90 protein-coding genes, 5 tRNA genes, 2 pseudogenes and 1 riboswitch (1 of these 98 running past the window's edge) are annotated in these 115,343 nt (G+C 65.3%); of the genes and pseudogenes, 42 read left to right on the top strand and 55 right to left on the bottom strand.

From position 1 onward, the window contains the following. Positions 1–472, bottom strand: the 5' end (the start) of a protein-coding gene (locus AC5RT4_RS12625; RefSeq protein WP_494040668.1) for a D-2-hydroxyacid dehydrogenase family protein. It extends 488 nt beyond the left edge of the window; 472 of the gene's 960 nt are visible here — the first part of the coding sequence; the start codon lies at positions 470–472; its stop codon lies beyond the left edge, outside the window. A gap of 136 nt (positions 473–608) precedes the next feature. On the opposite strand from AC5RT4_RS12625, the gene AC5RT4_RS12620 reads away from it, so the two are divergent. Then, the gene (locus tag AC5RT4_RS12620) at positions 609–1,805 is read left to right on the top strand and encodes an MFS transporter (protein ID WP_494105955.1); all 1,197 of its coding nucleotides are present in this window, start codon (positions 609–611) and stop codon (positions 1,803–1,805) included. Between the two features lie 304 nt (positions 1,806–2,109). Here the strand turns inward: AC5RT4_RS12620 and aceB are convergent, their stop codons facing one another. Together aceB and aceA are read right to left on the bottom strand one after the other, a co-directional pair. After that, positions 2,110–3,762, bottom strand: a complete 1,653-nt coding sequence (gene aceB, locus AC5RT4_RS12615; protein ID WP_494105954.1) for a malate synthase A — start codon at positions 3,760–3,762, stop codon at positions 2,110–2,112. Between the two features lie 222 nt (positions 3,763–3,984). Continuing rightward, positions 3,985–5,301 (bottom strand): isocitrate lyase, encoded by a 1,317-nt coding sequence (aceA, locus tag AC5RT4_RS12610; RefSeq protein WP_494105953.1) that lies wholly within the window; start codon positions 5,299–5,301, stop codon positions 3,985–3,987. 145 nt (positions 5,302–5,446) lie between these two features. On the opposite strand from aceA, the gene AC5RT4_RS12605 reads away from it, so the two are divergent. Further along, on the top strand, positions 5,447–6,955 hold the full coding sequence (locus tag AC5RT4_RS12605) for a helix-turn-helix domain-containing protein (protein ID WP_494105952.1): 1,509 nt from the start codon (positions 5,447–5,449) through the stop codon (positions 6,953–6,955). 108 nt (positions 6,956–7,063) lie between these two features. Here AC5RT4_RS12605 and AC5RT4_RS12600 read toward each other — a convergent pair whose 3' ends face one another. The 3 genes from AC5RT4_RS12600 to AC5RT4_RS12590 are packed head-to-tail and all read right to left on the bottom strand — an operon-like array spanning position 7,064 to position 10,186. Further along, on the bottom strand, positions 7,064–8,080 hold the full coding sequence (locus AC5RT4_RS12600) for a TAXI family TRAP transporter solute-binding subunit (protein ID WP_494105951.1): 1,017 nt from the start codon (positions 8,078–8,080) through the stop codon (positions 7,064–7,066). Continuing rightward, complete coding sequence (locus AC5RT4_RS12595) at positions 8,073–9,521, bottom strand: HAMP domain-containing sensor histidine kinase (protein WP_494105950.1); 1,449 nt, start codon at positions 9,519–9,521, stop codon at positions 8,073–8,075. Before AC5RT4_RS12595 ends, AC5RT4_RS12600 begins: the two co-directional genes overlap by 8 nt. Continuing rightward, on the bottom strand, positions 9,518–10,186 hold the full coding sequence (locus AC5RT4_RS12590; RefSeq protein ID WP_494040674.1) for a response regulator transcription factor: 669 nt from the start codon (positions 10,184–10,186) through the stop codon (positions 9,518–9,520). The genes AC5RT4_RS12595 and AC5RT4_RS12590 overlap by 4 nt, the downstream gene beginning before the upstream one ends. A 314-nt stretch (positions 10,187–10,500) precedes the next feature. On the opposite strand from AC5RT4_RS12590, the gene AC5RT4_RS12585 reads away from it, so the two are divergent. Next, on the top strand, positions 10,501–11,895 hold the full coding sequence (locus AC5RT4_RS12585) for an MFS transporter (RefSeq protein WP_494105949.1): 1,395 nt from the start codon (positions 10,501–10,503) through the stop codon (positions 11,893–11,895). A 229-nt stretch (positions 11,896–12,124) separates the two neighbouring features. Here AC5RT4_RS12585 and AC5RT4_RS12580 read toward each other — a convergent pair whose 3' ends face one another. Then, a complete protein-coding gene (locus tag AC5RT4_RS12580) occupies positions 12,125–12,982 on the bottom strand; it encodes a hydroxymethylpyrimidine/phosphomethylpyrimidine kinase (RefSeq protein WP_494040676.1) in 858 nt (285 codons plus the stop codon). Between the two features lie 160 nt (positions 12,983–13,142). Between AC5RT4_RS12580 and AC5RT4_RS12575 the strand changes: the two genes are divergently transcribed. After that, positions 13,143–13,877 (top strand): queuosine precursor transporter, encoded by a 735-nt coding sequence (locus AC5RT4_RS12575; protein WP_494105948.1) that lies wholly within the window; start codon positions 13,143–13,145, stop codon positions 13,875–13,877. A gap of 115 nt (positions 13,878–13,992) precedes the next feature. Here AC5RT4_RS12575 and AC5RT4_RS12570 read toward each other — a convergent pair whose 3' ends face one another. From AC5RT4_RS12570 to AC5RT4_RS12545, 6 genes are all read right to left on the bottom strand, one after another. Next, positions 13,993–14,928, bottom strand: a complete 936-nt coding sequence (locus AC5RT4_RS12570; RefSeq protein ID WP_494105947.1) for a type IV toxin-antitoxin system AbiEi family antitoxin domain-containing protein — start codon at positions 14,926–14,928, stop codon at positions 13,993–13,995. 196 nt (positions 14,929–15,124) lie between these two features. Continuing rightward, positions 15,125–16,480: a tRNA guanosine(34) transglycosylase Tgt gene (tgt, locus tag AC5RT4_RS12565; RefSeq protein WP_494105946.1), complete on the bottom strand. Its 1,356-nt coding sequence runs from the start codon at positions 16,478–16,480 to the stop codon at positions 15,125–15,127. Between the two features lie 32 nt (positions 16,481–16,512). After that, positions 16,513–17,238 (bottom strand): SRPBCC family protein, encoded by a 726-nt coding sequence (locus AC5RT4_RS12560; protein WP_494105945.1) that lies wholly within the window; start codon positions 17,236–17,238, stop codon positions 16,513–16,515. A gap of 48 nt (positions 17,239–17,286) precedes the next feature. Then, positions 17,287–18,291, bottom strand: a complete 1,005-nt coding sequence (locus AC5RT4_RS12555) for a DUF6707 family protein (protein WP_494105944.1) — start codon at positions 18,289–18,291, stop codon at positions 17,287–17,289. A gap of 87 nt (positions 18,292–18,378) precedes the next feature. Beyond that, the gene (locus AC5RT4_RS12550) at positions 18,379–18,918 is read right to left on the bottom strand and encodes an NUDIX hydrolase family protein (protein ID WP_494040682.1); all 540 of its coding nucleotides are present in this window, start codon (positions 18,916–18,918) and stop codon (positions 18,379–18,381) included. A gap of 9 nt (positions 18,919–18,927) precedes the next feature. Further along, positions 18,928–19,662, bottom strand: coding sequence for a VOC family protein (locus AC5RT4_RS12545; RefSeq protein ID WP_494105943.1), 735 nt, complete (start codon positions 19,660–19,662; stop codon positions 18,928–18,930). Positions 19,663–19,766: 104 nt separating this feature from the next. On the opposite strand from AC5RT4_RS12545, the gene AC5RT4_RS12540 reads away from it, so the two are divergent. Then, positions 19,767–20,369: a YdeI/OmpD-associated family protein gene (locus tag AC5RT4_RS12540; protein ID WP_494105942.1), complete on the top strand. Its 603-nt coding sequence runs from the start codon at positions 19,767–19,769 to the stop codon at positions 20,367–20,369. 6 nt (positions 20,370–20,375) lie between these two features. Here the strand turns inward: AC5RT4_RS12540 and AC5RT4_RS12535 are convergent, their stop codons facing one another. Next, positions 20,376–21,581, bottom strand: coding sequence for a glycoside hydrolase family 76 protein (locus tag AC5RT4_RS12535; RefSeq protein ID WP_494105941.1), 1,206 nt, complete (start codon positions 21,579–21,581; stop codon positions 20,376–20,378). A gap of 136 nt (positions 21,582–21,717) precedes the next feature. On the opposite strand from AC5RT4_RS12535, the gene AC5RT4_RS12530 reads away from it, so the two are divergent. Together AC5RT4_RS12530 and AC5RT4_RS12525 are read left to right on the top strand one after the other, a co-directional pair. Further along, positions 21,718–22,521 (top strand): SDR family NAD(P)-dependent oxidoreductase, encoded by an 804-nt coding sequence (locus tag AC5RT4_RS12530; RefSeq protein WP_494105940.1) that lies wholly within the window; start codon positions 21,718–21,720, stop codon positions 22,519–22,521. Beyond that, the gene (locus AC5RT4_RS12525; protein ID WP_494105939.1) at positions 22,518–23,741 is read left to right on the top strand and encodes an acyl-CoA dehydrogenase family protein; all 1,224 of its coding nucleotides are present in this window, start codon (positions 22,518–22,520) and stop codon (positions 23,739–23,741) included. The genes AC5RT4_RS12530 and AC5RT4_RS12525 overlap by 4 nt, the downstream gene beginning before the upstream one ends. On the opposite strand, the gene AC5RT4_RS12520 is transcribed toward AC5RT4_RS12525, so the two are convergent. After that, a complete protein-coding gene (locus AC5RT4_RS12520) occupies positions 23,738–24,565 on the bottom strand; it encodes a DUF1684 domain-containing protein (RefSeq protein WP_494105938.1) in 828 nt (275 codons plus the stop codon). The two genes, AC5RT4_RS12525 and AC5RT4_RS12520, sit on opposite strands and share 4 nt — an antisense overlap. A gap of 171 nt (positions 24,566–24,736) precedes the next feature. On the opposite strand from AC5RT4_RS12520, the gene AC5RT4_RS12515 reads away from it, so the two are divergent. The 3 genes from AC5RT4_RS12515 (at position 24,737) to AC5RT4_RS12505 (ending at position 28,552) form a co-directional block, all read left to right on the top strand. Then, the gene (locus AC5RT4_RS12515; RefSeq protein WP_494105937.1) at positions 24,737–25,219 is read left to right on the top strand and encodes a hypothetical protein; all 483 of its coding nucleotides are present in this window, start codon (positions 24,737–24,739) and stop codon (positions 25,217–25,219) included. Positions 25,220–25,317: 98 nt separating this feature from the next. Next, a complete protein-coding gene (ppc, locus tag AC5RT4_RS12510) occupies positions 25,318–28,128 on the top strand; it encodes a phosphoenolpyruvate carboxylase (protein WP_494040690.1) in 2,811 nt (936 codons plus the stop codon). Between the two features lie 109 nt (positions 28,129–28,237). After that, a complete protein-coding gene (locus AC5RT4_RS12505) occupies positions 28,238–28,552 on the top strand; it encodes a hypothetical protein (protein WP_494105936.1) in 315 nt (104 codons plus the stop codon). Here the strand turns inward: AC5RT4_RS12505 and AC5RT4_RS12500 are convergent. Further along, positions 28,549–29,169 carry a DedA family protein gene (locus AC5RT4_RS12500; protein WP_494040692.1) on the bottom strand — a complete coding sequence of 207 codons (621 nt, stop codon included), beginning with the start codon at positions 29,167–29,169 and terminating at the stop codon, positions 28,549–28,551. The genes AC5RT4_RS12505 and AC5RT4_RS12500 overlap by 4 nt on opposite strands. Positions 29,170–29,256: 87 nt before the next feature. Next, complete coding sequence (locus tag AC5RT4_RS12495; RefSeq protein ID WP_494105986.1) at positions 29,257–30,210, bottom strand: RluA family pseudouridine synthase; 954 nt, start codon at positions 30,208–30,210, stop codon at positions 29,257–29,259. 14 nt (positions 30,211–30,224) lie between these two features. Between AC5RT4_RS12495 and AC5RT4_RS12490 the strand changes: the two are divergent. Then, a pseudogene (locus AC5RT4_RS12490) lies at positions 30,225–30,314 on the top strand (SRPBCC family protein); the annotation flags it as partial. Positions 30,315–30,561: 247 nt separating this feature from the next. Beyond that, positions 30,562–31,221 carry a membrane protein YczE gene (gene yczE, locus AC5RT4_RS12485; protein WP_494105935.1) on the top strand — a complete coding sequence of 220 codons (660 nt, stop codon included), beginning with the start codon at positions 30,562–30,564 and terminating at the stop codon, positions 31,219–31,221. Between the two features lie 65 nt (positions 31,222–31,286). On the opposite strand, the gene AC5RT4_RS12480 is transcribed toward yczE, so the two are convergent. The 3 genes from AC5RT4_RS12480 to AC5RT4_RS12470 are packed head-to-tail and all read right to left on the bottom strand — an operon-like array spanning position 31,287 to position 38,819. After that, complete coding sequence (locus AC5RT4_RS12480; RefSeq protein WP_494105934.1) at positions 31,287–32,117, bottom strand: Fpg/Nei family DNA glycosylase; 831 nt, start codon at positions 32,115–32,117, stop codon at positions 31,287–31,289. Next, positions 32,110–37,236 carry an Lhr family helicase gene (locus tag AC5RT4_RS12475; protein ID WP_494105933.1) on the bottom strand — a complete coding sequence of 1,709 codons (5,127 nt, stop codon included), beginning with the start codon at positions 37,234–37,236 and terminating at the stop codon, positions 32,110–32,112. The genes AC5RT4_RS12480 and AC5RT4_RS12475 overlap by 8 nt, the downstream gene beginning before the upstream one ends. Before the next feature lie 56 nt (positions 37,237–37,292). Continuing rightward, the gene (locus AC5RT4_RS12470) at positions 37,293–38,819 is read right to left on the bottom strand and encodes an FAD-dependent oxidoreductase (RefSeq protein WP_494105932.1); all 1,527 of its coding nucleotides are present in this window, start codon (positions 38,817–38,819) and stop codon (positions 37,293–37,295) included. Between the two features lie 181 nt (positions 38,820–39,000). Between AC5RT4_RS12470 and AC5RT4_RS12465 the strand changes: the two genes are divergently transcribed. Continuing rightward, complete coding sequence (locus tag AC5RT4_RS12465; protein WP_494040697.1) at positions 39,001–39,471, top strand: DUF4383 domain-containing protein; 471 nt, start codon at positions 39,001–39,003, stop codon at positions 39,469–39,471. A gap of 139 nt (positions 39,472–39,610) precedes the next feature. On the opposite strand, the gene AC5RT4_RS12460 is transcribed toward AC5RT4_RS12465, so the two are convergent. From AC5RT4_RS12460 to AC5RT4_RS12445, 4 genes are all read right to left on the bottom strand, one after another. Continuing rightward, the gene (locus AC5RT4_RS12460; RefSeq protein ID WP_494105931.1) at positions 39,611–40,222 is read right to left on the bottom strand and encodes a DUF4232 domain-containing protein; all 612 of its coding nucleotides are present in this window, start codon (positions 40,220–40,222) and stop codon (positions 39,611–39,613) included. A 138-nt stretch (positions 40,223–40,360) separates the two neighbouring features. Further along, positions 40,361–41,113: a YcnI family copper-binding membrane protein gene (locus AC5RT4_RS12455; protein ID WP_494105930.1), complete on the bottom strand. Its 753-nt coding sequence runs from the start codon at positions 41,111–41,113 to the stop codon at positions 40,361–40,363. Positions 41,114–41,209: 96 nt separating this feature from the next. Beyond that, positions 41,210–41,836, bottom strand: a complete 627-nt coding sequence (locus tag AC5RT4_RS12450; RefSeq protein WP_494105929.1) for a hypothetical protein — start codon at positions 41,834–41,836, stop codon at positions 41,210–41,212. 145 nt (positions 41,837–41,981) lie between these two features. Then, positions 41,982–43,055 (bottom strand): NAD(P)H-dependent flavin oxidoreductase, encoded by a 1,074-nt coding sequence (locus tag AC5RT4_RS12445; protein WP_494105928.1) that lies wholly within the window; start codon positions 43,053–43,055, stop codon positions 41,982–41,984. A gap of 116 nt (positions 43,056–43,171) precedes the next feature. Here AC5RT4_RS12445 and AC5RT4_RS12440 point away from each other — a divergent pair, with 116 nt between their 5' ends. Continuing rightward, on the top strand, positions 43,172–43,516 hold the full coding sequence (locus AC5RT4_RS12440) for a hypothetical protein (RefSeq protein WP_494105927.1): 345 nt from the start codon (positions 43,172–43,174) through the stop codon (positions 43,514–43,516). Positions 43,517–43,558: 42 nt separating this feature from the next. After that, a pseudogene (locus tag AC5RT4_RS12435) lies at positions 43,559–43,791 on the top strand (glucuronate isomerase); the annotation flags it as partial. Positions 43,792–43,874: 83 nt separating this feature from the next. Here AC5RT4_RS12435 and AC5RT4_RS12430 read toward each other — a convergent pair. From AC5RT4_RS12430 to AC5RT4_RS12415, 4 genes are all read right to left on the bottom strand, one after another. Beyond that, positions 43,875–45,854, bottom strand: coding sequence for a serine/threonine-protein kinase (locus AC5RT4_RS12430; RefSeq protein WP_494105926.1), 1,980 nt, complete (start codon positions 45,852–45,854; stop codon positions 43,875–43,877). A gap of 84 nt (positions 45,855–45,938) precedes the next feature. After that, on the bottom strand, positions 45,939–50,252 hold the full coding sequence (locus AC5RT4_RS12425; RefSeq protein WP_494105925.1) for a type VII secretion EssC family protein: 4,314 nt from the start codon (positions 50,250–50,252) through the stop codon (positions 45,939–45,941). A 61-nt stretch (positions 50,253–50,313) separates the two neighbouring features. Further along, complete coding sequence (locus tag AC5RT4_RS12420; protein ID WP_494105924.1) at positions 50,314–51,660, bottom strand: type 1 periplasmic-binding domain-containing protein; 1,347 nt, start codon at positions 51,658–51,660, stop codon at positions 50,314–50,316. After that, entirely contained in the window at positions 51,657–54,515 is a 2,859-nt protein-coding gene (locus AC5RT4_RS12415) for a hypothetical protein (RefSeq protein ID WP_494105923.1), read from the bottom strand. Before AC5RT4_RS12415 ends, AC5RT4_RS12420 begins: the two co-directional genes overlap by 4 nt. Before the next feature lie 233 nt (positions 54,516–54,748). On the opposite strand from AC5RT4_RS12415, the gene AC5RT4_RS12410 reads away from it, so the two are divergent. The 5 genes from AC5RT4_RS12410 to AC5RT4_RS12390 all read left to right on the top strand — a co-directional run bounded on the left by AC5RT4_RS12410 (position 54,749) and on the right by AC5RT4_RS12390 (position 64,058). Beyond that, positions 54,749–55,030 carry a pyrophosphorylase gene (locus AC5RT4_RS12410; RefSeq protein WP_494105922.1) on the top strand — a complete coding sequence of 94 codons (282 nt, stop codon included), beginning with the start codon at positions 54,749–54,751 and terminating at the stop codon, positions 55,028–55,030. Between the two features lie 249 nt (positions 55,031–55,279). Continuing rightward, positions 55,280–60,943, top strand: coding sequence for a DUF6531 domain-containing protein (locus tag AC5RT4_RS12405; protein WP_494105921.1), 5,664 nt, complete (start codon positions 55,280–55,282; stop codon positions 60,941–60,943). Between the two features lie 832 nt (positions 60,944–61,775). Next, positions 61,776–62,105 (top strand): hypothetical protein, encoded by a 330-nt coding sequence (locus tag AC5RT4_RS12400; protein ID WP_494105920.1) that lies wholly within the window; start codon positions 61,776–61,778, stop codon positions 62,103–62,105. 395 nt (positions 62,106–62,500) lie between these two features. Further along, entirely contained in the window at positions 62,501–62,914 is a 414-nt protein-coding gene (locus AC5RT4_RS12395; RefSeq protein WP_494105919.1) for a hypothetical protein, read from the top strand. Between the two features lie 583 nt (positions 62,915–63,497). Next, a complete protein-coding gene (locus AC5RT4_RS12390) occupies positions 63,498–64,058 on the top strand; it encodes a DUF805 domain-containing protein (protein ID WP_494105918.1) in 561 nt (186 codons plus the stop codon). 966 nt (positions 64,059–65,024) lie between these two features. Here AC5RT4_RS12390 and AC5RT4_RS12385 read toward each other — a convergent pair. Beyond that, positions 65,025–65,114: transfer RNA gene (locus AC5RT4_RS12385), tRNA-Ser, on the bottom strand. A gap of 566 nt (positions 65,115–65,680) precedes the next feature. On the opposite strand from AC5RT4_RS12385, the gene AC5RT4_RS12380 reads away from it, so the two are divergent. Genes AC5RT4_RS12380 through AC5RT4_RS12370 form a run of 3 tightly spaced genes read left to right on the top strand, consistent with a single transcriptional unit; the run spans position 65,681 to position 68,038 of the window. Continuing rightward, a complete protein-coding gene (locus tag AC5RT4_RS12380) occupies positions 65,681–66,712 on the top strand; it encodes a zinc-dependent alcohol dehydrogenase (protein WP_494105917.1) in 1,032 nt (343 codons plus the stop codon). Positions 66,713–66,715: 3 nt separating this feature from the next. Beyond that, the gene (locus tag AC5RT4_RS12375; protein ID WP_494105916.1) at positions 66,716–67,111 is read left to right on the top strand and encodes a 6-pyruvoyl trahydropterin synthase family protein; all 396 of its coding nucleotides are present in this window, start codon (positions 66,716–66,718) and stop codon (positions 67,109–67,111) included. Between the two features lie 3 nt (positions 67,112–67,114). Beyond that, positions 67,115–68,038: a glycosyltransferase gene (locus tag AC5RT4_RS12370; protein WP_494105915.1), complete on the top strand. Its 924-nt coding sequence runs from the start codon at positions 67,115–67,117 to the stop codon at positions 68,036–68,038. A 25-nt stretch (positions 68,039–68,063) separates the two neighbouring features. Here AC5RT4_RS12370 and AC5RT4_RS12365 read toward each other — a convergent pair whose 3' ends face one another. Further along, entirely contained in the window at positions 68,064–68,570 is a 507-nt protein-coding gene (locus AC5RT4_RS12365; protein ID WP_494040717.1) for a nucleoside deaminase, read from the bottom strand. 60 nt (positions 68,571–68,630) lie between these two features. Here AC5RT4_RS12365 and AC5RT4_RS12360 point away from each other — a divergent pair, with 60 nt between their 5' ends. Genes AC5RT4_RS12360 through AC5RT4_RS12350 form a run of 3 tightly spaced genes read left to right on the top strand, consistent with a single transcriptional unit; the run spans position 68,631 to position 70,623 of the window. Next, positions 68,631–69,527, top strand: a complete 897-nt coding sequence (locus AC5RT4_RS12360; RefSeq protein ID WP_494040718.1) for a phosphatase PAP2 family protein — start codon at positions 68,631–68,633, stop codon at positions 69,525–69,527. A gap of 40 nt (positions 69,528–69,567) precedes the next feature. Then, a complete protein-coding gene (gene upp / locus AC5RT4_RS12355; RefSeq protein WP_494040719.1) occupies positions 69,568–70,203 on the top strand; it encodes a uracil phosphoribosyltransferase in 636 nt (211 codons plus the stop codon). 45 nt (positions 70,204–70,248) lie between these two features. Further along, complete coding sequence (locus AC5RT4_RS12350; protein WP_494105914.1) at positions 70,249–70,623, top strand: glyoxalase superfamily protein; 375 nt, start codon at positions 70,249–70,251, stop codon at positions 70,621–70,623. A gap of 60 nt (positions 70,624–70,683) precedes the next feature. On the opposite strand, the gene AC5RT4_RS12345 is transcribed toward AC5RT4_RS12350, so the two are convergent. Both AC5RT4_RS12345 and AC5RT4_RS12340 read right to left on the bottom strand, forming a co-directional pair. Beyond that, positions 70,684–71,127: a YdeI/OmpD-associated family protein gene (locus AC5RT4_RS12345; protein ID WP_494105913.1), complete on the bottom strand. Its 444-nt coding sequence runs from the start codon at positions 71,125–71,127 to the stop codon at positions 70,684–70,686. Between the two features lie 79 nt (positions 71,128–71,206). Beyond that, complete coding sequence (locus tag AC5RT4_RS12340; protein WP_494040722.1) at positions 71,207–71,935, bottom strand: aggregation-promoting factor C-terminal-like domain-containing protein; 729 nt, start codon at positions 71,933–71,935, stop codon at positions 71,207–71,209. 5 nt (positions 71,936–71,940) lie between these two features. Next, positions 71,941–72,101, bottom strand: a riboswitch (cyclic di-AMP (ydaO/yuaA leader). Positions 72,102–72,896: 795 nt separating this feature from the next. On the opposite strand from AC5RT4_RS12340, the gene AC5RT4_RS12335 reads away from it, so the two are divergent. Then, positions 72,897–73,763: a winged helix-turn-helix domain-containing protein gene (locus AC5RT4_RS12335; RefSeq protein ID WP_494105912.1), complete on the top strand. Its 867-nt coding sequence runs from the start codon at positions 72,897–72,899 to the stop codon at positions 73,761–73,763. Between the two features lie 50 nt (positions 73,764–73,813). Then, positions 73,814–74,341 (top strand): SixA phosphatase family protein, encoded by a 528-nt coding sequence (locus AC5RT4_RS12330; RefSeq protein ID WP_494040724.1) that lies wholly within the window; start codon positions 73,814–73,816, stop codon positions 74,339–74,341. 6 nt (positions 74,342–74,347) lie between these two features. On the opposite strand, the gene AC5RT4_RS12325 is transcribed toward AC5RT4_RS12330, so the two are convergent. The 3 genes from AC5RT4_RS12325 to AC5RT4_RS12315 form a co-directional block, all read right to left on the bottom strand. After that, positions 74,348–74,872 carry a hypothetical protein gene (locus tag AC5RT4_RS12325; RefSeq protein ID WP_494105911.1) on the bottom strand — a complete coding sequence of 175 codons (525 nt, stop codon included), beginning with the start codon at positions 74,870–74,872 and terminating at the stop codon, positions 74,348–74,350. Positions 74,873–75,001: 129 nt separating this feature from the next. Next, positions 75,002–76,456 (bottom strand): dihydrolipoyl dehydrogenase family protein, encoded by a 1,455-nt coding sequence (locus AC5RT4_RS12320; protein WP_494105910.1) that lies wholly within the window; start codon positions 76,454–76,456, stop codon positions 75,002–75,004. Between the two features lie 120 nt (positions 76,457–76,576). Beyond that, positions 76,577–76,650, bottom strand: a tRNA-Arg gene (locus tag AC5RT4_RS12315). Between the two features lie 277 nt (positions 76,651–76,927). Here AC5RT4_RS12315 and AC5RT4_RS12310 point away from each other — a divergent pair. Beyond that, positions 76,928–78,754, top strand: a complete 1,827-nt coding sequence (locus AC5RT4_RS12310) for a phosphoenolpyruvate carboxykinase (GTP) (protein WP_494105909.1) — start codon at positions 76,928–76,930, stop codon at positions 78,752–78,754. 145 nt (positions 78,755–78,899) lie between these two features. Here the strand turns inward: AC5RT4_RS12310 and AC5RT4_RS12305 are convergent, their stop codons facing one another. From AC5RT4_RS12305 to AC5RT4_RS12290, 4 genes are all read right to left on the bottom strand, one after another. Continuing rightward, the gene (locus AC5RT4_RS12305; RefSeq protein ID WP_494105908.1) at positions 78,900–80,060 is read right to left on the bottom strand and encodes a globin domain-containing protein; all 1,161 of its coding nucleotides are present in this window, start codon (positions 80,058–80,060) and stop codon (positions 78,900–78,902) included. A 150-nt stretch (positions 80,061–80,210) separates the two neighbouring features. Next, positions 80,211–80,675 carry an RrF2 family transcriptional regulator gene (locus AC5RT4_RS12300; protein WP_494105907.1) on the bottom strand — a complete coding sequence of 155 codons (465 nt, stop codon included), beginning with the start codon at positions 80,673–80,675 and terminating at the stop codon, positions 80,211–80,213. Between the two features lie 13 nt (positions 80,676–80,688). After that, on the bottom strand, positions 80,689–81,189 hold the full coding sequence (locus tag AC5RT4_RS12295) for a hypothetical protein (RefSeq protein ID WP_494040728.1): 501 nt from the start codon (positions 81,187–81,189) through the stop codon (positions 80,689–80,691). A gap of 7 nt (positions 81,190–81,196) precedes the next feature. Next, positions 81,197–82,615, bottom strand: a complete 1,419-nt coding sequence (locus tag AC5RT4_RS12290; protein WP_494105906.1) for a phosphomannomutase/phosphoglucomutase — start codon at positions 82,613–82,615, stop codon at positions 81,197–81,199. 154 nt (positions 82,616–82,769) lie between these two features. Between AC5RT4_RS12290 and AC5RT4_RS12285 the strand changes: the two genes are divergently transcribed. Continuing rightward, entirely contained in the window at positions 82,770–85,001 is a 2,232-nt protein-coding gene (locus AC5RT4_RS12285) for a RecQ family ATP-dependent DNA helicase (protein WP_494105905.1), read from the top strand. An 82-nt stretch (positions 85,002–85,083) separates the two neighbouring features. Here AC5RT4_RS12285 and AC5RT4_RS12280 read toward each other — a convergent pair whose 3' ends face one another. From AC5RT4_RS12280 to AC5RT4_RS12265, 4 genes are all read right to left on the bottom strand, one after another. Further along, the gene (locus AC5RT4_RS12280) at positions 85,084–86,514 is read right to left on the bottom strand and encodes an MFS transporter (RefSeq protein ID WP_494105904.1); all 1,431 of its coding nucleotides are present in this window, start codon (positions 86,512–86,514) and stop codon (positions 85,084–85,086) included. Between the two features lie 175 nt (positions 86,515–86,689). Beyond that, positions 86,690–86,777 (bottom strand) — tRNA-Ser (locus AC5RT4_RS12275). Between the two features lie 98 nt (positions 86,778–86,875). Next, complete coding sequence (locus AC5RT4_RS12270; RefSeq protein WP_494105903.1) at positions 86,876–87,403, bottom strand: GNAT family N-acetyltransferase; 528 nt, start codon at positions 87,401–87,403, stop codon at positions 86,876–86,878. Positions 87,404–87,405: 2 nt separating this feature from the next. Then, entirely contained in the window at positions 87,406–89,643 is a 2,238-nt protein-coding gene (locus AC5RT4_RS12265; RefSeq protein WP_494105902.1) for a prolyl oligopeptidase family serine peptidase, read from the bottom strand. Between the two features lie 83 nt (positions 89,644–89,726). Here AC5RT4_RS12265 and AC5RT4_RS12260 point away from each other — a divergent pair, with 83 nt between their 5' ends. Then, positions 89,727–91,667, top strand: a complete 1,941-nt coding sequence (locus AC5RT4_RS12260) for an FAD/NAD(P)-binding protein (protein WP_494105901.1) — start codon at positions 89,727–89,729, stop codon at positions 91,665–91,667. Positions 91,668–91,890: 223 nt separating this feature from the next. On the opposite strand, the gene AC5RT4_RS12255 is transcribed toward AC5RT4_RS12260, so the two are convergent. Continuing rightward, positions 91,891–96,429: an ExeM/NucH family extracellular endonuclease gene (locus AC5RT4_RS12255; RefSeq protein ID WP_494105900.1), complete on the bottom strand. Its 4,539-nt coding sequence runs from the start codon at positions 96,427–96,429 to the stop codon at positions 91,891–91,893. A 520-nt stretch (positions 96,430–96,949) separates the two neighbouring features. Next, positions 96,950–97,037: transfer RNA gene (locus AC5RT4_RS12250), tRNA-Ser, on the bottom strand. Positions 97,038–97,144: 107 nt separating this feature from the next. Between AC5RT4_RS12250 and AC5RT4_RS12245 the strand changes: the two genes are divergently transcribed. From AC5RT4_RS12245 to AC5RT4_RS12210, 8 genes are all read left to right on the top strand, one after another. After that, positions 97,145–98,128 (top strand): NAD(P)H-quinone oxidoreductase, encoded by a 984-nt coding sequence (locus AC5RT4_RS12245; RefSeq protein WP_494105899.1) that lies wholly within the window; start codon positions 97,145–97,147, stop codon positions 98,126–98,128. Between the two features lie 130 nt (positions 98,129–98,258). Continuing rightward, complete coding sequence (locus tag AC5RT4_RS12240) at positions 98,259–98,849, top strand: PadR family transcriptional regulator (protein WP_494105898.1); 591 nt, start codon at positions 98,259–98,261, stop codon at positions 98,847–98,849. Between the two features lie 102 nt (positions 98,850–98,951). Beyond that, positions 98,952–99,236, top strand: coding sequence for a DUF1540 domain-containing protein (locus tag AC5RT4_RS12235; RefSeq protein ID WP_494040738.1), 285 nt, complete (start codon positions 98,952–98,954; stop codon positions 99,234–99,236). 249 nt (positions 99,237–99,485) lie between these two features. Next, the gene (locus tag AC5RT4_RS12230; protein WP_494040739.1) at positions 99,486–101,786 is read left to right on the top strand and encodes a carbon starvation CstA family protein; all 2,301 of its coding nucleotides are present in this window, start codon (positions 99,486–99,488) and stop codon (positions 101,784–101,786) included. After that, positions 101,786–101,989, top strand: a complete 204-nt coding sequence (locus AC5RT4_RS12225; protein ID WP_494040740.1) for a YbdD/YjiX family protein — start codon at positions 101,786–101,788, stop codon at positions 101,987–101,989. Before AC5RT4_RS12230 ends, AC5RT4_RS12225 begins: the two co-directional genes overlap by 1 nt. Before the next feature lie 78 nt (positions 101,990–102,067). Then, positions 102,068–102,697: a bacterial proteasome activator family protein gene (locus AC5RT4_RS12220; protein WP_494105897.1), complete on the top strand. Its 630-nt coding sequence runs from the start codon at positions 102,068–102,070 to the stop codon at positions 102,695–102,697. A 5-nt stretch (positions 102,698–102,702) separates the two neighbouring features. Continuing rightward, entirely contained in the window at positions 102,703–103,179 is a 477-nt protein-coding gene (locus AC5RT4_RS12215; RefSeq protein ID WP_494040742.1) for a hypothetical protein, read from the top strand. Between the two features lie 62 nt (positions 103,180–103,241). Further along, entirely contained in the window at positions 103,242–104,087 is an 846-nt protein-coding gene (locus AC5RT4_RS12210) for an aldo/keto reductase (RefSeq protein WP_494105896.1), read from the top strand. A gap of 118 nt (positions 104,088–104,205) precedes the next feature. On the opposite strand, the gene AC5RT4_RS12205 is transcribed toward AC5RT4_RS12210, so the two are convergent. The 9 genes from AC5RT4_RS12205 to tmk all read right to left on the bottom strand — a co-directional run bounded on the left by AC5RT4_RS12205 (position 104,206) and on the right by tmk (position 111,945). Continuing rightward, entirely contained in the window at positions 104,206–104,391 is a 186-nt protein-coding gene (locus AC5RT4_RS12205) for a hypothetical protein (protein ID WP_494040744.1), read from the bottom strand. A 119-nt stretch (positions 104,392–104,510) separates the two neighbouring features. Beyond that, a complete protein-coding gene (locus AC5RT4_RS12200) occupies positions 104,511–105,785 on the bottom strand; it encodes a multidrug effflux MFS transporter (RefSeq protein ID WP_494105895.1) in 1,275 nt (424 codons plus the stop codon). A gap of 151 nt (positions 105,786–105,936) precedes the next feature. Continuing rightward, positions 105,937–106,908, bottom strand: coding sequence for a hypothetical protein (locus tag AC5RT4_RS12195; RefSeq protein ID WP_494105894.1), 972 nt, complete (start codon positions 106,906–106,908; stop codon positions 105,937–105,939). A 1-nt stretch (position 106,909) separates the two neighbouring features. After that, a complete protein-coding gene (locus AC5RT4_RS12190) occupies positions 106,910–107,581 on the bottom strand; it encodes a DNA alkylation repair protein (protein WP_494105893.1) in 672 nt (223 codons plus the stop codon). 109 nt (positions 107,582–107,690) lie between these two features. Further along, positions 107,691–107,975: a hypothetical protein gene (locus AC5RT4_RS12185; RefSeq protein ID WP_494105892.1), complete on the bottom strand. Its 285-nt coding sequence runs from the start codon at positions 107,973–107,975 to the stop codon at positions 107,691–107,693. 418 nt (positions 107,976–108,393) lie between these two features. Beyond that, a tRNA-Thr gene (locus AC5RT4_RS12180) sits at positions 108,394–108,466 on the bottom strand. 103 nt (positions 108,467–108,569) lie between these two features. Then, positions 108,570–110,135 (bottom strand): alpha/beta hydrolase, encoded by a 1,566-nt coding sequence (locus AC5RT4_RS12175; RefSeq protein WP_494105891.1) that lies wholly within the window; start codon positions 110,133–110,135, stop codon positions 108,570–108,572. 17 nt (positions 110,136–110,152) lie between these two features. Then, positions 110,153–111,295 (bottom strand): DNA polymerase III subunit delta', encoded by a 1,143-nt coding sequence (locus AC5RT4_RS12170; RefSeq protein ID WP_494105890.1) that lies wholly within the window; start codon positions 111,293–111,295, stop codon positions 110,153–110,155. After that, on the bottom strand, positions 111,292–111,945 hold the full coding sequence (tmk, locus tag AC5RT4_RS12165; protein WP_494105889.1) for a dTMP kinase: 654 nt from the start codon (positions 111,943–111,945) through the stop codon (positions 111,292–111,294). Before tmk ends, AC5RT4_RS12170 begins: the two co-directional genes overlap by 4 nt. 119 nt (positions 111,946–112,064) lie before the next feature. Between tmk and AC5RT4_RS12160 the strand changes: the two genes are divergently transcribed. Next, positions 112,065–113,255 carry a trans-sulfuration enzyme family protein gene (locus tag AC5RT4_RS12160; protein ID WP_494105888.1) on the top strand — a complete coding sequence of 397 codons (1,191 nt, stop codon included), beginning with the start codon at positions 112,065–112,067 and terminating at the stop codon, positions 113,253–113,255. Positions 113,256–113,264: 9 nt separating this feature from the next. After that, the gene (locus tag AC5RT4_RS12155) at positions 113,265–113,615 is read left to right on the top strand and encodes a DUF2516 family protein (protein ID WP_387553740.1); all 351 of its coding nucleotides are present in this window, start codon (positions 113,265–113,267) and stop codon (positions 113,613–113,615) included. A 1-nt stretch (position 113,616) separates the two neighbouring features. Here AC5RT4_RS12155 and AC5RT4_RS12150 read toward each other — a convergent pair whose 3' ends face one another. Continuing rightward, complete coding sequence (locus AC5RT4_RS12150) at positions 113,617–114,462, bottom strand: class I SAM-dependent methyltransferase (protein WP_494105887.1); 846 nt, start codon at positions 114,460–114,462, stop codon at positions 113,617–113,619. Between the two features lie 90 nt (positions 114,463–114,552). On the opposite strand from AC5RT4_RS12150, the gene AC5RT4_RS12145 reads away from it, so the two are divergent. Beyond that, positions 114,553–115,299 (top strand): phosphoglyceromutase, encoded by a 747-nt coding sequence (locus AC5RT4_RS12145; RefSeq protein WP_494105886.1) that lies wholly within the window; start codon positions 114,553–114,555, stop codon positions 115,297–115,299. Positions 115,300–115,343 lie beyond the last annotated feature (44 nt).

Here is a 115,343-nt window from a genome sequence, read left to right as displayed (position 1 = left end):
CGATCTTGCCGAGGCCCACCACGCCCAGTGTCTTGCCGGCGAGCTCGAAGCCCACGGTGTTCTGCCAGGCTCCTGCACGGACAGAAGCATCCTCGGCGGAAATGTTGCGTGCCAGAGCAAGGAGCAGCGCCCAGGTAAGTTCCGGAGCGGCGGTGGGAGAACCGGGAGTGCCGCACACCGTCTTTCCCAGCTCACCTGCTGCCTCCACATCGATGGACGCGTTTGCCATCCCGGTAGTGACCAGGAGCTGGAGCGCGGGGAGTTTTTCAAGCACTTCCCGGGGGAAGGCGGTCCGCTCCCGCATGGCAATGATGATCGTTACCCCTGCCAGGGCGGACACCAGCGCGTCCTGTGACGGGAACGGCTCCCGGTATGTGGCCACTGTGACGCCCGCGGTTTCCAGGGAGGACCAATCCGCAAAGCCGTGCGCGACGTCCTGGTAGTCATCAAGGATGGCAAGCCGGTGCTGCATGGTGTGTCCTTCGTCCCGGAAGTGCGGCAGAGATGTTCATCGTAAGGCAGGACGGGCCCGCCGCCACCGGGACCTGCCGTGCCGCCGTGATAGCAATGAGGGTGATGAAAAAAGTCTCAAGTCCCAAGCCCCGCAGGTGAGCGGCCGCATTTTTGCCCGGGTTCCCCGTACCTGGATCCTGCTGGCCTGCATCGGGCTGCTGGCGCTGAACCTTCGCGGCCCCTTTGTGGCCGTCGCCCCGGTGGTGGACGTGATGCAGGCCGACCTGGGCTTTACCCCGGTGGTCCTCGGCCTGCTCACCAGTATTCCGGTGCTGTGCTTTGCGCTCGCGGCGCCGCTGGCCTCACTCGTGGCCCGGGGGTACGGCGCAGAGTTTGCTGTGACCCTCACCATCCTGGGTGTGCTGGCGGGTGTGATTATCCGTTCCTCGGGTGGCCCGGTGCTGGTGCTGGCGGGGACGGTAGTGATTGGCCTGGCCATCACCATTGGCAATATCGCCGCGCCCCTCATCATTCGCCGTGACTTTCCGCCGCTGCGGCAGGGAACTGCCATGGGCGTTTACACGGCCGCGCTCAACGTCGGTTCCTTCCTGACCTCGATGGTCACTGCACCGCTGGAAGAAATGGCGGGCTGGCAATTGGCGCTCGCGTCGGTTGGTGTCTTCGCCATAGCTGCCATCGTTTGCTGGGCCCTTGCCGTGGGGCTTCGCGCGGCTTTTGTGCCCTCCGCTGCTGTTGCCCCGGACGGGCCGCGGGCTGCAGCGGTTGCGGGCTCGGGATGGACCACTGCCGGGCTGACGGCGGCGTTCGCCGGACAGGCCTTCTCCTACTACGCGGTCACCGCCTGGCTGCCCAGCTACCTCAATGACGAACTCGGCATGTCCGCTGCCGGGGCCGGAGCGGGATCCTCACTTTTCCAGGTGTTCGCCATTGCAGGCGGCCTCGGCGTGCCGTTCGCCGCCAAATACTTCAGTACGACGACGACGGCCGTCACCGTGGGCCTGCTATGGACAACAGTGCCCGCCGGGCTCCTGCTGGCCCCTGAACTGTGGTGGCTGTGGTCCATTTTTGGTGGTGTTGCCCAGGGCGGCGGGATCACCCTGATCTTCATCGCCATCATCAAGCTGGCCCGGGACCAGGTTGCCGCCGGCCGGATGTCTGCCACCGTCCAAGGGCTGGGGTATTGCTTCGGCGCCGTGGCACCTCCACTGGTGGGTTATGTGCACGACATCTCAGGCTCCTGGACTCCTGCCCTGTTGCTTATCCTGGCGTCGGTGCTGACGTTTTTCCTCGCCGCCACCCTCTCCGTCCGGCGCGTACCCAAGGGGCGGTAAACAGGGATGCCCCAGCGCCGCCGTCGTGCTTTCACCCCACCCCCGGCCCGGGACGCTCTCTCACTTAACGCAAGAAATACAAGGACGCTCTCTCACTTGAAGCAGCTTATGTGCCGACGCTCTCTCACTTTCTTGTGGAAAGTGAGAGAGCATCGCTGGATTGCGTGCAGTAAGTGAGAGAGCGTCGCTGGATCGCGGACCTGCCCAGGGGGTGTTCCAAGGTGTTCCGCCGCCGGGCCGGCCCTCCGGATTTCGGAGGTGCCTGTTGCGGAAGGGCGTGCCGGCCCGGCGAACGGAAGTCTGGTTACGCTAAGGCCAGTTCTTCGACCGATGCCCGTTCGCGGGCTTCCGTGAGGTAGCGGGCGTAGGCGGGGAGCGTGAGGAAGGACGGGAAGTCGCGGGCGAGGGTGACTTCTTCGAAGATGTCGCGGGCGTCTTCGAAGCGGTCGCCGTCAAAGCGTTCCAGCCGGGCGAATTCCTCGTCCAGAAGTTCCTCGATCCAGTGGTGGGTGATGATCTCGCCCTTGTCCGTGATGGCCCGGGCGTAGATCCACTGCCAGAGCTGGGAGCGGGAGATCTCAGCGGTGGCGGCGTCTTCCATGAGGTTGTGGATTGCTACCGCGCCGTTGCCGCGCAACCAGGACTCGATGTAGCGGATGCCCACTTGGATGTTGTTCCGGATGCCCTGTTCGGTGATGGTGCCGTGCAGTGCGGCGATGTTGATCAGGGCGCGGTCGTCCGGCGTGACGTCCTCCCGGAGCCGGTCCAGCTGGTTGTTCCTGTCGCCGAGGATGCTGTCGAACACCTCGCGGCAGACCGGTACCAGGTCGGGGTGGGCCACCCAGGAGCCGTCAAAGCCGTCGTTGGCCTCGCGGGTCTTGTCTGCCCTGACCTTCTCAAATGCGTTGGTGTTGGCCTCGGGGTCCTTGCGGTTGGGCACGGCAGCGGCCATGCCGCCGATGGCCATGGCGCCGCGCTTGTGGCAGGCCCGGACGAGTTGTTCGGTGTAGGCACGCATGAAGGGTGCGGTCATGGTCACCTGTGCCCTGTCGGGAAGGACGAAGCGGGGGCCGCGGGTGCGGAAGTTCTTGATGATGGAGAAGATGTAGTCCCAGCGGCCCGCGTTCAGGCCCGCGGCGTGGTCGCGAAGTTCGTAAAGGATTTCTTCCATTTCGAAGGCTGCGGTGATGGTTTCGATCAGCACGGTGGCGCGGATGGTGCCCTGTGGGATGCCGAGCAGGTCCTGGGCGAGGATAAAGATGTCGTTCCAGAGCCTTGCTTCGAGGTGGTTTTCGATTTTGGGCAGGTAGAAGTAGGGGCCTTTGCCCTGGGCCAGCAGGCGGCGGGCGTTGTGGAAGAAGTACAGGCCGAAGTCCACGATTCCGCCGGCGATCGGGGCGCCGTCGATCAGCATGTGCTTTTCCGGCAGGTGCCAGCCGCGGGGGCGCACCACGATGGTGGTAAGATCTGCGGCGGGGCGGAGTTTGTATTCCTTGCCCTCCGGGCTGGTGAAGTCGATCCGGCGTTCCAGGGCGTCGGTGAGGTTCAACTGGCCCTTGATCACGTTGCGCCAGGTGGGGGTGGACGAGTCCTCCATGTCCGCCAGCCATATCTTGGCGCCGGAGTTCAGGGCATTGATGGTCATCTTCTGGTCCACCGGGCCGGTGATTTCGACGCGGCGGTCCTCCAGGCCGGGAGCCGGGGGAGCGACGCGCCAGGACGGATCGTTGCGGATGTGCTCGGTCTCCCGGAGGAACCGCGGATCAGCGCCGTCGGCGATCGCGGCCCGCCGTGTCCGCCGCGCCTGCAGCAGCTCCTGCCGCCGCCCAGCAGTGGCCCGGTGCAGCTTGGCAATGAATGCCAGTGCGTCGGGGGTTAGCACCTCGTTCTGCCGGCAAACCGGCTGCGCGGTCAAAGTGATGCCATTGATGGTGAAGCTGTCAGTAAAGCTGTTCATTTCAGTCTCCTTAAGAGACGAAAAAGGAAGTTCGACGGCGGTTGACGGCAGGGTGGCGACTAAGGCACGAGGCCGAGGAGCCGGTGTCGCGGCAGCCTGCGTAAAAGGCGCCCCGCGTCCCGGTCCTCGCTCAGCGAGGTCGAAACCGGGACGGGGGGAATAGCAGGCAGAGCGATGCCGGTCCGAACGCCGGAGGCAAGGCCCGCCGTCGAACGCTAAGTTTTAGTGAAACTGGCCCTCTTCGGTCGATCCGACCAGGGCGAGGGTGGATGCGTTCGGGTTGAGCGCGGTGGAGATGGTGTCGAAGTAGCCGGTGCCGACTTCGCGCTGGTGCTTGGTTGCGGTGTAGCCGCGGGATTCGGACGCGAATTCCTTTTCCTGGAGTTCGACGTAGGCGCTCATGCCTTCCCGGGCGTAGCCGTGGGCGAGGTCGAACATCGAGTAGTTCAGGGCGTGGAACCCGGCCAGGGTGATGAACTGGAAGGTGAAGCCCATGGCGCCGAGTTCGCGCTGGAACTTGGCGATGGTGGCGTCGTCCAGGTGCTTGCGCCAGTTGAACGACGGTGAGCAGTTGTAGGAGAGCATCTGGTCCGGGAACTCGGCCTTGACGGCTTCGGCGAACTTACGGGCCAGTTCAAGGTCCGGGGTGCCGGTTTCCATCCAGATCAGGTCGGAGTAGGGTGCGTAGGCTTTGGCGCGCTCGATGCAGGGTTCGATGCCGTTGCGTACCTTGTAGAAGCCCTCAGCGGTACGTTCGCCGGTGATGAACTCGCGATCGCGTTCGTCCACGTCGGAGGTGATGAGGGTGGCTGCTTCGGCGTCGGTGCGGGCGATGACGACGGTAGGGGTGCCGGCGACGTCAGCGGCCAGGCGGGCGGCGTTCAGGGTACGGACGTGCTGCTGGGTGGGGATCAGGACCTTGCCGCCGAGGTGCCCGCACTTCTTTTCAGAGGCGAGCTGGTCTTCCCAGTGAACACCTGAGGCGCCGGCCTGGATCATGGACTTCATCAGCTCGTAGGCGTTCAGCGGGCCGCCGAAGCCCGCCTCAGCGTCGGCAACGATCGGGACCAGCCAGTCCTTAACCGTCTGGACGCCTTCGGCGAATTCGATCTGGTCGGCGCGGAGCAGCGCGTTGTTGATCCGGCGGACCACCGTGGGAACCGAGTTTGCCGGGTACAGGGACTGGTCCGGGTAGGTGTGGCCTGAGTTGTTCGCGTCCGCGGCAACCTGCCAGCCGGAGAGGTAGATGGCGCGCAGGCCTGCCTTGACCTGCTGGACTGCCTGGTTGCCGGTCAGGGCGCCCAATGCGTTGGTGTATCCGCCGGTCTTGTGCTCCTCGGTGAGCTGCTTCCAGAGCTTCTCGGCGCCGCGGCGGGCCAGAGTGTGCTCTTCGGAGACCCGACCGCGGAGGCGGACGACGTCGGAGGCTGAGTAGTCCCGGGTCACACCTTCCCAGCGGGGGTTGGCGGCCCACTCGAGCTCCAGGGCGGTGGCCAGCTGTTCGGGCGTCTGCAAGGTGGGCTCAAATGCTGCAGTCATCGTTGATCTCCTTAATTGAGCTCCGGAATTGGTAGGTGGGAACCGCGTCGTTGAGTTTGCCACCGGCTTTCCGGTGCGGCGTTCTTTCCGTAATACACTTTTCAGCACTTCCAACTCCCTTTCCAGAGAAAAAGGGTGGAAAGAAATGCCGTTCTTCGCGTATCCTGCAGAAATGTCGCCTTCAAGCTGGAACAGGGACGTTTCCCAGCCGCCCACCGCCGCCCCGGGACTGGACGTGATATCGCTGGGCCGCCGGGTACGCCACCTGCGCAAGCAGGCAGGTCTCACGCTCGATGACCTGAGTGCCGCAGTCGGGACTGCCCCCAGCCAGCTGAGTTTGATCGAGAACGGCAAGCGGGAACCGAAACTCGGGCTGCTGCAGCACCTGGCCGCAGCCCTCAACGTCGGCATTGACCAGCTGCTTGGAGCCGAACCGCCCAGCCGCCGCGCGGCCTTGGAAATCGAGCTGGAACGGTACCAGCGCGGACCCCTGTATGAGTCCCTGAACCTGCCCAAAATCCGCATCAGTTCGCGTCTTCCCCTGGACGTCCTCGAGGCCCAGATAGGGCTGCTTCATGAGCTAGAGCGAAAGATGAATGAGCAGGTGGCAACGCCGGAAGAAGCCCGCCGTGCAAACGGTGAACTGCGGGCCATGATGCGCGAGCGGGGAAACTATTTCCCGGAGTACGAGCTGGAGGCGCAAAAAGTTTTGAAGGAGGTGGGGTACACCGCGGGACCACTGAGCCAACACGTCATAGCGGACATCGCCGCGCACCTCGGTTTCGCCCTTCACCATGTGGGCGACTTGCCGCATTCCACCCGTTCGGTAACGGATTTGAAGAACCGAAGAATTTACCTCACGCAAAGCCAGCGGCAGGACCACGATCCCCGGTCCGTGCTGCTGCAGGCCCTGGGGCACTACGTGTTGGGCCACGAAACGCCCCGCAGCTACGGTGATTTCCTGGCACAGCGGGTGGCCACCAACTATTTCGCTGCTGCGCTGCTCCTGCCAGAGCAGGCAACCGTGGAATTTTTACAAAAGGCCAAGGCGGCCAAGAAGATCGCGGTGGAAGATATCCGGGATGCGTTTGCTGTTTCCTACGAGACCGCGGCCCACCGCTTCACCAATCTCGCGACAAAGCACCTGGGCATCACCACTCATTTCCAGAAAACGCACCAGAGCGGCATCATCTACAAGGCGTACGAGAATGACGGAGTGGACTTCCCCCAGGACCACACCGGTGCCATCGAGGGGCAGCCGTCGTGCAAGGCGTGGACCTCGCGGGCCGTGTTTAATGTGCCGGACAAGTTCAGCGCCTACAGCCAATACACCGATACGCCTGCCGGCACCTACTGGTGCACCGCCCGCACCGAACGCTCGGCCGCAGGGGAGTTTTCACTGAGCATCGGGGTGCCGTACCAGCACGTGAAGTGGTTCCGCGGGCGGGAGACGACGGCGCGGGCTACTTCCAACTGCCCGGATCCCGCCTGCTGCAAGCGGCCACCCGAGTCCCTCACAGCGGAATGGGCCGGTAACGCCTGGCCGTCCGCCCGCGCCCACTCGCACCTCCTGGCCGCAATGCCGCCGGGAGCGTTCCCCGGCGTGGACGAGACCGAGGTATACAGCTTCCTGCAGGCCCACTCCGGCAGCTGACCCGGCGCTCTCTCAGGTCCTGCAGCAAAAGCCTGGATCCTCTCTCACTTTTCATACAAAAGTGAGAGAGGATCTGCCTAATCACTGCATCAAGTGAGAGAGCGTCCCTCACCCGTGCAGCACGCGGTATGCCTCCGCCGCCGCCGGGTGCAGCGGAATGCCGGCCGTGTTGACGAGGGTTTCCGGGCTGAGGAACTGGATGCCAAGGCTGGAGCGGGGGATCAATTCCGCGGCCTGGTTGACCAAAAGCTTGACGGTACGTTTCACCGGCTCCTCACCCAGGTCGCTCCGGCACAGCAGCAGGTTCGTCACGCCTACGGTCCAGACGGCAGGAAGTCCTTCGTAGGTTCCGTCGGGGATCAGCACCCGGTCATAAAAAGCGCCGTGCGTGGCCCGGAGCGCCGGGAGCAGCGCAGAGAGGTCCAGGAAGTTGAGCCCGACGTCGTGATGGGCAGCAGCGATGGCCGCGGTGGGAACGCCGCCAGACCAGAACAAAGCGTCCACTCTTCCCTCCCGGAGTGAAGTCAGCCCGTCGTTAAGACCGAGGTTCAAAACCGTGACAGCCTGTCCGGCGGTGCTGGCAGGACCTGCACCGGAATATGCCGAGCTCAGCCCCGCAGCGTCAATCAGGCGTGGAGTGGTCAGGGATGTTCCGGAACCGGGTTCGCCCACGGCAACTGTCCTGCCGGCGAGCTCGAAGATCGTGCGGATTCCGCTGGCCTTGCGGACCGCGCAGTGGACGTAGTTCTCGTAAACCCGTCCAAGCGCTGTGATTCCGGGACCGGGCACGGTTCTGCGCCCTTCCGCCTGGGCTGCGGCATCAGCGAGGGCGACGGCGAATGTCGCCTTCCCGGCCAGGAGCTGTTCGAGATTGTCCAGGCTGCCGCCGGTGGTCAGTGCTGCAGCCTGCCGCGCCACGCCATTGCGCTCCAGGGAGGCAGCAAGGAGGGTAGCGAACTCAAGGTAGAAACCGCCCGGTTCACCCCCTGCGACGGTGACGGATTCCGTCCGGTCTTCCGCAGTGCAGGCGCCCAGCGCGGGCAGCAGCACGCTTGCGAAACCGGCGGCAACACCAGCTTTGAGGGCGGTGCGCCTCGACAATCGGCGCGAACAGGGATCAATCATTGGGCGACCTTACGGCTGCCGGGGCGCCGCCTGCAGGAGCGGCCGGGAACTCCAGGGCAGCGGCCAAGCCGTGGGGCTGTGCCTCGCGAAGCAGCAGGCGCCCCCCGTTGGCGGCCACAAGCTTCTCCACGATCGTCATGCCCAGGCCGTTGCCGCTGATGTCCCGGTGCCGGGGTGAGCGCCAAAACCTGTGGGTGGCAGTAGTGCGCTCTTCGGGCGAAAGCCCTGGCCCGTCGTCGGACACCTCAATGACCACGGTGGCGCCGCAGACCCGTACCGCAACGGAAATGCGGGCCCGGCCCGCGTACTTGATGGCGTTGTTCAGCAGTTCTCCCACCATCTGAGCAAGGTGGTCCGCGTTGCATGAGATAAGTGGGGTCTGCGCGGGTGGACTGTCCAGGAGGATGGAGGACCCGGCGTGCTGGGCGGAGGGTCCGGCCCGTTCAACTTCTTCCTGGACGACGGCGAAGGGGTCAATAGGTCCGTGGCCGCCCTGCGGAAGCCTGCTGAGCGGGATGGCGGCTGCGTCCACAAAAGCCCGGTGCTCCGCCGCGGCCAGCCGGAGCACTCCGTCGAGGAGATGTTCAACGCGCTCCAGTTCGGTCACAACGGCGGCCGCCGCAGCCTGAGCGCGGGCGGTCTTCAATTCCAGCTGCAGCAGGTCGATCCGCAGCCGCAGGGCGCCCACCGGGTTGCGCAGTTCGTGTGAGGTGTCAGCAATGAGCTGGCGCTGGGATTCAATGCTGTCGCTGACGCTCTGTGCCATCGCGGTGAACGAGCGGCTCAGTTCCCTCAATTCCGGCGGCCCTTCCGCGGGCAGTTGGCGGCTGCGCCCGGTGGTTTCAAGTTCGGCGACGGCGGCGTTAAGACGGTGGACCGGGCGCAGCACCCACCGGGTCACCCTGGCAGCTCCGAATAGGAGCATGCCCGTGAGCGCGGATGCTGCCAGTCCGACGGCGAGCCACCGTTCCCGCAGTTTCTGCCGGGCAGCGTCCCGGTTGACCTCCAAAACGGCTGCGCCGAGCACTTGGCTGGCGCTGCCGAAGGAGCGGGAAATGACCTCGGATCCGGTCCCGAACGGTTCGATCGGCGCCAGGGTAGTGTCGCTGAGGTTCAAATTCGCCCGGGCAATCGCGTCCTGTACGTCGGGCCTGTTCTCACTCAGCCCGCCGGAGCGCAGGGTGCCCTGCTGGAGGCGGATCAGGACGCCTTCACCGTAGAGCTCGGAATACCTGTTCATCTCGGCCTGAAGCTGGACGGAATCACCGCCGTCAGTTCCGGCGTCGAACGCAACCTGCGCAAGCCGGTTGAGGGCAGCCGCCCTGTTGATCTGGAGTTCCTGGGTGAGCTCCCTGCTGGCAGAGGCGAGGATAGCGTTGGAACCGATCAGCACCAGGAGGACGGCCAGGATGCTCAGGACCCCGAGGACACGGACCCTCACGCAGGAGCCGCCTCGATGCGGTAGCCAACGCCTCGGACATTGATGATAAAGCCCGGCAGCTGCAGCTTGGACCTAAGGCCGGTCAGGTGCACGTCAAGTGACCGCGAGGAGGCCAGGAAGGCGTCGCCCCACAGAGCGTCCAGGATCTGCTCCCGGGTGACCACTGAGCCCGCATGGCGGGCCAGGAGCGCAAGCAGGTCGAATTCCGTGGCGGTCAGGGGAAGGGGCTGCTGGCCGAGAAGGGCCACCCGGCGCTCGAGGTCCACTTCGAGTTCTCCCAGTACGATCCGCTGCTGCCTGTTGTCCCTGGCGCGGCCCGTTCGCCTGGTGACGGCCTCAATGCGTGCGAGGAGTTCCACCAGCTTTACCGGCTTGACGAGGTAGTCGTCAGCACCCGAGCGCAGTCCCAGCACCACGCTGCGTTCGTCGTCGCGGGCGGTAAGAATCAGGATGGGCACAGGGGTGACCTGGCGGAGCTTGCGGAGTACGTCCAGGCCGTCCATGTCCGGAAGCCCCAGGTCCAGCAGGATAACCTCGAACCGCCTGTGCTCGAGGAGGGCGTCTGCACCCCGGGAAACCCTGCTGGAGGTATGCCCGGCCGAGACCACCGCAGCATCAAGGGCGGACGCCATGGCGTCGTCGTCCTCGACGATAAGCACATCCATTGCCAGTTCCTGTTCCTTTTCAGCTGCTTCCTGATTCCCCTGCCTGCCTTTGGAGGTTACCCCTTCCGCTGGTTTCCAGTCCTGCCCTGCCTTCCCCCGCATGGAACACCCCGCGGGGGAAAACCTAAGGAAGTGTTAGGAAATCCGCTTCCGCTTGGGCTGTGCGTTAGCTCACGAATAGCTTTGGTGGGGTCCTCAGGCCTTACAGGGGACGCACAACGTCGAGGAGGAACCATGAGCAATGCTGCCATGGACAGCAACGAAGCCAGGCCGCAGCGGACAGCGGGGGCCGCGCAGCCAAGGAAGGTACAGCGATGAGCACCCAGCAGACAGCAGCAACAGGCGAGGCCGCCCAGACGCGCCGGGCAGTGAGCAACATCCTCAAGGGGTCGGCCGGCAACCTCGTCGAGTGGTATGACCTGTACGTCTATACGGTCTTTGCCGCCTATTTCCAGTCCCACTTTTTCAACTCCAAGGATGACCTCCAGGCAGGGCTGGAGGCGATGGCGGTCTTCTCCACGTCGTTCCTGATGCGGCCGATCGGAGCCTGGTTCTTCGGCCGTTACGCCGACCGCAAGGGACGTAAGGCGGCACTGACGCTGAGCGTCACCCTGATGTCCGCCGGTTCCTTCGCCATCGCGATCCTGCCCACCACCCAGCAGGTGGGTGTCTGGGCGCTGGTCCTGCTCATCCTGATCCGCCTGGTCCAGGGTTTCTCGGTGGGCGGCGAGTACGGCACCAGCGCCACCTACATGTCCGAGGCCGCAACGTCCAGGCGCCGCGGCTTCTTCTCCAGCTTCCAGTACGTCACCCTGATCGGCGGCCAGATGCTGGCCCTGCTGGTCCTGGTGATCCTGCAGAACGTCATGCCCAAGGAGGACCTCACGGAGTGGGGATGGCGGATTCCCTTCGCACTGGGCGGCGTCGCAGCGCTTGTGGTTCTCTGGCTGCGGCGATCCATGGAGGAAACCGTTTCGGCAGAGCAGGTACATGCCGCAAAGACGCCGGCCGCAGCAGGAGTTGCCCAGCCCGGCACCATGAAGCTGCTGTTCACGCAGTACTGGAAGCCGCTGCTGATCTGCGTTGGCGTAACCCTCGGCGGCACGGTGGCGTTTTACACCTACACCAACTTCATCCTGAAGTTCATGAACGATACCTCGGGCATCGCCAAGACCGACACCTCCGTGATCAACTTCTGGGCGCTGTTCATCTTTATGCTCCTGCAGCCGGTTTACGGCATGGTGTCGGACAAGGTGGGCCGCAAGCCGCTGCTCCTCTGGTTCGGTATCACCGGGGTGCTGTTCACCTGGCCGCTGCTCTCCACGCTGTCCAACACCAAGGATCCGTTCACCGCGTTCCTGCTGATGCTGGGCGGCCTGCTGATCGTGGGCGGGTACACCTCCATCAACGCCCTTGTGAAAGCTGAACTGTTCCCCGCCTCCATCCGTGCCCTCGGCGTCGGCCTCGGTTACGCGATCGCCAACTCACTGTTCGGCGGGACGGTTCCGCTCATCGGAGCCGCCTTCCAGAAGGCAGAGCGCGTGGACCTGTTCTTCACCTACGTCACTGTGGCCATTGCCATCTCGCTGCTGGTGTACATCTTCGCGCTGAAGAACAAGAAGGCAACCCACCTGGACCACGAGCAGGGCCACGCCTGGGTGCAGGCCCGCAAGGACGGCGACAAGGACAAGGACCTGCTGGGCGTCTGACGTCCGGGGCCAGAAACAAAGGAAGTTCGACGGCGGGTGCCCACCCGCCGTCGAACCCTCACCCCATCAGGACGCTCTCTCAGATCCTGCAGCAAAAACCCGCATGCTCTATCACTTTTCTTACGAAAGTGAGAGAGCATGCGGGTTTTTCCTGCATCAAGTGAGAGAGCGTGCTGGGGCGAAGGTCTCTGTAAGCCGACCCCGCGAGCCGTGTGAAGGCCCGGGGTAGCTAGCGCGTGCCGCCCTGCCAGAGGGCGTCGAAGGGAGCTCCGGAGGCAACCCGGTTGCGGATCCCGGCGGTCACAAAGGCCTTGGCCGCCCGGGCTGCTTCCAGCGGCGTGGCCCCCTTGGCCAGTTCCGCCGTCACCGCTGCCGCCAGCGAGCAGCCGGCGCCGGACACCGCCACCTCGCCCACTTTCGGTTCGCTGAGCACTTCAAGGGTCCTGCCGTCGTAGTAGACGTCGACGGCGTCCGGGCCGGCCAGCCGCACCCCGCCCTTGGCCAGTACCACCGCGCCGCTGAGTTCATGGATGCGGATGGCCGCGGCTTTCAGGGACTCCACGTCCGTGATCTGCAGCCCGGACAGGGATTCGGCTTCGAAGTGGTTGGGCGTGACAAACGTTGCCAGGGGGAGGATCTGCGCCTTCAGTGCCTGGTCCGTGTCCAGTGCGTGCCCGGGCTCCTGGCCCTTGCAGATGAGTACGGGGTCCAGGACCACGTTGCGGAACTGCCCGGCCTCCAGCGCGCCTGCCACCGTGCTGATGGTCGCGGGGCTGCCCAGCATGCCGATCTTCACCGTGTCGAGCACGGACGGGGCGCCCGACGACGGGCCGTACGCCGCCGTCGTCGCCTCCAGTTGGTCGGCGATCACCTGCTGGTCAACCGGCACGAAGCGGTGGTTCCAGCTGTCCTCGGGGTTGAAGGACACGATGCAGGTCAGGTTCGCGATGCCAAAGACGCCGAGCTCCTGGAAGGTCTTCAGGTCGGCCTGGGCGCCGGCCCCGCCGGTGGCTTCGGAACCTGCGATCGTCAGGACGACGGCGGGAGCGGCAGCGGGGGACTGGACGTCGGTGGGGACAGAAGTCATGGCTCTATCCTGCCATCCGGCGTCGGCCGCCCGCCTTGTGTGCCTGAACAGCGCGCCGAAAGGGACCCCGTTCAGTGGGACAATTGGGCGGACAGTGCTACTACAGCCGGCAGCCCCGTTATACCGGGCCCCGAGCGAACCACTACGAAACGGACTCCCCATGCCTTCAGCACCCGGCCAAAACGCCCTGCCGCAAACAACGCCGTCCGGCCGCGGCGCCAAATTTGCCTCCATTGGTTCACCGTACTTCGGGATCATGCTGGCGTTCATGGCGGTGGTGTTGATTCTGTCCAACATTGGCGCGTCCAAGGGCGTGGCGATCGGCCCTATCATCACCGACGGGGGTTTCTTCCTTTTCCCGCTGGCCTACATCCTGGGCGACGTGATCAGCGAGGTCTATGGCTTCAAGGTGGCCCGCAAGGCTATCTTCACCACATTCGCGTTGTCCGTCTTTGCGTCGCTCAGCTACTGGGTGATCATCGCCCTGCCTGGCTTCGACGACGAGTTCGGAACATCCAAGCAGGCCGCCCTGGAAGGCGCCCTGGGCCCGGTACCGCAGATTGTGCTGGCGTCGCTGCTGGCGTTCCTCGCGGGGCAGACCATCAACTCGTGGATCCTGGTGCGGATGAAGGCGCGTTCCGGGGAGAATTCCCTCTGGGCACGGCTGATGGGTTCGTCAGGGGCCGGCGAGTTCGTGGACACCCTGATTTTCTGCAGCATCGCCGCATCCGTCATCGGCATCACCGACTTCGCGACCTTCGTCAACTACGTTGTGGTGGGCTTTGTCTACAAAACCCTCGTCGAGTTCATCCTGGTGCCTGTCACGTCGCTGGTCATCGGGTGGATCAAGAAGCGGGAGCCGAGCTACGGTGCTGTTCCCGAGCCTGCGGCCTGACCTTCCGCGCCAGCCCGCCTCCGCTGCCCGTTTCGACGGTTCCCCGCACATTCGACGTCCGGGACCGTCTTACGTGCAGGGAACCGTCGAAACGGCCGCGCCTGCAGCCCGGTGCTCACCGCGCGGAGCCCTGGGCCAACGCCCGGAGCACGCGGTACTTGAACTCCGCTTCGTTGAACAGGTCCTTCCACTCGACGCGGAGAAAGGTCCAGCCATCCTCCATCAGCGCCTTCTCACGCCGGCGTTCGTCGAACAGAACATCGTTGGTGGGCCGATAGTCGAAGTACTTGGACTTGCCGTCAAACTCAAGGGCAACCTTCCGGTCCGGCCAGGCGAAGTCCAGCCGGTGCCGTCCGAGGTGGGTGTGGACTTCGTACTGCAGATCCGGCGCCGGGATCCTCAGCCTGTGGATCAGTTCCCGGGTAAGGCTCTCGCCGGCTGACTCGGAACGCGGGTCCGCCAGTTCGAGGGCCCGGCGCAGCGCCACGACTCCGTTGCGGCCGGCCAGCGCGGCGCAATGACTCCTTAGGAGGGAGAGGTCAGCGCCAAGCCTGGCAGCGTGATCTACCAGGATTACGGACTGCCGCAGATTGAGCATCAGGCAGCAGTCCACCACCGTGCGCTCCAAGGACGTACACGGCAGGCCTTCCACAAACGAAATGTCCCGGCTGACAAGACTCCTTGTGTGTGCAACTACGCCGCGTCCGTGCGAGATGCTGGACGGGCGGCCCGACTGGGTGACGTGCACCAGGTCATTGACGTCCCACAGGTGAAGCCGCCGCAAGCTCGCACCCGAGGTGTGGCTGTAGACGAAGCCGCCTGCCGACGTCGTTCTGGTTCCATGTGCGTGCGCATGGATGAACTGACGACGGCGCCCGGCGGCTTGTAACCCCGCCCACCAGGCGCCGCGTGCGTAGCAACCCCGCCGCACCCGGACCAGAATTCCTTGCCGGACCAGTGCCGAGATGGCCCGCGAATTCAGGCCCAGTTCGAGGAGTTCGTCTGTCCGCCAAAGATTTGTCGAAGGAGGAAGCGCAGCAAAATCGGTCATGCTTCCACCATGGCGGCGCCGACTTCCACACCCAACGCCGGACGAGGCTATGTGGACAAGCCCGTTTCGACGGTTCCCCGCATAAGCGGTGATGCGGAACGTCGAGGGCGCAGGGAACCGTCGAAACGGCCGCCAGTCCGGCCGCTCCAGCAGTTCCGGCGGCGACGGCGGCAGCCGGAGCGAGACGCCATGGCGCTCAGGAGTAGTACTGCCCCAGCGTCTCGGCCTTGAAGTCGAAGAAAGTGCCGGATTCGATGGCCAGGCGGGCGTCGTCCACCATTTTCACCACGAACCGCTCGTTGTGGATCGAGATCAGGGTGGCGGACAGCATTTCCTTGCCCTTGAACAGGTGGTGGATGTACGCCCGTGAGTAATGCGTGCAGGTGTAGCAGTCGCAGCCGTCCTGTAGGGGGCCGAAGTCACGCTTGTATTTTGCCCCGGACAGGTTGAACCGGCCCTGGGGTGTGTAGAACGCCGAGTTCCGGGCCACCCGGGTGGGGGAGACGCAGTCGAACGTGTCGGCCCCATTCTCAATTGCCGTGAAAATATCGTCCGGCTCCGAGATGCCCAGCAGGTGGCGCGGCTTGTCCTCCGGCAGTTCCTCGTTGCACCAGCGCACAATCGTTCCCAGGTTCTCCTTCTCCAAGGCCCCGCCGATGCCGAAGCCGTCGAACGGCATGGCGCCCAGGTCACGGCACGCCTTCCGGCGGAGGTCCTCATACTGGGCGCCCTGAATCACGCCGAACAGGGCCTGGTACGGTTTCCCCGCCCGGGACGACGTGAGCCGGAAGTGCTCCGCAATGCAGCGCAGTGCCCACAGCCGGGTGCGCTCCAGTGACTCTTCCTGGTAGCCGCGCGAGTTCTGCAAGGTAGTGAGCTCGTCGAAGGCGAACATGATGTCCGCGCCGATCTTGTGCTGCACCTGCATCGAGATTTCGGGGGAGAAACGGTGCCGGTCTCCGTTCAGGTGCGATTTGAACCAGACCCCGTCGTCGTCAATGTGGGCAAGGCGCTCCTTGCCGGGGGCAACGGCATCGTCAGGTCCGGACGCGTCCACAGATTTCATGTCGATGACCTTCTTGAAACCCGAGCCGAGGCTCATGACCTGGAACCCGCCCGAGTCCGTGAACGTGGGCCCGGGCCAGTTCATGAACGCACCAAGGCCGCCTGCCTCGTCCAGAATGTCCGCTCCCGGCTGCAGGTAGAGGTGGTAGGCGTTGGCCAGCAGCGCCTGGGCCCCGAGGTCCGCCATGGACTCGGGGAGCACAGCCTTAACCGTGGCTTTGGTCCCGACGGCGATGAACGCCGGGGTCTGTATCTCCCCGTGGGGTGTGGTGATGGTGCCGGTGCGTCCCAGGAACTGACCCACGTTCGAAGCTACCTGGGCAGCGGACGGCGGACAGGTTTCGGCAAGGCGGGTGCCAACCCGGAACCCGAACTCGGACTTCCGGGCCGACGCGCCCCGCGCCGCTTCATCAGGAAACGCGGGCTCGAAGCCGGGGTCTGCCGGGGCGGCGGAAGGGGAAGGACCGGAAGCAGGGTTGGCTGGCACCGTACCAGTGTGCCAGCAATCGCGCAGGCCGCTCAGCTCACGGGTTCTGATGTGGGGTAGTTCTCAGCCCGCCACGAATCCCAGGAGGTGCGGACTGCATCAAGCCTGGCGGCACCCAGGCCGTACGTGGAAGCGATCACCAGGGACCCGCCGTCGGGCCTGACGTCTTCGATGGCAAGCTGGTTCGCCACCACAAGGAGTCCGTCACCATGGTCAGCATAGCTGTGGACCGTCAGTCCCACCTGGTGGTTGGTCCGGTACCAGACCTTTCCGGAGATCTCCTCGCCGGTGGCCAAGGTCAGCTGGTAGTTCTCACCCCGGGAGGGGAGATCGGCCAAACCGAGTTTTTCAATTCCTGAGCCTGGCCCGCCCGGTACCTGCAGGAACAACGTGCGGCGCTTGCCGTGCGGGTGCCGTTCAAGTGCGAACCGGAGCTGCTGCAGGAACGTAAGCCAGCCCTGGGTGATGTCCTCGTCCCAGGCCGCCCACTCAGAGTTGTGGTCCACGGCAGCCCGGGTCACACTCACCAGGGTTCCCTGGGGGACAGGCCTCAGCTCGAAGACGTCCCCGCCGTGGACTGTCAGGCTGGTATGGTCCGGGGCCTCCTCCACGTCCGCGGAGAAGTATATTTCCTTGATCTCGGCGTCCAGGTCCTCGGCTTGCCAGCCGTGCCATTCGGCGACTTTGGACGGTTCGCGCAGCATTGTCCAGACCTGCGGCGCGTCAGCATTGATCACCACGCTCAGATTGTTAGTCATAGCCCCGAATGTACAACTCCGGCCGGACCCCGGGTAGGGGGAATTTCCTTAGGAGCGGACAGCCTCAAGTTCGTTGCTGATGCGGCGCTCCAGTTCCCCGGTGCCGATGGTTTCCGAACCTCCGTGCGCCCGGAGGAACAGCAGGGATTCGAGCCGCAGAAGGCGCCATTCCCGTTCGGCGTCATGGTTGGAGTTGTCGATTGACCGGAAAATTTCCTTGTCGTACAGGTTGGGTTCGTTGAGCGAGCGCTGCCGGACCTTGGCGGCCATCCTCGCCTTGAACGGATCGGTCTCCTGGTTTTCGGGTGTGCGGATCAGCCGCTCGTAAACTTCGGCCCGCTCCTTCTGGCCGTCCTGCCGGCAGATGTAGCTGGACAGCGCCAGGGACGCCTCCACGGAGGCCCACCGGCCGGGGTTCCCGTCGTAGGGCAGGACGTTCAGCAGGTCCGCGACGGCCAGCGCGCCGTCCGCGTCCTTGAGGGTAATGAAGAGTTCATGGGCCAGGTCGCTGAGGTCCTTGAGGCAGCTGCCCGACTTGAAGTTCACGCCTTTGGCGAGCCGGTCGGCCAGCAGCAGCACGCCCGTCGCGTCCGGGTGGGCTTCCGCTGCAGTTTCCACCACAGATTCCGGTGTGCCTTCCGGAGCCGGGATCAGCGCGAGTTCCTCCTCGCCCGGACCGCTTGCAGCGGGAGGAACCGGGGGCAGGGGCGGTACGACGACGGCGGGAGCTGCTGCTGCCGCGGCGGGTGTTTCGCCGGGCTGCTCCTGCGCGGCCTCCTCGGAAGGCGCCGCCTCTGCTGGCTGCGGAAGCTGCGCCACGGCGCCGGCCCCTCCGTCGGTGACAGTCACGGTGGTGCCGACGGCGATGCGAAGTGTCCCGCCGCCGGAAAGGCTGGCAAGTACCAGGGCGGGTGCGCCGAAATCGTCCGTTTCCAGCTCCACCTGATGGATCTCCGCTGTCCGTTCGCCGTCGGGCAGGAGGATACAGCTGCCGGTGGTCAGGGTCCCAGCCTGCTGTTCACGATGGTGCCGGGCGGCTGGTGTTTCGGTCATGGGAGTCCTTAAGTTCTCTTGCGGTCCGCCCTACAGTCTACAAAGGAGGGGGCCCGAAGTCGGGGACGCCGGGTGCCGCCGAGGGTGTCAGAACCCCACACCCGCGAAGGCAAGGGCCTGCCGGATGAGGCCGCCCCGCCCGCCGCTGAACTCCACCTGGACGCCGGGACTGAGAACTTCGGCGGGGGTCATCCAGGTGAGTTCAAGGGCATCCTGGCGTGGCTCGCACTCGCCGGTCACGGGGATGACGTAGGCCAGGGACACGGCGTGTTGGCGCTCGTCCGTGAAGCCTGTCTGGGAGGGAGCGGGAAAGTACTCCGCCACGGTGAAGGGGACCGGGCTGATGGGCAGCTGCGGGAACGCCAGCGGGCCGAGGTCCTTTTCCATGTGCCGGAGAAGGGCTGCGCGGATGGTCTCGCGGTAGATGACGCGGCCGGAAACGAGGGAACGGACCATGGTGCCGTCCTCGTCAGCCTGGAGGAGGGTACCCACCTCATTGACGAACCCCAGCGGATCCAACCGGACGGGCACTGCCTCCACGTAAACCATGGGCAGCCGCCCTCGCGCCTCAAAAAGGTCTTCTTCGGAGAGCCAGCCGGGATTCGGGTCAGGGGTGCGCACGTTCATGGTTAAGTTCTACCGCATGGGACGCCGCTCCGAGATCCATACCGTTGGCGGCACATGCGGCGCGCCGGGGCCGGCGTCCGGATTGGGGACGTGGAGGGTGCTGCCGAATGCCTCTTCGGTGATGCTGGCCTCCACGCCTGCGGAGGTGAGCCTTTCCCGCAGAGGTTCGAGGCCGCCGTCGTACTCAAAGCCCAGCCCTGAGCGTGGAGTTCCGGACGCCGGCCGCACCAGGAGCACCCCGCCGTTCTTGGCGGTGAAGTCGGCAGTTTCGTCAGCGTCCGGCACAGGGCGGGGGCGGGCACCGACGTGGCGCAGTGTGGCGGATGCCGAGGCAGTGTCCTCCGTCAGCCAAACCCCGACGACGGCGAGGGCCGGGTCAGCGCCGGTGTCCTGGACGTTTTGGGCGGCTTTGTCAGCAAGGAAACTGAAACCGTCCGGCGCGGTAATCCTGCAGGCTTCGCCGCGGTCCGCCATGACCAGCCCGGCAGGCGTGGTTCCGTCATCCTGGGCGGCGAGGTTCGTCCGGCGGGCGAACTCAGCCAGGTCTCCGACTTCCACCGCCAACGCTGTGGTTCCGTCCTCTGCCGCTCCTTCCGGTACTTCCTTGAGGGCAAGGCGGCCCGAGCCGGCGTCGAAGACGCGGAACCCGCCGTCGCCCTCGCTCAAGACCAGGCCCAGGGCGGTCAGGAGGCGGTCCCAGGCTTCGATGTTGGAGGTGAAGTGGAGGGGGCGGACACGCAGCATGGCTTCTCCTGTGCATGGTGATGGGACTTTGGTGCCATCCTGCCACGAGGTCCGCCGGGTGCCGCCTCGCTTGTGCTGCCGGAGCGCAGGAGCAGAATAGGGCCATGGCTGTTGAACTCGAGGAACTGCTGGTTCCGGATGCTGCCGCCTGGCGCCGTTGGCTGGAGCAAAACCACAAAACCAGCCCCGGTGTATGGCTCGTCCTGCATAAAAAGGGCGGGCAGGTGACCCGCCTGGACTACGCGGCAGCGCTGGACGAGGCCCTGTGTTTTGGCTGGATTGACGGTCAGGCCAAACGGCGGGACGGTGAAAGTTCCTTCCAGCGGATGACGCCCCGCGGACCCAGGAGCCCGTGGTCGGCAAGGAACGTCACGTATGTGGCCCGGCTGGAGGCCGATGGCCGGATGACGGACGCGGGACGGGCGGCGGTGAACGCAGCGAAGGAAGACGGCCGGTGGGACAAGGCCTACGAAGGACAGGCAACCGCCGAAGTCCCGGCGGACCTGGCAGCGGCAATAGCCGCCGTTCCTGCCGCCCAGGCCATGTTCGATGTCCTCACCAGGACCAACCGGTTCGCCCTGATTTACCGGACGAACTCGGTGAAGCAGGCCGCCACCCGGGAGCGGAAGATTGCCGGGTTTGTGGAGATGCTGGCCCGCGGTGAGGCGCCGTACCCGCAGAAGAAGCGTCCGCCGGTGCAGCAGTAGCAGTCATCAGGTGATGGAAGCGGCGGCCTCGATGGCCATCCAGGCCTGCAGCTGTGTGGAAAGGTCCACGCTGGTTCCAGGCGGGTAGGTGGCGTCCGCCGGGCAGGCCGCATGCGTGGAGAAAACGGGCCGTTCGTGCTGACCATTGCGGATGCGGCCATCGCCCGGGCCGGCAGGACGCCTGCCGTCCCAAAAAGCGCCGGCGGTGTTTAACACCAGCCGTGCAGCGGTAGCCCGGGTCCGTTCAGGAAGCCGGGGGTCGACTGCGGCGAGGGCGAGGTAGCGGCAGAGGATCCCGGTGAAGAGGCCGCCGTCGCCCGTTCCCTCGCAGCGCAGGACCATCCGGGGAGCACCTGGGGTGTCCTGGTCGGCGGAGGCGCTTTGCTCCGGAACAGTCAGCAGCCGCTCCACGCCCTCGACCAGCGCTGTGGCCCGGGCAAGATTCGCTTCCCCGCCCAGTTCAAGCAGCGCGCCCAGGACCGGGCCCTGGTTGTAGGTGTAGAGCGCCCTGTCGACCACCACGTTCCCTTCCGGGCTGAGCCGGGCGCCGTCGAGGTACAGGCCCTGGTCCGGGTCGAAGAGGGCGGCGTCCAGCCAGTCCAGCAGGGACTGCGCCTTTGCCAGGTGGCCGGTGCGGGCATAGAAGAGAGCGATGGGTGCAGTGGCGGGCGTGTTCTTGAAGTCCCGCTTTTTGCTCCAAAAGGCACCTCCGCCCATGTCGCCGGTGCAGGCGGCGTCAAACTGCAGGGTGAGTGACGCGCGGATGCCGGCATAACGCTGCCCGGTCTCCTTTGCCAATTGGTCGAGCCGCAGGACGGCGAGGGCGAGCCAGGCCATGTCGTCGTAATAGTTGTTGACGAGGGTGAACGCGTTGCGCAGCCACATCCCGGTCACCAGCCTGGACGCCAACTGCCGGGCGGTGGTCCTGCCGGGGCCGTCGAACCGTGATGCCGGTGTTGCGCCGTTTTCCAGTTCCCGCCGGCCGGCATCCACCAGGCAGTCAACGTAGTGGGCCTGCCACCAGTAATGCCAGGGCCGGAGCAGGTGCCCCTTCAGGGAGTACCGCACGGCAGGGGCCGGCCATTTCACCGACCCGAGGTGTGTTCCCGGCAGGAAAAACAGCTTCCTGCCGAAAAGAGCGGTCACCGAACGGGCGGCCGCGTTGGCCCTTTCCTGCCAGTCAACGGGAGAAGAGGCGTCCGCGAAAGTCATGGCTTCCACCCTAGCCGGGTCCGGCGGCATGCCGGACGGTGGCCAGGTAGTGCAGATCGGCCGCAATTTCAGTTAACATGCACTAACTAATGCTTCGCGGTCACCTGCGGGAGCAGGCACGCATCGAGGAGGATGTATGGACGTTACCGGGAGTGTCGCGCTGGTTACCGGGGGCGCCTCGGGACTGGGGGCAGCTACCGCCCGCAGGTTGTTCGACGGCGGCGCAGCAGTGGTGCTACTGGATCTTCCGTCCTCCGCAGGCGCAGCTTTCGCGGAGGAGCTGAACAGCAGAACTGCGTCAGGAAACCCCCGACAGTCCGCCGTCTTTGTACCCGCGGATGTAACGAACGAAGCGGACGTCCAGGCTGCTGTCGACGCCGCGACGGCGCTTGGACCCTTGCGGATTGTGGTCAACTGCGCCGGCATCGCCACTCCGGGAAAGGTTTTGGGCCGGGAGGGGGTGCTTCCACTGGAGGCGTTCAACCGGGTTATTCAGGTAAACCTGGTGGGGACCTTCAATGTGCTCCGCCTCGCAGCAGCGGCAATGGTCACCACTGAGCCGGTCATTACAAAGCTGGGCGGACCCGAACGGGGCGTCATCATCAATACCGCTTCCGTTGCTGCCTTCGAAGGACAGATCGGCCAGCCCGCCTACGCGGCGTCCAAAGGTGCTGTAGCAGCCATGACCCTGCCCATTGCACGCGAGCTGGCGCGCTCGCTGGTGCGGGTGGTCACCATAGCTCCGGGAATCTTCGAAACGCCCATGATGGCGGGACTGCCGCAGGAAGCCCAGGACTCCCTGGGCGCCCAGGTGCCGCACCCCTCGCGGCTGGGAAAGCCCGAGGAATATGCCAGCCTCGCGGCGCACATCGTGGACAACGCCATGCTGAACGGTGAAACCATCCGGCTTGACGGCGCCATCCGGATGGGACCGAAATGACCAGCACTGCCCATCCCGCCGCTGGAACCGTATCCAGCCTGCCCCCGGCCGACTTCTTCGCCGTCGAATCCCTGCTGAACCAGGCCGAGCGGGAGAAGCTGGCCGAACTGCGTGAATTTCTGGCCGCGGAAATCGCTCCCTTCGCAGGAGAGTGGTGGAACAAGGCGGAGTTTCCGGCGCACATCCTGCCCAAACTGGCGGCCCTGCAGCTGAGCACTCCGGCGCAGCGCGGCTACAGCCACTTGTTCGCTGGGCTGGTGATCGCCGAAATGACGCGGGTGGACACCTCGATCGCCACCTTTTTCCTGGTCCATCACGACCTTTTTGTGGAGTCCCTGTACGCCTTCGGCAGCGAGGACCAGAGGCACCGGCTGCTGGACGACGCGTCGAACCTGCGCATTACCGGCGCCTTCGCCCTGACGGAACCGGGCCACGGCTCCGATGTCGCCGGTGGCATGGAGACGCGCGCCCGGAGGATCTCCTCCGCCACGGGAGAGCCGGATAAGGACGGGGACACCTGGGTGCTGAACGGGGCAAAACGGTGGATCGGCAACGGAACGTTCTGCGGCTACATGCTGGTGTGGGCCCGGGACGAGGCGGACGGAGCTGTGCGGGGGTTCATTGTGGACGCCACCTTGCCGGGCGTCAGCAGGTCCCGGATTGAAAACAAGATTGCCTTGCGGACCGTCCAGAACGCCGACATTGTCTTCGATAACGTCCGGGTGGCGGAAGCGGACCGCTTCGTTGCGGTCAACAGCTTCGAGGACACCAACGAACTCCTCCGGGGTTCGCGCATCATGGTCGCCTGGCAGGCTGTGGGCCAGCAGCTGGCGGCCTTCGACGTCGCGCGGGAGTACGCCGTCGAACGCCGGCAGTTCGGGCGCCCGCTCGCGCAGTTCCAGCTGGTCCAGCAGCAGCTCGTCACCATGCTCGGCAACGCCGTGGCGAGCATGGGGATGATGTCGGGGCTCGCAAGACTGCAGGACGAAGGGGCCGCTGACATGCCGCAGGTGGCCCTGGCCAAGTCCTATATCAGCGCCCGGATGCGGGAGACAGTGGCGCTGGGCCGGTCCATCCTGGGCGGCAACGGAATCGTCACTGACTACCGGATGGCGAAGATCTTCTCGGACGCGGAGGCCATCTACACCTACGAAGGGTCGTTCGAAATCAACAGCCTGATTGTGGGCCGTGCCGTCACGGGCGTGTCGGCGATTGTTTAGTCACCTGCGGGGTACGGCTGCATTTCGCCGGCCTCGATCCGGATGTCCAGCGAATTGTTCTTCACGGGCATGGGGCAGGTGCCGTAGCGGGTAAAGGCGCTGGGGTAGTTGATGGCCCGGTTGAAATCCAGGACAACTGACCCGTCCGGCCGGGGCCGCGGCAGGGCAAGCTTCCGCCAGTCATCGGTGGTGTCGCCGTTGGTTTCATCGTGGAACGTTACGGTCAGGGCCCCGAGTTTTTCCTCTTCCGCCTGCAGCCGGAATTCGTGCCCGCTGCCGTGAAGGCGGAATACCACCTCGCCCACCGTGCGGTGTATCCCGCCCACCAGCGGATTGGCCGTCGCGATGGGCACATCCACCGGCTCCGGGTACGCCTCGAACCTGCCGGCCACCTCCCAGCGGGGGTTGTACGGGTAGGTGGGGACGCCGTCGAATTCTGTGAAAACGGGCGACTTGGCGTCCCGGGTGCGGATGGCGTACCTGCCTCCGCGCCTGGCCAGCTCAACCACAACCTGCGTCCCGTCCCCGCCGCCGAACCCCACCCACATCAGGGACTCCTCGTCCGCGAGGGCGGCGGAAACCGTGCCATGGACGGGCTTGCCCGAGTCCACCAGAGACAGGCCGTCAGCCGGCGCGGCGGTGAGCGCCGCCGTCGTACCGTCCGTTGACCAGAGCCCGGGCGCGAGGTCGACGCCGGCGGGAGTCTCCTCCAGCCACTGGAAGGAGGTGAGGGTCAGCCAGCCGTGGGGGGCGGCGAGGGCCTTGTTCCGGTTGTCGCGGAAGCGCTGCCAGCGCTCCACCCTGGCCGCTGGAATGGTGCTCATGGTTCCCTTCCGAGGTTTCGTCTGCGCCGGCTACAACCGCGCAGCGCGGGTGTTCATTCCACGGCGACGCCGCCCGCCCTGTTGAATGGGTACGTGGACATTTTGGCAGGGGTAAGCAGTGAATCGCTCAGGGCGCTGACCTGGATCAGTGCAGCTGTCTTGGGAGCGGCCATGCTTCTGTGGCGGCGGCACCGCCCGGACCAGGCGCTGTTGGGGGCCGTCCTTGTATTTATGGCGGCCAGCACCGGCGCAGGCATCTACGTCCTCAACCACTGGAGCGACGGCCGCTGGGGCGGCGACGCGCAGTCCAGGCTCAGTCCGCCGCCGTTGTCCAGTGCGCCAGTCGTGGGTGACTTCCTGAAGCCCCTGGAAGCGGCCCTGGGCGGCATGGCCGACGGTGTCAACGACTTCATCGACTTCCGGGCGGCCCTGCCGGTGGCGCTGGACTTTTTTGCTGCAGCAGGATGGGCCTTGGCTGCCGCCGTTCCGGCAGGGCTGGTGGTCCTTGCGGTCAATGCCCGGGCTGCCAGGCGTCGGAAGGCCGCACTGGTTCGCTACAGGACCGAGCTGGAAAGGCTCCGCATGGAGCTGGAGGGCGTCAAACGCCACGTCGGTTACCCAACGAATGACATTTTCCGAGACGGATTCCCGTGACGTGCCGCACAGCGGGTAGCATCGTTAGCTAGTAACGTGGCTCACAGTATCCAGCGCAGTGTACGAGCCAAGCCCGAAACCCTCGAAAGACAGCTTCCATGGCTCACACTGCAGCACATTCTGAAACCGACCTTGCCTCCGAATTGAGGGCAGACGTCCGCCGCGTCTCCACCCTCTTGGGTGAATCCCTGGTCCGCCAGCACGGTCCCGAGCTCCTGGACCTCGTGGAGCAGGTCCGCCTCCTGACGAAGGAATCCAAGGAAGCTGCCCGCGGCGGCGCCGATGCCACCGGCCCGTGGAGCGCGCACGACGTCGTGGCCCAGGTCCGCGAGCTCCTCGGCTCCCTGCCCATCGAGCAGGCCACCGACCTTGTCCGGGCCTTTGCCTTCTACTTCCATCTCGCCAATGCCGCCGAACAGGTCCACCGCGTGCGCGGGCTGCGGACGCGGGCGGAAAAGGACGGCTGGCTCGCAAAGACCGTAACGGAAATCGTTGAGCAGGCCGGCCCCGGCGTGCTGCAGGAAGTAGTCAACGGGCTCGATGTCCGTCCCATCTTCACTGCCCACCCCACCGAGGCCTCACGCCGTTCAGTGCTGGACAAGATCCGCAAGCTCTCCGACGTGCTGTCCCAGCCCACCAGCGAGGGCACCGCGGCCCGCCGCCGCCAGGACCGGCAGCTCGCCGAAATCATCGACCAGATGTGGCAGACGGATGAACTCCGCCAGGTCCGGCCCACGCCGGTGGATGAAGCACGGAACGCCATCTACTACCTGGGCGGCATCCTCACCGACGCCATGCCCGAAATGCTCACCGAGCTCTCGGAACTGCTGGGCGAACACGGAGTCAGCCTCGCGTCCCAGGACGCCCCCATCCGTTTCGGTTCCTGGATTGGCGGTGACCGTGATGGTAACCCCAACGTCACCGCCGCCGTAACCAGGGAGATCCTGCAGATCCAGAACCAGCACGCAGTCCGGATCAGCATCGGCATGATGGACGAGCTGATTTCCATCCTCTCCAACTCCACCGCGCTTGCCGGCGCGGACAAGGCGCTGCTTGAATCCATCGACGCCGACCTCAAGAAGCTGCCGGGGCTGGACCGGCGGGTGCTGGAGCTCAACGCCCAGGAGCCCTACCGGCTGAAGCTCACCTGCATCAAGGCCAAGCTGATCAACACCGGCAAGAGGGTGGCTGCAAACTCGAACCACGAGCACGGCCGGGACTACAGCGGCACCGACGAACTCCTGGCGGACCTGGAACTGCTGGAACTCTCGCTCCGCAACCACTCGGCGTCGCTGGCTGCGGACGGCGCCCTTGCCCGGGTCCGCCGCGCCATCGCTTCCTTTGGCCTGCACCTGGCTACCCTGGACATCCGCGAACACGCCGACCACCACCATGACGCCGTGGGCCAGCTCATGGACCGGATCGGGGGGCCAGGGCTGCGCTATGCGGAACTGAGCCGCGGTGAACGGTTTGAGGTGCTGGGCTCCGAACTCGCCTCCCGGCGCCCGTTGTCCGGCCACCCGATCAAGCTCGACGGCGCCGCGGACGGAACGTACGACGTCTTCCGCGAAATCCGCCGCGCCCTGCGCATGTACGGCCCGGACGTCATCGAGACCTACATCATCTCCATGACCCGCGGAGCCGACGACGTCCTTGCCGCCGCGGTCCTGGCCCGTGAAGCCGGCCTGGTGAACCTCTTCGGTGAGAAGCCGTACGCCAAAATCGGGTTCGCGCCGCTGCTGGAAACCGTGGAGGAGCTGAGGGCATCCGCCGAGATCGTGGACCGGCTGCTGTCCGACCCCTCCTACCGTGAACTCGTGCGGCTGCGCGGGGATGTCCAGGAGATCATGCTGGGCTATTCGGACTCCAACAAGGAATCCGGCGTGATGACCAGCCAGTGGGAAATCCACAAGACCCAGCGCAAGCTGCGGGACGTTGCCGCCAAACACGGCGTGCGCGTGCGCCTGTTCCACGGCCGCGGCGGCTCCGTTGGCCGCGGCGGCGGGCCCACCTACGATGCCATCCTGGCCCAGCCCAACGGCGTCCTGGAAGGTGAAATCAAGTTCACCGAGCAAGGCGAAGTCATCTCGGACAAGTACTCGCTGCCCGAACTTGCCCGGGAAAACCTTGAGCTGTCCCTGGCGGCCGTGCTGCAGGGATCCGCACTGCACCGCGACCCGCGCACCTCCGCCGACCAGCGGGAACGGTACGGGCACGTGATGGAAACCATTTCCGATGCCGCTTTTGAACGGTACCGGAACCTGATCGACGACCCCGACCTGCCCGCCTACTTTCTGGCCTCCACCCCGGTGGAACAGCTGGGCTCGCTGAACATCGGCTCCCGCCCGTCGAAGCGTCCCGACTCCGGCGCGGGACTTGGCGGCCTGCGCGCCATCCCATGGGTGTTCGGCTGGACCCAGTCCCGGCAGATCGTCCCGGGCTGGTTCGGTGTCGGCTCCGGCCTGAAGGCTGCACGCGAGGCAGGGAACTCGGCACAGCTGGTGGAGATGTGGGAGAACTGGCACTTCTTCCGGTCCGTGCTGTCCAACGTGGAGATGACCCTGGCCAAGACTGACCTGGACATCGCCGGATACTACGTGTCCACGCTGGTCCCGGCCGAGCTGCACCACATTTTCAGGGCCATCCGCGAGGAGTACGAGCTCACGGTGGCCGAGGTCCAGAACCTGACAGGGGAGAACCTGCTCCTGGACGCCCAGCCCACGCTTAAGCGTTCCCTGGAGATCCGCGACCAGTACCTGGACCCCATCAGCTACCTGCAGGTGGAACTCCTGCGCCGCGTCCGCTCAGAGAGCGGAAGCATCAGCGGGGCCGAGATTGACGAACGCCTGCAGCGGGCCATGCTGATCACCGTCAACGGCGTGGCGGCCGGCCTGCGCAACACGGGCTAAGACGCTCTCTCACTTAACGGCGGTTTTCCCCGGACGCTCTCTCACCCGGGGTAAGAGCGTCCGGGGTTTTCCTGCGTGAAGTGAGAGAGCGTCTCGGTAGGGTTGGGGCATGCCTTCGTTCCAAACCCGCCTGAAAATCACCGGCCTGAAGCCTGGAAACCCGCCCGAAGCCGTTATGGATGCAGCGGTGGAGGCGCTGGAAACACGCCACCATGTGGAGTCGAACCAGCTGCAGATAGCCGGAGGGGTTCCGCAGCTGAACCTCCGGTTCCTTGTTGAGGCGGCGGAGTACAGCGGCGAGAACCATCAGGCGCTGGAATCGGCTGCCATGATGCGCGACGCCGTCGAACGCGTTGCGCTGACCGGTTCGCTGATGGTGCTGCGTCGCAGCCGCGGCCGCTGGTTCCCGGTCGGCAACGGCTAGGCCAGGGGAGGCTCCGGCTCCTCAACGGGGGATCTGCTGCCGCGGCGCCGGGTCACAATAACGCCCACGACGACGCCGATCACCAGTCCCAGCGCCACTCCGATCAGCGAGCTGGCCCAGAATGGCAGCCCGGTTGCTGAGCCGGTGAAGTAACCCAATCCCACCAGCCAGCAGGCCCAGAGCACTGCGCCGAGGCCCGCACACAGGCTGAAGCCGCGGACTGAGACGTTGGCGATCCCGGCAGTGGCGGACGTGGCGAGCCTTCCGCCCGGGATGAAACGGGCCCCGATAATGGCTCCGTATGTGGACGAACGGCCGGCCTTTGCGATGGCGTCGTGGATTCCGGAGTGCACGCGGCGGCCCCACTTCCAGCGGTCAAGGATGTGGCTCAGGCGCCTTCTGAACAACTGGAACACCACAACGTCGCCGAGCCATGAGGCCAGGGCGGACAAGGCCAGCACCAGCAGCACGTTGGCCCTGCCGTCAGCGGAAAGTGCCCCGCCGGTGATCACCACCATTTCGGACGGGACGGGCGGAAAGATGGCATCGCCCAGCACGATGGGGATGATCCAGAAATAGATGGCCGTCCCCCAGCTGTCAGCGTAGCTGTTGTCCATTGCCACAAGGTACCGCAGATAGGGACTGCAGGAACCGTCGGCTTGGAACGCCGTGACGGCCGGCCGCGCCATGGCAGCCGGAGCGCGTCAGCGGGAACCGGAACCGGCGGCCTCGCTGAGCTGCAGCCGGCTCCTGTACTCCACCGGCCGTCCGGAAATCGGGTCAACGAAACGGATGCCACGGGCCAGGAGCTGCAGCGGCCGGGCGTAGTCGTCCGGAGCCTTGTCCAGCAGTTCAGGGTAAAACGCGTCATGAACGATTCCCAGCCCCAGTGAGGCCATGTGCACCCGCAACTGGTGGGTTTTTCCCGTGTGGGGTTCGAGCCGGTACAGCGCCCGGCGCGGGGGAGTGCCGGGAGCGCCGCCGTCGAACACCTCCAGCCGCTCGATCCGGGTTTCTGCGTTGGGCTCGCCATCGACCACTTCGGCCAGCAGGTAGCTGCGGGACTTCGTCATGCGGTTGCGCACCACCACGGGAAATTCGACGGCGGGATACCCCTGGGCGGGTTCCGCGGCGGAGACACACTCGTAGCCTTTCCGGACCTGGCGCCTCTCAAACAGGACCTGGTACCTGCCCCGGGTTTCCGGATTGGTGGAGAGCAGCAGGACGCCGGCGGTCATGCGGTCCAGCCGGTGCATCGGGATCAGGTCCGGCAGGTCGAGTTGGTTCCGCAGGCGCACCAGGGCGGATTCCTGGATATATGTCCCGCCCGGCGTGGTGGGCAGGAAGTGCGGTTTGTCCACCACCAGCAGGTGCTCGTCCTGGTGCAGGATGTCCAGTTCCACGGGAATACGGGTTTCGGGCGGCAGCGTCCGGTAATACCAGATGAACGTGTGGTCCTGCAGTGGAGTGCCGCGGTGCAGCGGGACCCCGCCCTCGCCAACGATCTCGCCGGCGTCGAACCTGTCCTCGATGCCCTGAGGATCAATGTGGCCCCACCGGTGCATCATGTAGTCCATGGCCGTGTCCCACGGTCCCTCTTCCGGAAGGCGGAGGCGGGTTGCGTTGACGCCGTCGCGCACGGGGAGGGGGGATTGCATCACCGCACAATTCTATTACCGTCCACGACTTCGGCGGCGCCGGGGACTCCGAAACCACTGCCAAGGCGTGGGGCAACTTCCTGGAAAAGGTTTACGCGCAATAGGGACGATTGGCAGATGGACCTCATCCGGGAGGCTGGGTCAGGCTGCCCACCCCCCCTGCCGACGGCGTCCGAGCTGGTACCAATTCGCCAGGCAGCGGTTGGCTAGGTCCGCGAAGGCGTCAACGGCCGTCACGCAGTAGCAACTGGCACGGCGTCCTCGGACGGCCGAAGGAACATCCGGCTCCCGAGCCCGGAGGGTTATGACGAGGAGGTCAGCAAAGCGGTATTTTCTGCGAGAGTTGTATCCGTGCTTACCCGCAGACTCCTCCAGCTTTTCCTTGGCCTTGCCATGTACGGCATTTCCCTCGCCCTGTTTGTCAGGGCTGGACTGGGCCTGGACCCATGGGATGTTTTCCACCAAGGCGTAGCCGGCAGGACCGGGCTCAGCATTGGCGTGGTAATCATCATCGTCAGCTTCCTGGTACTGCTTCTGTGGCTTCCCCTGCAGCAGCGCCCCGGTTTCGGAACGCTCTGCAACGCCGTGCTGGTGGGTGTATTCGCCGACATCGGTCTTGCTCTGCTTCCTGCTGTCTCCCACCTGGGCGGCCGGATCGGCATGCTGGCCGGCGCGGTGCTGCTGAACGGGATCGCCTCAGCCTGCTATATCGGTGCCCGCTTCGGCCCCGGCGCCCGCGACGGGCTGATGACAGGACTGGCGCGGCGAACGGGCTGGTCCGTCAGGTTGTCCCGCACCCTCATTGAAGTGGTGGTCCTGGTGGTCGGCTGGATCCTGGGCGGCTCCGTGGGAGCGGGGACGGTTGTCTATGCCCTTGCTATCGGGCCGCTTGTCCAGTTGCTGCTCCCGGTGTTCATGGTGCCGGCAGCGCTCTCTGCAGAGGCCGGTTCCCATAAACGCAGCGACGACACAGCCGCCGCTGCGCCGGAACCGCCCGCCGGCAAGGGCTGACGCAGGGCTCCCGCAGCAGGGGCCGGTGCTCCTAAAGCAGCGGCCGGAATGCCCGCCCGGGAATCCTACGGCAGGAGCGGCTGGCACTGGGGACAGAAGTAAATGTCCCTTTCTTCCTCGCCGTTCAACTTCCCCAACAGGCCGCGCCGAATGGGTGTTCCGCATTTCAGGCACGGCTGGTGTTCCCGGCGGTACACCCAGTACCCGGGCCGCCCGGCCATTCTTCCTACCGGCATGCCTTTTGCGTTGAGGATAGTCACGCGGCGCCCGGGGCCAAGGTTTACTTCCAGCAGCTGTTTGGCGTCGGTCATCATGGTCCGCACATCCTGGACTGCGGATACCGGGGACGCAGGATGCACGTTGGAGAGGAAGCACGTTTCACAGCGGTAGATGTTGCCGATGCCAGCGAGGTTGCGCTGGTCCAGGAGGGCGACCCCGATGGGGACGTCAGGGGCAGCACGGACCCGGCGCTCGGCTTCGTCCAGGTCCCAGTCCGGGCCCAGGAGGTCAGGGCCGAGGAACCCGACAATCGAGTCCTCATTTGCTGTGGCAACCACCTCAACCACGCCCAGTGAGAAACCGACCGCGTCCGCCACCGGTGTGCGCAGCACGCACCGGGCCGTGTATCCCGGCTTCCGCCACCTGCCGCCCGGCGGGTAAACCTGCCAGGTTCCCTCCATTTTCAGGTGCGAATGGATTGTGAGTTTTTTGTCCTCGGGGCCCTCCACCCGCATGAGCAGGTGTTTGCCCCGGGCCAGGACTTCGGCCATTGTCCAGCCAGCCAGGTTCAGTGTGGCGAAGCGGGGCACACGGAAATCGGAGGCCAAAAGTTTCTGCCCGGCCAAGGCCTGGTGCAATTGGTGGGCTGCCCGCCAGACCGAGTCCCCTTCAGGCACGGATCCTCAGTCCCTTCGGGGTGGAGTAGGCGCCGGCCGAGCTCAGGGCGGCGGCAACAGAGGTGTCCAGGATCCCGTGCCCGTTCACCTTCTCCATGATCAGCTTGTCGACGGCGCCGCGGGTCACCACGCCCACCAACGCTGTGCCCGCTGCGGCGAGGATTTCGTCGTCGTCGCTGAAGGCCAGCAGTGTCTTTCCGCCCCGCTCCACGTACAGCACCAGCGCCCCGTCCACCAGCACCACCAGTGCGCCCGCCTTCCGTCCGGGGCGGTGCCCTGTTCCGGCTTCGTCATGGAGTGCCGGCCACGGGAGGGCAGCGCCGTAGGGGTTGGCGGGATCGGTGGCGGCCAGGGCAAGGGCCACCGGTTCGGGCTTTGCGAGTTGGGTGTCCTCCGAATATGAACGCAGCCGGTCAACGGTGGCGGGAACGGCGAATTGGGCTGCTCCAAGGTGCTCAATGAAGTAGCCGCGGCGGCATCGGCCGGCTTCCTCCAGCCGTGCCAAGACTTTGTACATCAAGCCGAAACCGCCAAGGATCTGTTCTGCCATCACCGAACCGCGGGTGACCACGCCGTACCGGTCCAGCAGGAGTTCGGCAGTGGCCCGGGCGTGGATGGTGGGGTCCAGTTCGGGCTGCGGAAGGGCGGACCAGCGCCCTGCTGCCATGGGAGGGGTGGCCGCACCGGCTGATGCGCCGTATCGTCCGCCGCCCGCTCCGGCCGAGCCCAACAGCCCGGTTCCATGGGAACGGCCGAGGCGGCTCAGCCGCGGTGCCCTTGCCCTGGGCGCCCGGGCAACCTGGCGGTGGGCGGTGTGGCCGCCCGCGATCAGCGCCCGGACGGGGGCGAAGGTGTCCCCCGTGATGCAACCGGCCCACACCAGGTCCCACAGGGTGGTCACCACTTCCTGGTCACTGAGGACGGAGTCCATGCCACCGGCCACCTCGGTCAGCTGCCGGAAAAAGTATCCGCCGCCGTTGTTCCGAAGGTGTTCCAGGAGCCGCAGCTGGGCGTCCCCCGGTTCGTAGTCGATGGCCGGGTTCAGCGTCAGCTCGGCGGAATCGGCAAGGTGCAGGCTGATCCAGCCGTCGTTGCCGGGAAGCGCTCCCGCTCCGGACCAAAGAACCTCGCCGGTGGCCATGAGTTCATCGAGCATGGCCGGTTGGTAGTTGGAGACTCGGCTTGCCAGGATCAGGGGCTCCCAGGCGGAGGCAGGGACCGGGACACCGGAGAGTTGGTCGATGGCTGTGACGATGCCGTCCAGCCCGCGCAGCGACGGCTGGCCGCGGCCGCTGCCGGGGGTGCGAACGTGCTGCCAGGCGGGAAGGAAGCGGCCGTAGGCTGATGCATCCACAGGTTCCACTTCTGCCCGCAGCGCTGCCAGCGACCGGCGCCGCAGTTTGCGAAGTACCTCCGCATCGCACCACTCACTGACCGGGGCCGGGCCAGGGGGCGGGGCATCAATGGGCGCGGCATCAATCAGCACGGCACCAATTGGCGGGGCATCAGCGGCCGGCGCATCAGCAGCTGGCTCAGTAGGCGCCGGGGCGTCTGAGGTGTGGGGCCGGAACTCGCCTTCGACAACCCGTCCGTCCGCGGCCAGGCGCTTCAGTGCTGTGCTTACCACTGCCACGCCCAGGCCAAGCCGGGTTGCTGCTTCCGCGGCAGTGAAGGGCCCGTGGGTGCGGGCATAGCGGGATACGAGATCGCCCAGGGGATCCGCCACTGGCTCGATAAACGCGAGCGGGACTCCCATGGGAAGGGGTACGCCGATGGCGTCCCGGAGCCGCGCGGCGTCCTCCACCGCTGCAAATCGTTCCACACCGCCGATGTTGACCTTGATGGCGCGGTTGGCGCGTTGCAGCGCCAGCAGGTGCGCCGTGGCCTCCCCGGTGCCGGCATGGGCCATCTCCTGGGCAGGCGCTTCGGCTTCAGCAGGTTCAGCTTCAACGGGCTCAGTTTCGGCTGGCTCCATGTGCACCGGCTCAGCCTCGCGGGCTTCGGAGGCCTGGGTTTCGGCAGGTTGGGCAGCCGCTTCCAGCCGCGCGGCTGCTTCGTCCGGCGCCAGCGGACCGAGGAGCCGCAGCAGGTCCGCGACGCCCTCCATTCCGCGCGCCCGCCGGTCCGGCGCCAAGCGCTGCAGCTCCCGTTCAGTGGCGTCGATGACCCGGGCGTCGAGGAGTTCACGCAGCTCGACGCGTCCCAGCAGTTCGTTGAGGAGGGTGGAATCGAGGGCCAGGGCAGCGGCACGTCGTTCCGCCAGGGGGGAATCGCCCTCGTAAAGGAACTGGGCCACGTAGCCAAACAGGAGCGACTTAGCGAACGGCGACGGCTGGGACGTGGTGGTTTCCACAATCCGCAGCTCACGGCGCTCCACGGATGCGGCGATGTCCTTCAGCGCCGGGAGGTCGTAAACGTCCTGCAGGCATTCCCGAACCGTTTCCAGCACGATGGGGAATGTTGGGTATTTCCGTGCAACGTCCAGCAACTGGGCGGACCGCTGCCGTTGCTGCCACAGCGGCTGCCGCTTTCCGGGTGTCTGCCGCGGAAGCAGCAGGGCACGCGCGGCGCATTCCCGGAAGCGCGAGGCGAAGAGCGCACTGCCGCCCACTTCAGCTGTGACGATTTGTTCCAGTTCCTCGGGATCGAACAGGAACAGTTCTGCCCCGGGCGGCTCGTCCTCCATCATGGGCACGCGCAATACGATGCCGTCGTCGGCGGCCATGGCGGAGCCGTCCATGCCGTACCGCTGGTGGAGCCGCTGGCCCACTGCCAGCGCCCAGGGTGCGTGCACCGGCATGCCGAACGGGCTGTGGAGGATTACCCGCCAGTCGCCCAGTTCGTCGTGGAACCGCTCCACCACCAGCGTGGTGTCACTGGGCACCACCTCGGTGGACTGTTTCTGTTCACTGAGGTACTGGAGCAGGTTGTTGGCGGCGAAGGCGTCCAGGCCGCTGGCCTTGCAGCGCTCCGTGGCCGGCCCGGCGTCGGAGGCTGACAGTTCACGCACGAAAGCGCCAAGGGCGCGGCCCAGATCCACGGGGCGGCCGAGGGAATCACCCTTCCAGAACGGAAGCTTGCCGGGCTGGCCAAAAGCGGGGGAGACCAACACGCGGTCGTGGGTGATGTCCTCGATTTTCCAGCTGGTGGCGCCCAGGGCAAAGACGTCCCCCACGCGTGACTCGTACACCATCTCCTCGTCCAGCTCACCCACCCGGCGGCCGCCCTTAGGGGCAGGCGCGGCCTTGCCGTCGCCGGAGGGCGAAGCCGATCCCTCGGCCTCGGTGCCGATGATGTACACACCGAAGAGCCCGCGGTCCGGGATGGTGCCGCCCGAGGTGACTGCGAGGCGCTGGGCCCCGGGCCTGCCTTCGATGGTGCCCGCATTGCGGTCCCACACGATCCGGGGTCGCAGCTCCGCGAATTCGTCGGAAGGGTAGCGGCCGGCCAGCAGATCCAGCGTCGCCTCGAACGCCGATCGGGGGAGGGAGGCAAACGGGGCCGAGCGGCGGACAGTGGCGAACCACTCCTCAACATCGATGCTGCCCAGCGCCGTCGCAGCCACGGTCTGCTGCGCCAGAATGTCCAGTGGGTTGGCAGGGATGCTAAGGCGTTCGATTTTCCCGCCCAACATCCGTTCCACCGTGATGGCCGTGTGCACCAGGTCTGCCCGGTGCTTCGGGAAGAGGACTCCCTGGGAAACTTCTCCTACCTGGTGTCCGGCACGGCCTACCCGTTGCAGGCCGCTGGCCACCGATGGCGGCGACTCAACCTGCACCACCAGGTCGACGGCTCCCATATCGATGCCAAGTTCCAGCGACGACGTGGCCACGACGCACCGCAGCCGGCCGGACTTGAGGTCGTCCTCAATCAACGCCCGCTGGTCTTTGGAGACGGAGCCGTGGTGGGCGCGGGCCAGCACCGGGTCCGCACCGGCGGAAGTTCCTGCCTGGGCCATCATGTGGGCGGGGGTGGCTGTGGACACCCGCGCCCCGGCGGCCGCGGCGGGAAGCGCGGCGGGTCCTGCCGGAACGGGATCATCCCAGCCCCCGCCCTCCGCCAGCAGTTGCCGCTCCACGTAGATCTCGTTCAGGCGCGCCGTGAGGCGTTCGGACAGGCGGCGGGAGTTGGCGAAAACGATGGTGGACTGGTTGGCCAGCACCAGGTCGACAATTTTTTCCTCCACGTGCGGCCAGATGGATGCGGAGGGCTGCAGGCCGGAGGCCGGACCGGAATCGAATGCTCCCGCAGCGCCCTGGAGATCGGACATGTCCTCCACCGGCACGGAGACTGTGAGGTCCCAGTTCTTCTTCGCTGGCGGGGCAACAATTTCAACCGGCGCCGTGCCTGCAAGGAACTGAGCCACCAGCTCCTTCGGTTCCACGGTGGCGGAGAGCCCGATCCGCTGGGCGGGCTTGGGCAGGAGGGCATCGAGCCGCTCGAGTGAGACGGCGAGGTGGGCTCCGCGCTTGGTCCCGGCCACGGCGTGGACCTCATCGATGATGATGGTGTCCACTTCAGTGAGGGTTTCGCGGGCCCTGGATGTGAGCATCAGGAAAAGCGATTCCGGTGTGGTGATGAGGATGTCCGGCGGGTTGCTCAACAGCGCGCGGCGGTCCGCTGTTGTGGTGTCCCCGGACCGGACCCCGACGGTGGTTGACGGCGCCGGCAGCCCGAGCCGCTTGGCGGTCTGGGTGATGCCGATGAGCGGAGACCGGAGGTTCCGTTCCACGTCCACGCCGAGGGCTTTAAGGGGCGAGATGTACAGGACGCGGGTCTTGCGTTTGGGTGCGCGGGGGCGCTTGCCTTTCGCCGGGCCCTTCCCCGCTGCAGCCTCCGAAGGCGCAGGGTCCGTGGCTGCGGCCTGCGGCACTTCAGCAGCGGAAACAAGCAGGCGGTCCAGCGCCCACAGGAACGCGGCGAGGGTCTTTCCCGAGCCCGTGGGGGCGACCACCAGCACGTGCGACCCGGAGGAGATGGCGTGCCAGGCTCCGTTCTGGGCCGGCGTCGGCTCCGAGAAGGCGCCCAGGAACCAGTCGCGTGTGGGCTGGCTGAACCGGGCCATGGGCGCTCCGGCGCCGGAGTCCCTCAAAGTGCCGGCGGGCTGTTCCTGCGTCATGCCTCCATCATGCCCCAGGCCACCGACAGTGGTGCCGGTGTTCCCCTTGCCTGGGCTCAAGCCTTTCCTGCGACCGGAAGGTCCCTTGTGGCCGGACCTTCGAGGCGTTTCCCGTTGCTGTCGAAGCGGGAACCGTGCAGCGGGCAGTCCCAAGTCAGCTCACTGTCGTTCCAGTGCAGGATGCCGCCCAAATGTGTGCAGACGGCTGACAGCTTGCAGGTGGTTCCCTCGACGGTGGAGACGGCGACCGGTTTTGATCCTTCCCGGTAAACCTTGCCCTCTCCCTCGGACGGAACCACCGGAGCGGGTGCGGGTGCCGGCTCTTTCCTGTCCTTCCGCAGGCCCTCGGCCGCTACCTGCCCCCAGCCGGCAGCAAGCTTGGCTGCTACTCCTGCATTAAGCGCGACGGCGGACAGGGCTCCCGAGGGCGAGGTGACCCGGTGGTGGATGGTGTCCGCCCAGGGTACATTTCCGCCGAGAATGTCGGCCGAAATTCCGACGGCGGCGGCCACGGCGTTTGTCATGCCCCATTTGTTGTAGCCCGTGCCGAAGTAGATGTGGCCCTTGCCCCTTGGGAACTTGCCAAAGAAGGGCATGAGGTTGGTGGGCATGTAGTCCTGCGCGGACCAGGTGTGGGTGGCGGCCGCACCGGGGTAGTGTTGCGCTGCCCAGTCCAGGAGGCTGCCCAGGTGGTGTTTTTCCGACCGTGCGCGGCCCACGTGGTGCCCGTGCCCGCCCACCAGGAGCAGCCGGCGGCCGTCCACCTCGTAGTCGCGCAGCGAATGCGTCGGCTGCTCAACCGAGATGTACATACCCGGGGGAGGAGACTGGTCCTCCTTCAGCTGCAGTGCGGCAGCGTAGGAACGGCTGGGCTTGAGCTTGGCGAAGTACAGTCCCCGGTCCAGCACCGGGATGCCGGTTGCCAGCACTACCTCGTTGGCGGTGACGGTGCCGCGGTCTGTGTGCACGGTGGCCGGGCCGGCGCCGGTAACGTCCTGCAGCCGTACGCCGCCCACGATTGAGCCGCCGCGGCCGCGGATGTCCGCCAACAGCGTGTTCAGCACCTCCACTGGGTTGATTTGCGCCTGGCCCGCGAGGCGTACGGCGCCGTGGACGGGAAACGGCAGCCCGGCGTCGCGCACGTATTCCATGTCCAGCCCCGCGGTGGTGCCGGCGCTGACCTCTTCGCGGAGCTTTTCCGTTCCCTGCGCGGACGCCGCATAGGTATAGGCGTCCCGGGTCTGGAAGGGAACCTTGTGTTCTTCGAGGTACCGCAGCAGCCACGCCTGTCCTTCGCGGTTGCCATCCACGTACGCCTGCACCTGCTTCTGCGAGTACTGGCGGGCCAGCTGCGACAGGAAAGTTCCCTGCAGCAGGGTTACTTTGGCGGTGGTGTTACCAGTAGTCACGGCCCCGGGGTACCGCGCCTCCAGCACCAGGACATTTTGCCCCGAACGGGCCAGCAGGAGCGCGGTTACCAGACCGGTCAGTCCTGCCCCGGCCACCACGGTGTCATAGCTGCTTCCGGGCTCAAACGGATCAGACGTAAAGGTCTCTGCGCGGTCCAACCAAATTGACGTCATCCCAGTTCAGCCTGCCTTTTGGTCCAGGCCCTGACGGGCCGTTTGTGATGTGTCTGTTATAGATCCTGATCTATGCGGGGCGTAGTTGCTAAGTATACTTATGATGTCGGTGTTTAAGTCTATGGTTCAGGCGCAACCCGGCAGCCATGATGTGAACGAGAACGACAAAGCAGGAGTAACCATGACAAGCATGAGTTCTGACGGTCGCACTGGCGCCCGTACAAACATCCAAAAAGCTGCCCTTGCCGTGGGCGCAGTGTTCCTCCTGGTGGGCGTCCTGGGCTTCATTCCGGGCATCACCTCCAACTACGAGACCATGGGCTTCGCGGGGCATGAGTCCCAAGCCCTGCTGCTGGGCATTTTCCAGGTGTCCATCCTGCACAACATCGTCCACCTGCTGTTTGGCGCAGCCGGCATCGCTATGGCCCGCAGCGCTGCCCAGTCCAGGAACTACCTGCTGGTGGGCGGCGCCATCTACCTGGTCCTCTGGCTCTACGGCCTGCTGATCGGTCACGACACGCCGGCCAACTTCGTCCCGGTCAACACCGCGGACAACTGGCTGCACTTTGTCCTGGGGCTGGGCATGATCGGGCTCGGCGTGGCTCTGTCCCGCGGAACCGCCCGCACCGGACGCGCCACCACCGCCCACTAACCCAACCCAACGCCCCACGGGGCGAAACCAAATGCAGGCGGCCCGGCACCTTGCCGGACCGCCTGCATTTGTGTGTGCACGCGTTCCCAAGTTGCTTCCACCGGTAACCGGAGGAAACAGGAGGGGCAGCTGGAAATTCCTAGGCTGGCTGGAAAGCCCCGATGGTCAGCAGGGTGATTTCAGCGTTGCTGCAGGCCTTCGTCGGCTGGGGCAGGAACATGGATGCTGTGTCTTCCGGCGGGTAGATCCGGTAGCCGGCGGCATCCGCCATGGCGCAGTCCGGGTAGTTCCCGGCCTGGGTATAGCGCAGGACTGCCGAGCCCGTTTGGCCGGGGGCGAGCAGGACGTCGGCCGGTGCTGTGGCTTCATCGCGGGTGGCCGGGGCGCCGATGGGTGCACCGTCGGCTTCAGCGGTCAGGGACACTCCGGCATAACCCCGAAGGACGCAGGCTGCAGAGCCGGTGTTGGTGAGGTTGAGCTTCATGTAAACACTGCCCGCTGCTCCGCCGCCTGATGCATCCGTGGCGGCCGAAAGGTTCGCTGCCTTACACAGGGCCGGTGGCCCGGAATTGGCCATCGCTGACGCCGTTGCGGAGGGCGTTTCCGACGGCGTCCCTTGCGCCGTCGGTGAAGCCGCCGCTGAACTGGGGCTGGCAGAGTTGGTGGCCGGGGGCGCCGTCGGCTGTGCCTGGGGCTGGCTGGGGCCGCACCCGCCGAGCATCAGGGCGGCCGCCGCGGCCGCTGTCGTCATGACCAACCCATGTGAAATTCGCTGTGACCTCATGGCACCACCTTTGCGGCGGCTCCCGGCCGCGTCAATGATGCCACGAGGCGAGCCGGCGTTTTGATGCCCGGATCGTGATGATCCGGGGCACCAAAGCACCTTGTCCTACTTGACGGATGCCCCTGCTGCGTTACGGCGCGTGCCGCTGCGAAGGAAGGCCGCGCCGCCCAGCACCAGGCCGGCGAGACCCGCTGCCAGCCCTGCCCAGCTGCGGGCGCCGGCCCCGTTGTCCGTTACTGACGCCTGCTCGGTGGCGGGGCTTTCAGCGGTGTGGGATGCTGCGGCGGCCCCGTCATGTCCTTCTGCGGCGGCAGCCTCAGTGACGGTGACGGAGGGCGCGGGTGCCTCCAGCGAGTGCGGGTCCTGCCCGTCCTTGGCAATCTCCGACCAGTCCGTCTGACCGGTCTCGCAGCTCTGGAGGGTGGGGAAGTACAGCGTGGTCCCGGCTGCATCGGGAAGTTTCACCGAAAGCACCAGCGCATCCCGCAGTTCGTGTGCCAGCGGCGTTTTTGCGGTGTAGATAATCTGGCTGGTGCGCTTGGTGATGGAGGTGCCGTCGGGGAGCTTCCTTGGCTCAGCGAGCTGCTCGGTGACCTTCTCCACCGTCCAGTTGGGGTTGACGGTGGGTTGTGCATCGTTCAGTTCCTGGGGCAGCGTAATGGCAACCTTCGTGGTGCCTGAGGTGTCGCAGCCGTGCGGAATGCCGAAGGTGAGCAGGGCGTAGGAGTTGGCGTCGGTCTTGTCCGGCGTCACGCCGACGTGGGCCGTTGCTCCGCCTGCGGCGGTGAGCAGGAGGGCTGCGGTGGTGCCGGTGACGGCGGCAGTTTTGAGGGTGCGGCGAAGAGCTGAAACGTTCATGGGGTTGCCTTTCAGGCGTGCTCCCCTCCGGGCCGGATGCGGCCGGGAGCACAAACAGTTGGGGACGCCGCCGCGGAAGAAGGTGCGGGGCGGGTTCTAGCGGGACAGTACGACGGCGGCAGGCGGGCCTCGCCGGCTGTCTTGCCGAAGGTTCCGCCAGGGACTCAGCGGCACCGGGAAAGCCGGGAAGGACGCTGTAGCGGGCGGGACTGCGTCGGGCGCCACCGCACGGGGAAGCGCCACCAGCGGCCGCAGCCAGGCGGAAAGTGCCCACAGCGCCGCCTCGCCCCTGGCGAGCAGGACTGCGCAGACCACCGTGGCCAGGGCGTGCGCGGCCAGCATCAGGGGGCCGTTCGCTGCGTCCCCTTCATGGAGATGGGCAGCGGCGGGAGCCAGGATGCCGGCACCCGGAAAGTGGCCCTCGTGGGAGGCGGCAGTAATTGGTCCTGCCTCGGCGACGGGCGGGCCGAAAGCTGTGAACAGCTCATGCAGGACAAGTTGCCCGCCGCCGAGCAGGGCGGCCATCGAGGGAAACCCAAGCCGGTGTCGCGTGGCCGAGGTGCTGGCCAGGGCCGTCAGTGCCAGGACTGCCAGCAGGATGGCCGGGGCCGGAAGCTCCCCGCCGCCGGCGAGGTGTGCCCCGGCGGCGAGCGCCAGGATGACGGTGGCCATGGCGGACGAGCGGAGGAAATGGAAAGGGGGCCGCGGACGGTTGGTGCGCACGGCTTCTCCCTTCCCGGTTACCCGGCCGCAACGAGGGCGGGTACGGGTCGGCTGACAGTCGTTCAGATTCTATCGATGATTCACTGTAGATTCGTGCCGGCAGCGGGGGCCGGGCCGGATCATGCGGGGGCCGGGTGGTCTGGCATCACCGGGTACCGGCCTGCAGCTCGGCAAGAACCTCCGCTGCGGTGCCGCAACGCAGCAACGGCGCTGACTGCCCGGCCCACAGGGACATGAGCTCGGTGTTTTCCCTTTTGGCTGCCTCCGGTCTGAACCGGCCGGTCAGCCAATTTTGCACCGGGAACGGGGCGATGCGGCCGGCTTCCTCGAGCTCGGCAACAATGCGGTTGGGGATGCCGCGCGCCAACCGGCCGCTCAGGGCGCGGGTCAGCACCGTGTGTGCTGCTGCGGGGCTGCGCAGCACTTCCCGGTAAGCGGGAACGGCAGCGGACTCACGCGTGGCCAGGAAAGCCGTTCCCACCTGCACCGCCACAGCGCCCAAAGCCATGGCCGCCGCGAAGCCGCGACGGTCCGCGATTCCGCCCGCCGCGATCACGGGAATTGAGACGGCGTCGGCCACCTGCGGGACTAGGGCGAACGTGCCCACAAGTGACTCTTCCGCTGGCCGCAGGAAGGACACCCGGTGGCCCCCGGACTCCATTCCACTGGCTACGACGGCGTCAACGCCCCCTGCCTCCAGCGCCACAGCTTCCGCTGCAGTGGTGGCGGTTCCGACCACTGTGATACCGCGGCGGTGCGCTTCATCAACAACGTCCGGTGCGGGCACACCAAAGACAAAGCTCACGACGGCGGGGCGCGCCTCCAGCACCGCTTCCACCTGTTCGCCGTAATCGGGCATGTACCGGGCGGGCATGTCCGGAAGGGGTAAGCCCAGTTCCTCGAAGTACGGCTTCAGGACACTGACCTGGCGGTCGAAATCTTCCTGTGGCAGGGCAGCTGTTTCGCTGCCGTTGGGCACCCACAGGTTCAAGGCGAATGGCTTGCCGGTGGCGGCACGAAGTTCGGCTGCCGTCCTATGGATGGCACCGGCGTCGTACCCGTACAGGCCGTAGGAACCCAGCCCGCCGCCGTCGCTCACTGCCGCTGTGAGCTGTACGGAGGAGACGCCGCCGAACGGGCCAAGGACCACGGGAACGCCGATCCCGAAGAGCTCCGTAATGCTGCCGGCGGAGGCGGAAGGGCGGGGGTGGGCGGTCATGGCAGCTCCCGATGGGTTGTGTGGCTGGGCTCGAACCCAGTCTTGCACTATGTGCCGTCCCACGAGGGGCGACGCTAGACTGCTGGCGTACATGTCGGCGACCTAGAGGAGCAGTTATGGAATACACCCGCAGCCAGCAGGAAAAGGCCGTTACCGCCGGTGAACTTGGCCGCAACCACGTCGGCCAGACCATCAGCTTCCATCCGAACGAGTTCACCGTTGTCTTTGGCAAGATCGCCGGGATCGCCCGGACGGAGGCCATGGTTTACCTGTCCCTGGACGGTGTGGGGAACGGCACCCACCTCAAGGATGAATACGACCTGCCGCTCACGCAGGAGGTCTACCTTCCGGTGGATGTGCTCTCCAACGCCGAATCCACCATTAAGGACCTGTTCGGCAAGGTTCAGGAGAACTTGCGCGGAGCGGGCCACAAGGGCGAGGACCAGACGGACCGGCTCTAGCGGAACCAAACAGGAAATTAAACAAGGGAAGCCCCGGCGCTTGTGCCGGGGCTTCCCTTGCTTTGGATCATATCCCCGCACGGCCACGTTGACGCCGCAGTCATCGAGCACAACGCCTCTTTCCGGACCCGGCAGCGCTGCTGGTCGGCCCGGACCGCTACGTTACACACCTGATCCACGCCAACGGTGTTCCGCTGGAACAGCTTCGGGAATCGCACACAACCCAGCCTGACAGCCGTGCGGTGTGGCGCGAGTTCTGCAACGCCTGGCCCTTGGTGAGGTTGTTTGCCAGCGACGCGGGACAGCAGCGTTCCGGGAGGGACACGTAGAGCGCCACGACTATTGACCACTGAGCTGGTTAGTCTCCCGCCTTCTCACGCGATGTGATGTCGAAGCTCGGGGACTGCAGCTCAGTGAAGTTTCCGACGCTGGCACGCACGGTGCACTGTGGGGTTATCTGGAGGGCTGTTACTGTCAGCCCGGAACTGTCCACCGCCAGGGCGCCGCCACAACCGTCGGAGAAGCGCACGCCCTTTTCGCCGCCGGTAACTGCGGTGAGCATCTGCGAGGGCTTCCCTGAAGCGGGACTGACGTAGAGCGGGTTTAACTCGTCTGCGCCGCCGGCCCACACCGGCACCAGGGTGATCTTCAGCGGGCTCGGTGTCACGACGCGCGCCGGTGTGCGCACTTCCAGGCCCTTTAGGCGCTGGACGGGAAATGCGGTGCCCTTAACGGCCGGGTCCTGCGTCGCGGCGATTGTCGCCTGGGATCCGGCACGCAGCCACGCGTCGAGGGCCTGTTGGTCGGCGGGTTCCACCGGCACCTTGGCGGTCACCTGCACGGAACCTCCTGCCGGCACCTCCAACCCTGAGAGCTTCCAACCGCACTCGACGTCAAGGCCGGTGATCGAGGCTTGGTTCCGGCTTACCGAGGCCTCTTCCCAAATGGCCACCGGGCACACGTCCCCCTCCGCAATGCCCGGGATTACCTCCAGGAATTCACCTGACAAGGGCGCCTTTTGTGCTGCGTAGGAGACGGTCAGGCGCGTGTGGCCGGAGGACGGCTCGTACAAGGCAGTGCGTGAGATCGTCAGGCCGGTGGGAACGGCCGCGTCCTGCAGTTGCGCGGACAGCCGGGCGCCGCCACCTGTTGGGTTCTGCTGGCCGGTTGGGGCAAGGAAAACGAACCCCGCAACCATGGCCGCCAGGAGAAGGGCCGCGGTGCCGGCGAGAAGCAGCGCTTTACGCGTACGCCAGAACGGGGTTTCATCCTTGTCCTGCGGAAGGGCCTCCGCCTGGGTGCCCACCTTCCCGCGCGGGAGCGGGCGGACAATGGTGGCGCTGCCCGCCTCCCCGAGAGTGGGAACCTCCCCGCCGTCGTCGGTTGAGGGCGCGGAAGCCAAGGCTGTCAGTTCCGCATCAGTGAAGGCCCCCCGGACCACGGTGGCGGGGCGTTCGACGTCGTCGAAGGCCGCCGGGGCTACCCCATGCGGAAGCGGGGCGCTGCCGGCAAGGCGCGGCACCAGGCGTCGAAGCGTGGCAGCAGCTTCAGCGGCGGTGGGCCTCTGCGCGGGGTCTTTGGACAGCAGGACCTCGAGGATGTCCCATACCTCGTCCTCGACTGGAATCCGTGGCGGGTGGGAGGAAACATGGCGGTAGGCAACCGTGAAGTCCGTCCCCGGTCCGGCAAAAGGAGTGCGCCCGGCGAGGAGTTCGTAGAGCATGACGCCCGTGGAGTACACATCGCCGGCAGGGCCGGACCGGCCCTGGCTGATGAGCTCGGGAGGCATGTACTGCGGGGTTCCGATGAGGCCGGTCGTCTGGCGGATCCTCTCGCCCACCACGTCGGCAATGCCGAAGTCGGAGACCCGGACGTCACCCGGCCCGCAGTCCGGCCAGGGTTGGGCGAGGAGCACATTGTCCGGCTTGATGTCGCGGTGCGTGACGCCCCGCGCGTGAGCGAAAGCCAGGGCATCGAGCACTTCGGCGGCGAGGCTGAGCGCATCCGCGGGACGCAGCGGGCCTGCCTCCTGCACCACGTCACGCAGCGAGCCGCCGGCAACGTAGTCCATGACAATGGCCAGCCGCGCGCCTTCCACCACCATGTCGCGTACTGTGACGATGTGGGAGTCCTGCAACCCAAGCAGCACGGATCGTTCGCGGACAAACCGCTCCACGAGGGACGGATCGTCGGCGTGCTCCGGGCGCAGAACCTTGGCGGCAAATGTCCCGCCTTCGGCCGAGGTGATGGTCCATACCTCGCCGACGGCGCCGGAACCCACCCGCTCGCCGAAGCGGTAGGACGCTCCAAGCGCCTGGCCCGTCTGTGCGAATTGCATACTGTTCTCTCCACGCAGTTGATCTGGGTTACTCACGGCCGCCGCACGCCCGCCCACTTACGTCGCGAGCCTGCGCCCGGGGGATCAGCTCTCGGCACTGACTGCCTGGATCAGCGCCATTTGCCCGCCCACACCGATGTAGCCGCGCCCTGTGGTCATCGCCACCGGTGCCTTTCGCGGGAGGACGGCGCCCAGCAACTCGCCGTCGTAATTAACGTCCGGCTGGAGCAGCACGCCCAGGCGGGATTTGCGGATCGTCTTGGTCCAGTGGCTGTACAGCCCGCGCAGGTCCGCGGCACGCCCCGCCGCGATGACGCACAGCCCCGGCTGCCCGGATGCCACCACACCCGCGATCGATTGATCGACATCCTCGAAGCGCTCAGCGTCGTCGATCAGCAGGAACACCGTACCGCGCTCCAGCCGCAGGGAGGCCAGCAGGGCAGGTACGTCGTCAGCGCCCACTGCCACCCGGTCGAGATCCGCGAGGGCCAGGGGCGAGCGGCGGTCGCAGATGCCCCATACCTTGGCTGGTCCGTGTGCAGAGGCCGCGCCGCGCACGGCTGCGGCCAGGGCAAGCAACAATGTTGATTTTCCCGAACGGGCGGGCCCGGCGACCAACGCGTGCTCGCCCTCGTAAATTTCCAGGAACGCCGGCGAGAGGTCCGCCTCCTGTATACCAACGGGGATAAGCCAGGGCTCCGTCTCAAGCCGCGGTTCCACGCCCAGGTCCAGCATCGTGACGTCGGAAGGCAAGCGCCTGATCGCAGCTGTCTTCGTCGGTGCTTGCGCCCAGCTCTGGCGCACCCGGTCCACCGCGGCCTTCAACCCGATACCGGGCGTGGCCACGTGCATCTGGAGCGACGTGCGCGGGTCCACGCAGCGGCCCGGAAGCTCAGCGGGTATCGCCTTGCCCCGGACGCCGAGCGAGGAATAGTCGTAGTTGTCGGCCAAACGGAAAAGCCACCGCTGCAGTGTCACTTCATTCATGGCTGAGGGCACAGCCTTGGCACGCGTGGTGGAAACGGCGAAAGACAGCCCGAGTGCGGGGCCGTCAGCGTAAGCTCGGTACAGCAAAGCCAGAAGCTGCTGTCCCTCAAAATCCTGGAATTCATCGCGCAGCGAGGCCAGCCCGTCCAACAGCACCACGGTGTGGCGGTGCCCCCCTGGCTTCGCTCGGCGGCTCTCCAGCTCGGTGTGCAGGTGCCGCAGGAAGCGGGCCTGCTGCTCCTTGGCACCGGCACCGGTTCCTACGTACGCCACGGTGTGGGGCAGCCGTTCCAGGGGCTCAAGCTCACGGGAACCCAGATCGAGGATCATCAGGTCCAGCTCGGCCGGATCGGCGTCCTTCGCCAGGGCAAGCGCGATCGAGGCCAGCGCGGTGCTCGTGCCGGAGCCTGCCACGCCCATGAGCATCAAATTCCCCGCGGACAGGTCCCATCCCGCGGCGGACTGGCGTTGCAGGTCGGGCTCGTCCACCAGGGCCACCAGGACGGAGGAGCCCCGGATGCCGCCTACCGCCGGGAGGGGCGCCTGATCGGCAGCAGTATGGGACTGGACATCGGGGGAGTCACCTTCCGGCGCCGGGAGGAAACCGTCCAACTCCACGCGCCGGCCGAGGGCCTCCGGCCAGACCTGCCGCGGAGCAGCGTACCCTTCCTCGGCATTGGCGGCCACGACCGCGTCGATGAGGAGGTCGAGGTCATTATCATCCACGGCGTCAGGCCGCGGGGCAGCGGCAAGCGGCACGGGAACGCCGAACTGGATGATTTCCCGCACTTCCACGGCGGCACCGCCGCCCAGCTGCGCCTGTCCCGTCACGAGGGCCGTCTGCACGGGCGTGATGTCGTCCTGGCCCAGCTTTACAAAGGCCCGGCCCATCTGGGCCCGGCCAATTGCCGAGGCTGCGGGCACACCGATGACATTGTTGGAGTCCTCGCGGCTCTGCACGCGCAGCGCCACCCGAAGGTTCGTGTTCGCGAGGATGTCCTCGCTGACGACGCCCGCCGGGCGCTGCGTCGCCAGGATCATGTGCACGCCCAGGGTCCGGCCCACGGCGCCGACGCTGACCAACGCCTTGAGTACATCCGGGAAGTCCTTGGCGAGCATGGCGAACTCGTCGATCACCAGCAGCAGCCGGGGCATGGGCTCGGCCGGGTTCGTGGCCAGGTAGGCGTTCAGGTTATCGATACCCTCGCCGGCGGCTGCGAAGATCCGCTGTCGGCGCTCCATCTCCGCCTCCAGGGCGCGGAGGGCACGGTCGGCCAGCTGCTCGTCCAGGTTGGAAATTGTGCCGATGGTATGCGGGAGGCGTTCGCACGCCTTGAACGCCGCCCCGCCTTTGAAGTCGACGAGAATAAAGTTCAGGCGGGTCGGATCGTTGCGCGCCGCCAGGCCTGCAACGAGCGAGCGAAGGAACTCGGACTTGCCGGAACCCGTGGTCCCGCCAACCAGGCCGTGAGGGCCGTCTTTGACCAAGTCCAGGGTCAGTGGCCCGTTTTCTCCGGTGCCAATAGGGGTGGAGACTCCCGTGGGGGCCTGCCACAGGCGCCGGATGGTGGTGGAGTCCGGGCGTTCGTAGCCCAGGAGTCCGGGCAGCCGGACCAGGGAGGGCAGCGAGGCCCCCGGCACGTTCAGCTCCGGATCGTCGAAGTGTGCAAGGCGCATTGCACAGCGCAGGGCCTCATCCTGGTCAAGGCCCGCCAGGATGACGTCCTCCACACGACTCAGGTCCCGCGGCTGGTCCACAGTGGCCGCTGCGTCCGCTCCCACCTTGATGATCGTGGTGCAGGAAGCCGGCAGTTGCTCCTCCGACGCGGCGATGACAATGCCGGCCACCCGGACCGGGCGCTGTTGGGGGTTTACATGAACCCCCGGCACGGAGCGGCCCATGCCGAGCAATGCGCGCGCCGGGGCGTCCCTGCCCTCCGTGAGCACCTCGGAGTCCAGGACTACCAGGAGCGCCGGAGTGGGGACATCCTGGACGGTGTCTTTCAGCGTGCGCAGCATGGCGAGGCTCGTCTCGCGGTGCGCAGACATCCAGCGCTGGCCTGTGCTGCTGCCGGCCTGGCGCGTGTGCGGCAGCCATGACGCCCACTCCCATTCATCGGCACGTCCGCTGTCGCAGAAAACTCCGACGGTCAGATCCGCCGGGCCAACGTGTACTGCGGCCTGGGCAAGGAGCGACCGCGCAAGCGCCAGGGTTCCTTCCCGCGGGCCAACCATGCCCACCACTCCAGCATCGGTGAGGTCCACGAGTACGGGCGCGGCCTGCAGGCGTGCGGCCGCCAGGGAGTCCTTCACCCTTTCATCCAGCCGCGAGCCTGCCGTTCGGTCCACATCCGGCGTCCAGGGAACGTCTCCCGTGCCGGCATGCAGGGCCAGGAAATCGTCCGAGTCTGCGCGGCGCTGCCACAAGGACGTGGCAGGGATGGCCGGGCGGCGCACAGTCGTTGCGGGGTCGGGAATCATTCTGTGGCGCCGGGCGGTTTCCGCCTTGGCTGCAACGCGGACCTGCTGTTCGAAATCCTTGAGGGCCCCGGAGAAGCGCTCATCCTCTTCCTTGAGCCCCCGGGCGTGACGGCGCTTCTGTTCGAACCACATGCCCACTGCCATGACAGGGCTGAGCATGGCGAACATCGCGAAGCGCATATCCCCAAGGATCAGCACCATCGCCACGGCCATGACGAGGGGCGCCAGCACAGTGATGTAGCTGAATTTATTGGCTGGGGGCACGTCCCTGGGGCTCGGCGGGACCAGGGGGTCGCCTGCCTGTGCGCGGCCGGGACGGGGCGGCCGGTTGAAGGGGGCCGTTGCCGCCGGTGTGAGGTTGTGCAGGCTGCCCGGGGCCGGTGCAGGCGTCTCATCCAGTGACGGGCGCAGGAGGAGCACCGTGCCGCCCGCGCTGATCGTGGCCGTTTCGGTGACCACAATGCCGTCCTCCGCGACCATTTCGCCGTTAACGAGGGTGCCGTTCGTAGATCCGCCATCCAGCACCCGCACCCCGTCTTCCTCGCGGCGCAGGCGGCAATGGTCCCAGGACGCACTTTCCGTGGGCAGGCTGAGATCGGCGTGGGGTGACCGGCCAATAAGCATCTCCCGTCCCCGCGGGACCTCAACCACCGTGCCGGCGCGGTGACCGCCGGCAAGCGTCACGCTCCAATCCTGTATCCGGTGCGGTGCTTGCCACGGCGCCCGCGAAATGCGGCTGCCTTCCAAAAGGACCAGCTCCGAGGCTGGGGTTGAACCCCGCACCTCGGCCTCGTTCACGAACACCACCTCTTCGGACGCCAGACGGGGCCCGCCGGCGGCCTCCACTAAGTCCGTTAGCGTGATGGCCGGCGCAGCCCGCGCCACCTCGCATTCAAAGCGGCTCCCGTCCAGGTCGATCAGCACACGCACCGAGGCGCTCCTTTATGGTGGAATGGCCCGGCCCTTCAGGGACGGGGCCGGGGACGTATTGTCAGGGCCCGGCCAGCGGTGCCGGCACCCAAACGAGCCGCGGAGCGTTCTCGTCCGCCGGGCGGAGGCCCAGGTCCTGGGGTGAGGCATAGACGGGCACTGCTTCGGTTGTGAGCGCTGCAGACCGGGAGAAGTCAAGGCCGGGCCCCGCGATTCCTTCGCCTGGACCAAACGACATGGTGCCCAGCGCCGCCCCGACCTTGACCGGATCACCGGTTCCGCCCAGCGCCGCCGCCCTCACGAGGGCCACGACGGCGTCGTGGCTGCCTGTGTCTGCTGCCCAGGCGTCAGCCGAGAAGGGAGCGTCGCCCGTCAGGTTACTAACCTTTGAATTGCTGGACGCCAGGCGGACCGCGGACAGGAAAGCGGACATCCCGCGCCCCTGGGCGTCCTGCTGGAGCGCAGCGGCATCGCCTCCACCGGCGGAGTAGCTGACAAGCTGGCCGGAAGCAGTGCCGTCGGCTTCGGCCAAGGTAGAGGTAAAAGCAGGGGCGGCTGCCCCGTCCGGCAGGACCAGGGGAACAGACACACCGCGCGCCTGCAGGGCCTGGACCAGGCGGGCGAGCCGCTGCGGGGTGGCGGCCGAGACGATTACGGCGTCGGCGGCTTCGGCGACGCTTGTGGACTCCGCGCCCTCGGGAGTATCTTCGGCAGGCGGGCGCAGCTGGTCGCCGGTTCTGATGGCCGCTTCCTGAGCCAGGCTCATCACGTCTTCGAATTCTTCCAGGTTGAGCGTCTGGGCGACCTGCACCGCCGCATGGGCTTGGCCGCCGTCGCTGACGAGCAGCACTCTGTTCTTGCCCTCCAGCGTGATTCGAACGGCGGCGTCGATGGATGCGCGCGAGGGCGAGGTGGTCCACGTAGTTTGTGTCAGCTCCGCCGGTTCCGCGTAGGGCAGGATCGCCGGGAGCCCGAGCTCCCCGGCGGTCTTGGCTGCAGCCCGGGCCTGCGGTCCCGTGCTCGCCACGATGACACCGGACGCTCCCTGCTCGGCCAGCGCTTGGACGGCGGCACGCGCACCCTCCTCAGAACCACCGTCGTTCTGGGCCGAGAGGGCGACGGTAACGCCGCCCTGGGCGAAACGCTGTGCGGCAACGACAGCGCCCTGCGCCGCCCGGTTGTACTCGGAACCAGGTTCACCGGACTGGCCAAACGTCAGGACGACGCCGATCGAGAAGTCTTTCGGCATGCCCCCTGCGTTCAAGGCCACAGGAACCGTGGCGGCTACGGGGTCCGGCCGCGGGCCCTCCGTGGGGCGAACAAGCGTTATCACCAGGGCGACCGCAGCCACGACGACGATAGCGGCCCCTGTGGCGATCAGGACAAAGGATCTGCTGCGGAAGTTCATGCGCCGCCGCCGATCTTCAACGTGTACAGGGTCTGCGACGTTGCGCCGGCCGGTACTTCGAGGTGGAACGGCGGCAGTTCTGCGGCCGCGGCAAGTGAAGTCTTGAACTGTGCCTGGCGCAGCAGCAGTCCAGCCACATCACGGGAGCGGATGTTGGCATACCCTTCAGCGTTCTGGGACGCCAGGGCCAATTGGTAGTCAGCAGTGCCGGCCTTGGCAGCGCTTGTGGCCATGGAGCCGAGCAGCCCGGATCCGTTCACCGAACGGTCCCCCAGGTCGAGCATCACCTTGCCGAGGCTTGAGGACAGGAGGGCGTTGGCGCCCTCGACGTCACGGGTGGAGCCGGAAGTGCTCGAGGCGATGTTCGCGAGCGAGGACTGCGTGCTCTGAGCCAGGGAGGCAGCCAGTTCGTCGCTCTGCCCGAGCAGTTCGTCACGCTGCTTGTCCACTGTCCCCGAGGCGTCACTCACCACTTCGTCCGAAGTGGATTTCAAGCCGGAGATAGATCGGTTGAAGGCCGTGATCACGGCGCCGGAACCCGCTTCGCCGATTTCGGCGACCTGGCGCACCTGCTGGTCCACGGACTTTAGAACCTCGTCAGCGGTCTCAGTCGAGACGTCGCCCAGGGACTGTTTGATCTTCTCGCCCAGATCGTCCTGCTGCTCCTTCAGCTGTGCGAGCGTCATGCCTACGCGGCCGGAGGACTCGATCGCTTCGCGGAGCGCCTTGTTCAGCGCCTCAATCTCGCCCTTCGTGCTTTTGGCCTTGCCGGTTGCGGCGCGGTCGAGTGCGTTGGTGGCCTCGTTGATGGCATCCAGCTTGGTGTCGATGTCGTCGATAGCCGTCCCCAGGGTGGCCAGTGCTTGGCTGATCGCTTGCTCCGGGGCTGTAGAGTCGGTGGCGGCGAGGACCGCGTCCCACGCGGCCGACTGGGCCTGCAGCCGTGCATCCAGCGGGTCCTTGAACCCGAACGGCGGGGTCAGCGCCTGCACCTGGTTTCCGCTTTCATCCGTGGTCACGCAAGGCACGGATGTCAGGTACGACCGCAGTTCCTCCACCTCCTTGGCGGACAACCTGCCCTCACGGGGAAGCGAACCGTCGGCCAACTTGCAAAGCTCGTCGGCGAGCCGCTGGTTCTGCTGCAACATTGAGCCGTTCAGGAGCTGGGCGTTACCCAACTCCTTCTTGGCGCCTTCCGCAGCCGCCCGGATCTCGGTCAGCTTTTGCCGCAGGCCGTCGATCCTGTTGCGGACCTCGGCGGCGGCTTCGCGGGTCGCGCCGACAGAAGCCCGGGCGGATTTGATTGCTTTGTCCACTTCCGCAAGGGCGGTGGTGTAATCAGCCGTCGTTTCGGCACCGTCGAGGATCGCAGCGACGTCGTTGCGCACCGTGTCCAGCGTGCCCGCTGCGGCTTCCTGATCCCTGATCGCACCGTCAACCACGTGCGGCTGAAGCCCGGCAACAATTTCGTCGCCCTTCTTCACCAGGCCCAGCAGCGCCCCGGTGATCGTCACCGCCGAGCCGTAAAGAGAACATGTCATGGAACCTTGCTCCGCGCACTCTTCGGCGGTGGGGTTCTCGGGGCCCATTGTTGCTGCGATGGCACCCGCCACCGCGTCCCTGCAGCCTGCGCTGACCTTCGCATAGGCATCAAGCTGTGAAGCCATGGTCAGCACGCTGGAGTAGACGGTGGCAGACGTTGCTGACTTGGGAACCTCGGCGGCGCAGCCCTCACCGTTGATGGGGACCGTAGGGGGCAGCGCCGAGGTGTCACCGAGCATCGAGTCAACAGCGAAGACGGTCTGTTTGAGCTGGGACGCAGTGGTGGACTGTGTTGTCGTCGTTGCGGACTCCAGATCGGCACCAAGCGTCCTCAGCTGTTCCTTCAGGCCGGACATCGTCGCGGCGAGCGCCTGGGAGTTGTCGCGCAGTTCCCCTGCGGTCTTGACGCCCAGGGTCTGGGAGGTCTCCTGCAGGTTCTGTCGGACCTCCGTTATGGTCGATCCGGCCTTGGTCAGCACGGTGTTGACGTCGGAGACCAGCGAGATGGTGCGGCGTTGCAGCTCCATTTCGGAGCCTGCGCCGGTAGAGAACGCACTGGCGATGACACCATTGGCACTGAGGTCGGTGTTGAGGCCGGGCTGGACCGCTACATCGAAGTCGGGTACCTGGAAGTCCTCCACGTCGGCGACGAGGCGAAGAGTGGTGCTGGCGCCTGAACGCGGCGGGGCCAGCACTGTGGCCCATTGAACGACAGTGGCGCCGTCTTCCGAGTTACTCAGGACGCCGTTGGTACCCGATGCGCCGTCCGCGGCGCCGGGGGTAACATCATCTGCCCGTACGCCGGCGAGTTTGGTGGATGCGGCGATGGTCAGGGGTGCGCCGACGAGGGCGGTGTCAGCGCGGGTTTGGCCGGCGGCGTCGTACTCGATGACGCGCGGCCCGACTGTGAGGTTTTCAAGAGTCAGTCTGATTTCGACCGGCCCGGTGTGGCCTTCAAGCTCGGCGAGGTCGGCGCCCGACTTCTCCCCGGCCCGGTACTGCAGGCTCACCCGCACGGGCAGTTCCCCGACAACCTGGGCCGCGTCGTACTTTGTTTCCTCGGCAGAGGATTCGCCGGCCGCGGATACGGAGATGGTGGTGCCTTCGACAGTCTCGACTCCGGCGGCGGGGGACAGGCCCACGCGCACGGTTTGGAGGAGCTTGACGGGGTTGGATACCGGCTCCGGCTTGGGAATTGGGGTGCACGACGTCGTCGCTATCAGCCCTAGGCCTACAAGGAAGCCGCCCAGCGCACGGCCCGGGGTGACAAGGCGCCCCGCGGAGTGCTGGTGGGTATAAGTCCGTTTGGGCATGGTCGGTCCCCTTTTCCGTTCGCTGTGCCTTGAGCATGATACGGGGTTGGACTGACGATTGGACTAATTTGCGGCCCTGGAGGTAATGCAAATAGCGGGTTTATCATCTGTTCGTCATCCTCGTTTATCCTTTTGTTGGACTTATTGCGATCTATTGGTAGCGTCAGCACCGTCTGACCGCCGCGGTATTGTGATCGGCGGTAATGAGTTGGTCTCTTGGGGAGGAATTTTTGATGTCTCGCGTTTTGTCTACAGAGCAAGCAAAGGCTGCGATCAACCAGGTGCAGTCAATTATCAACGGTGGTTTCACGGATCAGATCTCTGCTCTGGATGCCCAGGGCCGGGTCCTGTCTGATCCGAATGTTTGGGATGGTCCTTTGGCTGCCCAGTTCCGTGGTTCAACGTGGCCGGAGACAAAGGCTGCTCTGGATAAGGCAAAGGAAGAGTTGGAGCAGCTGCGGGGCCAGTTGCAGAAGATCTCGCAGGACATTTTCTCCGCCGGCGGCGGCGCCTAGCCTTTTTTGCCGGGCGTGATGGCCGGGTGACCGCGCCGCTCGGGGGAGCGGCCGGTTGCCTGGCCGTCGCCTTGTTTTAATCTTTTCGCCGGTTCCGGGTTCCCCTGACCGGTTTTGGGGTTCGCTGCCCGGCTTTAGGTTTCCTCCCGGGCGCGTCCTGTTCTTGGTGGTTCTTTTCCCGTACGGGCGCCTGTCCTGCGGGCTGCTGGTTGTTCTTGTTTCAGTTCTTGTTCATGGGGGGCTTTGGTTGTGACCAAGTTCGTTGAGATGCCGTTGTTGCCGGATTCGGGTGCCTCTGATGGCGGGCGGTTCGATTACGGCGTGGCCGGGCAGGTGCGGTCCACGTTTGAGTCGGCGGCGTCGCGGCTAGAGGAGCATGCGGGTTCGCGAATCTCGTATGTTTCTGCGGCGAAGGAGGACTTCCTGGGTCACTTCTCGGAGGTCTTCGAGGCCAATGCTGCGACGGCCAGGAATGACGCGAACGCTTTGGCGTCCGCATTGCGGGCCGTCGCCGGGTACGTGGGCCGGATGATCGATGCCGGGCGGGACGAGGATAACCGGCGCAGGCGGAACAATGAGTGGGTCCGGGAGCACAATGACCGGAACTTCTTTGAACAATTCGGGGACTGGTGGTCCGGCGAATCGCCCCGGCCGAACATGGATCCGGTAAGTGCCCCGACCTTCCCGGCTGCCAACGCCAGCACCGGCTCCCGGGATACCCCGCCGCCCGGTGGAGGGTATGGGGGCGGGACCTCATCGGCGCGGCCGGCGAATTTGCGGTCCTTCGCGGCGAACTCCCGCGGTTTGGATGACGGGTTGGCCTCGGCCCCGGGGACCCTTGAGGGGCAGTTGTCCTCGTTTGAGTCCAGTTGCTATTGGGGATCTATTGAGGCATCGGGGGTGCTCCGCGCGTACCGGGAGTACCTGAGGGCCAACGAGAACGACGCTGTCTGGGCCGTCACGGTTGCTGACGCTTTTGCCGCTGCCGGGGGCGAGGGGAACGTTTCAACTCTGTCGGACGCGGCCGTGAACGAGGCGCTGGTCGCAGCCGGGGTGAGCGCGAACCGGTCCGGGCTGGTCATTGACCCGCCTCAGGCTGCGGGCGCGATGCCCACCAGCGGTTACGCCAACGACCCCGTGAACACCGCGACGGGAAACTTTATCGAGCCGGAAACGGATCTGGGCTTCGCCGGGGCTGCCGCGAACCTCGTGCTCTCGCGGATGTATAACTCGTTGGGCTCGGGCCTCGAGCAGGACGGGGTCTTCGGTCCGGGCTGGGCCTCGGTGCTGGATCAGCACCTCGCGATCTCGGATGAGGGCGGCCGGTGGGTGCTGGCCGATGGCCGGGCCGTGGACTTCCCCCGGAACGGTGCCGGCTGGGCCCGCGGTGTGGGGGAGAACTACTGGCTCACCCGCGAATCCGCCACAGCAGGCGTTTTCACGGAGTTGAGCTCCCTGCCCGCGGGCACAGTCGAGCTGCTCGTGGTCCGGGACAACCAAGGCGCTTGGTGGGCGTTCAGCCTCGCCGGAGTATGGCTGGGGGCCGGTTCCGGTCCGGGCCGGACCGTGTCGGCCCACCGGGAAGCACCTGCTGCTGTCCCGGCGGACGGCACCGAGGCGGCCGACGGCGGCAGCGCCGGGCTGGTGACGAGGCTGGACCACGTGCGGGGCCGCTTCCTGGAGGTGGACTACGCGGCTGGACGCGCCGCCGTCGTGCGCGCCTCCGATGGCCGGCGCGTCGAATACGGGTACGACGCCACAGGCCGTTTGGTCAGTGTGGGCACGGAAACAGGCACACGGACGTACCGGTGGAACGAGGCTGGCCTGATCGATGCCGTGTACTCCGCCGCGGGTGTCCTTGAAGCCGAAAACTCCTATGACGATCTCGGCCGGGTGGTCCTCCAGGTGACCCAGCATGGGCGCCGGGTCCGGTTCGCGTACCTGCCGGGCCGGGTCACCGTGGTGTCGGATGAGGACGGCACGCGCTCCAACTCGTGGATCGCGGATGCGAAGGGCCGCCTGGTGGGCGTGCTGGATTCCCATGACCAACGCCAGTCGATGGCGTACGACACCCATGGGAACCTGGTGTCGTTCACCGAACGCGACGGTGCGGTCACTGTCCACGCGTATGACGAAAGGGGCCGGAAAACCCGGACGGTGACCCCGGAAGGCGCCGACCTGACCTACGGCTGGGATGACCAGGACCGGATCACCACCTTGGTGACCGCCTCCGGCGCCGTCGTGTCTTACGAATACGCCGATGACCTTTCCCGGGACCCTGCCGTGGTCCTTGACCCGCTGGGTGGCCGAACCGAGCTGGAGTGGCGCGAGGGCCGGTTGGTCCAGGTCACGGACCCGGTGGGGGTACGGGTTGGGTTTGAGTACGACGCCTTTGGGGACCTGGTTGCGACCCGGAACGCGGTAGGCGATGTTTCGCGGATTGTCCGGGACCAGGCGGGTCGGCCGGTGACGGCGGTCAGCCCCTCCGGCGCCGAGACCTGCTACACATATGACGGTGCCGGGCTGCTGGTCCGGCGGGAAGACCCGGACGGAGCCGTGTGGGCCTTCGAGCATGATGCTGCCGGGCGGATTACGGCGTCCGTGGCCCCGGACGGTGGCCGGACCGAACTCGAATACGCCCCCAACGGTGAACTCGTCCGCACCATCGACCCCCTGGGTCGGTCCGTGGAGCGGGTCTTTGACGAACTGGGGAACGTCACCGCCGCGGTGCTGCCCGACGGCGCAGCCTGGGGTTTCACGCACGACACCCTCTCCCGGCTCATTGGCATCACGGACCCGGCCGGACATGACTGGGTGCGGGAGTACGACAAGGTCGGTGCCCTGACTGCCGTCATCGATCCCACCGGAGTCCGCACGGACGCTGCCACCGACCGGAAGGCGGGGACGGCCACCCTTACGGAGGCTTTCGGGTCCACCACCATTCGCTTTGACGAGTTCGGGCGCCCCACGAAGGTGGAAGCCGCGGACGGGTCCGCGGAGCTGGTCACCTATGACGCGGCCGGGAACCCGGTTGAACTTATTGACGGTGAAGGCCGATTGACCGTTTTGGGCCGGGACGTGGCCGGAAAGATCACCACGATCACCTCACCCGGCGGCGCCGTCACGCGGTACGAGTATGACGGCTGTGGACGGCCCTGGCGCGCCACGGACCCGCTCGGCGCCGTCACGGAGCTGGGCTACGACGCCGACCAGCGGATTGTGACCCGGAACCTGCCCACCGGCGAGGTGGAGACGTTCGAGTACGACGTGTGTGGCCGGCTCGTGCTTCGCCACAGCCCAGGGCAGGGAGTCTCCCGGTATGGCTATGACCGGTGCGGGCGTCTGAGCTTCTCCCAGGACACCTGGTATGGGACCCGTCGGTTCAAATACAACACCGCCGGCGAACTTGTTGAATCCGTCAACGGTGTAGGCGGGCGGACCCGGTTCGAATACGACATCCGCGGCAGGCTGGTCAGGATCACCGACCCCAACGGCGGTGTCACCACCCGGACCTACACGGCAACGGACCTCGTCGCTTCGGTGACGGACCCGCTGGGGCGGGTCACCACGGCGACGTATGATCCGGCCGGGCGGCAGCTGTCCCAGACGGATCCGGACGGGCACACCACCACGTGGGCCTACGACCAGGCCGGCCGCGAAGCCTCGACATCCTTTGACGGGAAGCTGCTGGCCGCCGTCGAACGCGACCTGGTCCGCCGCCAGGTGATCATCACCGATTACACCGGCCCGGACGGGTTGGCCGTGGACCATGAGCTCGGCTTTGACCGGTGCGGGCGGTTGACCTCCCGCACCCGTGGTGCGCAGGGCCTGTCCTGGGAGTATGACGCAGACGGGAACCGCGCCAGCTTCACAGACGCCTTCGGGATTACTACCACTTACGCCCGCGACGCCGCCGGGCGAATCGCCGCCGTGACTAACCCCCTCCTGGGGAAAGCGGTCTTCACCCACGACGCCGCCGGCCGGATCACGTCCGCCACAGCAGGCAGCTTGGTCCAGGAGTGGGCCTACCGCGACGGGGCCCTCGTCGAGCACAACCGGGTTGACCGGGCCGGTTCCGGTGCGGCCGACGTGACGCTGATCGGCCGCGATGACGACGGCAGGATTACGGGGCTGACCCGGTCAGGTGCTGTCACTCGTTATGGGTATGACGGTGCCGGGCAAATAACGTCGGCGACGACCACCGGTTCCGGCGAAGGTGACGTGCCGGCTGTGGTGTTGGGGTGGGAGTATGACGCCGGCGGGCGGCTCCTGCGTGAGACACTCCCCGGAGGGTCCCGGATATACGGCTACGACGTTGCGGGCCAGCTCCTGTCCGTCACGGAACCCGACGGGTCCCGGACGGAGTACGTCCATGACGGTTTGGGCCGCCGCGCACGGTTGATTGGACCGGACGGGTCCTGGACCGAGCATGCGTGGGGTCCCACCGGACTTCTGAGCGGATCTGTGGTGCGGGACCGTGATGGGGCTGAGGTGTCCCGGTATGAGTTGTGGGTCGACGCGCTGGGTGAGCTTGCCGCCGTCGACCGTTTGGAGCTGTGGTGGGATACGGCCAACCCCGTCCCCACCCTGGCTGGTATCGGCGGCGGGCAGGTCCTTTCCCTGCCGGGCGGTGTTGTTGGTGTGGGGGAGGCCTGGACTGCGCCAGGCTGGCGGGCTGCCCGTCCCACGGATCAGGCTGATCCGTGGGCTGTTGTTGGCACCCCGACTGTGGCGGACCCTGTGACGGGCAGTGTTGCGGGAGCTGGGACTGGCCTGGCGGGTGCGTTGCCGGCTGGGATTATGCTGACGGGAAATGGTGGCCTGGATATCGCGGGGCTGGAATGGCTCGGCGCACGGGCGTATGACCCTGCCAGCCGTAGTTTCCTCTCAACCGATCCTTTGGCTCCTGTCCTTGGCGCGGGTTGGGACGGGAATCCGTACGCGTACGCGGGCAATAACCCCCTGAACACGACGGATCCTACGGGGCTCCGCCCCCTGACCGACAGCGAACTCAAGGCATACGATGGCTCTACCCGTGGCGCGTTTGCCGCCGCGGGAAATTGGTTGAACGACAACTGGGAATACCTCGTCGCTGGGGCTGCGGTCGTAGGTGGCATCGCTCTCATGTGCACTGGGGTGGGAGGGCCGGTTGGGGTCGCCCTAATTGGTGCAGCGTCCGGAACCTTGATTTCGGGCGGTATCTCTGTTGGTACTCAGAAGTACCAAAATGGATCTGTTGACTGGGGCAAGGCTGGGGTCGACGCAGCGATTGGAGCCTTGGCGGGAGGACTTGGGGCGGGGACGGGTGCCTTGGTCTCGCAGGTCGGTGGGAAGGTAACCACTTCAGTCATCGGTGGTGGGGTTGAAGGCGGCGTAAGCGGTATTGCCGCCTATGGCACTGCTCCCGGCCCGCACTCAGTAGCAGGATTCCTCCAGTCCGGCGCGCAAGGAGCACTTCTGGGTGGAGTCTTCGGCTCCGCGGGTCATTTCAAGCAACCAACTGCGCTCCCCATCGTCAAACTCCATGACTTGGCGCCCAACCCCTACGCCGGGGTGCAAGAAGCGTCCGCATGGTTACAAGGTCTTGGAGTTCCCCGTCAGTTTAGACAGGAGGCTTTGCAGTCCTTCTATCCTGGAACGATTTCCCTTGATGTGGCAGGACCGCAACAGTACGGTCTGAGATTCTACGGAGGCGGATCTGAAGCTCTCGGTCGGTACATCACGCCCAACCTCCCCGCCAACAGGAGCGATTTGGCCTTGCCTTCTGTAAACACGATGGAGCGCTTAGCCCAATTCAAGATTGCTGAGGGTTCCACCTACATTTCAGGGCGGGTCGGTCCTAACTTTGGTTATCCGGGTGGAGGCATTCAGTATTATGTTCCGGATCCTAGCGTTTTGACGAGAATCGAGTAGAGACAGTGCGAGTAGAAGATCTACTGAACTCCTTGAATGAGGAGATGAAAGTTCCTAAAGAAAAGCGCGCCACAGCTGCGTCTGACTTGTCGCTTAAGTCCGTCATTAGTTTGCTTCAAAGAGCTGACGAGTCAGCGCATGCTGGTCAGTCCGGACATACTCGCGATCTGCTCGATGCTGCTGCTCGTCAGGTGGCAGATACATGGTCGTTCACTTCAACTTTGGGTAGGGACATCCTGGAATTTGTGCGCATTAGTAAACGGCGCCAATAAATCTGAGGCTGGGCACAGAAAAGTCCACCAAATTCAATGAAGGTTAGCGCTCCCCTGCGTTACAAGCATCTGGTCGTCGGCTCGGGGGAGCGTCCCCGGTCCGCTTCAGTGCTGAGAGCCGCGGCCACCTGCAGTATCGGAAATACCGGCATTTACTTCGTAACCAGCCCCCGGGTGAATGGGAACTCGCAGGCGTTGGTGGGGCAGCTGCAAACGGTTTCATCAGTGGAGCCGTGAGTCCGCAGGCGGGGTATGTTGCTCGTCCGCTGTCAGGTGATCTCTCGAGACTGACTCAATATGCCATCGGTGCCGAAGGATCTGTGGCTGGAGGCAGAGTCGACAAGTTTGCAAACGGAGAGACATATCGATTCGGAGAATTGCTATTTGACGGCCTCGGGGGCGGGATCGCTACACACTTCCCGGGAGCATCCAACCTCGATTCAAATCCCGGATGAATGGCGCACTCATTTGCGGCTTATGGCGGGGCTCATTTCGGAGCTATCGTCGAGCAGTAAATTTGTAGGAGAGCAAGTCTTTGGAAGAGTCACAGGCATGCAACCATGGTAGACGAAAATAGGCATCCTGATTCGGAAGCAGAAGGTCCCAGTGGTCTAACTAAGGAAGATCTGCGCCTGGGTAAGCGCGCGGTGCGGATTAAGACGCAGCTGTGTGTTGTTGCATTTTTGGTTTGTGTGGGAATTGCAGTCTTCGTTTTCATGAGCGTTCCGATTGATACGCGGATGGATTACGACGAAAAATTCAATCGGAGCGGGACCGGCGTTCCCATGCCTGTTGCGATGCTTCCCGCGCTGATTCTGCTATTTCTGCTGTTGCGATCAGGAGCCAAGTCAGATTCGCACCACATGGGAAAAGGGTCGCGAATTGCGTAATATATTCTCGCTCCGGTTATGATTTTAGGGTGCGTAGTTGCACAATGGACGTTTGCCAGATCGATTTTGGAAGCCGGCGGTTTTTTTGCTAGTTGATAATGTGCGGTTATTTTCTCCAAAGGGATTGGGTTGCAGTTTGGTATGATCAAGCGAAAGCCGCAGGGCCTTCTAAATTGAGCATGCTGGGACGCAGATCAACTGGGGGTCTGTCATTAGTGAGGACCTGACAAATCGATTGGGTGGGGCAGCTGTTGGCGCCATTAACACAGAATTGCAGCCGGGCAATGCAAAGCGCGAGGATTTGGTAACGGTGCGGTTCAGGGCTTCGCCAACGGCGCAACTGGGCCAACCAGCGGCCTCAGGGCGAGTGGGTGGTGATCTGAATGGGAGATGGAATGACGATTTCGAATGACGGCTCGGGAAAGATCGCCAAGAGACCGACGTTGAAGTGGTATTGGAGCTTACTCGGATTCGGAATTCTGGGTTATGGCGCTTTCGTTTTGTTGCTTCCGGTGTGGGACTCGATTGGTGTTGAGAGCATACGTTGCGAGATAAGGACGGCGAAACCGGACACGAGTTCTGGCGGTTCCCGGGGTTCGGCATCGACTGCGGGGGTTCTGGTTGAGACGTCAAACTGCGGGAGTATCTACGTGTCTCCGGGAGTGACTTTCGATAACCAAGACCAGGTTGCTGCGTCCTTTAAAGCCGGTACTGAATACGAGTTCGACATTGGTTGGTTCTCACGAGTGGTGACCAAAGACATCAGGCACGGTATTCCTTCAGTGCAGGACTATCGCTTAGTAGGTTGATACTCCGCGTGTTTGACGGACTTCGCAGTGGTAGTGGAAGCCGGTAGGACACCATAGTCAAAATGCACGTGGTGCGGGATCTTGATGGGGCTGAGGTTTTCCCGGTGCGCGCTCGCTGTGGGTTGATGCTCGGGCCGTGGCATTGCCAATGCAGATTGCCATACTGCCTGTCCTCGTGTCGATTCTTGGCATAACGAGGACAGTCCGACGCCCTAAAAAGAATCCCAGGACCAAGTCCGGGCGCGTCCCGCTCAAATCCTCTGTCTAGATTCGTGAGTTTGAGCGTCATTGGTGCGTGGATTTTTGCCGAGGGGATTCTCCGTGCTGGCGGCCATCTTCCTGAGTGATAGGCGTATCGGGAATATTGTTTCTTACTGCGTGGCGGAAAAACGCCGGATTTGCCAAGACGCAAGAAAGGCAAAAGGCATTCGCATATCGAGAGGCGATTCGTTCAGAGTCTCACCTGATGTTTAGCCTTTGGATGCCAGTTCATTGCGGTTGCTGGGAAATTTAAGATTTTGATCCGGAGCATCCTTGTACTTGTTATTTTCAAGAAGTGGTTCGTAGGAAGGAATGAAGTTATATGGATATGAAGGTTGTTGATGGTGTAGGTGGAGGCCCTTCGGAGGTTTCAAATTCAGTTGGGCTGGGTGCGCCGCTTTACGGCGCCTCGTTTGGTCCGTCGGTAAAGCGGTTCTTTGCAAAGTATGCGAAGTTCGCGGGTCGCGCCTCGCGGAGTGAGTTCTGGTGGAGTCAGCTTTTTGTTTTCCTGGTGATGTTGGTGCCGTACGTCGCCATGACGGTGGGGATCGTGGCCAGCACTGTCTGGGCCCAGCAGAACCCTATTGTGCAGTCAATGGGTTTCGATCCGGCCACGGGGCAGGAAGTGTTCTATGAGGGCGCTCCTGGGGTTGTGAACGCGCCTACTGGCGGTCTGATGGTGGTTGGTCTCATTCTCGTCGTTGTTCTGGGTTTGGCGCTCCTGGTGCCTCAGCTGTCGCTGCTCTGGCGGCGCCTGCATGATGCAAACCTGGCAGGGCCGTTTGCGTTCATTGGGCTTGTTCCCTTTGTTGGCGGTCTGGTTGTTTTCATTCTGGCGTTGATGCCGTCCAAGGCCGAAGGACAGCGCTTCGATCCTCGATGACACGCAGCAGCACATCCTGAAGGTTGCATCGACCTCGTTCGATGCAACCTTCTGGCAGTTCACAAGCTGTCCGCGGTTCCCGGCATGAACTGCGGAGACGATTGCTGGGGTCGGCCGGCGGTGTCCCCGTCGGGTGGGGTGTCGATTTCACCAAGGGCGCCGGTAGGGTCGTCCGCGGTGAACACCTCTTGCAGCCGGAGGGATGCCCGGCAGCCGAGGTTATCGCCGCCGCGCAGCAGGAGCATGCGGTGGGCTTAAACCTGGTCGATGGCCCGGCCGCGGCGGCCCTTGACCTGCAGCCCTGGTTAAAGCTCCACCCGCGGCTGCTCGTATAAATTCCAGAACTTCGACACCCAGTCTTGAGCTGAAGGACCAGGAGTCCGATACCTGTCGTGCCGCAGCATCAAAAACCTCTTTGGCGTTTGCCCACTGGCCCGAGGCTGCCAGCGTGTCACCTCGCTGAAGCAAGCTGACCACGGACTGAAGTGACAGGTCAGACGCGCCGGTGGAGCGCTGCTCCTTGGCAAGCCGGAGTTCCTCATTCAACGAAGCCAGTAGATTTTCGATCTGCACAGTCACCGCTTCACCCTAGCTACCGGTCGGCTTTGGAGTGGCTGAATTCGGCATGCAGAACATCTTCCCGTCGGTCCAGAAGCCGCCGTTGATGCATTGGAGAGGCACATCCTGGTCGTCGATGTGGAGCGCAGCATCCTTCATCCTGCCGTATTTCGAGCTATCGAAGGTCAACTCGACAGTGCCGTCGGGAGAGGTGCACCTGTATTCGACGGGGTATGACCTAGCCCATGATGATCCGGTTCAAGTACTCATCAGGCCGACGCGAAAATCGTCGGCAGGCAGGGCGCACCGTAGATGAGGTTTGCCAATTCTTTGCCAATGAGTCGGGTCCAGGCAAAGCAAAGGCCCCTGCTTCCCTTGTAAAAAAAGGGAAGTAGGGGCCTCGCTACGTGGCGGTGACGGTGGGATTTGAACCCACGTTGGCTTTTACACCAAACAACATTTCGAGTGTTGCACCTTCGGCCGCTCGGACACGTCACCAACCTCAATAGGGTACCGGAGCGAGGCGCACATCCCCAAAACGGAATTGCCTGAGCGGGTTTTGCCATGCAGATGCCGTCAGGTTAGCCCGTTGCCCGGGTCCCCATTGGGTGCTCGGATAGTTCTCTGGAGCGGACCGGCTATGGGGCCCTGTGTTGTCGTACCCCCTCGTGATGATGGAGGTATGGACATGAACCCGGCAGTGGGGCAGGCGGAGGAGTCGCTTAGGGCTGCTGTCCGGGCTTTGATGGCTGCGTTGGGTGGCGGGAGCCTTGCGGGTAAACCAGTCTCCGTTGGTGGGTTCGAAAATGATCCGTTGGAGCGGGTTGCTGATGCGGCGTTGCCCACCGCCCGGCTGGGTATCACCCAGCAGCGGCACTACAAAAGCGAACACCAGGACCGGGAACCACCACACTGGCCGGAGACAGCCGGGGCCGCGAACCTCAACGTGCCCGCTGACCTTTCGCAAGTGACTGGGCTAAGTGAGGGTAATCCACGGCGCCACAGCCCCCAACTAAGCCGCAAACTTTCGCCCGAGCACCCGGGCCGCTAGATTCATCAGCACGATGACTAATTCACGGACGCCCTTACATGCAACCGCCTACTGGACCACAGCAAGGGAGCACGGCGAACTCCGTTCCGAGGAGCTGCCGCAGCCGGGTCCCGGCCAAGTGCTGGTCCGCGCCCTCTACTCGGGTATCAGCAAGGGCACTGAGATGGTGGTCCACCACGGCTCGGTTCCGCCCCGGGTGGCCGAGGAAATGCGGGCGCCGCATCAGGAAGGCGAGTTCCCAGGTCCTGTGAAGTTCGGCTACCTGTCCGTAGGCGTCGTAGAAGAGGGGCCGGCTGAGTGGTTGGGCCAGCGCGTGTTCTGCCTGAATCCGCACCAGGACCTGTATGTAGTGGAGCTGGATGCCCTGACTAAAATTCCGGACAGCGTTCCTTCCCGGCGCGCTGTGCTCACAGGAACGGTGGAAACGGCTATCAATGCCCTCTGGGAGGCAGGTCCGCGGCTGGGGGACCGGGTAGCCGTGGTGGGTGCGGGCCTGGTAGGCGGGATGGTCGCCACCTTGTTGAGGACCTTCCCGCTGCAGCGGCTGCAGCTCGTTGACCTGGACCCCAACCGGCGACAGTTGGCAGACACTCTGGGAGTCGAATTCATCCACCCGGATGACGCACTCACGGACTGCGACATAGTGTTCCACTGCTCCGCCTCCCAGGAGGGCCTCGAACGCAGCCTCCAGCTGGCGGGTGATGAGGGCGACGTCATTGAAATGTCGTGGTACGCCAACCGGGAGGTCACGCTGCCTCTGGGCGAGGACTTCCACGCACGCCGGCTGTCCATCCGGGCGAGCCAGGTGGGAGTTGTGGCACGGGCCCGGCGCCACCGCAGGACCAACGCGGACCGCCTTGACCTGGCCGTCTCACTCCTCGCAGATCCAGCGTTCGATGCCTTCATTACCGGCTCTTCAACGTTTTCCGATTTGCCGGATGTAGTGCGGGGCCTCGCCCAAGGGACCTTGGATGCGCTGTGCCACGTCATCGAATACCCACAAGAGCGAAATCTCCAGGACCCAACCCACGAAGACCAGAGGTAGCCCATGTTCAGCCTGACCGTACGCCGCCACTTTATGATCGCCCACAGTCTTCCCCGGGAGGCCTTCGGCCCCGCCCAGGCCATGCACGGGGCAACGTTTGTCGCTGAGGTGACCTTCCGCCGTCGGACGCTCAACAATGACGCCATCGTGCTGGACATCGGTGCCGCGGGAACCATCATCGAGGAGGTGCTGTCCGGCCTGAATTACCGCAACCTGGACGAGCACCCGGACTTTGAAGGCAGGCTCAGCACCACCGAAGCGCTGGCTGAGTACATCGCCCAGTCCGTTGCGGGCAAGCTGAAGGAGGACGACGACGGCCGCCAACTCGCCGGCATCGACGTCACGCTCCGGGAGAACCCGGAGGCCTGGGCAACCTGTTCGATGGAACTGAACGCTTAGCCCGTGCGCCCCATCCGGCTCCTCGTACCAGCCAACATCCGCCACAACTCCGGTGGCAATGTCTATAACGCCCGGCTCGTTGAGGGGCTGCGAAGGCTGGGCGCGGAGGTGGAGGTGCTGCCTGTGGAGGGTTCCTGGCCGGAGTCCACCCCGGAAGAACGACGGCGGCTGGGCACTTTACTCAGCGCCTGGGCGCCGGAGGACCAACCATCAGTCGTGACGATTCTGGACGGACTGATCGCAATGGGCGCCCCGGACGAGCTGGAGTTTGCCGCCAACGCCCGGCGCGAGACCTGGGTGCTGGTGCACATGCCGGCACCTGCGCACCACGAGCTGGAGGCACGGTCGCTGCGGGCGGCTTCGGGCATTGTGTGTACCAGCAGCTGGGCAGCCGACGTCCTTGCAGCACGCCATGGCTCACAGGGACTGCGCATCGCACTTCCCGGGACCGGTTCCGCGCCCCGCTCGGAGGGATCCGTCCCGCCGCACATTGTCACCGTGGCCGCGCTCCTGCGGCGGGTGCGCGTAGCAGGTGAGCTGCGGGGCCAGGCGTTGGAAGAGGAATGGAACAGGGCCGACCTGAGCGTCCTGGTTTCCGAGGCTGAGGCCTTCGGTATGGTGGTCACGGAATCGCTGCCGCACGGGATTCCCGTAGTGATACGCGCGGGAACAGGTGCTGTGGAAGCCCTCACCTTTGCCGCCCCGGTCGACGGCGAAAGCATCCGCTTCCCCGGTACGGCCGTGCAGTTCCCACAAAACGGCGATCCGGAAAACCCGGACGTGCTGGCCGGGGTCCTGCGGCGCTGGCTGCTGGACAGCGAAACCAGGAGCACCTGGCGCTCCGCAGCGGTGGAGACGAGGGGCCGTTTACCCGGCTGGGACAGACAGCCGCGCAAGTGCTGGACATGCTTCGGGGGTGAAAGGTAGCAGTGCCGCATGTACTCGGCAGCAGCTATAAACGGGTGCGGTGCCCCGCGAAGAAGTTCCGCAACAACCCGCCGCACTCGTCCTCACGGACCCCTGCGTAAACCTCAACCCAGTGATTCAGCCGACGCTCCCGCAAAACGTCGAACACCGAGCCCGCGGCTCCGGCTTTCTGGTCCCACGCCCCAAAAACCACCCTGGGTATCCGCGCCAGGACAATGGCACCGGCGCACATGGCGCACGGCTCCAGCGTCACCACCAGCGTGCAATCGGACAACCGCCATCCGTCTCCGCTCACGCCGTCAGCCTTTGAAAGCTCGCGCAGCCGCGCCGCAGCCTCCCGGATGGCAACTACTTCGGCGTGGGCGGTAGGGTCTCCCAGCTCCTCCCGCTGGTTCCGTCCGGAACCCAGCACTGCGCCGTCGGGCCCTAGTACTACGGCCCCGATCGGCACGTCTTCTGTGGCAAGGGCACGGCGCGCCTCCGCCAGGGCAAGGCCCATCCACACGTCGTGATTCTTTTCCCCGGAGACCATGGCTCAATGATAGTTTCGAAGGATACCCAGAACCCGTCAGGTACGCCGCCGGGAGGCAACGTGAGCAGAGTCCGGAAACGCGTGGACAAGTGGATCAAGCCTTACGCCGCCCTCTGGTTAACCATGATCGTCGGTGGCGCGCTGGTGCTCGCCATGGCCCTGCTGGGAGCCGAGGTCTACTCGGATGTGGTGGACGAGGAAGGGTTGGCGGGCCTCGATATTCCGGCGCTGGAGTATTCCCAATCCCTGCGGAACCCCGACGTCAACGCCTTCGCTACAGCCTTCACCAATGTGGGCGGCGGCATTGGCATGCCGATCGTCGCGACCATTCTCACGGCCTGGTTGACCTTCCTGAGCCGGACCTGGCGTCCCATCGTCCTGGTGGGCGGTGCCGCCCTTGTTTCCACCACGGCCACCACCATGGGTAAGCGTCTTGTCGGCAGGACCCGGCCGGATCATTCCGAGGCCGTGCCGCCCTTCGAATCGTCCCCGTCGTTTCCCAGCGGCCACACATTGAATACCACTGTGGTTATTGGCGTTTTGGTGTACATTATGTGCCTTCAGTTCCAGGCCCTCTGGGCCCGGATAACCGCCATCACTGCCGGGGTTCTCTTCATCATCGCCATGGGCCTGAGCAGGGTTTTCCTGGGGCACCACTGGATGACCGACGTCATGGCGGGATGGTTCCTGGGGCTTGCCTGGGTCTGCATGGTGATCCTCGCCCATCGGCTGTTCCACCTCGTGCGGAAGCGCGAGCACGCCGGCCCCGCCCCGGATTTTGAGCATCCGGTTCTTCGCGAGGAGCACAGCGAGGACCCGCTCCCCAGCAACGCGGGCACCTCCGGAAGGAATAACGGCACCGCCCCGCAAGGAAACGACGGCGGCACCTTGCGCAGGAGCGACGGCGGCTCCTTGCGGGGGAGCGACGGCTCCTCGCGGACGGGCGCGGGAGGCTGAGAGCCGAGGGGCACCAGCAGCCGGGTGATAGTTTTGACCCATGCGCACTCTCGTTGTTGACCACCCGCTGGTCGCCCACAAGCTCACCGTCCTGCGGGACAAGAACACGCCGTCCCCGGTCTTCCGGCAGTTGACGGAGGAGCTTGTGACACTCCTTGCATACGAGGCCACGCGCGAGGTCCGCACCGAGCCCGTCACCATCGAAACACCGGTCAGCACCACTGTGGGCACCGCGTTCACCAAACCCACCCCGTTGGTGGTCCCCATCCTGCGCGCCGGGCTGGGGATGCTGGAGGGCATGACCAAACTCGTTCCCACCGCAGAGGTCGGCTTCCTGGGCATGGCACGTGACGAAGAAACCCTGGACATCATCACCTACGCCGAGCGACTCCCCGAGGACCTCACTGACCGGCAGATCTTCGTCCTGGATCCGATGCTCGCCACCGGCGGAACCTTGCGCGAAGCCATCAAGTTCCTCTTCAAGCGCGGAGCATCGGATGTGACATGCATCTGCCTCCTGGCCGCTCCGGAAGGCCTGGCCAAGCTCGAGGAGGAACTCGCGGACGCAAACGTGACGATCGTCCTTGCCTCCATCGACGAAAAGCTCAACGAGAAGTCGTACATCGTGCCCGGGCTCGGGGACGCGGGGGACCGCCTCTACGGTATTGCAGGGTAGTCCTCAAGCCTTTTCCATTCCTTGTGCCGCCGCTAGCCTGTGCGGATGGACTGGAAACTGGAACTTGTGTATGTCCCTGTATCAGACGTAGACCGCGCGAAGGATTTCTACGTTAACAAGGTGGGGTTCAATGCCGACTTCGACGAACGGCCAACTGACTCCATCCGCTTTGTCCAGCTGACACCGCCGGGCTCTGCGTGCTCAATCTGCATTGGTAACGGGCTCACGGACGCCCCTCCGGGCACCGGCTCCAACCTCCAGCTCGTGGTGAACGACATGCAATCCGCCCACCAACACCTGAAGGGCAACGGAGTGGACGTCAGCGACGTGGACGTGCAGGACTGGGGCCACTTTGTGTACTTCGCCGACCCGGACGGCAACAGGTGGGCGGTGCAGTACATCCCCGGCCGCGACGCCTAACCTTCACGGGGGCGCAGGCACGCGGGCAGGAAATGGCAGAGGACACAAAAGCGGCGGACGTTATTTTTTGCCGGCTTTGAGGTCCGCCACTGCCTTGGCGATGCGTCGCTGCCGGGTTTCGGGGGTCTTGGCTTCACCCAACGGATCAACGTACCGGCGCTGGGCACTGTAGTTCAGGGTGGCATAGAACTCCTGGGCGGCGGGCTCGGCAGCCAGTGCGGACGCAAGGTCCTCGGGCATCTCCACTTCCCGGGGCTGGGTGTCGAGTTCCAGGTCCACCTCCACAGTGTCTCCTGCGGCAACGCCAACAAACTCCCTGTTGGCCGCACTCAGTGAGACCAGGATTTGCCCGCCCATCACGGCAATGCTGCTGCGGTAGCTCTTGCCGTTGATGGTGACCACCACAGGCGCCCGCTTGCCGGCCCCGAGCTCCGAAACAACATCCCCGGGAACCTCGATGCCGGTCTTGTTTCCGCTGCCCTGGATCGTGGTGGTAAACCTCATGAATGACAGTATGCCGCGCGGCCCGCACCTTCAGAAGGTGCGGGCCGCACGGCTGACAGGTTCTTGATATCCCGGGCGTTTAGTACCAGTTGTTGGACAAGTGGAAGTTCAACGCGCCGCACGGGGACTGGTAGCGCTCCTGAATGTAGTTCAGGCCCCAGTTGATCTGTGTGCGGTAGTTGGTGAGGTAGTCCGCGCCTGCGCTGGCCATCTTTTCGGCCGGCAGGGACTGGACAATGCCGTAGGCGCCGCTGCTCGGGTTGGTGGCCGTGGTGGTCCAGTCCGATTCCTTGATCCACAGAGTAACCAGGCACTGCATCTGGTCAGGAGCCCAGCCGTAGTTGCCAAGCTGGCCGGCCGCATAGGCCTGGGCGCCGGCGGGATCATTGACCGCGACGACGGGGGCAGGCTCGGGGGCGGCCGCCGGTGCGGGCTCGGGAGCGGGTGCCGGTGCCGGCTCGGGAGCCGGTGCCGGTGCAGGTTCGGGTGCCGGTGCAGGCTCGGCCGCCTGCGGTACAACGTTGATTTCCGGCAGGGCCGGGGCTGCCGACTCCGGCGCGGGATTCGCCGTGATCTCGCTCTTTTCGATGCTGAGGTTGGACTGCGCCTCAACCGCCTGTGTTTCGGTGGCAGCTGCGCGGATGCTGGTTTCGGTAGCTTGTCCTGCAGCTCCAACTCCAATAAGGAGTGCGCATGACGCGGCAATCACTGCCGCGCGCTTGCCGAACGAAGGGATTTTGCCAGTTTCAGGCCCGGCCTGCGGTGCAGACTCAATTTTCGGACGTGGCTGTGCCAGGAATTTGAACATGATGAATCGCCTCTCACACCTGCGGAGTTAGCTGTCGGGTTCGGATGAGGGCATCCGGCCTTACGGAAAGTTCACGTGCTGGCTTAACCCCAAGGGCAATCAGTGCCCGGGACGGTGGGTCCCCCGCCTCTGCCTATGTTCAAGAGGAATCCGGGAAGTGGCAGAGCTTGGCGTCATCCGGATATGCGGCCCGAACGCCCGAACCGCACCCTATCGACGGTACAGGAACCAGACCGTAAGTCACAACTTGGTAACAGAGATCACGACGACGGCGCGTCGCCTTGTCGAAGCAGCAACCGGAGAAATGGCGTTTTCGCTATTGAGCTGACTTCGTGCGTTATGCCCCTGTTACCCCGAGCCGCGGTGTCGGTTGAGGAGTCAGGGATGGCAGGCTGCGCTGCCGCCGCTTGAGGTGAAAGCGGGCCAGGCCGCCCAAATTCGTCACGTGCTTCGGCCGATTTCCCGGGCTACTGGTGGCCGCTACTGGACAGTGAGCGACGAAAGGAAGGCGATTCCGGCAATTTGAAGACGCATGAAGAAAGCGAACTTGTGCGCGCTGTTCGCCGAATTAAGTTGCGCTGGCACCTTCAGGAGGAGCGTCAAACGGGATAATGATCAGCAATCTGACCATCAGCCAGAATCGTGATCTGCGACACGTTAAGCGCTTTTGTCTCACTATCCGGACGAAGCGGTCCATTGTTACTTGCAAGTTAGCATTGTTACGCTGCACACTTCCATTGTGAACAAGAACTCAACAGCACCTGCAGCCGCAGAACATTGGCCCAGCACATCCGCTGCTGCCGACATGCGCTGTTGTCGAATGTACGCCTGATCTTCCCACCCCTCGAAGTTAGTAGGCATACGCCCCCAGCCCAGCGTCGGGCGTCCCTCCCCGCAGTCCATGCGGGGAACCCAGCATTCGAGCCGCGATGACGGCCATTCACATTGAGGTAAGCAATCCATGTCAGTTGCATCCGGATACGTCCACATTTCTGTCCGTAACGCCGCCAAAGGTGGCCAGCCTTCCGGCCTCCGCCCCGGTTTCGGACCGCGCACGTCGCTCGCTCCCGCAACTTCGGGAAGCAGCTTTCCCGGCGCGGGCTATGGCCCCCAGGGCTTCAATCCCAACTCCTATGGCCAACTCCGCGCCGTTCCGCCGGCTGACTCCGCGCCGGTGACGGCTCCCACTCCCGTAGTGGCCGGCCCCGCCCCGGTCCGCCCGGTAGCCAATGAGAACGTTGCCCGCGGATTCGTTCTGTACATGGGAATTGATGAGGAAACTGCGGCCGCCGCGGGCACCTCCATCGCCAAGCTTGCCCAGGAAATCCGCGCCTACGCCCAGTCCCTGGTAACCGGAGCCGAAAGCTACGCCGCTGTTGCCGTAGCCCCGGCCGGCGCCCCCGGGTCAGCGCTCGACGTCGTCCGCTCCACGTTCGGTGACCCCACGGTTAACACCCGGCAGCGCACGGAAACCCCGCGGCCCCAGCAGCCCCAGGAACCGCGCCCCTCAGGCGTCCTCATCGACCTGGCCCGCCGCGAAGTACACCTTGATGGTGAATCCCTGAACCTGACGTTCAAGGAGTTTGAGCTCCTCAACTACCTTGTGGAAAACGGAACCCGCACCGTGGGCCGTGACGAACTGCTTGAAGGCCTGTGGCGGAACGCCGAAGAAGTCCCTAACGAGCGCACCATCGACGTCCACATCCGCCGCCTCCGCTCGAAGCTTGGCCGCCTCGCCAACACCGTTCGCACGGTGCGCGGCCAGGGCTACCGGTTCTACGAGCACCCCGAGGTTATCGTCTGGGCCGCTCCGGAATACTCGATCTAGCCCCTCAGAGCGTTGGTCGCCCCTGCCGGGGCGGGCATTAAGCTTGGGCCATGAGCCAGCACCATCTTCGACGCCTTGTGATCATGCGGCACGCCAAGGCGGACTGGCCCGGCGGTGTGGCGGATCACGACCGTCCCCTGGAGGAGCGGGGCCACCGGGAGGCGCCGCTTGCCGGGCGTTGGTTGCTTAAGCACAACATCGTGCCCGACTTCATCTTGTGCTCCAGCGCCCTGCGGACCCGCCAGACCTGCACCTGGGTGTGCTCCGAACTGGGGGACAAGGCGCCCACGCCCAAACTCGAAGACGGGCTTTACGCCGCCTCGGCCCTCCGTATGCTGACGGTGGTCAACCATGTTCCGGATACCGTGACCACGCTTATGCTGATCGCGCACCTGCCCGGCGTGCAGGATCTTGCGATGCACCTCGCCTCCCGTGATTCTGACCACGACGCCTACATGGACGCCGCCACGAGGTATCCCACCAACGCGCTTACCGTCCTCGAAACTGAAAAGTCCTGGGCGGAGCTGGACGGGCAGGACGCACGGATCACCAGGTTCAAGGTGCCGCGGTCACACTGAGCCAGGCTACTTCCTGGGCGCGGGACGGCGCCGGGGCTGGAAAGGCCGTGTTTGCCGTGCTGCCGGCCCGCCGGCGTTGCTGTCGCGGGAAGCGGTTCGCGCGCCGCTGGCCCGGGCTGCGCCCGGGTGTTGCACTCTGCCTCGCCGCCCCGGCCATACGGCCCCCGCGAACAGTGCCGCCAGGGCTGTCAGCAGCGAGAGCGCGGCCAGGAAGAAGTAGTTATCCGGGTCTGAGGTGGGCAGTGGGGTGCCGAACAGTGAGGTCTGGCCGGCGAAGGCCGCTTCCCAGGTGCTCAGGAAGGCAAGCGATCCCGCTATGGCGAGGCTGGTGGAGAAACCAGCGACGACGAGCATAAAGATGCGGCGGCGGCGGAGCACTTCCGCAATGCAGGCGACGCAGGCGAGGCTCAGGACGCCAAGGAAAGCGATGAACACCGGCTCCGCCAGGGTCATGCCCGTCAGGATCAGCAGCCCGGCAGCCACGATGCCGGCGATGACCGCGAACTTGCCGCTGTTTCCCATGTGACGCATGACCACCATCATCCCCGAAGAGGGGCAACTTCCACTCGTAGCCGCGCGAGTCAACCATAATGGCTGCAACACTTTGGTCCCTCGGTGCAGCCAGCCCGCCCAGCGGCACGCTCGCACCTCTGCCGTCGCCTACAGCCCGTACTTCTCCAGCAGCCGCAGCCATACCTCACTGATGGTGGGGTAAGAGGGCACTGCATGCCAGAGGCGCTCCAATGGCACTTCGCCCACCACGGCGATGGTGGCCGCATGCAGGAGCTCCGCAACGTCCGGTCCGCAGAACGTTGCGCCCAGGAGAACCCTGCGGTCCTCATCCACCACCAGCTGTGCCCACCCCTCGTAATTTTCGGAGTGCAGTGAGGAGCCGGCCACCTGGATGGGAAGTTCCACCGAGGAAGCGTTGTAGCCTTCCTGTTGTGCTGTTTCCAGGGTCCGGCCGACGGCTGCCAGCTCCGGGTCCGTGAATACGACACTGGGTACTGCATGCTCGTTGGCAGTCTGTGCGAAGCGGCTCCAGTCCCTCGCTGTGCCGCTCAGTTCACCCTTCGCCCGCGCAGCGATGGCATCTCCTGTGGCGCGTGCCTCGTACTTGCCCTGGTGGGTATAAAGGTTTTTTCCTGCGGCGTCACCCACTGCATAGAGCCAGGGCTCCTCTCCGGGAGCTCCGTTGACCAGCCCGGAATTGTCTGTCTTGAGGACCAGGTGCCCTGACTCATCCGGTTCAAACCCCACGCTTTCCAGCCCCAGGCCCTCCAGGGCCGGATGCCGGCCTGTGGCCACGAGGACTTTTTCGGCAGTCACGCTGGAACCGTTACCGAGGTGCAGCCTCAGCGTCCCGTCGTCGTTCTGGCTGATGCTTTCGGCAGCTGTATTGAGCCGGATCTCGACGCCGTCTGCACGCAGTCCTGCCGCGACCAGGCGTGCTGCTTCCGGCGGGAAGTTTCCGAGCAGGCCGCTGCGCGCCACCAGTGTTACTTTTGAGCCCAGCCGGGCGTAGGCCTGGGCCAGTTCGGTGCCGGCCACGCCGCCACCCAGCACCGCCAGCCGTGGCGGCACTTCCTTGGCTGAGGTCGCCTCCCGGGTGCCCCACACCTGCACGTCCTCGAGCCCCTCGACAGGGGGAGTGTTGGGTGCTGAGCCGGTGGCAAGCACCACGGCATGGCGGGCCTGAAGCCGGTAGGAGTTGCCATCAAGCCCTGCCACTTCAACGGACCCGGGCGCAGTCAGCCACGCATGGCCCCGAAGAAGTTCGATGCCGGTGTCCTCTACCCACTTAACCTGTCCGTCATCCTGCCAATTGGATGTGAGGGAGTCCCGGCGCTTCAAGACGGCTGCGGCGTTAAGGGTCCGCGTCACTGCTTCCTTGGCTCCGGGGGAGGCCTGCGCTCCGTGGAGGGCTGTGCCGGGCCGGAGCAGGGCTTTTGACGGCATGCACGCCCAGTAGGAGCATTCGCCGCCCACCAGTTCCGCTTCCACCAGCACGGCGGTAAGGCCGCCCTGCACCACCCGCTCAGCCACGTTTTCCCCTACGGCGCCTGCGCCGATAACTACAACATCACATTCACGCAAAATCGCCTCGGGCATCATGGGGAAAGCCTACGCCCGCGACCCCGGCCGGCGACTGCATTGGGAAGGACGTGACCGCAGGAGACCATTCGGCAGAAAGCAAAAGGTCCGCACCGGTAAACCGGTGCGGATCTTCTTCTGTGCGCCCAAAGGGATTCGAACCCCTGACCTTCTGTTCCGTAGACAGACGCTCTATCCAGCTGAGCTATGGGCGCATCTCGTGTCCCAGGAGAAGAACCGCTCTCCCTGAACCTCGAATTACTTTACGCGAGGGTTGGCCGTGATGCCAAATCGACTGCCGTGTAATCTCGACAACTAGACCGGTCTACGTGACCTTCGTCACTTTGTTGTACGATTTGAGCTCAAAATTCCTTGATTTCCCGCGGAAAGACATTTTGAGGGCGCCGGATGATCAGCATACGTCCCAAAAACCCGAGTGGTCCGGACCATAGCATTTAGCACACACCGATGAACCCGAGGAAGGGAACCGAAATGGGCGATCTGGCGCAGAAGCCGCTGCTTGAGAAAGCACCCACCACACATGCCGGCCTGCTGGCATGGGTCGAGGAGGTTGCTGAGCTTACGCAGCCGGACCGCATCTACTGGGTGGACGGCTCCGAAGAGGAAAACACCCGTCTTACCGACGAACTTGTTGCGGCCGGAACGCTGACCCGGTTGAACCAGGAGCTTTTCCCCAACTCCTTCGCCGCTTTCTCGGACCCCGCTGACGTGGCCCGAGTCGAAGAGCAGACCTTCATCTGCTCCGAAAAGGAGCACGACGCCGGCTTCACCAACAACTGGATGGCTCCGAACCTGATGAAGGAGAAGCTGCGCGGCCTGTTCGCCGGCTCCATGCGCGGCCGCACCATGTACATCATCCCGTTCGTTATGGGCCACCTCGACGCTGAGGACCCCAAGTTCGGCGTCGAGATCACGGACAGCGCCTACGTCGTCGCCTCGATGCGCATCATGGCGCGCATCGGCACCGACGTGCTGAACCGCATCACCGAGACCAACGCCTTCTACGTCCCGGCCCTCCACTCCCTCGGCGCCCCGCTGGAGCCCGGCCAGGCTGACGTGCCGTGGCCGTGCAACCCGGACAAGTGGATCGTGCACTTCCCCGAGGAGCGCTCCATCTGGTCCTTCGGCTCCGGTTACGGCGGAAACGCACTGCTGGGCAAGAAGTGCTACGCCCTGCGCATCGCCTCGGTCATGGCCCACGACGAGGGCTGGCTTGCCGAGCACATGCTGATCCTCAAACTGACCTCCCCGGAGCAGAAGACGTACTACGTCTCGGCGGCCTTCCCCTCCGCCTGCGGCAAGACAAACCTCGCCCTTCTCGATCCCACCATCAAGGGGTGGAAGGTGGAGACCCTGGGTGACGACATCACCTGGATGCGGTTCGGCAAGCAAGGCGAACTCCGTGCCGTCAACCCCGAGGCGGGCCTCTTCGGCGTGGCACCCGGCACGGGCTGGGGCACCAACCCCAATGCCATGCGTGCCATCGCCAAGGGCAACAGCATCTTCACGAACGTTGCGCTCACCGACGACGGCGGAGTCTGGTGGGAGGGCATGACGGACGAGGTGCCTGCGCACCTGACCGACTGGCAAGGCAACTCGTGGACTCCGGATTCGGACAAGCCTGCGGCGCACCCGAATTCGCGTTTCTGCACTCCGATCGACCAGATTGACATGCTGGCCGAGGAGTACCACAGCCCCAACGGCGTGGAACTTTCCGCCATCCTGTTCGGCGGACGCCGCAAGACCACCATTCCGCTGGTCACCGAAGCCCGCGACTGGACCAACGGCATCTTCATGGGCTCCACCCTGTCCTCGGAGACCACCGCCGCCGCAGCCGGTGCCGTGGGCGTGGTCCGCCGCGATCCCATGGCCATGCTGCCGTTCATTGGCTACGACGCCGGCGACTACCTGAACCACTGGGTCAACCTTTCCGCCAAGGCAAACCCGGAGCGCCTGCCCAAGATCTTCTTGGTGAACTGGTTCCGCCGGAACTCGGAGGGCGGCTTCGCGTGGCCCGGCTTCGGCGACAATGCCCGCGTCCTCAAGTGGGCTATTGAGCGCCTTGAAGGCAAGGCCGACGCCGTCGAAACCCCCATCGGGTTCGTGCCCACCGGTGATTCCATCGACCTCGAGGGCCTCGACATGACGCCCGCGCAGGTAGAGGAGGCCGTGAGGGTGGACCCCGCCGAGTGGGCTGCGGAGCTGGCCTCCATCGAGGAATGGTTCGCCAACTTCGGCGATTCCCTGCCGGATGCGCTCAAGTCCGAGCTCGAAGGCCTGAAGGCCCGCCTGGGCTGAGCCCGCATCAGGACAACGGCGTCCTGGAGTACGACGGCGGCCCCGCACCTTTCCAGCGAAAGGTGCGGGGCCGCCGTCGTTCCTTGACAGGGCCTCCGCCGCCGGAGGTTCCCTTGCGGAGCGAAGCTAGGGACGCGGCGGGGATTTAGCCTGCAAGCCAGATGTCCGGGCCGAAGACCTCGTAGTGGATCCGGGTGGCCGGGATGCCGGCGTTGATTGCCTCGCTGCGGATGTTCTTCATGAACGGCAGCGGGCCGCAGAGGTACAGGGACGCCCCGGCCGGAAGGTCCACTTCGCGCAGCGACATAAATCCTGTCCTGGCCCCTGCCTCCGGCCGCTCCAGCCAGAGCTGCAGCTCCGCCCGGTCCAGGCGCTCGACGTCGTCCGTCATCTGGCTGCGCAGCGCCCAGCTGTCCAGGGAGCTTTCCGCGTGAAGCACCAGCACCTGCCGGACGGACCTTGACTCTGCCAGGGACCGCAGGATGGAGGCGGTGGGGGTGCAGCCGATGCCCGCGGATGCCAGGACCACGGGACCATCGCCGTCCTTGAGGGTGATTTCACCGTAAGGGTTTGAGATTTCCAAAACGTCGCCCACCTGAACAGTGTTGTAAAGGACTGGGGAGACCTCGCCGCCGTCGTCCAGTTTGGTGGTGAAACTTCGGGTGGTCCCGGCCTCGGCGGACAGGGAGTACTGGCGAACCTGGCGGAGGCCTTCCGGCAGGACCACTTTGACGCTGATGTATTGGCCGGGGAGCGCCGGCGTCACGGGAGTGTCGTCGGCGGGCTCAAGAGTAAAGGTCATGGAGCCGGCCCCGGCGGGAGTCTTCGTACTGATCCGCCACGGCATCCACATCCTGTCGTTGGCCTGGCCCGCGTACAGCCCCTTCTCGAGTCTGATCAGGGCATCGGCCATGAGCCAGTAGACCTCGGTCCAGGCTTCAGCTATGTAGGGCGTGATGACCCCGGCCAGGTCTTCGGCGATCGCGGCGAACAGGTGCTCGTAGACCACCTGGTTCTGGGGCTCGGTGATGCCCAGGGACGCGTGCCGGTGGGCGATCCGTGAAAGGACAGTCTCGGGGAGGGTGCCCGGGTTGTTGACGAGGTGGGTGGCAAAGGCTGCAATGCTGCCCGCCAATGCCTGCTGCTGGTTGCCTGAGCGCTGGTTTGAGCGGCTGAACAGCCCGTCCAGGAGTTCCGGGTGCGCGGCGAACAACCGTTGGTAAAACCTAGGTGTGATTTCGCTGATGCGTGACCCGACGAGGGGCAGTGTGGCCTCGATGACAGGGCGGGATTTGTCCGAGAGCATAGGAACTCCTGAGGTAGTGACCGGGGCCTTCGTCGGCCGGATGGAATACCCGCATTGCTTGTATTCATATCCAATTTCTACAGGTTGTAGAAATTGGATCCAAATCCTGTTTGGAAGGCTTTGCGGAGGTCCGTAACGCAGGGGATGGCACTACCGGAGTGGCGCTTGGAGCCCCGGCCGCAGTCCGATCATTTCGAAGACCGGAGCCATCTGCCGGGAGGCAGGAAGATCGGCAATCACCACGCCGTCGAGCTCGCGGTAAAACGCCTCACGCGCCCGGGACAGGGCGGACCGGAGCTTGCATTCGCTGATGAGCGGGCAGTTCCCGCTGGGGGCAACGCACTCTGCAGCGTCGGACCGGGTATCCAATTGACGCAGGATCTGTCCGACGGTGGCATTCCGGCCGGCGTGGCTCAGCCGGGAACCGCCAGTCCGGCCGCGCTCCACCTCGATCAGTCCCATGTTCCGCAGTTTTGCCATCGCTTTGCTGACGTGGTTGTAGGGGGTGCCCACGGTGTCGGCAATGTTCTGCGTGGTAAGCAGGGTGCCACCGGGCGCGGCCGCCAGAACCATCAGGGCCCGCAGGCTCACGTCAGCAAAAGCGTTGATCTTCATGGCGTCGGCCGGTCTAGTCCACCCAGATGGCGGGCTCGCTGGCATCGGCTGCGAGCTCGCCGAACTCCCAGGTCCGGGTGGCGGCGTCGGCGGAGTACGGCAGTACGGCCGCGAACACCGGGCCGTCGCGGTGCTCGGTGGCTACATGGATGGCGTCCGAGTCCTCCTCCACCAACAGGATGTCGCACACCACTGCCGCTGCCCGGAAATCATCCCGGTTCTGGCGCAGCAGTGCCGTGAGGTCGCTGATCATGGCATCAGCGTCAAAGTCGCCGTCGGAACCTTCCTCCGCGTCCGCTGGGGAAACGGCGACCAGGCGTACCTCACCGTCGTTCTGCACTGTCAGCGCGAACGGCAGGAAGCCGCCGTTGCGTTGAAGCTGTTCCTGCGCGGCACTGATACCCGTCCCCAAAAGGTTTTCAAGGTCGGTCGCCGTGCTATCCGGTACGGAGTCCCGCCAGGAGGACTGCCCGCCAGCGCCCGATCCGGAGTTCAAATCCGTGTCCTCGGCCATGGGTGGACTATGCCCGGACGATCGAGAGGACGCGGTCCCGGACCCGCTCCATGGTGGCGCGGTCGGTGGCCTCTGCGTTGAGCCGCAGGAAGGGCTCGGTGTTGGAGGGGCGCAGGTTGAACCAGTAGCTGCCGTCATTGGCCGTGAAGGTGCTGCCGTCCATCCCGTCGATGGTGAGGTCTTCATCAGCAAAAGCGAGGCGCACGCGCTCGACTGCCGCGGCCTTGTCCTCAACCTCGGAGTTGATCTCGCCCGAGGATACGTAGGGCTCGTATTCGCGGCCCAGTTCCGAAAGCGGTCCGTTTTGCTCACCCAGGGCGGCCAGGACGTGCATCGCAGCGAGCATGCCCGTATCAGCGTTCCAGAAGTCACGGAAGTAGAAGTGTGCTGAGTGCTCTCCGCCGAACACCGCTCCTTCCTCCGCCATGACTGCCTTGATGAAGGAGTGGCCCACGCGCGTGCGGACCGCACGGCCGCCGTCGTGCTCAACCAGTTCGGCAACTGCACGGGAGGTGAGGAGGTTGTGGATGATGGTGGGAGTAGCTTCGCCCTGCGCTTTGGCGCGAGCGATTTCGCGGCGCGCCACCATCCCGGTGATGGCCGACGGCGAAACCGGTTCGCCCTTCTCGTCAATGACGAAGCAGCGGTCGGCGTCGCCGTCGAAAGCCAGGCCGATGTCGGCGCCGTGCTGAAGGACGGCCGCCTGCAGGTCGCGGAGGTTTTCCGGCTCCAACGGGTTGGCCGGGTGGTTGGGGAAGGAACCGTCGAGTTCGAAGTACAGGGGAACGATGTCCAGGGGCAGCTTGGGAAGCAGCGCATCGCCCAGGACTGCCGGGGTGGTGAGGCCGGCCATGCCGTTGCCCGCGTCCACTACCACCTTCAAGGGGCGGGAGCCGGAGAGGTCCACAAGCTTGCGGAGGTACTCGGAGTAGTCCTTGAGCACGTCCCGGACGCTGATCCAGCCGCGGTTTTCGGCGGCAGGGACGGAACCGGTGTTCAGGTACTGCTCGGCCAGGGCCTGGATGTCCTTGAGGCCGGTTTCGGAGGAGATGGGCACCGCTCCGGCCTTGGACATCTTGATGCCGTTGTAGCCGGCGGGGTTGTGGCTGGCGGTGAAGGTGGCGCCGGCGCGGTTCAGGTAACCGCAGGCAAAGTACAGCTCGTCGGTGGAAATAAGGTCCAGGAGCTCGACGTGGGCTCCGCGTGCGGTGGCGCCGCTTGCAAAGGCTTTGCTGAACTCGGGGGAGGAAGGGCGCATGTCGCCGCCCACCAGGATGGTCTGGCCCTGAAGCTGCAGGACGTCCACGAACGCGGCCCCCACGGCCTCGACGATTTCGGCAGTTATTGATTCGCCCACAATGCCGCGTACGTCGTACGCCTTGAAGGATGCCGAAAGGTCAAAAGTCGTTGTCTGTTCGCTAGTCACGGGCTACATCTTACGTGGACGGCGAAAGCGGCTGTGGAGGAGAGGTCTGGGAGCGCGGTATGTGACGGCGGTTTCCGGGCGGCGGTCTTTCCCGATTCTCCACATAGGGCTGCGGCCGGTGCCGGGTGTCGGGGGCGGCTGGGATACTGAATCAATGGTCGATAACCAGCACGCCACAGCAATTTCTGACTTAGCCCCAAATCTTGACGGTTTCCCTGCCGCCTCCGCAGATTCGCCAGCCGGTCCTGCCTCCGCTTCTGCCACCCATCATCAGGCACTGGAGGTGCTCCGCGAACTCGTCGGGCACCCTGAGGCGGTCTTCCACGAGGGGCAGTTTGAGGCCATCGAAGCGCTGGTCGACGGCGGACGCCGGGCCTTGGTGGTCCAGCGTACCGGCTGGGGCAAATCGGCCGTCTACTTTGTTGCCTCCCTGCTGCTGCGGCGCCGCGGTGCCGGGCCCACCCTTATCGTTTCACCGCTGCTTGCCCTGATGCGGGACCAGGTAGCTGCCGCTGCCCGGGCAGGGGTGCGTGCCGTTGCCATCAACTCAGCCAACCAGCTGGAATGGGACGCCGTCCGTGAACAGCTCGCGGCGGACCAAGTGGACGTGCTGCTGGTCTCCCCCGAGCGGCTGACCAATCCGGCGTTCCGGGAAACCCAGCTGCCCGAACTTATCCGGCGGACCGGCCTGCTGGTGATCGACGAGGCACACTGCATTTCGGACTGGGGCCACGATTTCCGCCCCGATTACCGGCGGATCGCGGACCTGATCACCCAGCTGCCGGATTCTGTTCCGGTGCTGGCCACCACGGCCACAGCCAACTCCCGCGTGGTGCATGACATTGAGGAGCAGCTCGGGGACGGGGTCCTCACCATCCGCGGTTCCCTGGGGCGGGATTCGCTGCGGATGGGCGTCCTGTCATTGCCGGACTCAAGGCAGCGCCTGGGCTGGCTCCTGACACATCTGGCTGATCTTCCCGGAAGCGGCATCATCTATACCCTGACCGTGTCTGCGGCGGAGGACACCGCCCGGCTCCTCGCCGAAGCCGGGCATGACGTGCTGGCCTACACCGGCCGCACCGATCCCGCGGACAGGGAACGCGCCGAACAGCTGCTCAAGGACAACCAGGTCAAGGCGCTGGTGGCCACCTCAGCCCTGGGAATGGGCTTCGACAAACCCGACCTGGGCTTTGTCGTCCATTTGGGGGCGCCGTCTTCCCCGGTGGCCTACTACCAGCAGGTGGGCCGTGCCGGCCGGGGCGCCGCCAATGCCGATGTCCTGTTGCTTCCGGGTTCGGAGGACCGCGACATCTGGCAGTACTTCGCCACAGCGTCCATGCCCTCTGAAGAAAAGGCGGCGTCGGTCCTGACGGCGCTGGCAGAAGCCGGCACCGCGCTCTCCACGGTGGCCCTTGAAGCGCGGGTTGACCTCCGCCGCACGCCGCTGGAACTGCTGCTGAAAGTCCTGTCCGTTGACGGCGCCGTGGAACGGGTGGGAGGCGGCTGGCGGTCCACCGGCCAGCCGTGGATTTACGACGCCGAGCGGTACCGGCGGATTGCTGAAGCACGCGTTGATGAGCAGGACTCAATGGTGATCTACCAGGACACTGCCGGGTGCCGGATGGAGTACATCACCTCTGTCCTCGACGACGAGACGGCGCAGCCCTGCGGCCGGTGCGACAACTGCGCGGGGCGCTGGTTCCGGGCGGACATTGCAGAAACAGCCACCGAGGCCGCCGGCCAGACCCTCAGCAGGGCGGGTGGGGTCCTCGAAGCCAGGCTCCAGTGGCCCAGCGGCATGGACCGCCTGGGCGTGCCGGTCAAGGGAAAGCTCAAGCCCGGCGAAGGCCTTGCCGAGGGGCGCGTCCTTGCCAGGCTGACCGACCTCGGCTGGGGTGGTGCCTTGCGCTCACTGTTTGCAGCCGGAGCTGAAGACCGCCCAGTGGATCCGGCCATGCTCCAGGCCTGCGTGCAGGTACTGCGGGAGTGGGGGACCGGAGACGCCCGCAATCCCGGATGGAGCGGCGCCGGCCGGCCTGCCGCGATCGTCAGCATTCCATCCCGGAGCAAACCGGAGTTGGTGGGCTCCCTGGCCCGGGGGATCTCCGACATCGGGCGCATTCCCTACCTGGGAGCCATGCAGTTGGGGCACGGTGGTCCTACGGGAGGCCGTGGCGGCAACAGCGCGTACCGCCTCGCGGGGGTGTGGGACCGCCTTGTGGTGGGTCCTGAACTGCAAGCAGCGCTGGGCGCAGTGCAAGGGAAGCCTGTGATGCTGATCGATGACCTGGCTGACAGCCGGTGGACGCTGACGGTGGCCGGGCGGGCCCTTCAGCAGGCCGGGGCAGGGCCTGTGCTCCCGCTGGTCCTCGCGCAGGCAGGCTGAGTTCGGGCCGGGGCTCAAGAACAACTGCACAAAGCCCAGGCCCGGCGGGGACTGCCAGAAGCAGGGCCCGCAAGCAGGAGAGCTAAACCCGCTGGGCTCTGCGCCGGCTGACTTCGGCGCCGGCATGGCGAGGCAGCAACAAGCTGTCGGCCGTGCTCGCCAGCATCAGCACTGCCATGGCAAGGAAAGCGCCGCGGAAGGGTCCTGCAGCGTCGTGGGGAAAGGTGCCGAGACCTTCGAACAGGCGGATCAGCAGGGCTCCCACAGCGATGCCGGCAGCAGCGGCCAGTTGGACCAGGGTGGCGGAGACGGTGTTCGCCGAGGTGAGCTGTGCGGGCGCGATGTCCGCGTACTGAACGGACGCGTAGGCAGAGAAGCCAATGGAGCGGAAGGCGCCGCTGCCGACGAGCAGGGCGAAGGTCAGCGGCTCAGGGGTCTCCGGCGTGAGCAGGGCACACAGGGCGAAGGTCGCTGCAGAAGCAACTGAGGCGAACACGAGCATTGCTTTGAAGCCGAAGCGTCGGATCAGGGGTGTGGTGGCCGGTTTGATGCCGATATTCCCGATGAAAACGGCCGCCACCATGGCGCCGGCGTGCAGCGGTGTCCAGCCGAACCCCGCCTGGAACATCAGCGGCAGCAGGAACGGGACGGAGCTGATGGTCAGCCGGTAGGCGAACCCGCCGGTAGCCATGGCCCTGAATGTGCGGGTGTTGAAGACCCCGAGGTCGAAAAGCGGATTGCGGCTCTGCCGCATCCACAGCACGGCACCGGCCACGGCAACCGCGCCTGATCCTGCGCTCACGGCCGCCCAGGGAGTATCAGGGTGGGTGCTCGCCAGTTCGAGGCCCACCACCAGGGCCCCCACGCCGAGCGTGGTGAGGAAAAGCCCCGGCCAGTCCAGCCGCCGCCGCTGGTCGCCCGCCGTCGCCGGCACAAGCCGCAGGGCGGCAATCAGCGCCGCAACACCCAGGGGAAGGTTGATCAGGAAAATCCAGTGCCAGGACAGGTAGGTGGTGAGGGCACCGCCCACCAGCGGTGCCAGGACCGGGGCCAGCAGGCCGGGCCACACCAGGAACGCTGTGGCGCGGAGCAGCTCCGCCTTGGGCGTACCGCGCAGTACCAGGAGGGTTCCAACCGGAACCATCATGGCACCGCCAACCCCTTGGACGATCCTGCTGAGGGTGAGCGCAGGAAGGTCCGGGCTGATCGAACACGCCAGGGAAGCAAGTGTAAAGATCGTGATGGCCAGGCAGAAGATCCGGCGGGCGCCAAACCGTTCGGCCAGCCACCCGCTGAGCGGTATGCCCATGGCAACAGTCAGCAGGTACGCCGTCATGGTGATGTTCACGTCTGCGGCGGGTACCCGGAAGTCGGCAGCAATGTTGGGAATGGCGGTGGTGAGGATGGTGCCGTCGAGGAACTCCATAAAGAAGGTGGCGGCCACCAGGAGCGCCAGGCGGGGACTCCATGCCGTGGTGCTGCCGGCTTCATCCACCGCATTGTTTGCTGCCATTCGTTCATCATTCCACTGGCACAGCGTCGCCGGACCCACGTGTCCGTACCCCGGACGGACAGCCCTGTAGTGAAAAGGTGCGCGGGACGGAAGGGAAGGCCCGGGCAGCAGGGGCGGGAGCCAGCAGCCTTCCCCGGGTACGCAAAAGGCCCCGGTACAGGACCGGGGCCAAACGCGGAGACGGGGGGATTTGAACCCCCGGTGGAGTTGTGCCCCACACTTCATTAGCAGTGAAGCCCATTCGGCCGCTCTGGCACGTCTCCAATTGCTATTCCTAGCCCACCAAGGATACGCAGAACCTGGCACGCAGTGCAAAACGGGCCGCACCACCCCGCAAAGCGTGCCACGACACCCCCGCAGGCTACAGGAGCGGAGCCTGTGCCGGCCGCACCATCCTGATTTCGCGAACGTTTTCCCAGTCGGGGATAACGTCCGCGGCACCGTCGGGCTGGAATCCGAAGCGCCGGTAGAAGCTGATCGCGCGCAGGTTCCCGGCTGCCACCCAAAGGCTGGCCGCATTGCTGCCCAACGCTGCCTCCAGGAGACGCCGCCCCAGGCCCAGCCCCTGGTGCGATGCCAACAGGTACAGTCCCCACAGTTCCAGGTCCCCGGACGAAGGCGGCCCTGCTTCATGCAATGGTGCGCTGTCTGGCAGATGCCGGGTGCCGGCGAAGCCAACTACGATGCCGTCGTCGCAGGCGACCCACGCATTCGCAGGCGCGGCTGCCTCCAGGAGATGGCGCCAGAGCGGCAGCCGGACTTCCGGACCCTGTGCGGCCAGGAACTGCTCGGACAGCATGCCCCGGTACGTCTCCTGCCAGCAGCGGGCGTGAACCTCCGCAAGGCGCCCCACGTCTGCCTGTACCGCCCGCCGGACCACGAGAGACACCGCTACAGCATCCCTCCGGCCAGCGCCTTCCACAGGAAATGTTGGCTGCGGGCCTGCAGCGCAGCCGCCTGCCGGTTGTCCGACGCTCCGGCGTGTCCGCCCTCCAGGGCTTCGTGGAACCATACGTTCGGGATGCCCATGGCGAGCATCCGGGCAGCCATCTTGCGGGCCTGCACCGGGCCCACCCTGTCATCGGAGGTGGCGGTCCAGATGAACGTCTCCGGGTATTCCACCCCATCCCTGAGCAGGTGGTACGGGGAGAACGTCCTGATGTACTCCCACTGTTCGGGGACGTCCGGGTCCCCGTACTCGGCGATCCACGAGTGGCCGGCGGACAGCTTGGTGTAACGGCGCATGTCCAGCAGCGGGACGCCACAGGACACCGCTCCAAACAGTTCGGGGTACTGCGTCAGCATGTTGCCCACCAGCAGCCCGCCGTTTGACCCGCCGACGCAGCCCAGCCTTTCCGGCGAGGTAACGCCGCGGGAGATGAGGTGGCGGGCGACGGCCGCGAAGTCCTGGTACGCCTTGTGCCGGTTTTCCTGCAGTGCCGCACGGTGCCATCCGGGCCCGTACTCGCCGCCGCCGCGGATGTTCGCCACCACGTAAACCCCGCCACGGGAGTGCGGTGTCTCCCCCTTGGAGCCGGCGGACGTGGACGTGCGGCGTTCCAGCCACGCCCTGCCCACCGTGCCGCTGTACGCGGGGGTACGGGAAACTTCGAAGCCGCCGTAGCCGGAGAGCTGGGTAGGGTTTTGCCCGTCCAGAGCGAGGTCGCGGGAGGCGACCTGAAAATACGGCACCCGTGTGCCGTCGTCGGAGACGGCGAAATGCTGCTGCACCTCATAGTTGTCATCGGCAAAGAACGACGGCGACGTCTTGACTGTCACGTGCCGGCTCACCACGCCGGGTGTCCCCGACGCCGCGCGCTCCAGTGTGCCCCGCATCAGCGTGCTGGGGGTGGTGAAGCCGGTGGCTACCAGCCAGAAGTCGTCCCCGGCGCCGTCAATTTCGTCTTCATCGTCCACGGCATAGGCGTTGACATCGTGGAGCGGGGGACAGGCATCAAGGAGAGTGGATTCCCAGGCTCCGTCCGTGGCGCCGGTCGGCCGGGACGGGTCCAGGACGCGGATCTCGGAGGACACGTCCTTGAGGAGGTTAAGCAGCAGGAAGTTCCGGGTCCAGCTCCACGACTGCAATGACGTGCTGGCGTCCGGGGTGAACAGCACCGAAACCTTCCTCGAACCGGCCAGGTAGTCCTCAAACGGTGCGGCGAGGAGTGAACCCGCCGGATACGTGGAGCCGTTGAGGGCCCAGTCCTGCTGCGGGCGGAACAGCAGCCATTCGCGGTGGGCGCTGACGTTGACGTCGGTGGGAACGTCGATCACCACCCAGGAACCGTCCTGCAGGACAGCGTTGCTCCGGTTGTAGAAGTCGATGTAGTCAACGGCGAAGGTCCGTTCGAACCCCGGCGTCGAGTCGTGGGCCACCACTGCCATCATGTGGTTCTCAGGCACCTCGAACAGCCGGGGCGCACCACCCAGAGGGATACCGCGCTTAAGGGTGACGGCAGTGCGGGCGTAGGAGGAGGCCGTTTTTGGAAGCCCTTCCGCAGTGGAGGCGACCAGCAGCGTGTCCGCGTCCAGCCACGAGACGTTGCCCTTCGCCGTCGGCAGGTCAAAGCCGCCCAGGGCTGGGTCCACGAACGTCCGCGATTCAACGTCGAATTCGCGGTAGCGGTTGGCGTCGCCCCCGTCCGGGGACAGCGCCAGCAGCGCCAGCCGGTAGGGCTGGCCCGGGACAGGGCGGAGGAAAGTGGCCCCGTGGAAGACCCATTCTTCGCCTTCCGCGGCGGACAGGGCGTCGAGGTCCAGCAGGACGTCCCAGTCCGGTGTGTCCGTGCAGTAGCTGTCCCAGGTGGTGCGGCGCCACAGCCCCTTGGGGTTCTGCCGGTCCTTCCAGAAGTTGTAGTACCAGTCGCCCCGCTTGCCCACCATCGCAATCCGGTCCGTGGAATCCAGTACTTCAAGGATGCCGGCCTCGAGCTCCACGTACTCGGCGTCCTCTAGCAGGTCTTCCGTGCGTGAATTCTGTTCCTTCACCCAGGCCAGCTGCTGCTCGCCGTATATCTCCTCGAGCCAGACATTTTCATCGGTGGGCTCGGGCGCGGTGCCCGAGGGCGCTCCGGGGGTGTTGCCGGAACCGGGGGCGGGCGCTGGATCAGCTGCAGTGGTGGTCATGCGCCCCATCCAAACAACATCCCCGGGCGGCTAGCAAGTCAAGCGGCAGCACGTACTCACCTTTCAGCCGTACTCTGGATGCCGTGGAAATAACGCAGAGCATACGGACCGCCATCATCGGGGCAGGTCCGCGGGGCACCAGCGTCCTGGAACGCCTGCTCGCCCAGAGCACCGCACGGATTGCTTCCGGCGCCGGCCCAGTGCGCCTCCACGTCGACGTCATCGACCCCTACCCCGCGGGTCCGGGCCACGTGTGGCAGCCGGGGCAGTCACGGCTGTTCCTGATGAACACCCAGTCCTTTTATCCCACGGTAATCCCGCAGGATCCTTCGCTGGCGCCGCCGGTCGCCGGCACCACCTTCGACCAATGGCGTGCCCGGCAGCAAGAGGACCCGTTGCCGGATCTTGATGAGGAGGAGCTGGCCGAACTTTCCGTCCTCACCGCCAATGAATTTCCCAGCCGCGCACTCTACGGCCGGTACCTCCGCAGCACCGTGGAGGAGCTGACACGCAACGTTCCGGACGGCGTCACCATCGACTTCCACGAAACGTCCGCCCTGTCCGTGCACCCCTCAGGCGACGCATCGTTCGATGTCCGCCTGGCCACCGGCACCACGTTAAGCACCGGATCCGTGGTGCTTGCACTGGGTCACATCCCGTCCCGGCTGAACCCTGAACAGCGGGACCTGCAGGCCTCGGCAGATCAGCTGGGCCTGCGGTACCTGCCCCCGGCTGTGCCCGCCGACGTGGACTGGTCCCTGATCCCTGCCGGGGAACCTGTCCTGGTCCGGGGCATGGGCCTGAACTTCTTTGACACCATGGGCCAGCTGACGGAGGGCCGCGGCGGAAAGTTCATCAGTAACGGCGCGATGCTCCATTACGAGCCCTCGGGCCAGGAGCCGCACATCCTTGCTGCCTCCCGGCGGGGAACGCCTTACCGCGCCAAGGCTGCCTTGAGCGGCTACTACCCGGCGTCGGTCAGTCTGCGCTATTTCACCGAAGCGGCGCTTGAGCGCTTCCACACGGCCGGGATCCGCCCTGCGTTTGATCATGACTTCTGGCCGTTACTGCACCGCGATGCGCTGTGGGCCTACTACTCCACGCTGGTGCGCTCGCAGCCGAACGCGGTCCCGGACCCGGCGGCGTTCCTTGCCGCACTGGACGAGGCCCTGCGCCCGCACGCCCACAGTGCCGCCAACTGGGAAGACGCCGTGGAGAGCGTGCTGGCCGTGCACGTCGGGCCCCGGCACCGGCTGGACCTGCCGGGGCTCGCGGCACCCTTGGCGGGCCGCTCCTTTGCCTCGCGTGCCGAGCACGACGCCGCCGTGGTGGAATACCTGCTCGATGATGCCCGCCGCTCTGCGCTGGGCGAGGATGACCCCGTGAAGATGGCCATCGGTGCCCTCCACCACGGGCGCGCCGTGCTCAAGACCGCGGTGGCCGACGGCGGCATCACCGATGAATCCTGGGTTGCCGGCCTGCGGGGCTGGTTTGAATCGTTTGTGGAAGGACTCGCCAGCGGGCCGCCCGCGCTGCGCTCCGAACAGCTTGCGGCGCTGGCCAGGGCAGGGGTGGTCAGCTTTGTAGGGCCTGACCCCAAGTTCGGGGTAGACCGCAGGAACGGTGTTTTCACGGCCTCCTCGCCATGGGTGGATGACGCCCCGGTGGCCGCACGGACCATGGTGGAGGCGCTGGCGCCGGGCAACAGGGTCTCGGCCAACGATTCACCGGTCCTGGAGCAGTTGCTGGCTGACGGCCTGGTGCGGCCGCGGCTCATGATGTCCGTGGAGGGTGCTCCCGTCGAGTCCACCGGCCTGGATGTGGAGCCGCACCCTTACCGCCCGGTGGCAGCGAACGGGTCCGTGACCGAAGGCCTCTACGTGCTGGGGCTCCAGCTCTCGTCCGCCCAATGGGGCACGGCCATCGCCGCCGAAGCGGTCCAGTCCGGCGCGCCGAACTACCGCAGCGGCCAGCGGACACTGCGCGACGCCGACGAAATCGCCGGCGCCATCCTGGGATCCTGAGCAGGACAAGGCACCCGGCCCAACGCTCTTTCACTTCCTGCGCCTTAGAATGCAACGCTCTTTCACTTCCTGCGCCTTAACGGCGGACGCTCTCTCACCAGTCGCACCTTCACCTCAGCGCTCCCTCACCGTGGTGAGAGAGCGTTGAGGGAAAGCGCGCATTAGGTGAGAGAGCGTTCGGCTGGGCCGTGCCTTCACGACGGCGGCCGGCCACACACTGCCGTCAGCGGCGCAGGCAAGCCCGGTAGGCGGCCATGGCCTGGCCGTAGTTCGCCTGGCCTTTCACGTCAGCCGGGCGGACAGGCTTGACCGGAGGGGCGCACACCGGTTCAACGGCAGCACTCGCCACCGTGACACCCACAGTGACCACCGTGCCGGATTCGGCGGCGGTAAGGACCAGCGTCCCTGTTCCTGCAGCGGCACCGGACGGGACAGCCAGGTTGACGCTGGCTGCACCCGCCTGAATTGGTACGGACCCCAGCTGGGTTACGGTGCCGGCGGAGTCGGTGAAGACGGCTGACAACGTCCTGTTCGCCGGGCTGCCGAGGGACGTCAGGTCCAGCTTGGATACTGCCAGTGTGATCGGATCGCCCGGCTTGACTTCGCCGGGCGTGGAGTTGGTGACGGCCACGGAACGGCGGGCGAAGTCCGGCGACACGGGGCTGCTCTTCTGCAGGTACCCAATCCACGCATCCCGGTCCACCAGCCCTGAATCCTTTGTGTTGGCACCTTTCGTGAAGATCCGGAAGTTGTCGCCGCCGGTGGCCAGGAAGCTGAACGTGCCCACCCGGTAGGACCGGGCGGGGTCGAGCGGGGCCCCGTTCACCCGGACGGACGTGATGCGGTCACCGGCCGGCCGGGCGGCGTCGTAGGTGTAGTTCACGTTCCTGGACAGGCCGAGCTGGATATAGGCGCGGCTGGGGACCGTGCCGTCCGCATTTGTTTGCCACTGCTGTTCCAGCATCGTTTTGAACTGGGCTCCTGTCAGGGACGTGGTCCAGAGGTTGTTCACGAACGGCAGCACGGCGTTCGCCTCTGCATACGTGATGTTTCCATCCGGTGCGTAGTAAAGCTCGTTCCTCAGGCCGCCAGCATTGACTACACCGATCTCCGCCCCGCCCAGTTCCGCCGGCTGGAGTGAAGCCAGCAGGGATTCGGCCACGAGGTTGCCCAAAGTGGATTCGTTGCCGCGGTCATCGCGTTTGGCGACACCTGCGGCGTCCGTGGTGAAGGCGGTGGTGATGTCAGCTGTAACAGCGCCAACACGCTGGTTCCCCACCACGGCGGCATCCGCGAGGGCTTTCTTGACGATGGCGTCGACGGCGGCCACGCGCGGGTAGGCGGCGATCAGGTTCGCGGCGGGGTCGGTAGTGCGCTTGACGTTGCCGGCCTTGTAAGCCGTTACCTCCTTGGTGGCGGTGTTCACGGTGAGCTGGATCTGGCCCACGTTTTCGCCGTAGTTGCCGGTCTGGACGATGGGGCGGGTCTTGCCTTCAACTCCAGGGACGGGGGCGTCCCAGGCGTATTCCTTGTGCGTGTGGCCGGTGAAAATGGCGTCGACGTCCGCGGAAGTTTCGGTCACGAGCTTCGCGAAGGGTCCGCCGGCCGCCACTTCCTCTTCCAGCGTGGCGCCTTCCACCGTTCCCGAGCCTGCGCCGTCGTGGTTTTCCACGATGATGATGTCGGCGAGGTTATCCGCGGTGATCCGTGCCGCTGCCCGGTTGATGGCGTCCACGGGATCACCGAACTCGAGGTCCGCGATGCCGGCGGGGGTCACTAGGGAGGGAACTTCCTGGGTTACGGTGCCGATGACCGCCACCTTGACGCCGTTCATGTCCAGGACGGTGAACTCGGGCAGGACCGGTTCGGTGGTGCCCTTCCGGTAGACGTTGGCGCCCAGGTAGGGGAACCGGGCGTTGCTGCCGCCTGCGATGACGCGGTCCTGCAGGTCCGCCCAGCCGCCGTCGAACTCGTGGTTGCCCACGGCGGAGGCCTGGAGTTCCAAGGCGTTCAGCACGTCAATGGTGGGCTGGTCTTTGGCGACGGAGGACGCAAACAGCGAAGCTCCGATGTTGTCGCCGGCCGAGAGGAAGGCGGTTGCGCCGGGAGCTGCTGCTGCCCGGAGCTTTTCAATGGTGCCGGCGAACAGGACGGTGTTGGTGTCGATTCTGCCGTGGAAGTCGTTGATGCCCAGGAAGTTCAGGTCAACGGTGGCGGGAACGGACTGCAGGTTCAGCCCCACAATGACGGGGTCGTGGTCGCTGGCGCGGTACTGGTCCGGGGCGTAGTAGTCGGTGACGTTGTTGTTGTAGCGGCTGTATTCCAGCGCTACGGATTCCACCGAGTTGATGTTCCAGATGTCCGCACCCGTAACCGCAGCATCCGCTGCAGGGGAAGCGAGGATGTGGTCAAGGGAACCGACCATTCCACCGAACAGGTAGGAGTGCTTGGCGGTGCCGTCCGCGTTGCGCGCCTTTTCGTCCTGGTTGACGTAACCCTCGGCGGTGAAGACGTTGATGGGGTCTTCCTTGGCGTAGGCGTTGAAGTCGCCGATGAGGAAGACCTTGTCCGTGCCCTTGGCCTGCTGCAGGGACTTGCTGAACTCCAGGAGTGACTTCGCCTGGGCTGTACGTGCCAGATTTGATGCGCCCTGGCCCTTGTCTGTGTCCTCAGGAGTGGCTGCGGAGCCTTTGGACTTGAAGTGGTTGGCGATCGCTATGAATTCGGTTCCGGCGCCGCCGCCCACGGGCTTGAAAATCTGCGCGAGCGGCTTGCGTGCGCTGGCAAACGCTGTGATGTCATTGTGGATGCTGGATTCACCCACCGGTTCTGCAACAGCCTCCTTATAGATGAAGGCCGTGCGGATCATGTCCTCATCACTGAGCGGCGGGGCATTGGCAGGCGAACGGACGTAGTCCCAGACGCCAGGGGTTGCGACGTTCAGGGCATCCACCAGCTTGGCCAGGGCGTCATCCCGGTTCTTGCCGAACTGTGCCGAGTTCTCGATTTCCATCAACGTGACAACGTCTGCGCCCGCCTTCGTGATGGCCGCGACGATCTTGTCCTGCTGCCGCTCGAAGTTCTCGGCGTTGGCGGCACCACGGGCGTCACAGCCTCCACGGACAGTGATGGGGTTGCCCGCCCTGTCATCGTGGAAGGTGCAGCCCGCCAAGGTGTCGCCCGTGGTGGGGAAGTAATTGAGCACGTTGAAGGAGGCGATCTTCAGGTTGCCTCCCACTGCGGCGGGAGCCTCGGTGCGCGTGGCGCCGAACGATGCGGGCTGGACGGTGGCCTTGTTGGCTTCCGTCAGGTGGGTCAGCGGCTGGAGCTTCCAGGCGTTGTTGCCATAGCCGAGTACCACGTTGGTGGTGAAGGTTACCGGCGATCCCACGCGGACCGGGTCAGTTGTGGTGAGGTAGGGCAGGACCTGCGCCTTGGTGGTGGCGTCCTTGAGGAAGTTGGTGCTGGAGCCGTCGTCCAGCTTGATGCCGCGTTCCGCGTTTTCAGCGACGACGGCGGTGTACCCGGCTGAGCCGTAGGGAGCGACGGCGGTGGGCTGGACCAGCGGAGCTGTTCCGCCCGCGAGGCCCACCTCGCCGTACTGGTTCAGCGTGTAGTTGTCCGTGACCGTCACCGGGCCATGGGGTGCCAGGAGCATCCCTTCCAAGGATTCGCGGAAGGATTCGCTGGCAGGCAGGGTGAAGGCGGTGGCCTTGACCTCCGGGGCAGGCTCTGCCCGCTTGGCAAGCCCTGCGGCGGCTTCGACGTTGAGCTGGGTCATGCCGTGGTACTCGGCCACGGTGCCGGTCACCTGCACGTGGTCTCCGGGCTGGACCGACGCTGCGGTGGCGGGGGAGTAGACGAAGATGCCGTCCGACGCCGCATGGTTGGCCGCCGTCAGGTCCCCGCCGGTTCCCGGGGTCTGGAGGTAGTAGCCGTTCAGCCCGCCGGTGGGGAAGGCTGCAGTGACCTTGCCCGTGGTGGTCACGGTGGACCCGGCCAGCGGGCTTGCGGTGCCCGCGCCCTGGATCTCGGCGATGCTTTTCAGGGCCGGCGCCGGTCCCGGAATGGGATCAGGCGCAGGTTGCGGATCCGGGGCTGCCCCACCTGAGGAGGTGGGCGTAACCGTGGCGCTAAGCGCGAAGTCTGCGTTGTTGTGATTGCTGTCCACGCCACGGGCCCGGTTCAGGCTCCTGGCGTCGGAAGTGCCGCCGAGAGCCGGTGCCGCCTGTGTCTCGAATGTGTTGGACCCGTAGCCGAGGAGGTCGGCCACGCCGGCGGGCTCCACCTGCGAGCCGGGGGCGAGCCCGACGCCGGTGGGCTGCTTCGCGAGCACAATGGTGCCCGCTGTGCCACTGAAGTTCAGGCCAGTCGCGACCAGGTCCGCGGCAGGGAGATCCGCTCCGTTGGCGCCGTTGCTGGCACCCTGGACCAGGTAGTGCCCCTTGGCCGGGATGGAACCGGAAAGGGTCGCCACGCTGGTCAGAGGGGCCGTGCCGGCAGCGGAGCGGTACTGAACCGACCAGCCGTCCAGGGACACCGGGGCGTCCGATGAGTTGTACAGCTCAACGAACTTGTGCTTGAATGCGGCGCCTGCGCTGCCGCCACTAAGGTAGGCCTCGTTGATGACCACCGACGAAGTTCCCGCCGCGGGCGAGACCTCCGCGGATGTGCCGTCCCCAAGCGCGGGAAAGGCTGCGAGCGGAGCGATAAGCCCCGCTGACAGCGCTGTACCCAGCGCCAATTTCCAAGGTGTCTGCATCTGCTCTTACTTTCAGAAGGGTCTCCCCGATGGGGGAGCCAGTGGAAGGTGTCCAGGTTGTACCGATGGACGAGGGCCCGGATCCTGCTCCTGGTCAAGTGGTATCCGGCACATCAAAACAGGGATGAATGAACGCAAGGTTGCTAGTGCGTGCATTCGGCGGTACGTTCCCCAGCGGAGCGGGCCGCCCCACCGGATCAGGCCCCAATGGCCCCATCCGGTGATGCTCTCGGCAGTGGTTGGTTTGGTGGCCGGAACCAATGTGCCGGCCATCACAAAAGAATACCGGCCGGTAGCTTTAGGGGAAGGTCCAGACGGCAGATCTTTCCGGGATTTCTTGCCGGTATCTTCGCTGCGCCTCTGGCGAAGGCAGCCAAGCCCAGGCAGGGACACCACGGGACTCTGGGCCGGGTCTGACAGCCCCCATGGTTCCGGCTGCGCCCAGCGCTTTTCGCGGAGTTGCCGGGGTAAACGAAGGACCCCTGCCAGCCAGCAAGCTGGCGGACAGGGGTCCTATTCGCGGAAGGTAAGAGATTCGAACTCTTGGTACGGGGTTACCGCACACTAGTTTTCAAGACTAGCTCCTTCGGCCGCTCGGACAACCTTCCCTGACTAGTAGTGTTTCATAGGCACTTGCCTGCAACAAAACAGAGACTGGAAGGTGTCCGGTGCACACTGGTTGCAGCGAGTATTCAGTCAGAAACAGGAGTGTTCCATGAAAGCCGTCTACATATCCGAACCGGGCGGCCCGGAAGTGCTGGAGATCCGCGAGACGGACGCGCCGGTAGCCGGACCGGGGGAGGTGCTTATCGACGTCGTGGCGGCTGGCCTCAACCGCGCAGACGTGCAGCAGCGCAGGGGCTTCTACCCCCCGCCGCCGGGCGCTTCAGAGATTCCGGGCCTGGAAGTCTCCGGACGCATAGCCGGCTTCGGCCCCGGCGTCAGCAAACCGTTTTCACTTGGTGACAAGGTGGTGGCGCTGCTGGCCGGCGGCGGATATGCCCAGCAGGTGGCGGTGGCTGCGGAACAGGTCCTGCGGGTACCGGCCGGTGTGGACCTGGTGACGGCGGCGTCCCTGCCGGAAGTCGCCGCCACGGTGTACTCCAACCTGGTGATGACTGCCCAGCTCCAGGCTGGCGAGACGGTGCTGATTCATGGCGCCACCGGGGGGATCGGAACCATGGCCATCCAGCTCGCCAAGGCCCTGGGAGCCAGGGTGGCCACGACAGCTGGAACGGACGAAAAGGTGGGAACCGCGAAAGCTTTCCTGGGCGCGGACATTGCCATCAACTACGCCGAAGAGGACTTTCCGGCGAGCCTCCGCGAGCAAAACGGCGGGCACGGCGCTGACGTGATCCTCGACGTCGTTGGAGCCAAGTACCTTTCGCAGAACGTGGACGCCCTCGCCGACTATGGGCGCCTGGTCGTGATTGGCCTGCAGGGCGGCGTCAAAGGGGAACTGGACCTGGGGCAGCTGTTGAAGAAACGTGCAGCGGTGGTGGCCACCGCCTTGAGGCCGCGGCCGGTGGAAGAAAAAGGCGCCATCATGAACGCCGTTCGCGATGGCGTCTGGCCGCTGGTCAGTGACGGCAGGATCCGTCCGCTCGTGGCCAAGACTTTCCCGCTGGAACAGGTTAAGGCTGCGCATGAATACTTTGACTCGGGCGACCACGTGGGAAAGATCCTCCTGCTGATGTAACGGGCCGCGTGGGGTTCATGCCCAATATTGCTTTGGGGCCTTCCTGCTCCTAAGCTCAGTTGGCATACGCGGTATGCATCCTGTCTTTGGGTAGCCCGCATACCGAGGCCCACCAACGCCAGGAGCGCCGATGTCCGTCCGCCACAGCCTCCTTGCCCTGCTCCAGGACCAGCCGCGCTACGGTTACCAGCTGCGGGCCGAGTTCGAGAACAGGACGGGAGCCACCTGGCCGCTGAATATCGGTCAGGTCTACACCACGCTTGACCGGCTGGAACGGGACGGCCTGGTTGTCAGGGACGGCGACGACGGCAACGGGCACGTGGTCCACAGCATTACGGGTGCCGGCAAGGCTGAGGTGGGAAGCTGGTTTACCGCCCCGGTGGAGCGGAATAATCCGCCGCGCAATGAGCTGGCCATCAAGCTGGCGCTCGCCGTCACCATCCCGGGCGTGGACGTGCAGGGCATCATCCAGACGCAGCGTGTGGCTTCCATCCGCGCACTGCAGGACTACACAAAGGCCCGCAGGGACACCGCCGTCACCCACCGGTCAGGGGATACCGCCTCGCTGCTGGTCCTTGACTCCCTCATTTTCCAGACCGAAGCCGAGGTCCGCTGGCTGGACCTCTGTGAAGCCAGAATGGTCCAGCAGGCGCAGTCTCCAAGCCCAACACGCAGGACATCCAGCGGGGGCACGTCAGATGCAGGGCTCACAGGAATCTGAACAATTAAGTCACTGAATTGGGTCTTTTTGATTGTTGCCAACGGGTTTACCGTGGGTTTCAGGAGCCGCCCGCACCGGGCGCCGAAGCCAGGAGGGCTTTCCATGACAACGCACGTCGCCGACTGCAGCGTAACGAACTGTTCCTTTAACGACCACACCAACTGCAACGCAGCCGCCATCACCGTGGGCGGCGCCGAAAACCATGCAACCTGCGCCACTTTCATCGACACCGGCCTTCACGGCGGACTGCCCAAGGTGCTGGCCGACGTCGGGGCATGCCAGCGCTCTGAATGCGTCCACAACGACCACCTGATGTGCAAGGCGCCTGAAGTTCACGTCGGTCCGGGAGCCGACAACGCGGACTGCCTCACCTACTCCCACGCCTAGCCAAGCTCCCCGCCCACGCGGGAACCAGGGTCTCCGTCCGGAACACCGGATGGGGACCCTCTTTGCTTTTACCGCTTCCCGGGATGCCGGTACCGGAGTAGGAGCCGGGGCAGTGGGGCCCGTCATTAGGCGCCCGGTGCAGGCCGTTCGGCGCAGGCCGTGCTCCAAGGGCAAAAAAGCGCCCCGATCGAGGGCCACCGTTGGTAGTGTGCGAGTCAGCAGATGAGGAACAAATCTCAAGGAGGAGACATGGCCGAAACGCCTGATTATCGTCGGAGCGCAGCCCGGGGGGAAGGTACGGTTACCACCGACACCGTTCTCCCGCCGTCGGCCGTGGATGAAAATGTCCGCCAGGCCGAAGAAAAAAAGTGGACGCCGGGAAAGATCGCGCTTTGGGCTGCGATCGCCCTGCTGGGCGGCGTGGCATGGTTCATGCTGGCGATCATCCGCGGGGAGACCGTCAACGCCATCTGGTTTGTCTTCGCCTCCGTATGCACGTACCTGATCGGCTACCGTTTCTACTCCAAGGTCATCGAACGCTACATCACCAGGCCCGATGACCGCAGGGCCACCCCGGCCGAGTACAAGGCCGACGGCAAGGACTACGTCCGGACGGACCGCAACGTTCTGTTCGGCCACCACTTCGCCGCCATTGCCGGGGCCGGACCGCTCGTGGGCCCCGTGCTTGCCGCGCAGATGGGTTACCTGCCCGGCACTATGTGGATCATTGTCGGCGTCGTCCTTGCAGGCGCTGTCCAGGACTACCTGGTGATGTTCTTTTCCATGCGCCGCGGAGGACGATCCCTCGGCCAGATGGCACGGGAAGAACTGGGCGTCATCGGCGGCACCGCCGCCCTCATCGCCACCCTGCTCATCATGGTGATCATCGTGGCCATCCTCGCACTCGTCGTGGTCAACGCCCTCGGCGAAAGCCCGTGGGGCGTGTTCTCCGTCGGCATGACAATCCCCATCGCCCTGTTCATGGGCGTCTACCTCCGCTACCTGCGGCCCGGCAAAATCCTGGAAGTTTCGCTCATCGGCTTCGTGCTGCTGATGGCGGCAATCATCGGCGGCGGCATTGTCGCTGAAACCCCGTGGGGTGTTGATCTCTTCACCCTCGACAGGGTCACCATTGCCTGGGGAATCATCATCTATGGCTTCATCGCAGCTATTTTGCCGGTCTGGCTGCTCCTTGCACCGCGTGACTACCTGTCGACATTTATGAAGATCGGCGTGATCGTGATGCTCGCGGTGGCCATCATCGCGGTCCGCCCGGAGATTACGGTTCCCGCGTTCAGTGAGTTTGCCAGCAGGGAGAACGGGCCCGTATTCCCCGGTGCGCTGTTTCCCTTCCTCTTCGTCACCATTGCCTGTGGTGCCCTGTCCGGCTTCCACGCCCTGATCTCGTCCGGCACCACCCCGAAACTGGTGGAAAAGGAACGCCAAACCCGGTTCATCGGCTACGGCGGCATGCTGATGGAGTCCTTTGTGGCCATCATGGCGCTGGTTGCTGCGATCTCCATCGACAGGGGCCTGTACTTCGCCATGAACGCGCCGGCTGCCCTGACGGGCGGCACGGTTGAAACAGCAGCCACCTGGGTGAACAGCCTGGGCCTGACCGGGGTGAACATCTCACCCGACCTCCTGTCCCAGACCGCCGAGAACGTGGGCGAGGAAAGCATTGTGTCCCGTACCGGCGGCGCCCCCACGCTCGCCCTGGGCCTTGCGCACATCATGCAGCAGTTCATCGGCGGCACGGCCATGATGGGATTCTGGTACCACTTCGCCATCATGTTCGAAGCTCTCTTCATCCTCACCGCCGTTGACGCCGGCACCCGCGTGGCCCGTTTCATGCTCCAGGACTCCATCGGCAACTTCGTCCCCAAGTTCAAGGAACACTCGTGGCGGCCCGGAGCCTGGCTCTGCACCGCGATCATGGTGCTCGCGTGGGGCGCGGTCCTCCTGATGGGCGTCACAGATCCGCTGGGCGGCATTAACACCCTCTTCCCGCTGTTCGGCATCGCCAACCAGCTCCTGGCAGCCATCGCCTTGTCCGTGTGCCTGGCCATCGTGGCCAAGCGCGGGACGTTCAAGTATCTGTGGATCGTGGCGCTTCCGCTGACGTTCGCCGCGGTGGTCACCATCACGGCGAGTTACCAAAAGATCTTCTCGCCCGTCCCGGCAGTGGGTTACTTCGCGAACAACGCCGCCTTCAGCAAGGCCCTCGCCGAAGGCAAGACCGAATTCGGCACGGCCAAGTCCGTGGCAGCCATGGAAGCCGTAGTCCGCAACACCGCCATCCAGGGCTGGCTCTCGGTGATCTTCGTCGTGCTCAGCATCATTGTTATTACGACGGCGGTGCTTGCCACCGTCAAGGCGTTCCGCACCCGTGCTGACGGGACAGCCGCGAAGGACACCGAGGACCCGGCCCGGCCGTCCCGCGTCTTTGCCCCGTCCGGTCTCATCCCCACGCCCGCCGAGAAGGAGCTGCTGGCCGAGTGGGAAAAGGTTCCTGCCGAGTTGCGGTTCGAGAGGGCAGGCCACCACTGATGAGCTCCGGACTCGCCGCGGTTGCCCAGGGCTTCCGGGGTTTTGCGCGTTACTTCGGCGGCGTGCTGGGCGCGGATGCCTACGTAAAGTACCTGGAGCACCACCGGGCTGCAGGCCACAGCACCCCGCCTTTGACCGAGCGCGAGTTCTGGCGGGACCAGACCGACCGGCAGGACACCAATCCCCAGGGCCGGTGCTGCTGATTGAGCCTGCAGCGGACAAACCGTCAGTGCGCTTCATGGAGTGAACAACCGGCCGATTGCTCGTGAGAGTATGAACGCATGAGCGATCCGAAAGACACTCAGGCACCTGAGGACCTCCCGGTAGAGGGCACCACCATCGACGGCGGACAGCCGGCACCTGCGCCGGCTGTCCCCGCCAATGACGGCAAGCCCAAAGGCAGCAACCTGCAGGATTTGGTGGATGAACCGGCCAAGGTGATGCGGATCGGAACAATGATCAGGCAGCTGCTCGAGGAGGTGAAGTCCGCGCCGCTGGACGACGCCGCCCGGGGACGTCTCGCCGAGATCCATGAGCGCTCCATCAAGGAACTGGAAGACGGGCTTGCCCCTGAGCTGGTGGAGGAACTGGACAGGATCAGCCTCCCGTTCCCGGACGAGGCCACTCCCTCCGACGCTGAGCTGCGCATTGCCCAGGCACAGCTGGTGGGCTGGCTGGAGGGGTTGTTCCACGGTATCCAGACTGCCATCGCCGCACAACACGCTGCCCGCGAGCACGCTGCGGCGCAGCACCAGCTCCGCCAGCTTCCTCCGGGCACAGTTATTGCACCCGGTGTGGTCATCGGGGAGAACGGGGAGCCCCAGCGGGCGTCGGCCGGGCCGCGGGCCGGTGTTCCAGGACGGCCAGGCCAGCCCACTGACCCGGACCACGGTCCGGGACAGTACCTTTAGGGCATTTGGGCTTTTTTAGCGCCGCCAGGCAGGGGCGCAAGGACGACGCTGAACTTGGGAAGGGATTGTGGCGCCGGGCCCACGATCGCTTCCACCGGGGGCTGGACCGCTTCCACCAGGTCCTCGAAGGGGTGGAAGACGACCAGCTCTACTCGGAGCTGGTGGATGTCGCCAATGAACTTGCAGCACTGCTGGACCGCGTCAGGGCAGTCTGCGTGCAAGCACAGCAGCGCTCGCCCAGCGACGGGCTGGACATCCCGGACGCCCTCGCGGGTGTCCACCGCTCCCTGTCCAAGGCCGGCAATTCCCTCGCCACCACCGCCGAAGCAGCAGCCATGCTGCGCCTCGCCGTCGGTCCCGTCCCCGTGGGCGCAGCATCTGTGCGGCGCCGCGCGGAGGCGGTGTTCCAGCAGGTGGCCGACGCCGAGCGGCACCTGCGGGAGGAGAGTCCGGACCCCCGGCAAGAGGATATTCCCGGTTAAGCGTCTGGCTTAGTTCGTGCTGATCGCCGTTGGCAGGGCAGTTGTTTTGGCAGGATGGGGTCATGACTCTTTCACCGACACTGACTTTCAACGACGGAAACCAGATTCCCCAGCTCGGCTATGGCGTATGGCAGGTTGAGGATGGGGTGGCGGAAAAGGTTGTCCGGCAGGCCTTCGAAGCCGGCTACCGCCACATCGACACCGCCAAGATCTACGGCAACGAGGCCGGCGTTGGCCGCGCCATTGCCAGCTCAGGCCTGTCACCCGAGCAGCTCTTCATCACCACCAAGCTCTGGAACGCAGACCAGGGCTACGAATCCACCCTTGCGGCGTTCGAAGAGTCCATGGACCGGCTGGGCCTTGAGACCCTCGACCTTTACCTGATCCACTGGATGCAGCCCAAGCAGGACAAGTACGTGGATACCTGGAAGGCGCTGATTGAGCTGCAGAAGCGTGGCAGGGTCAGGTCAATCGGTGTTTCAAACTTCACCATCGAAGGCCTGGAGCGGATTATCAGCGAGACCGGCGTGGTTCCGGCCATCCACCAGATTGAACTCCACCCGTACTTCAGCCAGCGCGAACTGCGCGATTTTGGTGCCTCTAAGGGAATCCTGACGCAGGCCTGGTCACCGCTGGGCCAGGGCGGCGAGCTCCTGGAGGACCCGGCGGTGGCGTCCATCGCGGCCAAGCATGATGCCACGGCCGCCCAGGTGGTTATCGCCTGGCACCTCGCCATCGGCAACGTGGTCATTCCCAAGTCCGTCACGGAGTCCCGGATACGCGAAAACTTCGCGGCCCTGGATGTTTCCCTAGACGCTGACGACATCGGAGCCATCAACGCGCTGGACCGCAGCGCCAAGGGCGAAGGCCGTATTGGAGCCGATCCCGCTGTCTCCGACTTCGCTTAGTTCGGACCGCTTGCCGGTCTAAGCAGTCCGGTCCCAATAGACCGTCCAACCCGCGTTGCCTGGGGGTGTCCCCTCGCAACGCGGGTGACTGCTTTAAGTGCCTCAGGGAGAATTCCCTTTAGGCAGCGATACGGACCTGCTGGACCGGAACCGCGTCCACGACGGCCCAGCTGTCCTCACCGGCGCAGTGCCGGCTGGCGAACCGCTCGGCCTCCGCCAAGGTGTCAAAAGTCTCGGAGCGTGCACGGCCGCAGTCGGCGTCGAAGTAGGTGACGTGAAATTCCTGTACGAGTTGGCTTTCCATAAATCCAGTGTGCAACCGGGGTCTGACATTCCCCGGAATCAGCCCCGCGTGTTGCTCTCCGACGTAGTCACAGGCCCCTTCCCATAGCACCGTCCGCGGCGGCAGGGGCTCAAAGTCAACTAATCGTCGGCACTGACCCGTTGGTCGTCATCGCGTTCCGCGGGCTGAGGCCACCCGCCCTTTCGGTAGGCGGGAGTTCCCGCGGCAAGTACGATTACTGCCACTACACAACTGCCCGCCATGACGCCGGCCATCGAGAGCGCGTTTCCACCCAGAAGCCCCACCAGCGGACTGACGAGCCCTGCGACGCCGGACTGCAGGGCTCCGATGACCGCGGCCGCTGTACCCGCCATATGGCCGTAGTTGTGCAGGGCCAGTACGGAGGCGTTTGCCGGAATCATGCCCTGGGCAGACAGGACCAGCCACAGGCCGGCAATCAGGCCAAACGGGCCGCCGGCACCCGTCAGGACCACCACGAGCAGCAGCAGGGCGAGGCCCAACTGCACCAGGAGGGCGGTGCGCAGGAGCCGGACCGGCGGGAACTTCCGGACAAGGGTGGCATTCAGTTGTGCCGACAGCACCAGCGCGGCGCCATTGAGGGCAAAGACAAGGGCGAATTGCTGGGCCGTGAGGCCGTACTCGTTCTGGAAGACGAAGGGGGAACCCACCACGTAGCTCATAATCAGGGCCAGCCCCAGGCCGGGGATCACCGCCAGGGCCATGAAGTGCTTGTCCCGCAGCAGCGACCAGTAGGCACCTGCCACGTGCCTGGGGTGGGCCGGCGCCCGCCGGTCCTCCGGCAGCGTTTCAGGCATGAACTTCCAGACGATTGCCACCAGGACCACCCCGATGAGGGCCAGCGCATAGAAGACGGCACGCCAGTCCCAGAGCCCGGCGATGGCCTGGCCCACGGTGGGTGCCAGGAGCGGGGCGAGACCGATCACCAGCATCAGCCGGGACAGCAGCCGGGCTGCTGCGGAACCAACGAAGCGGTCACGGATGACGGCCAGGGCCACCACGGCGGCAGCTGCGTTGAAGAAACCCTGGAGCACGCGGAGCCCTGTCAGCGTTTCGATGTTCGGAGCCATGGAGCACAGCAACGAAATGACCACGTGCAGGGAAATACCGATGACCAGCGGCAGCCGCCGTCCGAACCGGTCCGAGAACGGGCCGATCACCAACTGGCCAACGCCGGCACCGACGAGGGTTCCGGACAAGGTCAGCTGCACGGCGGTCTGGGTTGTACGGAGGTCGGCTTCCACGGCGGGCAAGGAGGGCAGGTACATGTCCGTGGTAACAGCCGGAAGCGCGGCCAGGGCGCCGAGCATCAGGATGTACTTGAAGCTGCGCGGTGGCTGCTTGCTGGTGTTCTGGGAGTGGGACGGGTCCGTCACGGGGCAAACCTAACTTGTGTGCAAGCACGCAGGGTTTGGGTCCAATGCGTGGCCGTGGCTTGAGCAGTTCAGCTGAGGTCATGGGAGTACCCCTGACGAAGTGTTCCTAAACCCGCGTCCACAGTTTGGCCGGCAGCCGGGGATACTTCTGTCAGCTGCCCAGCCGGAGGACCCGTTCCTGCGCGAGCATCGCAGTCCGCTCGGCTTTGTCGGCTGCCCGCTGGGCCTGTTTTGCCTCCGCCGTGGTGCTGGCTAACCTTTTGCGGGACTGCTCGAGCCGGTCCTCAACTGCTTTGAGCTGCGCCCGCAGACCGGAGGCCTCCTGGATCAGCCCAGCAATTTCGGTCCGTGTTTCGTCCGCTTGGTTCTGCAGATTTTTGGCCAGCTGCGCCGTCTCGGCTTCTGCCGCCTGTGCTTCCGCAAGGGCGGCTTGGGCTTTGTCCAGTGCGGGCAGCGACCTTGGCCGCGGTGCCTGGCGGACTGCCTCGAGGCGCGGCTTATCAGGCTTGGTCCGGGCGGTTCCCGCCGCCGTCGTACCTTCCTTTTGTTCCTTTCGCACCGGCGTTTTGGACGGCGCAGGAGCTGCCCGCTGTGCGGGCAGGGCGGCCGGGACTGCCACAGAGCCCTCAAGCTCCACGGCGTTTACGCCGTCCGCCGAGATTGTCTTCAGGAGCCGTCCACTCTGGACGGCAGCAGCGGCCCCCTCATCTGCCGTCAGGGCCCGGAGGGTCTCCTCGACGTCAGTAGTCATCGCATCGCTGATGGACCGGCCGTGCTCCTGGGCTACGGAGCGGGCGGTGTCGACGGCGGCAGCCAGAAGGGTTCGCCGCTCGCGTCCCAGCTCCCGGAGGGCTGCGGCGTCCAATGACGCCTGGGCCGCACGCATCCGGGTCCCCAGGTCCGCCAACCCGGCAAGGACCTCCGGTTGGTGCAGGGCCAGCATGTTTACGGCCCAGGCGGCAACCGAAGGCTTTGGCAGTGCCCGTACAGCGGCTCCGAGTTCCTTGTTTGCACCGGCAACTTCCTTTGCTGCGGCGGCACGTGCCGGCACGAAGTCTTCCATCGGCTTGGCGTAGAGCCCGTTCGCTATCTCCGCCAGGGCCTCGTCTTCCATAACCGCCATACTAGTTAGCGTGCTGCCGGCGAACCATCTCGGTAATCCAGCTGGGCGCATAGGGCGAGGTGCAGCCCGGGGGAGTGGGGTAGTCCTTGAGTACCTCCAGGCGCTCACCAATGCTGACCGCCCGGTCCCGGTGCTCCGCATGCCCGATCCCGATTTGTGCCAGGCAAGTGTTCATTGCCCACTGCAGGCGGTCCGGCGCGGCCTTCATCCGGGCCTCTATCACGTCCAGCAGTCCGGCAAGGTCGAGGCCTTCAGGCTGCTTCACGACGCGTTCACTGGTAAGTGCCCAGCCTGCACTCGCCACTACCGGATCGGGATCGTCAAGCCACGCCAGGCGCAGTTCTTCTGCGTGGGGATTCTTTTTCACCACATAATTCACCAGCCAGTCGTGCACCTTGGGTGTGCGGCCCTCGCGGAGCATGGTGTCCAGCTCGTCGCGCCCGAACGCCTTGGGACGGCAGACCAGGAGGGCCAGCAGCCTCGCCGCAGTGTCACCCGTCTCCCAGAGCCGGCAAGCGAGTTCCTGTTGGGCCTTAAGGCGCTTGGCGACGGCACGCAGCTGGCCAAGGTTCACACCGTGATCATCCCCGTGTCTTTCGTTTACCTCGCGGACCCGCGGGTCTTCAAGGGCGGCAAGCTCCGCCATCAGCCCTTCCAGACTGGTTCCGGTCATTCCGCTCGCCGCCATTTTGGTTTCTCCTTCGTCGCATGCGAAGTTCAGCCTACGACGAAGGGGACTTCCCTGCGCGCCGGTGCCACGGGCGTGTGTGGGGCACGGCGGGCTAAAGCCGGCGCACCAGCCAGCTGGCCACCCACCGGGCGTCCTGCCCGTCGTCCCACACCACCAACACATGGGTGACGGTGTAGGCGGTGGCGAGTCCGGTCCTGGAGCCCACCTTCACCCGCGCAGGCCGCAGCATCAGGACCGGCCGGCCAGGTGCTTGCCGCAGGACGTCCTCGCGCATGGAGGCCTGCAGCGCGGCGGCCCCGGCCGCCAGGTCGGGCAACTGCCGGGGGAGCATATCCAGCGGTGCGTGCTTTTCGGCTGGATCTGGTGACAGCGGCATGGGGAGTCCTGTAAGCAGTGGAAGCTGTGCACCAATACCGTATTCATAGGCTGAGTGCGTGAACCACCGGTGGCCCGATGGCCGGCAGCAGCCGTAGCCGGCCTGCTGCCGTATCAACAAGATTAGGGTCGGGTGCCTTGGCGTGCATGCGTAGGAAGTACTCGACTCCTTAAAGGGCCTACTACTTACCGCTGCTTTTTAGAAAGACGTCTGCCCGTCTTGGTTTCGTTGAGGTCGAAGTCCAGGTCCTCCGGGGCCGGGGCAGGAGCTTCCCCGAAGGTCGCCAGGCCTTGGCCGGATTTCACCGCCTGCGCGTCCACGAGAGTGGGCCTTTGTCCCCGGCGGCATGCTTTTCAGCTTAACCAGCGAAAAACCCCGCATTATCGTCGAAATCAACGACAACACGGGGTTTATCCCGAGCTTCCTATCAGAATCGAACTGATGACCTTTTCATTACGAGTGAAACGCTCTACCGACTGAGCTAAGGAAGCACCGCATGCTGCCCGGAAGAACCGGGCGCTTCATGCAAGATTCAACTGTAGTAGAGTCCCAGCGCCCCGGTCAAAATGGGCGGGGCCAAAGGGTATGAGGCTTTCAGCACACAGTGTTGTCCGCCGGAACCTTGCCACTGACGAGGTAGGCGTCCACGGGGTCTTCGATGCAGCTGTTGGACCGGCCGTAAGCGGTGTGGCCTTCGCCTTCCCACGTCAACAGGGCGGCGTTGCCCAGCTGCTTGCGGAGCGAAGCGGCCCACTCGACCGGAGTGGCAGGGTCGCCGGTGGTGCCGATAACCACAATGGGTGAATCTCCCGTGTACTCAACCGGTGCCGGGGTCCGGGTGTTTTGGTAGGGCCAGTCAGCGCAGTTGGTGCCGCCGTAGGCAAAGAAGTATCCGAAGGTGGGGGAGTCCTGCATCAGGCGCTGCTGTTCGGCCCGCATAGCTGCGGTATCGGACTCCATGGGGTAGTCCAGGCAGTTGATGGCATTGAACGCGAACGTCGAGTTGGACGTATACGTCCCGTTGGAAGCACGGTCGGCACCAAGATCGGCCAGCCGAAGCATAAGGCTCACGTCACCGGTCATCGCCGCTTCAAGGGCCTGGGTCAGGGCAGGCCAGCTCTGATCGTTGTACAGCGGGGTGATCATCCCGCTGACGAACATCGTGGCGTTGACCACACGCCCGTCTTTGGCGGTTCGGGGCGTCTGTTGAACGGCCGCAATGAGGTCCCGCAGCTGCTGCACCCCGGAATCAACGGTCCCGCTTAGCGGGCAACCGTCCTGCTCCAAACAGCTCGCAACATAAGCCCGGATGGCTTTTTCGAAGGCGCGGGACTGTCCCCGGGTGAGCTCCTCGTTGCTGATGGCCGGATCCAAGGCGCCGTCGAGCACCATCCGCCCCACGTTGTCCGGGAACAGGGAAGCGTAGGTGGATCCCAGGAAGGTGCCGTAGGAGTACCCGAGGTAGTTGAGCTTGGTGTCGTTCACCACGGCGCGCAGGATGTCCATGTCCTTCGCGGAACTCACCGTATCGATGTGGGCCAGGACCGGACCGGTCTGCTCCGCACACTGGGCGGCGATTGCCCTGTTGTCCGTCCGGGCAGCCTCCAGGCCGGCGTCGGTTTCCAGATCGTAAATTTTGGCCCGCGCGGCATCACGCTCGGCGTCCGTCATGCAGGTGACAGGTGCAGAACGTTTTACGCCCCGGGGATCGAATCCCACGAGGTCGTACGCGTCCCGCACGGCCTGGGAGAAGTGCGTTCCCGAAGCGTCCTTGACGAAGTCATAGCCGGATGCGCCCGGGCCTCCCGGGTTGACCAGCAGGCTGCCGGTTTTGTTGCCGGTGCTCGAAGCCTTTAACGCGGCCAGTTCGATGGCGTCGCCCTCGGGCTTGTCATAATCCATCGGCACCTTCACCCTGGCGCACTGGAATTCACCTTCGCACGGCTCCCACACCACTTCCTGGGAGTAGAACTGCTTGAGCCCGGCCGGAGCGGACGCCACAATGGAGGGATCCGCCTTGGCAGTGGCGGCCTCCTGGTTGCGGTCTCCGCCGTCGATCAGGGTGCAGGAGGCCAGAACCATGGCCAGCGCCATGGCCCCGGCGGCACGCACGCCAATCACCCAGGATCGGGGGTGTGCAGGCAGGGGGCGGGCAGTCATCGGGTCTCCTTGGAGGGCTAGATCAGGCTGGCTGCCATGGACTCAATGGTCAACAGCGGGGCAACGTTGGTGGTGGTGATGCGTTCGCGGGCTTTGTTGATGGCATCCATCCGGGCGAGGGTGGCTTCCGGAGTGGAGCGGCCGGCAAACTCCTCCAATTCACCCCTCAGCTCAACGTTCACGAGCTCCACAGCATTCCCGAGCTGGATAATCAGCACATCCCGGTAGAAGGAGAGCAGGTCCGTAAGCGTCCGGTCCAGGGAATCGGTGATGGACCGCTTGGCCCGCCGTTTTTGGTCGTCCTCCAACTGCTTCACCTGGCTGCGTATGGCAGGAGGCAAGGTTCCGGACTCCGGCGCCCCCAGCGTTGCCAGCAGGGCAGCCTTCTCGGCCGCATCGCGTTCCTCGTTGGAACTGTTGGCCTCGGCGGTGGCGATTTTTACCAGCTTCTCCGCCATCATCACCGCGGCGGTCACGCCCCGCAGTCCCAACGGGAACCGGACGGTTTCCAGGCGCCGTTCCCTCGCCGCAGGGTCCCGGGCAAGCCGGCGGGCAATACCCACATGGCTTTGTGCCGCACGGGCCGCTTGCTCCGCCAGCGCCGGCTCCACGCCGTCGCGCTTTACCAGCAGGGCCGCCACGTCAGCGGCGGGCGGCAGCCGTAACGCCACGCTCCGGCAGCGGGAGCGGATGGTCACCAGCACATCGGCAGGGGAGGGGGCGCACAGCATCCACACCGTACGGGGAGTTGGCTCCTCGATGGCTTTGAGCAGGACATTGGTGGTGCGCTCGGCCATCCGGTCCGCGTCCTCCACCACGATGATCCGCCACCGGCCGGAGGATGGCCGGTTGCCCGCCGCCGCCACCAGGTCGCGCGCTTCGTCGATGGTGATGGTGACTTTTTCGGTACGGACAAAGGTGACGTCCGAGTGCGTTTCCCCGAGGATGGTCCGGCAGGCCGGGCACTGCCCGCAGCCGCGCCGGCTGACATCCTCCTGGTCGCAGTTCAACGCCGCGGCAAACGCTTTGGCGGCATTCGAACGGCCGGACCCCGGGGGCCCGGTGAACAGCCACGCATGCGTGAGGCTTTCACCGCCGGCGGCCTGGCGGAGTTGTTCGACGACGGCGGCCTGGCCCTGCAGGTCGTCCCACACGGTCATGCGTCACCCTCCGAGGACGCCAACAGGGCGTCCACCCGCTGGAGGATCTGCTCAGCAAGGTCACCTACGGGAAGATGGGCGGGCAGCACGAGGTAGGAACCGGCCCGGCTTGCGGCCAGCTCCAGGAAGGCCTCCCGGATCCGCAGGTGGAATTCGTCAGCTTCGGACTCCAGCCGGTCCTCGGCGGCATCACCGGCGGTCCGGCGGCGGCGGCCCACTTCCGGGTCAACGTCCAGCAGGACCGTAAGGTGGGGCTCCAGGCCCGAGGTGGCCCACGCGTTGATGGACCGGACGGCGTCCTTGCCCAGGTCCCGCCCGGCTCCCTGGTAGGCAACGGAAGAGTCGATATACCGGTCCGTCAAAACAATGTCCCCGCGCTCCAGTGCCGGCCGGATGACCTGGCTGGCGTGGGCAGCCCTCGATGCGGCGAAAATAAGGGCTTCGGTGTGGGCATCAATGTGGCCGTGCCCATGGTCAAGGACCAGGGACCGCAGCTTCTCGCCAATGGGGGTTCCACCGGGTTCCCGGGTCCGCAGGACCGTCAGCCCGCGCGATTCAAGGGCATCCGCAAGCCGGGCCGCCTGGGTGGACTTTCCGGCACCATCTCCGCCCTCAAACGCGATGAAAAGGCCCGCCCGTTGTTTGCTCACCGGTCAAGCCTACCGATCCGCCCGGACAATCGCAGACCGCCGCAGCCCCATGTGGACAGCATCTGCGGGCGGGGTAACGGCTTTTCGGGGTGCTTAACCCGGACAGTAGGCTTTCGTCCATGAGTCTTTCCGAACAGCAAGCAGCTTCCCTGGCGGCTGAGACGGTAGTGGTGGCCGCGGGGCGTCCTCCGCGGGAAAGGGACCAGCCAGTCAACCCGCCCATCGTTTTGTCCTCCACATACTTCGGCACTGGTGCCCTTGCTGACGGGGACCGCGGTTACGGCAGGTACTCCAACCCCACCTGGGATCCGTTCGAGGAAGCGCTGGGCCGGCTCGAAGGTTCGGAACTGCCGGGTCTCCTCTACGCGTCCGGCCTCGCTGCAGTCAGTTCCGCCCTGTCCCTCATTCCCGCCGGGGGAGTGCTGGTCATGCCGACGCTTTGCTATTCAGGTTCCCTGGTCATGGCGGCCGAGCTTGCCCAAAAGGGCTTCATCGAGCTCCGAACCGTTGATATTGCCGATACTGAAGCAGTCGGGCAAGCGCTCTCGCCCGGCGGCCTGGCCGGTCGGGCAGCCGCCATGCTCTGGCTCGAGAGCCCTACAAACCCCATGCTCAGCGTCGCGGATGTGCCGGTCCTCACTGCCGCAGCTCACGCGGCCGGAGCCATCGTCGTCACGGACAACACCTTTTCCACGCCGTTGGTCCAGCAGCCCCTGCGCTTGGGCTCCGACGTCGTCCTGCACTCGGTGACCAAGTACCTGGCGGGCCACTCCGACGTCGTCCTCGGCGCGCTGGTCACCTCCAACCCGGATATCCGTTCCGCGCTGCTCCATCATCGGACCATCCATGGCGGAATTGCCGGGCCCTTCGAATCCTGGCTTGCCCTGCGCGGGCTGAGAACGCTGGCACTGCGCATTGAACGGTCTCAGGCCACTGCCATGGTCCTGGCGGAGCGTCTGGCAGCCCATCCCCGGATCGAGTCGCTCCGGTTCCCGGGGCTTCCCACGGATCCGGGGCACGAACGGGCCAAGGCGCAGATGAAAGGCTTCGGTTCGATCATTTCTTTCCAGGTGGCACCCGTGGGCGGGCTGAACGGTGCCGACGCTGCGGACGCGGTGGTCCGGGCAATGGCGCTGTGGCTGCCCGCGACGTCGCTTGGCGGGGTTGAATCGCTGATAGAACGCCGCCGCCGGCACGCCGCCGAGCCGCCGGACGTGCCGGAGAACCTGGTCCGCCTCAGCGTGGGCATTGAAAATGTTGAGGACCTTTGGGCGGATTTGAAGCAGGCGCTGGACGCGCTGGGCGGCTAGGCTGGGCTTGTGGACGGTGAACTCATTATTCGGCCTGTAGAGCAGGCAGTGTTCTTTATTCTTGCCCTGGTGGCACTCGGACTGGAACTGTGGGCCGTGGTGGACTGCGCCCGGCACCGCGCCAACGCCTTTGAGGCGACCGGGAAGAGGACCAAGACCTTCTGGATGGCCTTGACGGGTGGAGCCGCCCTTGTGGGCGTCATATCGTTCTTCGGCAGTGGCGGCTTCTTCGGCACGCTTGGCCTGTTCGGGCTCGCCGCCGTCGTCGCCGCGTCCGTCTACCTGGCAGACGTACGGCCGGCCGTCAAGGATGCCGGCCGCGGCGGCAGCCGCAACACGGGGCCCTACGGGCCCTGGTGAACTAACTCCCCGGGGCCACCGCTTCCCAGTCCACTGTCAGCTCGCCCAGCCGCCACCTGGCCGGCCCGTCCTGAACCGGCCAGCCGGCGTCGCGCACCAAGCGGGCCATGGACTGCCAGCGCTGCCTGTTGCCAAAAGCCGCCAGCGGGGCGGACTCCAGCCACGCCCGGTCCATCGCCTGCATCAGGGCGTGCACCGGTTCGCCGGGGACGTTGCGGTGGATGAGGGCCTTGGGCAGCCGCTCGGCAACATCCGAGGGCAGGCCGAAGCTGCCGAACCGGACGGAAATGCTGAGTGAGAGCGGCCGCTCCGCATCCAGCGCCACCCAGGTCACCCGCCGCCCTATTTCGTCACAGGTCCCGTCGATAAACAGGCCGTCGGCGGACAGGCGGTCCTGCACCAGCCGCCAGATCCCCGCCACATCCGCTTCCTCATACTGGCGCAGGACATTGAAGGCGCGCACCAGCACTGGCCGTCCGGGCACCGGGATCTCGAACCCGCCCACGTGGAAGCTCAAACCCGGCCGCTGCAGGGGCAGCGCCGCGCGGACCCGGTCCGGTTCAATCTCGATGCCGCACACCTGGACGTCCGGACGCAGGGCGGACAGCCGCTCGTAGAGTTCGACGGCAGTGGCCGGGGCTGCGCCATAGCCCAGGTCCACCACCAGGGGACTTTCCGCCGAGCGGAGGCGCCACGCCTGGGGCCCGGCGAGCCAGCGGTCAACCCGGCGCATGCGGTTCGGATTCGTGGTGCCGCGGGTGACGTTCCCTACCGGCCGGCCCTGCCTGCTGCCCGGGTTCCTGCCGGTCATCTGCGGGGCGGCCACCCGTTCAGCTTTTTGCACCACCGCCCCACCTTATCCCTTGCCGCATCCCAGCCGGCGGTGTCCGTTGTAACGCTGGGCAGGTGGCCGCAGCGCTCGGCTAGGATGAAAATCATGACTTACAAGCTGATTCTGCTGCGCCACGGCCACAGCGAATGGAACGCCAGGAACCTCTTCACGGGATGGGTGGACGTAGACCTCAACGACCAGGGCCGCAAGGAAGCAGCGCGGGGCGGGGAGCTCCTGGTTGAGAACGATGTTCTCCCGGATATCCTCTACACCTCACTGCTGAAGCGGGCCATCAACACCGCAAACATCGCCCTGGACAAGGCCGACCGCGGCTGGATCCCGGTCAAGCGCGACTGGCGCCTGAACGAACGCCACTACGGCGCCCTGCAGGGCAAGGACAAGGCCCAGACCCTCGCCGAATACGGTGAAGAGCAGTTCATGGAATGGCGCCGTTCCTACGACACCCCCCCGCCGCCCCTGGACGATGACTCCGAGTTTTCCCAGGCGCACGACCCCCGCTACGCAGACCTGGGCGACGCCCTGCCGCGCACCGAGTGCCTGAAGGATGTCCTGGTCCGCCTGCTGCCGTACTGGGAATCTGACATCAAGGAGGACCTGAAGTCCGGCAAGACAGTCCTGGTCACGGCCCACGGCAACTCCCTGCGCGCGCTGGTCAAGCACCTGGACGGCATCAGCGATGAAGCCATCGCAGGCCTGAACATCCCCACGGGAATTCCGCTGGTATACGACCTCGACGAGGACTTCCAGCCCGTCAAGCCCGGCGGCACCTACCTGGACCCCGACGCCGCTGCCGAGGCCATCCTCGCCGTGGCCAACCAGGGCAAGAAATAGGGCGTTAAACAACGACGGCGGGCTGGTCACCTGGGGTGACCAGC

It is taken from the genome of Arthrobacter sp. sptzw42 (assembly GCF_059089685.1).
Note: the sequence above shows the minus strand (reverse complement) of the source record. Positions and strands in the feature narration are given on the sequence as shown.

Excerpts from the sequence above, each read along its gene's own strand:
- AC5RT4_RS12600 (WP_494105951.1), bottom strand. The coding sequence starts at position 8,080 with ATGATTGATCCCTGTTCGCGCCGATTGTCGAGGCGCACCGCCCTCAAA.
- AC5RT4_RS12170 (WP_494105890.1), bottom strand. The coding sequence starts at position 111,295 with ATGACCGTGTGGGACGACCTGCAGGGCCAGGCCGCCGTCGTCGAACAA.
- AC5RT4_RS12220 (WP_494105897.1), top strand. The coding sequence starts at position 102,068 with ATGAGCGATCCGAAAGACACTCAGGCACCTGAGGACCTCCCGGTAGAG.
- AC5RT4_RS12160 (WP_494105888.1), top strand. The coding sequence starts at position 112,065 with ATGAGTCTTTCCGAACAGCAAGCAGCTTCCCTGGCGGCTGAGACGGTA.
- AC5RT4_RS12390 (WP_494105918.1), top strand. The coding sequence starts at position 63,498 with ATGGATATGAAGGTTGTTGATGGTGTAGGTGGAGGCCCTTCGGAGGTT.
- AC5RT4_RS12400 (WP_494105920.1), top strand. The coding sequence starts at position 61,776 with ATGGTAGACGAAAATAGGCATCCTGATTCGGAAGCAGAAGGTCCCAGT.
- AC5RT4_RS12335 (WP_494105912.1), top strand. The coding sequence starts at position 72,897 with ATGTCAGTTGCATCCGGATACGTCCACATTTCTGTCCGTAACGCCGCC.
- AC5RT4_RS12350 (WP_494105914.1), top strand. The coding sequence starts at position 70,249 with ATGGACTGGAAACTGGAACTTGTGTATGTCCCTGTATCAGACGTAGAC.
- AC5RT4_RS12340 (WP_494040722.1), bottom strand. The coding sequence starts at position 71,935 with ATGTTCAAATTCCTGGCACAGCCACGTCCGAAAATTGAGTCTGCACCG.
- AC5RT4_RS12605 (WP_494105952.1), top strand. The coding sequence starts at position 5,447 with ATGCCGTTCTTCGCGTATCCTGCAGAAATGTCGCCTTCAAGCTGGAAC.
- AC5RT4_RS12430 (WP_494105926.1), bottom strand. The coding sequence starts at position 45,854 with ATGCAATTCGCACAGACGGGCCAGGCGCTTGGAGCGTCCTACCGCTTC.
- AC5RT4_RS12545 (WP_494105943.1), bottom strand. The coding sequence starts at position 19,662 with ATGCTGCGTGTCCGCCCCCTCCACTTCACCTCCAACATCGAAGCCTGG.
- AC5RT4_RS12190 (WP_494105893.1), bottom strand. The coding sequence starts at position 107,581 with ATGACCGGAACCAGTCTGGAAGGGCTGATGGCGGAGCTTGCCGCCCTT.
- AC5RT4_RS12225 (WP_494040740.1), top strand. The coding sequence starts at position 101,786 with ATGAGCTCCGGACTCGCCGCGGTTGCCCAGGGCTTCCGGGGTTTTGCG.
- AC5RT4_RS12205 (WP_494040744.1), bottom strand. The coding sequence starts at position 104,391 with ATGGAAAGCCAACTCGTACAGGAATTTCACGTCACCTACTTCGACGCC.
- AC5RT4_RS12410 (WP_494105922.1), top strand. The coding sequence starts at position 54,749 with ATGTCTCGCGTTTTGTCTACAGAGCAAGCAAAGGCTGCGATCAACCAG.
- AC5RT4_RS12325 (WP_494105911.1), bottom strand. The coding sequence starts at position 74,872 with ATGCGTCACATGGGAAACAGCGGCAAGTTCGCGGTCATCGCCGGCATC.
- aceA (WP_494105953.1), bottom strand. The coding sequence starts at position 5,301 with ATGACTGCAGCATTTGAGCCCACCTTGCAGACGCCCGAACAGCTGGCC.
- aceB (WP_494105954.1), bottom strand. The coding sequence starts at position 3,762 with ATGAACAGCTTTACTGACAGCTTCACCATCAATGGCATCACTTTGACC.
- AC5RT4_RS12515 (WP_494105937.1), top strand. The coding sequence starts at position 24,737 with ATGCTTCTGTGGCGGCGGCACCGCCCGGACCAGGCGCTGTTGGGGGCC.
- AC5RT4_RS12175 (WP_494105891.1), bottom strand. The coding sequence starts at position 110,135 with ATGACTGCCCGCCCCCTGCCTGCACACCCCCGATCCTGGGTGATTGGC.
- AC5RT4_RS12455 (WP_494105930.1), bottom strand. The coding sequence starts at position 41,113 with ATGAACGTTTCAGCTCTTCGCCGCACCCTCAAAACTGCCGCCGTCACC.
- AC5RT4_RS12475 (WP_494105933.1), bottom strand. The coding sequence starts at position 37,236 with ATGACGCAGGAACAGCCCGCCGGCACTTTGAGGGACTCCGGCGCCGGA.
- AC5RT4_RS12525 (WP_494105939.1), top strand. The coding sequence starts at position 22,518 with ATGACCAGCACTGCCCATCCCGCCGCTGGAACCGTATCCAGCCTGCCC.
- AC5RT4_RS12345 (WP_494105913.1), bottom strand. The coding sequence starts at position 71,127 with ATGAGGTTTACCACCACGATCCAGGGCAGCGGAAACAAGACCGGCATC.
- AC5RT4_RS12415 (WP_494105923.1), bottom strand. The coding sequence starts at position 54,515 with ATGCCCAAACGGACTTATACCCACCAGCACTCCGCGGGGCGCCTTGTC.
- ppc (WP_494040690.1), top strand. The coding sequence starts at position 25,318 with ATGGCTCACACTGCAGCACATTCTGAAACCGACCTTGCCTCCGAATTG.
- AC5RT4_RS12305 (WP_494105908.1), bottom strand. The coding sequence starts at position 80,060 with ATGCTCTCGGACAAATCCCGCCCTGTCATCGAGGCCACACTGCCCCTC.
- AC5RT4_RS12460 (WP_494105931.1), bottom strand. The coding sequence starts at position 40,222 with ATGACGACAGCGGCCGCGGCGGCCGCCCTGATGCTCGGCGGGTGCGGC.
- upp (WP_494040719.1), top strand. The coding sequence starts at position 69,568 with ATGCGCACTCTCGTTGTTGACCACCCGCTGGTCGCCCACAAGCTCACC.
- AC5RT4_RS12580 (WP_494040676.1), bottom strand. The coding sequence starts at position 12,982 with ATGACTTCTGTCCCCACCGACGTCCAGTCCCCCGCTGCCGCTCCCGCC.
- AC5RT4_RS12585 (WP_494105949.1), top strand. The coding sequence starts at position 10,501 with ATGAGCACCCAGCAGACAGCAGCAACAGGCGAGGCCGCCCAGACGCGC.
- AC5RT4_RS12445 (WP_494105928.1), bottom strand. The coding sequence starts at position 43,055 with ATGACCGCCCACCCCCGCCCTTCCGCCTCCGCCGGCAGCATTACGGAG.
- AC5RT4_RS12375 (WP_494105916.1), top strand. The coding sequence starts at position 66,716 with ATGTTCAGCCTGACCGTACGCCGCCACTTTATGATCGCCCACAGTCTT.
- AC5RT4_RS12235 (WP_494040738.1), top strand. The coding sequence starts at position 98,952 with ATGACAACGCACGTCGCCGACTGCAGCGTAACGAACTGTTCCTTTAAC.
- AC5RT4_RS12245 (WP_494105899.1), top strand. The coding sequence starts at position 97,145 with ATGAAAGCCGTCTACATATCCGAACCGGGCGGCCCGGAAGTGCTGGAG.
- AC5RT4_RS12280 (WP_494105904.1), bottom strand. The coding sequence starts at position 86,514 with ATGGCAGCAAACAATGCGGTGGATGAAGCCGGCAGCACCACGGCATGG.
- AC5RT4_RS12295 (WP_494040728.1), bottom strand. The coding sequence starts at position 81,189 with ATGGCCGAGGACACGGATTTGAACTCCGGATCGGGCGCTGGCGGGCAG.
- AC5RT4_RS12380 (WP_494105917.1), top strand. The coding sequence starts at position 65,681 with ATGACTAATTCACGGACGCCCTTACATGCAACCGCCTACTGGACCACA.
- AC5RT4_RS12540 (WP_494105942.1), top strand. The coding sequence starts at position 19,767 with ATGGCTGTTGAACTCGAGGAACTGCTGGTTCCGGATGCTGCCGCCTGG.
- AC5RT4_RS12535 (WP_494105941.1), bottom strand. The coding sequence starts at position 21,581 with ATGACTTTCGCGGACGCCTCTTCTCCCGTTGACTGGCAGGAAAGGGCC.
- AC5RT4_RS12185 (WP_494105892.1), bottom strand. The coding sequence starts at position 107,975 with ATGCCGCTGTCACCAGATCCAGCCGAAAAGCACGCACCGCTGGATATG.
- AC5RT4_RS12320 (WP_494105910.1), bottom strand. The coding sequence starts at position 76,456 with ATGATGCCCGAGGCGATTTTGCGTGAATGTGATGTTGTAGTTATCGGC.
- AC5RT4_RS12530 (WP_494105940.1), top strand. The coding sequence starts at position 21,718 with ATGGACGTTACCGGGAGTGTCGCGCTGGTTACCGGGGGCGCCTCGGGA.
- AC5RT4_RS12300 (WP_494105907.1), bottom strand. The coding sequence starts at position 80,675 with ATGAAGATCAACGCTTTTGCTGACGTGAGCCTGCGGGCCCTGATGGTT.
- AC5RT4_RS12440 (WP_494105927.1), top strand. The coding sequence starts at position 43,172 with ATGGAATACACCCGCAGCCAGCAGGAAAAGGCCGTTACCGCCGGTGAA.
- AC5RT4_RS12555 (WP_494105944.1), bottom strand. The coding sequence starts at position 18,291 with ATGACCGAAACACCAGCCGCCCGGCACCATCGTGAACAGCAGGCTGGG.
- AC5RT4_RS12230 (WP_494040739.1), top strand. The coding sequence starts at position 99,486 with ATGGCCGAAACGCCTGATTATCGTCGGAGCGCAGCCCGGGGGGAAGGT.
- AC5RT4_RS12560 (WP_494105945.1), bottom strand. The coding sequence starts at position 17,238 with ATGACTAACAATCTGAGCGTGGTGATCAATGCTGACGCGCCGCAGGTC.
- AC5RT4_RS12265 (WP_494105902.1), bottom strand. The coding sequence starts at position 89,643 with ATGACCACCACTGCAGCTGATCCAGCGCCCGCCCCCGGTTCCGGCAAC.
- AC5RT4_RS12470 (WP_494105932.1), bottom strand. The coding sequence starts at position 38,819 with ATGACGTCAATTTGGTTGGACCGCGCAGAGACCTTTACGTCTGATCCG.
- AC5RT4_RS12420 (WP_494105924.1), bottom strand. The coding sequence starts at position 51,660 with ATGAACTTCCGCAGCAGATCCTTTGTCCTGATCGCCACAGGGGCCGCT.
- AC5RT4_RS12330 (WP_494040724.1), top strand. The coding sequence starts at position 73,814 with ATGAGCCAGCACCATCTTCGACGCCTTGTGATCATGCGGCACGCCAAG.
- AC5RT4_RS12145 (WP_494105886.1), top strand. The coding sequence starts at position 114,553 with ATGACTTACAAGCTGATTCTGCTGCGCCACGGCCACAGCGAATGGAAC.
- AC5RT4_RS12365 (WP_494040717.1), bottom strand. The coding sequence starts at position 68,570 with ATGGTCTCCGGGGAAAAGAATCACGACGTGTGGATGGGCCTTGCCCTG.
- AC5RT4_RS12465 (WP_494040697.1), top strand. The coding sequence starts at position 39,001 with ATGACAAGCATGAGTTCTGACGGTCGCACTGGCGCCCGTACAAACATC.
- AC5RT4_RS12550 (WP_494040682.1), bottom strand. The coding sequence starts at position 18,918 with ATGAACGTGCGCACCCCTGACCCGAATCCCGGCTGGCTCTCCGAAGAA.
- AC5RT4_RS12285 (WP_494105905.1), top strand. The coding sequence starts at position 82,770 with ATGGTCGATAACCAGCACGCCACAGCAATTTCTGACTTAGCCCCAAAT.
- AC5RT4_RS12195 (WP_494105894.1), bottom strand. The coding sequence starts at position 106,908 with ATGGCGGTTATGGAAGACGAGGCCCTGGCGGAGATAGCGAACGGGCTC.
- AC5RT4_RS12240 (WP_494105898.1), top strand. The coding sequence starts at position 98,259 with ATGTCCGTCCGCCACAGCCTCCTTGCCCTGCTCCAGGACCAGCCGCGC.
- AC5RT4_RS12500 (WP_494040692.1), bottom strand. The coding sequence starts at position 29,169 with ATGGACAACAGCTACGCTGACAGCTGGGGGACGGCCATCTATTTCTGG.
- AC5RT4_RS12210 (WP_494105896.1), top strand. The coding sequence starts at position 103,242 with ATGACTCTTTCACCGACACTGACTTTCAACGACGGAAACCAGATTCCC.
- AC5RT4_RS12395 (WP_494105919.1), top strand. The coding sequence starts at position 62,501 with ATGACGATTTCGAATGACGGCTCGGGAAAGATCGCCAAGAGACCGACG.
- AC5RT4_RS12495 (WP_494105986.1), bottom strand. The coding sequence starts at position 30,210 with ATGCAATCCCCCCTCCCCGTGCGCGACGGCGTCAACGCAACCCGCCTC.
- AC5RT4_RS12505 (WP_494105936.1), top strand. The coding sequence starts at position 28,238 with ATGCCTTCGTTCCAAACCCGCCTGAAAATCACCGGCCTGAAGCCTGGA.
- AC5RT4_RS12255 (WP_494105900.1), bottom strand. The coding sequence starts at position 96,429 with ATGCAGACACCTTGGAAATTGGCGCTGGGTACAGCGCTGTCAGCGGGG.
- AC5RT4_RS12570 (WP_494105947.1), bottom strand. The coding sequence starts at position 14,928 with ATGACCGATTTTGCTGCGCTTCCTCCTTCGACAAATCTTTGGCGGACA.
- AC5RT4_RS12310 (WP_494105909.1), top strand. The coding sequence starts at position 76,928 with ATGGGCGATCTGGCGCAGAAGCCGCTGCTTGAGAAAGCACCCACCACA.
- AC5RT4_RS12590 (WP_494040674.1), bottom strand. The coding sequence starts at position 10,186 with ATGGATGTGCTTATCGTCGAGGACGACGACGCCATGGCGTCCGCCCTT.
- AC5RT4_RS12520 (WP_494105938.1), bottom strand. The coding sequence starts at position 24,565 with ATGAGCACCATTCCAGCGGCCAGGGTGGAGCGCTGGCAGCGCTTCCGC.
- AC5RT4_RS12575 (WP_494105948.1), top strand. The coding sequence starts at position 13,143 with ATGCCTTCAGCACCCGGCCAAAACGCCCTGCCGCAAACAACGCCGTCC.